Annotated in this window: 94 protein-coding genes and 1 pseudogene (1 of these 95 running past the window's edge); 40 read left to right on the top strand and 55 right to left on the bottom strand. The window is 41.6% G+C overall.

The window, feature by feature from the left end:
• Together MHO82_RS00470 and tviB are read right to left on the bottom strand one after the other, a co-directional pair.
• Positions 1-369 carry the start of a GDP-mannose 4,6-dehydratase gene (locus MHO82_RS00470; RefSeq protein ID WP_239181884.1) on the bottom strand. It extends 669 nt beyond the left edge of the window, so only the first 369 of its 1,038 coding nucleotides appear in the window; it begins with the start codon at positions 367-369; its stop codon lies beyond the left edge, outside the window.
• A 25-nt stretch (positions 370-394) separates the two neighbouring features.
• Positions 395-1,672, bottom strand: coding sequence for a Vi polysaccharide biosynthesis UDP-N-acetylglucosamine C-6 dehydrogenase TviB (tviB, locus tag MHO82_RS00465; RefSeq protein WP_239181883.1), 1,278 nt, complete (start codon positions 1,670-1,672; stop codon positions 395-397).
• Between the two features lie 270 nt (positions 1,673-1,942).
• Between tviB and wecC the strand changes: the two genes are divergently transcribed.
• Together wecC and prsT are read left to right on the top strand one after the other, a co-directional pair.
• Positions 1,943-3,184, top strand: a complete 1,242-nt coding sequence (gene wecC / locus MHO82_RS00460) for a UDP-N-acetyl-D-mannosamine dehydrogenase (RefSeq protein ID WP_239181882.1) — start codon at positions 1,943-1,945, stop codon at positions 3,182-3,184.
• A 26-nt stretch (positions 3,185-3,210) separates the two neighbouring features.
• Positions 3,211-6,000, top strand: coding sequence for an XrtA/PEP-CTERM system TPR-repeat protein PrsT (gene prsT / locus MHO82_RS00455; RefSeq protein WP_239181881.1), 2,790 nt, complete (start codon positions 3,211-3,213; stop codon positions 5,998-6,000).
• Between the two features lie 111 nt (positions 6,001-6,111).
• Here the strand turns inward: prsT and MHO82_RS00450 are convergent, their stop codons facing one another.
• From MHO82_RS00450 to MHO82_RS00435, 4 genes are all read right to left on the bottom strand, one after another.
• Complete coding sequence (locus tag MHO82_RS00450; protein ID WP_239181880.1) at positions 6,112-6,969, bottom strand: PEP-CTERM/exosortase system-associated acyltransferase; 858 nt, start codon at positions 6,967-6,969, stop codon at positions 6,112-6,114.
• Entirely contained in the window at positions 6,969-7,940 is a 972-nt protein-coding gene (locus MHO82_RS00445; protein WP_239181879.1) for a PEP-CTERM/exosortase system-associated acyltransferase, read from the bottom strand. The genes MHO82_RS00450 and MHO82_RS00445 overlap by 1 nt, the downstream gene beginning before the upstream one ends.
• Positions 7,941-8,086: 146 nt before the next feature.
• Positions 8,087-9,055, bottom strand: a complete 969-nt coding sequence (locus MHO82_RS00440; protein WP_239181878.1) for a PEP-CTERM sorting domain-containing protein — start codon at positions 9,053-9,055, stop codon at positions 8,087-8,089.
• Positions 9,056-9,222: 167 nt separating this feature from the next.
• Positions 9,223-10,077 (bottom strand): ThiF family adenylyltransferase, encoded by an 855-nt coding sequence (locus tag MHO82_RS00435; protein WP_239181877.1) that lies wholly within the window; start codon positions 10,075-10,077, stop codon positions 9,223-9,225.
• 96 nt (positions 10,078-10,173) lie between these two features.
• On the opposite strand from MHO82_RS00435, the gene MHO82_RS00430 reads away from it, so the two are divergent.
• The 9 genes from MHO82_RS00430 to MHO82_RS00390 all read left to right on the top strand — a co-directional run bounded on the left by MHO82_RS00430 (position 10,174) and on the right by MHO82_RS00390 (position 20,264).
• Positions 10,174-10,929, top strand: coding sequence for a serine protease (locus MHO82_RS00430; protein ID WP_239181876.1), 756 nt, complete (start codon positions 10,174-10,176; stop codon positions 10,927-10,929).
• 402 nt (positions 10,930-11,331) lie between these two features.
• A complete protein-coding gene (gene pyrC / locus MHO82_RS00425; RefSeq protein ID WP_239181875.1) occupies positions 11,332-12,360 on the top strand; it encodes a dihydroorotase in 1,029 nt (342 codons plus the stop codon).
• A 96-nt stretch (positions 12,361-12,456) separates the two neighbouring features.
• Positions 12,457-13,071, top strand: coding sequence for a class I SAM-dependent methyltransferase (locus MHO82_RS00420; protein WP_239181874.1), 615 nt, complete (start codon positions 12,457-12,459; stop codon positions 13,069-13,071).
• 116 nt (positions 13,072-13,187) lie between these two features.
• Positions 13,188-13,853: a hypothetical protein gene (locus MHO82_RS00415; protein WP_239181873.1), complete on the top strand. Its 666-nt coding sequence runs from the start codon at positions 13,188-13,190 to the stop codon at positions 13,851-13,853.
• Positions 13,850-14,533 carry an ABC transporter ATP-binding protein gene (locus tag MHO82_RS00410; RefSeq protein WP_239181872.1) on the top strand — a complete coding sequence of 228 codons (684 nt, stop codon included), beginning with the start codon at positions 13,850-13,852 and terminating at the stop codon, positions 14,531-14,533. The genes MHO82_RS00415 and MHO82_RS00410 overlap by 4 nt, the downstream gene beginning before the upstream one ends.
• Positions 14,521-15,792 (top strand): FtsX-like permease family protein, encoded by a 1,272-nt coding sequence (locus MHO82_RS00405; protein WP_239181871.1) that lies wholly within the window; start codon positions 14,521-14,523, stop codon positions 15,790-15,792. The genes MHO82_RS00410 and MHO82_RS00405 overlap by 13 nt, the downstream gene beginning before the upstream one ends.
• Positions 15,785-16,570 (top strand): outer membrane lipoprotein-sorting protein, encoded by a 786-nt coding sequence (locus tag MHO82_RS00400; RefSeq protein ID WP_239181870.1) that lies wholly within the window; start codon positions 15,785-15,787, stop codon positions 16,568-16,570. The genes MHO82_RS00405 and MHO82_RS00400 overlap by 8 nt, the downstream gene beginning before the upstream one ends.
• Before the next feature lie 236 nt (positions 16,571-16,806).
• On the top strand, positions 16,807-19,680 hold the full coding sequence (locus MHO82_RS00395) for an EAL domain-containing protein (protein ID WP_239181869.1): 2,874 nt from the start codon (positions 16,807-16,809) through the stop codon (positions 19,678-19,680).
• Positions 19,681-19,775: 95 nt separating this feature from the next.
• Entirely contained in the window at positions 19,776-20,264 is a 489-nt protein-coding gene (locus MHO82_RS00390; protein ID WP_239181868.1) for an acyl-CoA thioesterase, read from the top strand.
• Positions 20,265-20,335: 71 nt separating this feature from the next.
• Here MHO82_RS00390 and MHO82_RS00385 read toward each other — a convergent pair whose 3' ends face one another.
• The 3 genes from MHO82_RS00385 to MHO82_RS00375 form a co-directional block, all read right to left on the bottom strand.
• A complete protein-coding gene (locus MHO82_RS00385) occupies positions 20,336-21,592 on the bottom strand; it encodes an MFS transporter (protein WP_239181867.1) in 1,257 nt (418 codons plus the stop codon).
• 210 nt (positions 21,593-21,802) lie between these two features.
• Entirely contained in the window at positions 21,803-23,011 is a 1,209-nt protein-coding gene (locus tag MHO82_RS00380) for a NupC/NupG family nucleoside CNT transporter (RefSeq protein ID WP_239181866.1), read from the bottom strand.
• A gap of 368 nt (positions 23,012-23,379) precedes the next feature.
• Positions 23,380-23,835 carry an Lrp/AsnC family transcriptional regulator gene (locus MHO82_RS00375; protein ID WP_239181865.1) on the bottom strand — a complete coding sequence of 152 codons (456 nt, stop codon included), beginning with the start codon at positions 23,833-23,835 and terminating at the stop codon, positions 23,380-23,382.
• 141 nt (positions 23,836-23,976) lie between these two features.
• Here MHO82_RS00375 and MHO82_RS00370 point away from each other — a divergent pair, with 141 nt between their 5' ends.
• On the top strand, positions 23,977-24,912 hold the full coding sequence (locus tag MHO82_RS00370) for a DMT family transporter (RefSeq protein ID WP_239181864.1): 936 nt from the start codon (positions 23,977-23,979) through the stop codon (positions 24,910-24,912).
• A 64-nt stretch (positions 24,913-24,976) separates the two neighbouring features.
• Here MHO82_RS00370 and MHO82_RS00365 read toward each other — a convergent pair whose 3' ends face one another.
• The 10 genes from MHO82_RS00365 to cobU all read right to left on the bottom strand — a co-directional run bounded on the left by MHO82_RS00365 (position 24,977) and on the right by cobU (position 34,135).
• Positions 24,977-25,765 carry a GNAT family N-acetyltransferase gene (locus tag MHO82_RS00365; protein WP_239181863.1) on the bottom strand — a complete coding sequence of 263 codons (789 nt, stop codon included), beginning with the start codon at positions 25,763-25,765 and terminating at the stop codon, positions 24,977-24,979.
• A gap of 177 nt (positions 25,766-25,942) precedes the next feature.
• Positions 25,943-26,995 (bottom strand): 3-deoxy-7-phosphoheptulonate synthase AroG, encoded by a 1,053-nt coding sequence (gene aroG, locus MHO82_RS00360; RefSeq protein WP_239181862.1) that lies wholly within the window; start codon positions 26,993-26,995, stop codon positions 25,943-25,945.
• A 265-nt stretch (positions 26,996-27,260) separates the two neighbouring features.
• The gene (locus tag MHO82_RS00355; protein WP_239181861.1) at positions 27,261-27,788 is read right to left on the bottom strand and encodes a hypothetical protein; all 528 of its coding nucleotides are present in this window, start codon (positions 27,786-27,788) and stop codon (positions 27,261-27,263) included.
• A 50-nt stretch (positions 27,789-27,838) separates the two neighbouring features.
• Complete coding sequence (locus MHO82_RS00350) at positions 27,839-28,573, bottom strand: transporter substrate-binding domain-containing protein (RefSeq protein WP_239181860.1); 735 nt, start codon at positions 28,571-28,573, stop codon at positions 27,839-27,841.
• 204 nt (positions 28,574-28,777) lie between these two features.
• Positions 28,778-29,863 carry a molybdenum ABC transporter ATP-binding protein ModC gene (gene modC / locus MHO82_RS00345; protein WP_239181859.1) on the bottom strand — a complete coding sequence of 362 codons (1,086 nt, stop codon included), beginning with the start codon at positions 29,861-29,863 and terminating at the stop codon, positions 28,778-28,780.
• Position 29,864: 1 nt separating this feature from the next.
• Positions 29,865-30,554, bottom strand: a complete 690-nt coding sequence (modB, locus tag MHO82_RS00340) for a molybdate ABC transporter permease subunit (RefSeq protein ID WP_239181858.1) — start codon at positions 30,552-30,554, stop codon at positions 29,865-29,867.
• Between the two features lie 20 nt (positions 30,555-30,574).
• On the bottom strand, positions 30,575-31,357 hold the full coding sequence (gene modA / locus MHO82_RS00335; protein ID WP_239181857.1) for a molybdate ABC transporter substrate-binding protein: 783 nt from the start codon (positions 31,355-31,357) through the stop codon (positions 30,575-30,577).
• 104 nt (positions 31,358-31,461) lie between these two features.
• Entirely contained in the window at positions 31,462-32,928 is a 1,467-nt protein-coding gene (locus tag MHO82_RS00330; RefSeq protein WP_239181856.1) for a cobyric acid synthase, read from the bottom strand.
• Positions 32,929-32,959: 31 nt separating this feature from the next.
• Positions 32,960-33,583 carry a histidine phosphatase family protein gene (locus MHO82_RS00325; RefSeq protein ID WP_239181855.1) on the bottom strand — a complete coding sequence of 208 codons (624 nt, stop codon included), beginning with the start codon at positions 33,581-33,583 and terminating at the stop codon, positions 32,960-32,962.
• 12 nt (positions 33,584-33,595) lie between these two features.
• A complete protein-coding gene (gene cobU / locus MHO82_RS00320) occupies positions 33,596-34,135 on the bottom strand; it encodes a bifunctional adenosylcobinamide kinase/adenosylcobinamide-phosphate guanylyltransferase (RefSeq protein WP_239181854.1) in 540 nt (179 codons plus the stop codon).
• A gap of 222 nt (positions 34,136-34,357) precedes the next feature.
• On the opposite strand from cobU, the gene MHO82_RS00315 reads away from it, so the two are divergent.
• From MHO82_RS00315 to MHO82_RS00305, 3 genes are all read left to right on the top strand, one after another.
• Complete coding sequence (locus MHO82_RS00315; protein ID WP_239181853.1) at positions 34,358-34,735, top strand: NirD/YgiW/YdeI family stress tolerance protein; 378 nt, start codon at positions 34,358-34,360, stop codon at positions 34,733-34,735.
• 193 nt (positions 34,736-34,928) lie between these two features.
• Positions 34,929-35,474 (top strand): hypothetical protein, encoded by a 546-nt coding sequence (locus tag MHO82_RS00310; RefSeq protein ID WP_239181852.1) that lies wholly within the window; start codon positions 34,929-34,931, stop codon positions 35,472-35,474.
• Between the two features lie 205 nt (positions 35,475-35,679).
• Entirely contained in the window at positions 35,680-37,563 is a 1,884-nt protein-coding gene (locus MHO82_RS00305; RefSeq protein ID WP_239181851.1) for a methyl-accepting chemotaxis protein, read from the top strand.
• Positions 37,564-37,637: 74 nt separating this feature from the next.
• Here the strand turns inward: MHO82_RS00305 and MHO82_RS00300 are convergent, their stop codons facing one another.
• Positions 37,638-37,910 (bottom strand): PepSY domain-containing protein, encoded by a 273-nt coding sequence (locus tag MHO82_RS00300; RefSeq protein WP_239181850.1) that lies wholly within the window; start codon positions 37,908-37,910, stop codon positions 37,638-37,640.
• On the bottom strand, positions 37,911-39,023 hold the full coding sequence (locus tag MHO82_RS00295; RefSeq protein ID WP_239181849.1) for an aminotransferase class I/II-fold pyridoxal phosphate-dependent enzyme: 1,113 nt from the start codon (positions 39,021-39,023) through the stop codon (positions 37,911-37,913).
• Positions 39,024-39,239: 216 nt separating this feature from the next.
• Here MHO82_RS00295 and MHO82_RS00290 point away from each other — a divergent pair, with 216 nt between their 5' ends.
• On the top strand, positions 39,240-40,676 hold the full coding sequence (locus MHO82_RS00290; RefSeq protein WP_239181848.1) for a lytic transglycosylase F: 1,437 nt from the start codon (positions 39,240-39,242) through the stop codon (positions 40,674-40,676).
• 57 nt (positions 40,677-40,733) lie between these two features.
• Here the strand turns inward: MHO82_RS00290 and MHO82_RS00285 are convergent, their stop codons facing one another.
• From MHO82_RS00285 to nrdD, 5 genes are all read right to left on the bottom strand, one after another.
• On the bottom strand, positions 40,734-41,297 hold the full coding sequence (locus tag MHO82_RS00285) for an ATP-dependent zinc protease (protein WP_239181847.1): 564 nt from the start codon (positions 41,295-41,297) through the stop codon (positions 40,734-40,736).
• Positions 41,298-41,329: 32 nt separating this feature from the next.
• Positions 41,330-42,517 (bottom strand): amino acid aminotransferase, encoded by a 1,188-nt coding sequence (locus MHO82_RS00280; RefSeq protein ID WP_239181846.1) that lies wholly within the window; start codon positions 42,515-42,517, stop codon positions 41,330-41,332.
• Between the two features lie 274 nt (positions 42,518-42,791).
• On the bottom strand, positions 42,792-43,001 hold the full coding sequence (locus MHO82_RS00275) for a cold-shock protein (protein WP_239181845.1): 210 nt from the start codon (positions 42,999-43,001) through the stop codon (positions 42,792-42,794).
• Between the two features lie 329 nt (positions 43,002-43,330).
• On the bottom strand, positions 43,331-43,798 hold the full coding sequence (gene nrdG, locus MHO82_RS00270; RefSeq protein ID WP_239181844.1) for an anaerobic ribonucleoside-triphosphate reductase-activating protein: 468 nt from the start codon (positions 43,796-43,798) through the stop codon (positions 43,331-43,333).
• 36 nt (positions 43,799-43,834) lie between these two features.
• Entirely contained in the window at positions 43,835-45,955 is a 2,121-nt protein-coding gene (gene nrdD, locus MHO82_RS00265) for an anaerobic ribonucleoside-triphosphate reductase (RefSeq protein ID WP_239181843.1), read from the bottom strand.
• Positions 45,956-46,285: 330 nt separating this feature from the next.
• Between nrdD and MHO82_RS25720 the strand changes: the two genes are divergently transcribed.
• From MHO82_RS25720 to MHO82_RS00250, 4 genes are all read left to right on the top strand, one after another.
• Positions 46,286-46,417: a hypothetical protein gene (locus MHO82_RS25720; protein ID WP_275440436.1), complete on the top strand. Its 132-nt coding sequence runs from the start codon at positions 46,286-46,288 to the stop codon at positions 46,415-46,417.
• Between the two features lie 471 nt (positions 46,418-46,888).
• A complete protein-coding gene (locus MHO82_RS00260; protein WP_239181842.1) occupies positions 46,889-47,590 on the top strand; it encodes a flagellar brake protein in 702 nt (233 codons plus the stop codon).
• A gap of 101 nt (positions 47,591-47,691) precedes the next feature.
• Positions 47,692-48,483: an EAL domain-containing protein gene (locus tag MHO82_RS00255; protein ID WP_239181841.1), complete on the top strand. Its 792-nt coding sequence runs from the start codon at positions 47,692-47,694 to the stop codon at positions 48,481-48,483.
• Between the two features lie 153 nt (positions 48,484-48,636).
• Positions 48,637-49,407, top strand: coding sequence for a TSUP family transporter (locus MHO82_RS00250; RefSeq protein WP_239181840.1), 771 nt, complete (start codon positions 48,637-48,639; stop codon positions 49,405-49,407).
• Here MHO82_RS00250 and MHO82_RS00245 read toward each other — a convergent pair.
• Complete coding sequence (locus tag MHO82_RS00245) at positions 49,367-50,212, bottom strand: LysR family transcriptional regulator (RefSeq protein WP_239181839.1); 846 nt, start codon at positions 50,210-50,212, stop codon at positions 49,367-49,369. The two genes, MHO82_RS00250 and MHO82_RS00245, sit on opposite strands and share 41 nt — an antisense overlap.
• 259 nt (positions 50,213-50,471) lie before the next feature.
• Here MHO82_RS00245 and ylqF point away from each other — a divergent pair, with 259 nt between their 5' ends.
• Entirely contained in the window at positions 50,472-51,416 is a 945-nt protein-coding gene (ylqF, locus tag MHO82_RS00240; RefSeq protein ID WP_239181838.1) for a ribosome biogenesis GTPase YlqF, read from the top strand.
• A 163-nt stretch (positions 51,417-51,579) separates the two neighbouring features.
• On the opposite strand, the gene MHO82_RS00235 is transcribed toward ylqF, so the two are convergent.
• The gene (locus MHO82_RS00235) at positions 51,580-52,011 is read right to left on the bottom strand and encodes a DUF2000 domain-containing protein (RefSeq protein ID WP_239181837.1); all 432 of its coding nucleotides are present in this window, start codon (positions 52,009-52,011) and stop codon (positions 51,580-51,582) included.
• Positions 52,012-52,133: 122 nt separating this feature from the next.
• On the opposite strand from MHO82_RS00235, the gene MHO82_RS00230 reads away from it, so the two are divergent.
• On the top strand, positions 52,134-52,577 hold the full coding sequence (locus tag MHO82_RS00230) for an Lrp/AsnC family transcriptional regulator (protein WP_239181836.1): 444 nt from the start codon (positions 52,134-52,136) through the stop codon (positions 52,575-52,577).
• Positions 52,578-52,615: 38 nt separating this feature from the next.
• On the opposite strand, the gene MHO82_RS00225 is transcribed toward MHO82_RS00230, so the two are convergent.
• From MHO82_RS00225 to MHO82_RS00215, 3 genes are all read right to left on the bottom strand, one after another.
• Positions 52,616-53,245: a transmembrane anchor protein gene (locus MHO82_RS00225; protein WP_239181835.1), complete on the bottom strand. Its 630-nt coding sequence runs from the start codon at positions 53,243-53,245 to the stop codon at positions 52,616-52,618.
• Positions 53,246-53,256: 11 nt separating this feature from the next.
• Complete coding sequence (locus tag MHO82_RS00220) at positions 53,257-53,895, bottom strand: HupE/UreJ family protein (RefSeq protein WP_275440459.1); 639 nt, start codon at positions 53,893-53,895, stop codon at positions 53,257-53,259.
• Between the two features lie 222 nt (positions 53,896-54,117).
• Positions 54,118-55,095, bottom strand: a complete 978-nt coding sequence (locus MHO82_RS00215; RefSeq protein WP_239182264.1) for a GTP-binding protein — start codon at positions 55,093-55,095, stop codon at positions 54,118-54,120.
• Between the two features lie 569 nt (positions 55,096-55,664).
• Between MHO82_RS00215 and MHO82_RS00210 the strand changes: the two genes are divergently transcribed.
• The 4 genes from MHO82_RS00210 (at position 55,665) to MHO82_RS00195 (ending at position 59,792) form a co-directional block, all read left to right on the top strand.
• Complete coding sequence (locus tag MHO82_RS00210; protein WP_239181833.1) at positions 55,665-56,630, top strand: TDT family transporter; 966 nt, start codon at positions 55,665-55,667, stop codon at positions 56,628-56,630.
• Positions 56,631-56,905: 275 nt separating this feature from the next.
• A complete protein-coding gene (locus MHO82_RS00205) occupies positions 56,906-58,462 on the top strand; it encodes a PAS domain-containing methyl-accepting chemotaxis protein (protein WP_239181832.1) in 1,557 nt (518 codons plus the stop codon).
• Between the two features lie 147 nt (positions 58,463-58,609).
• Entirely contained in the window at positions 58,610-59,278 is a 669-nt protein-coding gene (locus MHO82_RS00200) for an FAD-dependent oxidoreductase (RefSeq protein ID WP_239181831.1), read from the top strand.
• 13 nt (positions 59,279-59,291) lie between these two features.
• Positions 59,292-59,792, top strand: a complete 501-nt coding sequence (locus MHO82_RS00195; protein WP_239182263.1) for an FAD-dependent oxidoreductase — start codon at positions 59,292-59,294, stop codon at positions 59,790-59,792.
• A gap of 50 nt (positions 59,793-59,842) precedes the next feature.
• Here MHO82_RS00195 and MHO82_RS00190 read toward each other — a convergent pair whose 3' ends face one another.
• Both MHO82_RS00190 and MHO82_RS00185 read right to left on the bottom strand, forming a co-directional pair.
• Positions 59,843-60,235 carry a ribosome recycling factor family protein gene (locus MHO82_RS00190; protein WP_239181830.1) on the bottom strand — a complete coding sequence of 131 codons (393 nt, stop codon included), beginning with the start codon at positions 60,233-60,235 and terminating at the stop codon, positions 59,843-59,845.
• Positions 60,236-60,514: 279 nt separating this feature from the next.
• Entirely contained in the window at positions 60,515-62,023 is a 1,509-nt protein-coding gene (locus MHO82_RS00185) for a DUF3360 domain-containing protein (protein WP_239181829.1), read from the bottom strand.
• Positions 62,024-62,599: 576 nt separating this feature from the next.
• Here MHO82_RS00185 and MHO82_RS00180 point away from each other — a divergent pair.
• Complete coding sequence (locus MHO82_RS00180; protein WP_239181828.1) at positions 62,600-62,938, top strand: cytosolic protein; 339 nt, start codon at positions 62,600-62,602, stop codon at positions 62,936-62,938.
• A 155-nt stretch (positions 62,939-63,093) separates the two neighbouring features.
• Here the strand turns inward: MHO82_RS00180 and MHO82_RS00175 are convergent, their stop codons facing one another.
• Positions 63,094-63,474, bottom strand: coding sequence for a hypothetical protein (locus MHO82_RS00175; RefSeq protein WP_239181827.1), 381 nt, complete (start codon positions 63,472-63,474; stop codon positions 63,094-63,096).
• A 190-nt stretch (positions 63,475-63,664) separates the two neighbouring features.
• Here MHO82_RS00175 and MHO82_RS00170 point away from each other — a divergent pair.
• Both MHO82_RS00170 and MHO82_RS00165 read left to right on the top strand, forming a co-directional pair.
• Positions 63,665-63,821 (top strand): annotated as a pseudogene (locus MHO82_RS00170) (MFS transporter); the annotation flags it as partial.
• 132 nt (positions 63,822-63,953) lie between these two features.
• A complete protein-coding gene (locus tag MHO82_RS00165; protein WP_239181826.1) occupies positions 63,954-64,817 on the top strand; it encodes an AraC family transcriptional regulator in 864 nt (287 codons plus the stop codon).
• 72 nt (positions 64,818-64,889) lie between these two features.
• On the opposite strand, the gene MHO82_RS00160 is transcribed toward MHO82_RS00165, so the two are convergent.
• Complete coding sequence (locus tag MHO82_RS00160; protein WP_239181825.1) at positions 64,890-66,083, bottom strand: acetate/propionate family kinase; 1,194 nt, start codon at positions 66,081-66,083, stop codon at positions 64,890-64,892.
• A gap of 445 nt (positions 66,084-66,528) precedes the next feature.
• On the opposite strand from MHO82_RS00160, the gene MHO82_RS00155 reads away from it, so the two are divergent.
• A complete protein-coding gene (locus tag MHO82_RS00155; RefSeq protein WP_239181824.1) occupies positions 66,529-66,921 on the top strand; it encodes a hypothetical protein in 393 nt (130 codons plus the stop codon).
• A gap of 102 nt (positions 66,922-67,023) precedes the next feature.
• On the opposite strand, the gene MHO82_RS00150 is transcribed toward MHO82_RS00155, so the two are convergent.
• Positions 67,024-68,892 (bottom strand): DEAD/DEAH box helicase, encoded by a 1,869-nt coding sequence (locus MHO82_RS00150; protein WP_239181823.1) that lies wholly within the window; start codon positions 68,890-68,892, stop codon positions 67,024-67,026.
• 490 nt (positions 68,893-69,382) lie between these two features.
• Here MHO82_RS00150 and MHO82_RS00145 point away from each other — a divergent pair, with 490 nt between their 5' ends.
• Positions 69,383-71,386, top strand: a complete 2,004-nt coding sequence (locus MHO82_RS00145) for an exoribonuclease II (RefSeq protein WP_239181822.1) — start codon at positions 69,383-69,385, stop codon at positions 71,384-71,386.
• 86 nt (positions 71,387-71,472) lie between these two features.
• On the opposite strand, the gene MHO82_RS00140 is transcribed toward MHO82_RS00145, so the two are convergent.
• Complete coding sequence (locus MHO82_RS00140; RefSeq protein ID WP_239181821.1) at positions 71,473-71,832, bottom strand: late competence development ComFB family protein; 360 nt, start codon at positions 71,830-71,832, stop codon at positions 71,473-71,475.
• 285 nt (positions 71,833-72,117) lie between these two features.
• Here MHO82_RS00140 and MHO82_RS00135 point away from each other — a divergent pair, with 285 nt between their 5' ends.
• Positions 72,118-73,350, top strand: coding sequence for a GGDEF domain-containing protein (locus MHO82_RS00135; RefSeq protein ID WP_239181820.1), 1,233 nt, complete (start codon positions 72,118-72,120; stop codon positions 73,348-73,350).
• A 571-nt stretch (positions 73,351-73,921) separates the two neighbouring features.
• Here the strand turns inward: MHO82_RS00135 and malG are convergent.
• The 3 genes from malG to malE all read right to left on the bottom strand — a co-directional run bounded on the left by malG (position 73,922) and on the right by malE (position 77,651).
• Entirely contained in the window at positions 73,922-74,812 is an 891-nt protein-coding gene (gene malG / locus MHO82_RS00130; protein WP_239181819.1) for a maltose ABC transporter permease MalG, read from the bottom strand.
• Between the two features lie 12 nt (positions 74,813-74,824).
• Entirely contained in the window at positions 74,825-76,396 is a 1,572-nt protein-coding gene (malF, locus tag MHO82_RS00125) for a maltose ABC transporter permease MalF (RefSeq protein ID WP_239181818.1), read from the bottom strand.
• 73 nt (positions 76,397-76,469) lie between these two features.
• On the bottom strand, positions 76,470-77,651 hold the full coding sequence (gene malE / locus MHO82_RS00120) for a maltose/maltodextrin ABC transporter substrate-binding protein MalE (RefSeq protein ID WP_239181817.1): 1,182 nt from the start codon (positions 77,649-77,651) through the stop codon (positions 76,470-76,472).
• A gap of 673 nt (positions 77,652-78,324) precedes the next feature.
• On the opposite strand from malE, the gene malK reads away from it, so the two are divergent.
• On the top strand, positions 78,325-79,434 hold the full coding sequence (malK, locus tag MHO82_RS00115) for a maltose/maltodextrin ABC transporter ATP-binding protein MalK (protein WP_239181816.1): 1,110 nt from the start codon (positions 78,325-78,327) through the stop codon (positions 79,432-79,434).
• A gap of 52 nt (positions 79,435-79,486) precedes the next feature.
• On the opposite strand, the gene MHO82_RS00110 is transcribed toward malK, so the two are convergent.
• From MHO82_RS00110 to MHO82_RS00095, 4 genes are all read right to left on the bottom strand, one after another.
• Positions 79,487-84,202 carry an OmpA family protein gene (locus tag MHO82_RS00110; protein ID WP_239181815.1) on the bottom strand — a complete coding sequence of 1,572 codons (4,716 nt, stop codon included), beginning with the start codon at positions 84,200-84,202 and terminating at the stop codon, positions 79,487-79,489.
• The gene (locus tag MHO82_RS00105; RefSeq protein WP_239181814.1) at positions 84,195-85,376 is read right to left on the bottom strand and encodes a Tricorn protease domain-containing protein; all 1,182 of its coding nucleotides are present in this window, start codon (positions 85,374-85,376) and stop codon (positions 84,195-84,197) included. The genes MHO82_RS00110 and MHO82_RS00105 overlap by 8 nt, the downstream gene beginning before the upstream one ends.
• A 408-nt stretch (positions 85,377-85,784) precedes the next feature.
• Positions 85,785-86,660: a MalM family protein gene (locus tag MHO82_RS00100; protein ID WP_239181813.1), complete on the bottom strand. Its 876-nt coding sequence runs from the start codon at positions 86,658-86,660 to the stop codon at positions 85,785-85,787.
• Positions 86,661-86,721: 61 nt separating this feature from the next.
• Complete coding sequence (locus MHO82_RS00095) at positions 86,722-87,996, bottom strand: carbohydrate porin (protein ID WP_239181812.1); 1,275 nt, start codon at positions 87,994-87,996, stop codon at positions 86,722-86,724.
• Between the two features lie 371 nt (positions 87,997-88,367).
• Here MHO82_RS00095 and glgX point away from each other — a divergent pair, with 371 nt between their 5' ends.
• On the top strand, positions 88,368-90,341 hold the full coding sequence (gene glgX, locus MHO82_RS00090; RefSeq protein ID WP_239181811.1) for a glycogen debranching protein GlgX: 1,974 nt from the start codon (positions 88,368-88,370) through the stop codon (positions 90,339-90,341).
• Between the two features lie 96 nt (positions 90,342-90,437).
• Here the strand turns inward: glgX and MHO82_RS00085 are convergent, their stop codons facing one another.
• Both MHO82_RS00085 and MHO82_RS00080 read right to left on the bottom strand, forming a co-directional pair.
• Positions 90,438-92,414, bottom strand: a complete 1,977-nt coding sequence (locus MHO82_RS00085) for an alpha-amylase family glycosyl hydrolase (RefSeq protein ID WP_239182262.1) — start codon at positions 92,412-92,414, stop codon at positions 90,438-90,440.
• Positions 92,415-92,654: 240 nt separating this feature from the next.
• Positions 92,655-93,908 carry an alpha/beta hydrolase gene (locus MHO82_RS00080; protein WP_239181810.1) on the bottom strand — a complete coding sequence of 418 codons (1,254 nt, stop codon included), beginning with the start codon at positions 93,906-93,908 and terminating at the stop codon, positions 92,655-92,657.
• 361 nt (positions 93,909-94,269) lie between these two features.
• On the opposite strand from MHO82_RS00080, the gene MHO82_RS00075 reads away from it, so the two are divergent.
• Positions 94,270-96,453, top strand: coding sequence for a TonB-dependent receptor (locus MHO82_RS00075; RefSeq protein WP_239181809.1), 2,184 nt, complete (start codon positions 94,270-94,272; stop codon positions 96,451-96,453).
• 70 nt (positions 96,454-96,523) lie between these two features.
• Here the strand turns inward: MHO82_RS00075 and MHO82_RS00070 are convergent, their stop codons facing one another.
• Together MHO82_RS00070 and MHO82_RS00065 are read right to left on the bottom strand one after the other, a co-directional pair.
• Complete coding sequence (locus tag MHO82_RS00070; RefSeq protein WP_239181808.1) at positions 96,524-96,727, bottom strand: hypothetical protein; 204 nt, start codon at positions 96,725-96,727, stop codon at positions 96,524-96,526.
• A gap of 84 nt (positions 96,728-96,811) precedes the next feature.
• The gene (locus tag MHO82_RS00065; RefSeq protein ID WP_239181807.1) at positions 96,812-98,224 is read right to left on the bottom strand and encodes a PLP-dependent aminotransferase family protein; all 1,413 of its coding nucleotides are present in this window, start codon (positions 98,222-98,224) and stop codon (positions 96,812-96,814) included.
• Positions 98,225-98,418: 194 nt separating this feature from the next.
• Between MHO82_RS00065 and MHO82_RS00060 the strand changes: the two genes are divergently transcribed.
• The 3 genes from MHO82_RS00060 to MHO82_RS00050 all read left to right on the top strand — a co-directional run bounded on the left by MHO82_RS00060 (position 98,419) and on the right by MHO82_RS00050 (position 103,328).
• Positions 98,419-99,777: a sigma-54 dependent transcriptional regulator gene (locus tag MHO82_RS00060; RefSeq protein ID WP_239181806.1), complete on the top strand. Its 1,359-nt coding sequence runs from the start codon at positions 98,419-98,421 to the stop codon at positions 99,775-99,777.
• A 317-nt stretch (positions 99,778-100,094) separates the two neighbouring features.
• On the top strand, positions 100,095-101,111 hold the full coding sequence (locus tag MHO82_RS00055; protein ID WP_239181805.1) for a TAXI family TRAP transporter solute-binding subunit: 1,017 nt from the start codon (positions 100,095-100,097) through the stop codon (positions 101,109-101,111).
• 81 nt (positions 101,112-101,192) lie between these two features.
• Positions 101,193-103,328: a TRAP transporter permease gene (locus tag MHO82_RS00050; RefSeq protein ID WP_239181804.1), complete on the top strand. Its 2,136-nt coding sequence runs from the start codon at positions 101,193-101,195 to the stop codon at positions 103,326-103,328.
• Positions 103,329-103,375: 47 nt separating this feature from the next.
• Here MHO82_RS00050 and MHO82_RS25835 read toward each other — a convergent pair whose 3' ends face one another.
• From MHO82_RS25835 to bluB, 4 genes are all read right to left on the bottom strand, one after another.
• Positions 103,376-105,463 (bottom strand): ATP-binding protein, encoded by a 2,088-nt coding sequence (locus tag MHO82_RS25835; protein WP_239181803.1) that lies wholly within the window; start codon positions 105,461-105,463, stop codon positions 103,376-103,378.
• Positions 105,464-105,498: 35 nt separating this feature from the next.
• Positions 105,499-106,746 (bottom strand): L-2-hydroxyglutarate oxidase, encoded by a 1,248-nt coding sequence (lhgO, locus tag MHO82_RS00040; RefSeq protein ID WP_239181802.1) that lies wholly within the window; start codon positions 106,744-106,746, stop codon positions 105,499-105,501.
• A 115-nt stretch (positions 106,747-106,861) separates the two neighbouring features.
• The gene (locus tag MHO82_RS00035; protein ID WP_239181801.1) at positions 106,862-109,186 is read right to left on the bottom strand and encodes an EAL domain-containing protein; all 2,325 of its coding nucleotides are present in this window, start codon (positions 109,184-109,186) and stop codon (positions 106,862-106,864) included.
• 172 nt (positions 109,187-109,358) lie between these two features.
• A complete protein-coding gene (bluB, locus tag MHO82_RS00030; RefSeq protein ID WP_239181800.1) occupies positions 109,359-110,009 on the bottom strand; it encodes a 5,6-dimethylbenzimidazole synthase in 651 nt (216 codons plus the stop codon).
• Between the two features lie 262 nt (positions 110,010-110,271).
• Here bluB and MHO82_RS00025 point away from each other — a divergent pair, with 262 nt between their 5' ends.
• Both MHO82_RS00025 and MHO82_RS00020 read left to right on the top strand, forming a co-directional pair.
• Positions 110,272-111,318: a methyl-accepting chemotaxis protein gene (locus MHO82_RS00025; protein ID WP_239181799.1), complete on the top strand. Its 1,047-nt coding sequence runs from the start codon at positions 110,272-110,274 to the stop codon at positions 111,316-111,318.
• Between the two features lie 88 nt (positions 111,319-111,406).
• Entirely contained in the window at positions 111,407-111,619 is a 213-nt protein-coding gene (locus tag MHO82_RS00020) for a hypothetical protein (RefSeq protein ID WP_239181798.1), read from the top strand.
• Between the two features lie 85 nt (positions 111,620-111,704).
• On the opposite strand, the gene arsB is transcribed toward MHO82_RS00020, so the two are convergent.
• The 3 genes from arsB to MHO82_RS00005 all read right to left on the bottom strand — a co-directional run bounded on the left by arsB (position 111,705) and on the right by MHO82_RS00005 (position 114,961).
• Positions 111,705-112,730: an ACR3 family arsenite efflux transporter gene (gene arsB, locus MHO82_RS00015; protein WP_239181797.1), complete on the bottom strand. Its 1,026-nt coding sequence runs from the start codon at positions 112,728-112,730 to the stop codon at positions 111,705-111,707.
• Positions 112,731-112,781: 51 nt separating this feature from the next.
• Positions 112,782-113,126, bottom strand: a complete 345-nt coding sequence (locus MHO82_RS00010; RefSeq protein WP_239181796.1) for a metalloregulator ArsR/SmtB family transcription factor — start codon at positions 113,124-113,126, stop codon at positions 112,782-112,784.
• 167 nt (positions 113,127-113,293) lie between these two features.
• Complete coding sequence (locus MHO82_RS00005; RefSeq protein ID WP_239181795.1) at positions 113,294-114,961, bottom strand: methyl-accepting chemotaxis protein; 1,668 nt, start codon at positions 114,959-114,961, stop codon at positions 113,294-113,296.
• Positions 114,962-115,343 lie beyond the last annotated feature (382 nt).

Genomic DNA, 115,343 nt, shown 5'->3' with positions numbered 1-115,343 from the left:
ATTCAAAAAGCCCGTAATATTGGAATTATTGGTTGTTATGGGATCATTCAAAGAACGGGGCACTGAGCCTAACGCGGCTTGATGTAACACATAGTCCACATCACTGACTGCTTTTTGGCAATCAGATAAAACAGATATGTCCCCTTTGTGAAAGGTAAATTGGTTCCACTGATGACTTGAAACACTATCTTTAACTTGCTCTAAGTTATGCATATATCCCGTGGATAAATTATCTAATCCAACCACATTTTGATTTAGCTTAAGCAAGGTTTCGAGCAAGTTTGACCCGATAAAACCTGCAACGCCTGTTATTAGCCATGTTTTAGGTTGCTTCACTAATTGTTCACAAACACTTTCGTACTTACTCATGTCATCGCCCTCATCACTAATTCAATTAAACTCGTACATCCGAGTGATCTTTAGGCAGGGCATATTTAAGATCATAAATAATGCACGTTTCTTTCTTATAATCAGAGATGTGCATTAACTCATTATCGAGGAAGGTTTTATGTGGTACGGCCACAATAATCGCATCGTACTCGCGGTATTCTGGCTCTTGAATTAATGACACACCATAGTGTTTTTCTGCTTGCTCTTTATCAACTAAAGGATCGTAAACATCCACATTCATATTATAAGCTTGAAGTTCATGATATATATCCATGACTTTTGTATTTCTTATATCTGGACAATTTTCTTTGAAAGTTAGTCCCATAATTAATACATGTGAACCTTTTACATGAATATCTGCATTTAGCATAAACTTGACTAACTGAGAACAAATATAACTTCCCATGTCATCATTAATTCGTCGACCTGCCAGTATTACTTCAGGATGATAGCCTATAGATTGAGCTTTATGTGTTAAATAATAAGGATCAACACCTATACAATGACCACCAACTAAACCGGGTCTAAATGGTAAGAAATTCCATTTTGTTCCAGCCGCTTTTAAAACATCCTCGGTGTCAATTTCTAATTTATTGAAAATAATCGCCAATTCATTCACAAGAGCAATATTTAAATCCCTTTGCGTATTCTCAATTACTTTAGCAGCTTCCGCGACTTTTATTGATGGAGCCTGATAAGTACCCGCAGTAATAATCTTTCCATATAACTCATCAATGAACTTTGCAGCTTCCTCTGTTGATCCAGATGTAACTTTTCTGATTGATGGTAAACGATGCGTTTTATCACCCGGGTTAATTCTCTCAGGACTATAGCCAACAAAAAAGTCTACATTCAGTTTAAGCCCCGATAATTCCTCTAAAATAGGCACGCAATCTTCTTCCGTAGCACCTGGGTAAACAGTTGACTCATAAATAATTACATCCCCTTCCTTAATCACCGAAGCCAACATTCTTGAAGCACTTAAAATAGGCGTAAGATCAGGACGTTTAAACTCATCAATTGGGGTAGGAACGGTGACAATGAATACATTACACTGACTTAGTTGGTCTATTTGATGATGAAAAGTTAATTTTTCAGCTTCCTTAAGTTCAGCTGAAGAGCACTCTAATGTGTGGTCGATACCTTCTTTAAGCTCATTCACACGCTCAGCATTAATATCGAAGCCAACTGTTTGAAAGTATTTGCCAAATTCAACAGCCAGCGGTAAACCAACATAGCCTAGGCCAATCACTGCAATAGTAGAATTATAGATTTCTTTCATTATTTTCTATCCCTGAACTAATGAATATCATTCCCTATTCTAAACAGTAGTCGATAACTTAAACTTTTTCCTAAATTATTATAAATCGTATAATTTCTAATACCCTTTAATAAGTTACGTTTGATTTTTTCTAATTTATTAATCAAATATTATCAATGTTATCCACCTTTACCACTCATCTGTTTGCTTAGTAGTTTTAAGAAAATGTACTACAGTAAATAATTACAAGGATGATGAATAACTGACACTTTATTCAAGTAAGGATATTAAATGGAATTTAATCGTGTTGCCGTCATTGGCTTAGGCTATATTGGCCTACCTACTGCTGCCATTTTAGCTTCTCGAGGGATCGATGTGATTGGTAGCGATATTTCTGAGCACGCCGTAAAAACCATAAACCAGGGAAAAATCCATATTGTTGAGCCTGATCTCGATATGGTCGTTAAGGCCGCGGTCACAACGGGTAAACTCAAAGCGACCCTTTCGCCTGAGCCCGCTGACGCTTTCCTTATTGCCGTGCCTACTCCATTCAAAGAGGGATATGAGCCGGATCTAAGCTACATTGAATCCGCCGCTGATGCCATTGCTCCTGTTCTAGAAAAGGGAAATTTAGTTATTCTTGAATCCACCTCACCCGTAGGTACCACTGAACTTCTTTGCCAATGGTTATCAAGAGCCAGACCTGATTTAAACTTTCCTAATAATCACAGTGCTAACCCAGACGTCTTTGTTGCTCATTGCCCAGAACGAGTACTGCCCGGTAAAGTCTTACATGAATTAGTAAGTAACGATCGCATCATCGGAGGCATGTCTGATTCATGCGCACAAAAAGCCGTTAATTTATATTCCCTTTTTGTTCGCGGAGAGTGCATTGTTACCAACTCTCGCACTGCTGAAATGGCCAAATTAACGGAAAATTCCTTTAGAGACGTCAACATTGCTTTTGCCAATGAACTCTCTTTGATATGCGACGCGCAAGAGATCAATGTCTGGGAGTTGATCAAACTCGCTAACCGTCATCCACGTGTTGATATATTAAATCCAGGTCCCGGAGTTGGCGGCCACTGTATCGCTGTTGATCCATGGTTCATTGTTCATTCAAATCCAGAACAAGCACGGTTGATTCGCTCTGCACGTGAAATCAATGATCACAAACCAGTATATGTATTAGAACAAATAGAAAAATCTGCCGATGAATTCAAACGTCCAGTCATCGCCTGTTTGGGCATTTCTTTTAAAGCAGATATTGATGATTTACGAGAAAGCCCTGCTTTTGATATTGCCAAAAAGCTGGTTGAAGATGATGTTGGCGCAGTAAACATTGTTGAGCCCAATATTAAAGAATTACCCGAGTGTTTAAATAAATCGAATGTAAATCTAGTTTCCCTTGAAGAGGCCCTAAAAACATCAAATGTAATTGCAATTTTAGTCGATCATAAACAGTTCAGACAAATCACACCAGCTGACACCAAACACGCCTTAGTTATTGATACTAGAGGTATTATTGGATAGAAGGCGATTATTCAAGGAAGAATATCATGATGACATCATTTAAGAAAAACGTACTTTCTCTTACTGTCGCTGGTGCTATTTCATTCGGTTTATTGGGCTGTAATGATCTCACTGCACAAGAGCATTTTGCCAAGGCGAGAGAGCACATTGCCGCTAACAATACTGCCGCTGCAACCATCGAGCTGAAGAACACTATTCAAAAATCACCAGACCTACCTGAAGCACGCTTGTTACTCGGTAAAATTTACCTAGAACAAGGGGATTATGCGAACGCAGAAAAAGAGCTAAAAAGAGCGCACCATTTATCTGAAGACAAAACATCCATTTTGCCTTTACTAACAAAAAGTCTATACAGCCAAGGAAAAGCGGAAGAAGTTTTAGAAATAACTGACACCGCAAACAGTGAAAATGAGCCTCAAGTTTTCACCGATCTCATGGGTTTAAGAGCACTCGCACAGCTCCAGAAAAATGATATCGAAGGGGCTCAAGAAAGTATTTCAATGGCGGCAGAAACCAGTTTAGAGAGCATTTATACCAAACTGGGGAAAGCCCATTTTGAAGCACTGAATTCACAAGTGGATTTAGCGACCACAACCGCTGAAGAGTTAATCAAACAGTCACCTAAAAACCCTGATGCATGGTTGTTACAAGGGCATTTGGCTTTTGCACAGAAAAACTTTGACTTGGCCGTTTCCAGTTATGCAGAGGCTGTTTTACTGGCTCCAGAAGCAAAACATTTTCAGCTCCACCTTGCACAAGCCCTTGTCGCCGATAAACAATTCCAAAGGGCTGAATTGTATGTTGATAACATCTTAAAAATCGCTAAGTTCCACGTTTTAGCCAACGAACTAAAAGCCTACATTCGTTTTTCTCAAGAGGATTATGTAGCAACACAGACTCATGCTGATATTGCTTTACAAAATGGTTCTAAAAAGAAAACAGCATCATTAATGGCAGGGGTGTCCGCCTTCAAGCTTGAAAAATACGAGCAAGCCAATGCCCATTTAGCCAAAGTCGAAGCTATGGTGCCAAATAATCACTACATCAAAAAAATGTATGCGATTACGCAAATCAAGCTCGGTTATCTTGAAAGCGCTATTGATACGCTGGAAGAATTTTCAATCAAAAACCAGAACGACTCAGACTTTCTTGCCCTAACTGGCTTTGGCTTATCGAAAATGGGCCAAAACGACATCGCTCTTAACCTAGCCCAAAAAGTCTCTAATTCCGAGTTTAACAACACCACCACCAATACCATGGCAGGGTTAATTAAACTCTCTAATGATGACACTAGTGGTTTTGATAACTTAAAAGATGCTTTAAAAATTAAACCCGAACTCTTAGAGGCAAAACTGGGGCTTTCTTATTATTACCTTCGTCTTGGTCAAATTGATAAAGCCGATGAGCTTTCTAGACAATGGCTAAAAGACAATGAAGATGACCTGCAAGCGATGCATCTGCAAGGGATCATTCAAAGACAAAAACAAGACTTTAACGCAGCAGTAGGCTGGTATCAAAAAATCCTCGATCTGAAACCAGACAGCGCCCCTGCTCTTTCAGCGCTGGCTCACCTACATGGCGAACAAAAAAAATTCGTTAAAGCTTACGATTTTGCCTACAAAGCCAAACAAATAGCCCCTGAAGATCGCCTTGCCACCAAGCTTCTGTTTGCTTACACCCAAGCGACCTCTAACATAGATAAAACTCTTGACCTTATCGATACGCAGTTAGTTGCTAAGCCAAACAGCGTTGCCCTACGCCATCAAAAAGCGGTTGGCCAACACCTTCAGAAAAACACCGATCAGGCAATCAAAACCCTGCTAGAAATACCGCAAAAAAGCAGAACTACCGCTACTTGGGCGTTCATCGCGGATCTTTACTTGGCTCAAGAAAGGCATAAAGACGCTGAATTTGCTTATAAAAAATGGTTAACCCTAGCGCCAGATCAAACCATTGCTTACCTTAGAAACATCCAATTTTATCAATTAACAGATAGGTTGCTAGAAGGTGAGAGGCTAACGAAAAGAGCTGTGAAAAAGTTCCCTAATGATACTCGTTTCCCTCTCTTACTCGCCACACTACAAGCCAAACAAAATAAACTGGGAGATGCTTTATCTGAGCTACAAAGAATGCCTCCAGAGTTAAGAAACTCCCAGTATGCGCTCAACTTAGAGTCACAGATTTATCTCAGCAAAAAGGCGTATTCAACCGCAATAAAAAAATTAGCTCGCCTTTATAGGCAGTATCCTAAAGTTGAAACCGCACAACAACTTGCTAGTGCTTATGTAAAGGTGAATAAACCTAAAACAGCCATTCAGTTTTTAGCAAAAGAATCTAGAAAATACCCAAGCTCAAGAGAGCTTTTCCAACTGCAAATTGCGGAGATCCAATTAACCTTTGATCCAGACAGAGCACTAAAAAATTACCATACAATCATTAAAGAAACCCCTGATAACATCGTCGCTCTAAATAATTTAGCTTGGGCTTATCTTGAGAAGAATGACTTTACTAATGCCTGTAAATACGCCAAAAAAGCACACGAGTTAAACAAAGAACAGCCTCAGGTTGCTGATACGTTTGGTTACTGTCTATTGCGCTCTGGTGAGTTAAATGAAGCTGTGGATACCCTATCCTCGGCTTATGAAAAAATACCAGCGTCCGCTGAAGTTGCACTTCATTACGCTGAAGCTCTATTAGCCGTAAAAAACAGTACTCAAGCTCAACAAGTGCTTGCAAACGTAGAAACTGACGACGATAAGCTTCTCAAAATAAAACAGGAACTAGAGAAAAAAGCACTAAGCTCTTCATCCAATTAAAATCCGCTTTTCTCCTTCAATAAAAAATGGCTCATAAGAGTGAGCCATTTTTTATTTGTACTGAACTTATTTTTGCTGAACTAGTAACAAGTCAACAAAAGAAAATGAACGTTAATAACTTCTCTGCTCCCCTTTAAATACAGGTAAATTCATATTGCTCACTGTTAGCTCTGACAGCTTTTTTTCTGTCCCATGACTACTCGAATACATTCTTTCCACTTCGCTAGCTCCTAGTGAGTTTGAACGAGCGTACTTCTTTGCATTCAAACAATCTTTTGCTATCTCATTATCAATGACTCCCATTAGAGCCCGAAGGTAAACGGGTAAAGAGTCTGTGAGCATTTTTGAGTTAATGTAATAAGCCGCGCGTCGACCGTGGTAATCAATTGTAGGGCCTAGTCTTTCAAAACGAATACCAATAAAACGCATACTACGAGCCAAACGTGGCTCCATCATCACAAACGCATGCTGAATATTATTTCTTACAGCCAGTGACGCGATAGAAAAATACAAACCGATTGCTATAAATGGAAAACAACGCATCTCAAGCTCTGAGCATACTCTCTCATTAAGCATACCAATTGCAGCGCCATTATATTGTTCATGTCTACGTCGACGATATTGAGAGCGTACCGCTAGGCGAGAAATCTCCCCTACTTCACTGCGCCTAAAGTGCGAAGGGTGGATCCTAGCTCCCTTCAACGCATTGCCACAGTATTTTTCTATAGGTAGGGGGTCATGATTGTAACGTGGAGACACAATCCGAACACAACCAGCACATAAATCTGAGTTTTGGTGCTGCAACATACAAAAGCGGGAGTATGGATCAAATTCATCCATTTCTAGCTCATCTGTACGTGGAACTTCAAAACCAAGTTCTTTGCAATATACATCATGCCGTAGATGATATATTTGGTTAATAAGCTCTGGTCGATAAGCAACAACAGGCCTTAACACTTTGGTGAACATTACTTATGAGCCGTTCGAACCGATAAATGAGGTGTTTTACAGTAAATTCGATTTCCAATGTCTGATAATGGCTTTTCAGGGCCATGGCTAAATGAATACAACTTACCAGCATCGGTCGAGCCTGGTAGATCAAGACGTGCGTACTCTTTTGCATGCATGCAGTCTTTCGCAATTTCACTATCAATATTTCCCATTAAAGCTTGAAAAGAGATAGGAAGAGAATGGGTTAACATTTCCGCATTAATATAATAGGGTGCACGTTTTCCATGATACTCAACAGCTGGGCCTAACTGCTCAAAATGAATCCCCACAAAACGCATACTACGAGCTAATCGTGGCTCCATCATCACAAATGCATGTTTAATATTATTGCGAACCGCCAAAGAAGCGACCGATAAATACAACCCGATGGCAATGAATGGGAAACAGCGCAGCTCAACTTCTGAATACGTGGTTTCATTAATCGTACCTACTGCGGCCCCTTCAAACTTATCACTCTGTCTACGGCGGTATTGGGCACGAACCGCTAAGCGAGAAATTTCACATATTTCGCTACGGTGAAACTGGGCAGGATGAATGCGAGCCTCTTTTATTGCATGCTCACAATACTTTTCTATTGGTAATAATTCCGTACTTTGCCTTGGAGAAACAATGCGAACACATCCCGCATAATTTTCAGTCGCTCGATGTTGGAGCATACAAAAACGTGAATAGCGATCAAACTCATCGGTTTCCATTTCATCAGCACGAGGGGGTTCAAACGCTAGCTCTTTACAGTACACATCATGGCGTAAGTGATACACCTGATTGATCGTTTCTGGTTTGTAAGCCACAACTGGTCGCAAAAACTCAGCAAAGTGATGAGCAATTTCTTGAGCTTCACGCTTCACAACAAAAGCAATAATTTTTCTAACCGGGAAGCCAAGTATGGGACGAGAAGAAAGCTTTTTTATGAATTTATTTTTGATCATGCTAATTCTCCATTAAAAAACCACACTAGACACGCAATAAAGCCCCAAAAAAATAAAATGGTAAGTAATAAGAGGAATATTTTATTGGAAGTAAAGAGGAAACAAAAAAGGGTGAGTTAAACGACCCACCCTAAATAGTTAAGTAGTTATGATTGACGACGCTTTCTTGCCGCAAAACCAATACCAAACAGACCTGCACCAAATAACGCTAAGCTAGCAGGCTCTGGTACAACACTAAACTCTAAGTTAGCAGAAGTCAGTGTAGTGGTTCGCTCTAAGACTTGTAGAGCTGGTAATGCTGCGGCTAAAGTAGCACCACCTGAGTTAGCAAAGAAAAAGTCTTTCTGGAAAGTGGTAAAATCACCGATTAGCTTCGGAGCGGCAGGTGGAGTTGGAAGGGCTGTACCGTCAAACTCTGTATCTGCTTTCGCTTTAATCACCAAATCTGGCGCTGCATCATCTAAAATATCTTTCAGATCCGTTTTACCACCAATTGGTAGCTCTCTAAAAATAGTACCTGCAAGTACACTCGTTACATCACCATTTAGCTCTAAACTAATCTCAGCACCACTTAGGTTAGCAACCGAAGTAATACCATCGATCATTAAGACTTCGGTTTTAGCCCCTAATACACCACCAGCACCAATTGATTGAATGTAAAGCTTAAAGTAACCGTCTAAGAAGGTAGCACCTAATGCCTCACCATCTAGAGTTCCATCCAAAGAACCACCGCCAGAACCATCGACGAACCCTGCAAAACCAGCTAACTCATAATCTGCCGTGATTTTATAACCACTGAAGTCATTAAAGCCTTCGGTATCAGCAGGAACAGGGAGTGGATCGACATTTAACAGCCCTACGGTAATGTCGGTTGCGGTATCAAACACCATAACAGGAGTACCATTTTGCAAACCTGCCGATAAATCTGGGTCTAAATAAGTGGATACAGGGTCAAAAGAACTAAACGTGAATTTATCAAAGTAATGGGTTTCGGTATCTGCATCGCCTGTACCTGCCGTCCATGCACCTACTTCTAATTTGATTGAGTCTGCAGAGGCAGTGAATGTTGCTCCTGCAAGTAAAATAGCGGTAAGTAATTTATTGTATCTTTCCATGGTTCTGCCTCTCTCATCTCAGTTTCTAACAGCATCTTTTTGTTGGGTTACTGGTAATATTGCATGATGCAGGCCAACTTTTTATCGTATTGATTATCAAGGATTTTATTATTTTTCGCATATGCACAGTGTGTGCGTTTGTAAAAAAAACTGACAAGCATATCTAGCTATTCAAAAACCACTTTTTTAGCAATATTAAAGACAATTTTTTGTAGTGGATTCGCATTTCCCATTGGTCTCCACGTCTTTTTAAATTTATTGCGGTATATATCGAAATGTAGCCCCCAAGGTGCCACTACTAGCTCTCCACGACCTAAGAGAATTTTGAGAACATACGTACACGCCATCCCCGCACACAATTTGACAGACATGGGTATGGAAGGGCCTTTTTTGGCATTGAAGTCAGCCGTAGAGGGATCGACTAAATAAGGGCGCTGTAACATAGAGGGCGATAAACCGATAAGAAACTTGATGAGCTGCTCATCCTCATCTTTACACTCTTCAAAACGGAAATACTCTTCATAAGACATACTATCGGGAGTAAAGCAGAGAAAAGCACAACCCATCCCTAAAGGAGCTGCTGTAACAACGGGAATGCCTAATTCTTCACAGCGCTTAAACACTAATTTTCGAGCACTTAAGGCAAAAAAATCCAAGCTATCAACATAAATATCAACATCTTTAAGGAACTCATCAACGTTGTCAGGCGTCGTCCCCATAGGAAATACATTGACATCGGAATTGGGATTAATGTCGAGCACCACTTTTTGCATGACTTCCACTTTTTCTTGCCCAATCGTAGAAATAAAAGCCCCTGCCTGACGGTTAAAATTATGCTCTTCAAATACATCAAAGTCAGAAATATTAAACTTTTGAATTCCAAGCCGTGCCAGTGTCACCATATGTTCTCCACCAACACCACCACCACCAGCAATGGCCACTCGTTTGGTAGAAATGATTTGCTGCTCTTTTTCTGTTATCCACCCAATATTTCTTGAAAATGCATTATTATAATTAAACATAATTATCCCGACTTTATATAGGTAATATAATTAGTTATAGCTGAGATTAATTATGATCAATGATTTATTCAGAGTGAATATCAAGGAGTGATGTGCATGATAAGATTTAATTTATTGATTCTCTTTATTTTCTTTTCAATTTCCCCCACTTATTCTGCTACTTTACCCGATACTATTGATAAAATTCGTCATTCTGTTGTTGGTGTCGGCACTTACAATAAATTAAGCTCTCCTCGTGCCACTTTACTTGGAACTGGTTTTGCTATTCATAATGGACGCTATGTCGCAACCAATGCTCACGTTGTTCCTAAAGAGCTAAAAAAAAGCCAAAAAGAAAAACTGGTCATTTTTATTAGAGAAAATAATAAGGTTGCCACTTATGTTGCTAATCTCGTTACTCGTGACGACACCCATGATCTCGCTATTCTAAAATTAGAAAATAAAAAACTGCCGCCTTTTTCTATCTCAGGAAAGACAGTACGAGAAGGCGAACTTTATGCGTTCACAGGGTTTCCTATTGGCGCTATTTTGGGGTTATACCCCGTTACGCATCGTGGCATTATTTCAAGTATTACTCCTATCGCTATACCAGCAAGAAACGTTAAAGAGCTTACTACGGCACAATTAAAACGGCTGAAAAAGCCCTATTTTATTTATCAACTAGATGCTACGGCCTACCCAGGTAACAGTGGGAGCCCGGTGTACGACCCTGCAACAGGCCAAGTTATTGCCGTTATCAACAAAACCTTCGTCAAACAGTCAAAAGAAGCAGTTTTAACTGATCCAAGCGCCATTACTTACGCAATACCCGTACAATATTTGAACGACTTACTAAAAAAAGCGTTAAATTAGAAAGTAAAAATGTAAATAGCACATTAAAAGCCATACTTTTATTGAAATTAAATAAATTACAATATGAAGCTAACATTTACAGTAATTAATATCTTTCTTTTAACCCATTAGTTAGCAGATTAAAAGAAAACCCTAAAAAACCGAAAAAACAACCGCCATAAAAATAAAACATAAATAACTGATTTAAAAAGAGTAAAAGATAGAATTAGTAACTAAACACTCAACAAACCCACAAAAAAAACACGAAACATGCAAAAAAAACGTGATTAACAATAAATATTACTCTATCATCCTTCCGCCTAAGCCTTTGTAATTAGGAAATCGTTTCCCTTTTACTGGTTATGTAAGAATAATAACTGGCTTGGCTCCTTAGATTGGCTTTTTTATTCGGTGGGAGTATCTATGACAACTTTAACAATTACACGTCCAGACGACTGGCATGTTCACCTTCGCGATGGCGATGTTCTTAACGATACCGTTCGTGACATCAGCCGTTATATGGGACGAGCAATCATCATGCCTAACCTGATCCCCCCTGTGATTGACACTGATTCCGCCCTTCATTATCGCGACCGCATTTTAGCCGAAAAACCTCAAGCCAACTTCACTCCCTTAATGGTTATCTACCTCACTGATAACACAACACCAGAAGAAATTCGCAAAGCAAAAGCATCTGGCCATGTATACGCTGCAAAGCTATACCCAGCAGGCGCAACAACGAACTCTGACTCTGGCGTAACATCTGCAAAAAACATTTATCCAACGCTACAAGCAATGCAAGAAGTGGGCATGCCACTGTTAGTACATGGAGAAGTAACCACAGACGATATTGATATTTTCGACCGTGAAAAAGTTTTCCTTGAAACCGTATTAGCCCCTGTGGTTGCTGATTTCCCAAACCTTAAAATTGTTCTAGAGCACATCACCACAGCCGACGCTGTCGAGTTCGTAAAAAATGCAGGGCCAAATATTGGCGCAACCATTACCGCTCATCATCTACTGTATAACCGTAACCACATGTTAGTGGGTGGTATTAAACCGCACTTCTACTGCTTACCAATTCTAAAGCGTAATGTACATCAACAAGCCCTTATTGCAGCAGCCACTAGCGGCAGCAATAAATTCTTCTTAGGTACAGACTCTGCACCACACGCCAAAGGCAAAAAAGAATCTGCTTGTGGATGCGCGGGCTCTTATACGGCACACGCCGCTATTGAACTGTACGCAGAAGTATTTGAAGCCGAAGGTAAACTCGATAACCTAGAAGCCTTCGCAAGCTTTAACGGCCCTGATTTTTATGGTCTTCCACGTAATAGCGACACCATTACGTTAAATAAAGAAACATGGTCTGTCCCTGAAACCTTGCCTCTTGGCGGCGACAATGTCGTGCCTATCCGTGGCGGTGAAGATATTGGTTGGAAAGTGATTTAACTGATTTTCTCTAACTTTCTGATATTCTTAATCGCGGCTTAGGTCGCGATTTTTTATTTCTGCTATCCTCACTATGTATCTACCCTTGGGCAAACTATGCATTTTCTTGATCGATTAAATATTCGCTTTTACCATGATGATCGTCTGAAAGAATGGGAAGGCCACCACGCCAAAGTACTCGGTTGGAGTTCTACAGAATCGCAACAAAGTCGATTTAACATGATTTATCAGGCTTTAAATTTCGAACGCAAAAGTGTGTTGGATTTAGGCTGTGGCTATGGTGATTTTAAAACATTTCTTGATCAGCGATGTCAAGTTGCTCAATACACAGGGATCGACCAACAAGGGAGTTTTATTAAACAAGCAAAAACGCTTTTTTCACATCAATCTAACTGCCGATTTTTTAAAGCCGACTTCTCTGCGGTTGCCCTTCCACCAGCCGATATCGTCATTGCTAGCGGTTCGTTAAATTACCGCAGTCGTACTAAGGGCTACCACCCTAAATTAATCAAAGCCATGTACCGAGCTTGCCACCATGCTGTGGCCTTTAATATGCTAGATAGCCGCTATGTATCAACAGGCCAACTGCTGGCCGCCCATCATCCAGAAGAAGTGTTACATTTTTGTCGCACATTATGCCCAACCACTGAACTCCTTACGAATTACTCCCAAGAAGATTTTACGATTGTAATGATGAAACAAGTAAAATAGAAATTTGATATCACTCGAATAGAAATCATTCATTCATCGTATTTTATTATGTTGGATCGTCCTGAATTGTTGATATTGATAGTTTAGCTAATGCAATTACAACAAGGAGGATAACCATGAACTTATTACTGCCACTAGGTAAGTTGTGCACTACGGTCGCACTCATTACCTTATTCACTTTTCCTACCTTAGGTTTTGCAAACCCCACAAGCTCTACCATCTCTTTGTACCACCAAGCAGCACAAGGGAATACCAATGCGATAGATGTGGTGTACAACCGATTAACCCAGCATTTAAAAGAACATGGTCCAACACCATTAACGCTCATCTATCTAGGCAGTACCGAAACATTACAAGGCCGTAACGCCTGGATGCCCTGGACCAAGCTTCGCTATACTGAACATGGGCTGGCAAGAATGAACAAAGCCTTAGACTTACTGAATCAACAAGCAACTCCTGTCACCCAACAGATCCAAATTAATGGCTTATATGAGTCTCACCTAGTAAAAGCGGTAGCTGGCACCACGTTTACTTCTGTGCCCGATTTTTTTAATCATTTCGAAAGGGGTTATGAGCTCTATCTCGACCTTTTAGAAGACACTGCATTCCAACAGTCTCAATTTGAAGCCACAGCTTGGGTGTATTTGTATGCTATACAATCTGCTCTCTACATCAATGACAAGCATCAAGCCAGTCAATGGTTAACGTATATGAAGCAGCAAGATCCCTCCCACCTTTTCACCCAAAAAGCTATAAAGGCCGTAGCCGAGGCACAATCATGATCCGTTTTGAGAATATCAATAAGTTTTTTACGATAGGAAATCAAAAACGACACGCTCTGTCAGGTGTATCTGGAAAAATAAAACCTCAAGAAATGGTGGCTTTATGTGGTCCTTCTGGTTCAGGGAAAAGTACTCTATTGAACATTTTTGGACTGCTCGACCCCAACTACCAAGGTAAACTCTTTTTTGACAATTCACCTGCCCCAAAACATGCGATGCCAGCAGCACAACTACGACGAACCAAACTAGGTTTTATCTTTCAACATTTCAATTTAGTCCCAGTCATGAGCGCACTAGAAAACGTTGCTTACCCGCTTCACTTAAATCACGTCAAGAAATCAGAACAAACAACACGTGCCACCGACATGCTAACGCAAGTTGGGCTACGAGAGTTTATTCATCACCGACCAGATCGTTTATCAGGTGGGCAGCAGCAAAGAGTCGCCATTGCCCGAGCCTTAATTCACCGCCCTAAACTGGTGATTGCTGATGAACCCACAGCAAGCTTAGATACCCAAACCGCCAACATCATTATCACGTTAATGAAAGACCTCGGGAAAGAATACGGAACCACATTTGTTGTCGCCACTCACGATACACGAATGGCCAATCACTGCGGGCGTATTATTCATTTAGTTGACGGGCAATCCGATCGTAGGGAAGCATCATGGGCCAATTAATCCTTCGGCTAACCCCACACGCTTTTCGAATTGCTTGGCTAAATTTACTCAGAAATCGGCGACGTAGTTTACTTTCTATTTTCATTATTACTATTGCCGTTTTTGCTCTGACAACTGCTGGTGGGTTTGGCTTATATACGTATGAATCCCTAAAAGAATCCACCGTAAGAAAAGCAGGACACATCACCCTTAGCCAGCCAGGATATTTTGAAGGCAAAGAAGAAACGCCACTAGATAATGGCTTATCTAATATACAAGCGATTACCACTTCGTTATTACTGAATGAAGAAGTGCGTTCCGTACAACCTAGGATCTATTTTTCGGGGCTTATATCTAATGGTTCTAAATCCAATATTTTCACTGGTATCGGTGTCAACGATAGAGAGTTTGATTTAAAAGGCCCCTTTCTTAATCTTCACCACGGCAAAACACTATCCAATGTTAATTCTCGCTACTTTGACCCTGCTGAGCCTCAGGTAATGCTGAGCATAGGGTTGGCTAGCCATTTACAGGTCACAGTAGGTGACTGGATCACCCTACTGGCCACCACCACTGATGGCGTACTCAATGCACTTGATTTTAAAGTTAGAGGGATTTATTCCACTGGTATTCCTGAGCTCGATAAACGTGAACTCTATGTCCACCTTCATTCCACACAGGAGCTACTTAGTACCAATAAAGTCAGCACCATTTCTATTTTTCTTTACCAAACCGACTTAACCCAAAAGGTGCTAAACACCATCACTCCACAAATTAAAGCGCTAGAAAATATAGAGCCACTCATATTCATACCATGGTGGGATCGCGCCTTTTTCTATGTAAAAGTAAAAAGTCTGTATGACCGAATTTTCGGCGTGCTAGGCAGCGTGATGGTACTCGTTGTGTTTGTTGCCGTGTTTAATACCATGACCATGTCCGTAACCGAAAGAACCCGAGAAATAGGTACTTTGTCTGCTCTTGGCACTTATCCTCACGAAATCATCGTTGGCTTTGTTCGTGAAGCCAGCATACTAGCTCTGTTAGGATCTTTATTCGGGGTATTGCTGACCTTAATCACCAGCATCACCCTTCTGTTTGTCGACATTCAAATGCCTCCCCCACCAGGACGAACAGAAAGCTACCCTCTGCACATTTATTTCTCAATAGAGCTCGCACTCTACACAACGTTAGCCGTTCTTTCTCTTTGTGTCATAACAGCCTATCTATCAACCCGGAAAGGAACTAATAAACCCATTACTGAGGCACTTATTCATGTCTAAATGGTTTCATCTAAAATGCCTATTCGCCGTCATGCTATTGCTTGTCTCTCAGCATTTATTCGCTCAGCCTAAAACGGATACCCCTTCACTTTCAGAAGAACAAATTGTGTCAAACATGCTCCGTGATGCTGATCGTTATCGACTCAAAAATCATGCCGCAAAAATTGTGTCTGTCATCAAGCTCTACACTGATGGAGAGCTTGAAAAAACACGGCGATTTCATGTTTACGCTAAATTGGGCAAAGAATCTCTGGTGATTTTTAAATCCAAATCAGAAGAAGGCCAGAAAATGCTCATGTTAAAAGACAATTACTGGTTGATCATGCCTAAAAGCCGCCACCCTATCCGTATTACCCCGATGCAGAAGCTACTCGGAGAAGCTTCTGTTGGTGATATCGCGACCCTCCTCTGGAGTACCCACTACAACGCCACGTTTATCGCCACTCAAGAGATGGACAACCAAATGACCAATTTATTAGAACTAGAAGCAAAAACCAGCGGTTCGAGTTATCAACGTATTGAACTTTGGTTAGATCAACACACCAACTTTCCAATCAAAGCAAAAATGTACTTACGTTCCGGAAAACTCGCCAAAGTCGCTAAATTTATCTCCGGTACTATCGATAACGAAACCCGAGTTACAGAAATGCAACTCACAGATCAAATACAAATCAGTAAAATGACCGTCATCGAATACCAAAAAATCGAGCACGTTGAACTAGAAAACAAATACTATGACCCACATTTTCTATCACACAACAACGCTGGTGAGCTCTAATTTATCTCTTTAATGCAAACAGCACGTGCCTCATAAAATACGGAAAAAGATAAAATATGTGGGAGTGATAAATTGTCTATCTCTCAATATGTGCTTAAATTTATATGGTGTTATGTCCATGAATGGTTTTCTTTTTCTCTTTTTTGATACATTTTTTTACGCCATAAACAACTATATATAAAGATAAAGAACAAAAAGAATAATAGCTATATGGCTTTGTTAGCATTAGGATAATCATGTTAGAGCACTCTTCGAGTAAAACCCTAAATCACTATCTAAGGCTTGGTACTACTGGCCTTGTGCTTTTGCTGACATTACCTGGCTCTATTTATCTTTTCATCGATAGCTACCGCAATAATCAAGCCCAAATCGAATCCATTGCCAATCACGCTTTAGTAGAAAGGCAGACTTTTCTACGCTACGCCAATAACGATATTCAGCAGTACATTACCTTTACCCAGTCCCAAACCGACGACATACTCAAAAAAGAAGTCAAACAGCAAGTTGATCAAGCCTACGATCTTGCTATGGCTCTTTATGAAAGAGAGCATCTCACACGGACAAAAGAGCAAACCCAACACACCATTAAAGAAACGCTTCGCCAAATACGATTTTTTGATGGTCGTGGTTACATTTACCTCAACGACATGCAAGGTAATTCTGTTTTACAGCCCATAAGGCCACAACTTGAAGGCCAAAACCTACTGGGTATAAAAGCCGACAATGGCCTAGGGGCTATGGAATTAATCATTGATGCGTTACAAGAAAAACCCAATGCTTTTGTGGAGTACCAATGGTTTTCTCCCAAAAGTCCAATTCAATTGGAACCTAAAATCGCTTACGTGCGCACGTTTGAGCCATATAATTGGATCATTGGATCGGGCGACTATTTATATAAAATTGAGAACGATCTAAAGCAACAAGTGCTTAAATGGTTAGATGCACATCGATTAGGAAAAAGTGGCTATATTGCTGTTATTAACGACAATGGCACCATTATTTCTCACCCTTCACGGCCAGAACTTGTTGGCACTCCTGCAAACAACACCACCAACAATCTCATCGACAGTGAAGGGAAACCAACTCGATTTACGCTCATAGAAGATCCAACATATGTAAGCTACGAATGGGGACACCCTGTTAAACCAGGGCTGCACCCTAAATATGCTTTAGTCGAGAAATTACCCGACTGGGGGTGGACTTTAATCTCCTCCATTTATCCAGAAGACAAAGAATGGAGCGTCATCGAACAACAAAAACAACTAAAAACGGCCTTCATTAAAAGCTCATTTACTCTCGTTGTTTTTTTGATGTCTCTTATTCTTGTCGCTTTGAGTATTGGGTTTATGGTGAGCCGTTGGATGAATAAAAAAGTCGCCTCTTACCAGCACAGTTTGCATTTACAAAACACGAAACTACGCAGGGCTGCACAAGTATTTGAGAGCGTGCATGAAGGGATCTCAATCTCAGATTCAACCAACAATATTATTTCAATTAATCGAGCTTTTACCGACATTACTGGGCTAACGGAAAAAGAAATCTTAAATAAACCCATGCAATACATGAAAATGGATAAAAAGACTCCTTTTCAACCAGCAGACCCTTTGCAAAAAAGCGAAACAGAAGCATGGCAAGGTGAAGTGTATATACGCACCCCAAACCAAAGTACCTTACCGTTATACCTGTCTATCTCGAAATACTATAAAGATGATGAAGTCCAGTTTGTCTCCATCATCACTGATATTAGTGAACAAAAACAGGCTCAGGAAAGGCTTAATGAACTGGCCAATCATGACAATTTAACCTTACTAGCGAACCGCCGTTACTTTTGTGAACAAATCCAAGCACACAGCCTCACTCCAGCAGCAAAGAACTCCCATGTGGCAATCATCTATTTAGACATTGACCGTTTTAAAGAGATCAACGACAGCTATGGGCACCACTTTGGTGATGAAGTCATTCTACAAGTCAGTCAAATCTTACGAAAAACCATTGCAGATAAAGGGCTAGTCAGTCGATTTGGTGGCGATGAATTTGTCAGTGCGGTCTTTTTTCCAAAAAATAATGATGAATGCTTACAAAAAATATTAAATCAGCTTCAGCAGCAGTTTGCTTGTTACCTTACGATCAACAAACACTCCATTTCTTTAAGCGTCAGCATTGGTATTGCAGTAACATCACTGAAAGGCTATAAATTTGAGCCTGTTTTACTTGAAGCTGACTTGGCCCTTCACTCAGCCAAGAAATCAGGCAATAACCGAATTCAATTCTTCCATGAAGAAATGCGCGCCCTAGCCAGCCAAAAACTACGCATGGAAGAAGACATACGCACCGCCTTAAAAGATCATGAATTCCAGCTCTACTACCAGCCACAAATCAGCCTTATTGAACAAGAAATCATTGGCTGTGAAGCCCTTATTCGCTGGATAAGACCCGATGGCACCTTTATCCCACCAGATAAGTTCATTCCAATTGCAGAACAAAGTGATTTAATTAATGACATAGGCCTTTGGGTGATCAAAGAAGCCACTCGACAAGCACTGCAATGGTATCAGCAAGGTATTAGCATAAAAATCGCCATTAATGTTTCGGCAGAACAGTTTAGCCACAACCTCACCCAACACATTGAAGAGCTTTTGAGTCAACACGCTTTATTACCACAATGGCTAGAGTTAGAAATCACAGAAAGTGCGGTAATGACAAACCCTGATGACACAATCAATAAACTTAATTATTTAAAAGAGCTAGGATTTAGTATTGCCCTTGATGACTTTGGCACAGGGTACTCAAGCTTGGCTTATTTAAAACAATTCCCCATTGATAAACTGAAAATTGATCGTAGCTTTATTGATGGTTTACCCGAAGATAAAAATGACATTGCACTGACTAATTCAATTTTAGACATAGCCCGAAATTTGAAAATAAAAACCCTCGCGGAAGGGGTCGAGAACCTCGAACAGCAAGCCTACTTAACCCAATTGGGCTGTGAAGAAGTGCAAGGCTACTTTTATTCTAGGCCCATTCCAGAGCAAGAATTTACCCTTTGGATAAACGAGTTCCATCATAAGTCACATAAAGCACGAACAGATGAGAACACAACATTCCATTAAAAATCTATCTCGGCATGAGATCAGCCATCTAAACTGTTTACTTATTATCTAGTCATCTATAGTTAACAATAATGTAAATAGATTTTGGTACGGATATGGTTGGTGAAAATAGATCGGTAACACTGCGATTTCTGGCTGAGCCAGGTGATGTTAACTTTGGTGGTAAAGTCCATGGTGGCGCTGTCATGAAATGGATTGATTTAGCCGCTTATGCGTGTGCCGCTGGTTGGAGTGGCCGCTATTGTATTACCGTTTACGCGGGTGGTATTCGGTTCGTGGCACCAATACACGTAGGAAACCTTGTTGAAGTCACCGCTAAGGTCATTTATACCGGGCGCACCTCAATGCATGTGGCGTTAGACGTTCAGGCTTCCGATCCTAAATCCCTTGATAGACGATTAACGACCCATTGTATTGTTATTATGGTGGCTGTCGATGAGTCTGGTTTACCCATTAACGTCCCTGTTTGGAAACCAACCACTGAAGAAGATAAAAAACTGCATCAATCTGCCATCAAACTAATGGAAATGCGAAAAGAAATCGGTAAAGAAATGGAGATGCATGTTCAAGATATTAAAGAATAACACTCCCTCGATATATCAAACTAAGGCAATAAATGCAGACTCACTCATCTGCATTTATTGTTTTTCAGGGTCTATTTCGTATTTTTCTGGTTTTCTTTCTCAGCTATCGCATAAAGCGCAATCATCACAAGGCATGTGGCCAAACACAGCATAAACAAATGACTAGCACTGGCCATTTGAATCACTAACCCACCAATAAAAGGTGCCAAGGCAAAACCCAATGAATAAAAAGCAGCAGCACCAAAATAGCTGCCACGCAAATGATCAGGGGCAAGCTGATCGATTTGTACATTCAGTGTTGGAAAAGCAATCACTTCCCCTAAACTCAATAAGAAACACGCCAGTAACCAACCAATCGGCCAATCAATGGGAACCATAAAAAAACCAACCTGAGCACAAGCCATAAAGCTCATCCCAATTCGAGTCCGTGTATATAACGGGACGTGTTGCAATAAACGAAGTAACGGAAATTGAAATAAGATAATTGTGCACGTATTTACCATGATCAAAGCACTCACGAAGATCTCAGCATCTTCAATACCAGAACGCACGATGACTTGGGGAATCGATGACTCATATTGGCCATACACAAACATCATTAATATATTGGCAAATATGAGCTTAACGAAGACTTTATCTTTCATCACTGTCTTCACCGTTTGGCGAAAGTTGGTGACTTGCTGTTGTTGAACCGATCGTTGTTCAGGGTAAATACGAAAGCAATTCCAATATAAAAGCCCAAATAATAAATAGGTAACACCGGTGGCCATAAATAGCACTTGTGGGTGATCCAGCGCGAGCAACATACCAATCAATGGGCCGATTGCACCACCTAAATTCAATAAGAAATAGCGTATGTTATGGGCTAACTCTCTGTCTTTAACATCGGCTAAGTTATCACTGATTACTGCTTTACCTGGTGCTTCAATCATTGGTCTCATTAAGCCACACAGCATAATTAGAACAAAAAACTGCCACAACGATGTCGCATGCCCAATTCCTGAATAACTGCCAGCAGCCACTAAGCAACCAAATAAAATAACCCACTTACGCCCAAATTTATCCGATAAATAGCCAGAATATAAGCCAGCAATGGAACCTACAACGGCTGAGGCAGCTAACATACCACCAACCATAACTGCACTCGCTTGATAGTCTTGGTAAAGCAAAACAATTAAAAAAGGCCATGCCATAAAGTAACTGGTTCTAGCTACTAAAGTACCAAATAAAATAGTCCACACAGTGGGAGTAAAGCGTGATATCCGTTGCCATTGAAATAAAGAGTCGGATTGGGCATTGTTATCAGAAATTGAAGATTCGGTGCTCACATAGCCTCCCTGCCTGTGATGTGAAAATATAATGAATTACAGAATTATTAATACTAAACAGTATACATATATCACTTATAAATAAATTGGTTAAATATCCTAAAGTTAACTGAATTAACAAAGAATCCCCTAAACCGTGACAATAAAAAACGGCACTTTGCTATAAACAAAGTGCCGTTAATAAAGAATTACTTTTCAGTATGTTAGTAATTACAAGCTAACAAAAATACCCGCTAGAGCCGCACTCATTAAGTTTGCTAATGTCGCCGCCAGTACCGCACGGAAGCCGAGACTCGCCACATCACTACGACGCTCAGGCGCCATTACACCAATACTACCAATTTGAATCGCAATAGAGCCGATGTTAGCAAAGCCACATAACGCAAAAGTAATAATAATTTGGCTGTGTGCTGATAACTGCTCTTTAATTGAAACAAAATCTAAGAAAGCCACAAATTCATTTAAAATCAATTTCTGACCAATAAAGCCACCAGCTATCATCATCTCATCAGCAGGTACACCAATCATAAAGGCAATTGGAGAGAAAATATGACCTAGAATGCTTTGTAAAGTCAGGCCATCTAGGCTAACTAGGTTGCCCGCCATTTCTAAGCCGGCATTGACCATGGCAATCACACTCACAAACGCAATCAGCATCGTACCAATTGCCACCGCGACTTTCATACCATTCATTGCACCAGCAGCAAGAGCATCAATCATGTTACTGTGCTCACCAGTTGCCATTTCAATCTCTTGTTGATCAGCTACTTTACCTTGCTCTGGAACAAGCAATTTCGCCATCAATAAACTACCCGGAGCAGCCATAAAACTTGCTGCAATCAGGTATTTTAAATCCACACCTAAACCAGCATAACCACCCAGTACGCTACCAGCTACCGATGCCATGCCACCAGTCATTACCGCAAATAGCTCTGAACGTGTCATTTTAGGTAAGAATGGTTTAACCAGTAGTGGGGATTCGCCTTGACTTAAGAAGATGTTACCTGTGGCAACTAATGATTCGGCACGAGTTGTACCAAGAAGACGCTGAATAGCACCACCAATGATTTTGATAACCCATTGCATCACGCCAAGGTGGTATAACAAAGAAATTAATGCGCTGATGAAGATAACAAGAGGGAGGACACGAATAGCGAAGATAAAACCGGAGGTGGCTAAGTCGCCGAATAGAAATTTAATACCTTCATCGGCAAAGCCTAGAATGGAAGCAACACCACTGCTCAAAGCTCCTAGAAATTGCTGACCCGGTGGAATATACAACACTAAGGCAGCAAAACCGGCTTGCAAAAACAATGCTCCACCGACCGTACGCCAATTAATTGCTTTTCGATTTTCGGAAAAAGCGAGAGCACATAAGATAAGCACCAAAATACCAGCCAAGCTAATAAACAACTGCATTACATGATCCTAATTAAGGTCATCAGTGTTACTGTTTGCTGCGGCTGAGCTAAAGGGTTTAGGCCCTTTACAGGGGGACTACAATAAGGAAGGTCTGAATACGAATATTCAGAAAATTGGATTGTATTATCCGCCCACACACACAACATGGAAGTCACCTTTGATAACAAGCTAAAAGTCGTGCCGGTCCAACTCCGTGGGTCGTTCACAGTTCCATGGTGACAGCTTGTAAGGTGGCTAAACGTAATTGTTCTGGCCGGGCGCAGAGTATATAGAGATCCGTATCACAAAAACAAGTATATTCTGTATAAATTGTAAAATTAGAGTAAAAAGTCTATTATTTGCTCAACTTATATAGGGATTTGTTGCTATTCACCAAATGGCAAAGGTGAATGAGTTTTCACAGAGCGAATCGCCAAATTAGTATTAATGTCTTTTACCATAGGTAACGTCTGTAATTTACGTATAAACTGTTCATAATTAACTAAGTCTTGGCTTACCACCTCCAACAAGTAATCATGCGCTCCCGAGACAATATGGCAGCTAATCACTTCCCTCATTTCAAGGACAGCTTGTTCAAACTCGCCAATCACATCTTCTTGATGATGGCTCAAGCGAACATTAACAAAAACCGTCATACCCAAATTCAATTTTTGTCTGTCTAAATTGGCTTGATAACCAATAATAACCTGCTCTGACTCCAAACGCTTTAAACGCCGAGCACATGGAGAAGGAGATAATCCCACTTGCTCTGCTATTTCTGCGGTTGTTAACCGACCATCTTGTTGTAACAATTTCAAAATATGACGATCTATTCTATCCATGCAAGAATCCATCAAAAAAAAGGGAGAAATAAGCGCTAACCACTAAAACTGACTATTTTGTAAGTTAAGTTTGCCAAGAAACACCCTGCCATATTAGGTCATAATTTGTAAATAAATAGTTATTATTGTTTAGGAAATAACATGGCTACCATTCCAGCATTACCTAGCTCAGATAAAGGAGTCAATCTTGGCTACCCAGCCGTTTTCGTAACGCTTTTGGTCTGGGTTGGCTTTTTCATTTCTTTACGCGCCGGGGCCAAATCGGTATTAACCATTGCTGACATTGCTCAAATTCGTTTCACCCTACCTGCCATATTCTTTAGTTACATTGTGTTTAAGCAGAGAAAGAAAATTATCCAAGTGCCCAAGAGATACCTCATTGGCATCATTTGCGGCTCCGGGTTACCGTTTTTTTATTTAGGTGCCACTGGCATGCAATACGCCCCTGTTGCTCATGGTAGTACACTTATTCCTGGTACTTTGCCCCTATTTGTGACGGGGATCGCCGTCTTAGTTTTTAAAGAGCCTCTCTCTCGCTCCCGAAAATTAGGCTTAAGTGCCATCGGTGTCGGTATTCTTATCCTGCTGTCATCGGCGTTAATGTCTTTCGATATACAGCTATTCAAAGGCCACCTCTATTTTCTGTCTGCCAGTTTATTGTGGGCTATTTTTACAATTTCAATGCGCATGTCGGGGCTGAATGCCTTTGAAGGCGCAGGCGTTTCCGCATTCGGTTCTTTACTTTTGCTCGGGCCATATTTACTACTAAGTGGAGATCAATTTCATTTCCATATCGCACCTGCCAACGAACTCCTCTTTCAATTTATCGTTCAAGGTGTGTGCGTGGGGCTTATTGCTGGCTTTAGTTATGGCTTTGCTATTTCACGACTAGGAGCAGAAATGACAGCAGCATTTGGCTCATTTACTCCAGTATTAGCGGGGCTCGTTGCTATACCTGTATTTGGAGAGTGGCTGAACTTATCATCAATCTTTGGCATGCTTTTTATTACTTTGGGCACCTTACTGGCGAGCGAAGTATTTAGAAAAACAGATAACAACAAAAACGTCATTGGCTAAATATGGCATTAACACAAGGCGGACGCAGATCCGCCAGTGTTTTTAACAATAATTTAAACTCAGGCTAGCAATGTCTCATTTCATAAGGGCGTGTATAAGTTATGAATTCAAAGCCAAACTGTTCAACAATTGGCCTACTCATTGGAGAGGCATCAATCGTTAAGTAGCGTATTCCACGCCTTTTTGCTTCTCTTGCTCTCGCCGCCAATAAGGATCGATACAGCCCTTTACCGCGATATGCTTCAAGAGTAGAGCCTGCCCATAACCCAGAAAAAGGGCTGTCACCATTGAAATTAATCCAAGCGGAACACGCTGGAACATCACCGTAATAGGCAATATAAACCGCTAAGGATTTCGGCTGTTCGCGCATTTGCTGAGCCAACTGTTTAGCATGTTCAGAACGATCCTGATTCCATACCTGTTCTTGCACGCCAAAAGCCACGTTTAATCGTTCAGGATCTCTCACTCTTTCAATACGGATATGCTTGGGCTTCTTATACAAGTTTTCTGACGCCGAATCTAAATCCAGCACCATAAAGGCTTCATCTTCACCTGGTTCAAAACCAGCATCCATTAAATAACGACCGAGTGTCGATGGCTTATCGGTATCAAAAACCTTCCACTCAAAGTTTTTGCCTTCTTTTTTATAAGCATCAACCTGACTTTGAATAATCTCTGCTAAATCATCATCATTCGAGAAATTATGATAAGTAATAAAATTTGCGTCTTTTGTATTACTGACATAGCGAGTTACGCCACACGTTAATTTCGCTTCAAAACCTTTCATATGGCATTGTTTACGTTCGTAGTAATTATAAAGCTCGAACATTTCTTGTCTTTGCTGTAAATCCATTTTGATTCCTAACCGCTTTTTATACCAAACACAATAATTGATGCTCATACATCACAAACCGTCAATTACTTGGCTTATATAAGAATAGCAAAAAGCCGCACCCTCTTCAGAATGCGGCTTTCAAGATTAGATCAATTTAGACAAATACGTCACATAATAGCAACAAGTATTTATTTTTTATGCGTTACGACGGGCAGTTACGGCATCAGCTAACTTGCGAAGTACTTTTTCAGTATCATCCCAACCAATACAGGCATCAGTAATACTTTGGCCATACGTTTCCACTTTACCATCGACAAGATCTTGACGGCCTTCCACTAAATGGCTTTCAATCATAACACCAAAAATGCTGTTATCGCCTTTCGCCATTTGTCCGCTCACATCTTCTGCAACCACTAATTGACGTTGAAACTGCTTACTGCTGTTCGCGTGGCTAAAGTCAATCATCACTTTTTGTGGCAAGCCAGACGCAGCCAATTGTTTATTAATGTCAGCCACGTGCTCGGCGCTGTAGTTTGGCTCTTTACCACCACGAAGAATAATATGGCAATCAGGATTACCAGCCGTTTCAATGATCGCAGAGTGTCCGTACTTAGTTACTGATAAGAAGTGATGAGAAGACTCAGCAGAGCGAATTGCGTCCGTCGCGATTTTAATATTACCATCGGTTCCATTTTTGAACCCCACTGGACAAGATAAGCCTGAAGACAATTCACGGTGTACCTGAGATTCAGTAGTACGTGCACCAATCGCGCCCCAACTAATCAGATCAGCCATATACTGTGGTGTGATCATATCTAAGAATTCACTCGCCGTAGGCATACCCATATCTGTTAAATCCAACAATAATTTACGCCCCATACGCAAACCATCATTCAATTTAAAACTGTCATCTAAATACGGGTCATTAATCAGGCCTTTCCAACCAACGGTTGTACGAGGCTTTTCAAAGTAAACACGCATCACAACTTCTAAACGATCGCCTAACTCTTCGCGTAATACTTTTAATCGCTTACCGTATTCGATAGCTGCTTCAGGATCGTGAATAGAACAAGGGCCAATGATCACCAGCAGACGGTCATCGTTACCTTTTAGAATATTATGAATCGCTTTACGTGCTTCATAGACTGTTGTTGAAGCAGATTCAGTGGCTGGAAATTTTTCTAATACGGCTACAGGCGGTAATAACTCTTTTACTTTATTAATTCTGACATCGTCGGTTTGATACATGCTTTTTTCTTCCTAATAACTATATTATGCACTTCATATGTGGTGCACTTATTCCCCATCTGCTTTTAACTTATCGCCTTAATTCCCCTTGTGCAACGACTAAATCACATAAAATTAGCGTTTTAGTACAATTTCATTCTTCAACGATAAAATAGAGCAGAAATCACCCACACAACAAAATGCATAATAAAAAGAAATAAAAAAGCTAATACACTGATAAATAATCAAATAAATTAAAAACATTGAGAATTTTAATATTTTATTCTTATTTATCACTTTTATTTTTGAGCAAGAACCAACCAACGAAAACAGTAATAAAAGCCATGATGAGTACCAAGATTAAGATTTCAAACCGCATTTTTTCTATGGATTGCTGTAAATTTTCTCCGAAGAGGTATGTTTCTATATGGATAGACAAGGTACCAACAAACACCATATCTCCTAGATGGTTATAGTTTAATTTTAATTCGATGATATTATCAGCGTCCACTTGCCGACCCTCCCCAACCTCATAAACCAATTCACCATGAGTATCTAATAGCGACAAGTAAGAAATATTACTGTTTAAAAACTCATGTTTGAGATCCATTTTGAGAAACTCATAAGCATAATTCCACAGCTTCGGAGGCAACGTATTAGAAAGGCGTTTTTCTGTGGCTTCTATCTGTTGCTGATAGCTATCTTTTGCTTCTTGCTCAATCGCATTCAACTGATAAACGCTATAACCAATTACACAAAGCCACTGTGCCAGTACTAAAAAGATCATCGTTTGTAGTGCCCGACTCTTTACCATTGGCAAATTCCTTGATTTTCTCTATTATTCAAAAATATTTTTATAAATAACTATTTAAGATTCTTTTTAATAATCTTCTCGGTTAATCCAATTTCCGTAATATGATCCACAGCATTTTGGAGTTGCCTCACTAATCTTGTGTCTACATCTTTGCTTAGTGCAAAATAAAGTTCGCTTCTCTCCAACACATGCAGAATTTCATAATCGTTTGGATCACCTCCCATCTGCTTAATGATCCACAAAGCCACATTTTTTTCATAAGCCCATACGTCAATACGACCTGAAATTAATTGCCGGGCAACCTGATCAGGTTGGCTTGAAAACTGTAAATTGACAGAACCAAATTTCTGACTGACTAATAGCTCACCAATGTCTGAACGCACGACTCCAACTGAGTAGTTCCGAAGTAAATTTTCTTCGTCAAACTTCACTCTACCTTTCTTGGCAATCAAGACAATTTCAGTTGGAGAAATCGGTCCAACCCACTGAAATAAATCTTCACGAGCGACAGTTCGAGTCATGGAAAATAGAACCACATTCGGCCCTCTAAGCACTGCTTCATAGCCTCTAACCCATGGATAACTCCTTACTTTTACAGGTTGGAGGCCAAAATTTTTTAAGGCCTGATCCAGAACATCAATGGAGATCCCCTTCAGTTGATTATGTTCAGTGTAATTGTATGGGGGGTATTCTTCGGTCATAAAGACAAGATCGCGAAGCTGCTGAGCCATTACGTGAGTCAGCGAGAAAAAGAAAAGCAAAAACACCAAACCTACTTTGAGCATCACAACCTCCATAACCAACATCACTGAAAGTACGTAATTTTGAACAAGCAGAAAATTAATAGGTTTGTATAAGTGTTAACCCTAGTAAGGTTTATAGCAAATATTCAACAGGGATAGCATTCATCGTAAAACGACGGGAAAGAGAAAACAGTAAGAGAAAGCCAAAGATAGGAGAAACCGATGGCTTTTGTAAGAAGGTCAAAGCTACATCATCGCCAAATCAGACTGGGTTACACTTACCCCTTTAATTTGTGCAAAAACAGACTCTCCAACCGAAATGTTAAGCTCATCAAAAGCCCAAAAAGTAATGTTTGCCCATAATATACAACGGCCTATTTGCAGTTGAACCGCTACGATATCTTGCTCTTGGTCATGCTCAATTTTCGACACTGTAGCAGGCAATATATTACGAATAGAGCTTTGGCTTGGCCAAACTTTTACTAAAGAGACATCGTTGGCCCGAATACGCACACGGACCCTCTCTTGAGGCAGGGCTGCCAGCTTCTTCACCCACACACCCACATCAGGAGCGAGCTTAATACACGACATTGCATACTGTTCATGATGGTGACACAACTGCCCTTCTAATAAAGCACTCTGATCGGTAATAGGCAGCCAAGGTCGCATAAGAGGTGAACTCCATACCTCATCAATAGGCCCTGAGAGTTCTGCTTTTCCTCGATTCAGCAACACCATACTGTCAGCCAAACGTAAGATCTCATCAAGGCTATGGGTCACATACAGAATAGGTAACTCAATCTCTTTTGCTAGACGCTCTAAATAAGGCATAACCTCACGCTTTCTAGGCAGATCCAACGACGCGAGAGGCTCATCCATAAGGAGTAAATCTGGGGATGACAATAAAGCACGACCAATAGCAACGCGTTGTTTTTCCCCTCCTGATAAACTGACGGGATAACGCTGCAAAAGGGGCTCTATGTCTAAAAGTGTTATCACATCCTGAAACATCGCAGGACGTTTACCACCACAACCATAAAGTAAGTTCCCTTCAACTTTATAGTGAGGGAACAACCTAGCATCTTGAAATACATAGCCAATATTGCGCTTTTCTGGGGATAAATTTATTTTACTGTCCGAGTCAAACAAAACCCGTTGGCCTAAGCGTATCACACCAGAATCCGGGCTAGTTAAGCCACTTAGCGTATTCACAAGAGATGTTTTTCCTGATCCTGATCGACCAAAAACAGCCGTTATCCCTTTTAAGGGCACATTCAGCTGAACATCCAGAGCAAGTGAGCCAAGCTTTTGTTTTACGTTCACTTCCAGCACACTATTTCTCCAAACGTTTTTTACTATAACGAGCTAGCCACTCAGAAGCGAGTAATGACATCAGCGCAACCACAATAGAAATTACACATAATCGCGCCGCTTCTAACTCTGCACCTGGCGTTTCAATATAACTGAACATTGCTAAAGGCAAAGTTCGGGTTTCCCCTGCAATATTCGACACAAAACTAATGGTGGCACCAAACTCCCCTAAGCTCCTAGCAAACGCCAGTACTGTCCCCGCCAAAACACCTGGTAAAGTAAGTGGTAAAGTAATGGTAAAAAAAACTTTTAAGGGAGAAGCTCCCAGCGTTCTTGCGGCTTGCTCTAATTTAGTATCAACCCCTTCAAGGGCTAACCGAATAGCACGTACCATTAGAGGTAATGCCACAACAGCAGATGCTAGGGCAGCTCCTTTCCAGTTAAAACTAAAAGAAATGTCAAAGTGTTGATACAACCACTTACCAATCACGCCTTGTCGACCCATCATCATCAACAGTAAATAGCCAATAACGACTGGTGGCAACACCAAAGGTAAATGAATCACACTGTCTAAAACCGATTTACCAGGGAACTGACGACGAGCCAAAACCCAAGCCAGAAAAACGCCAATAGGTAAGGAGAAGCTTACTGACACCGCAGCAATTTTTAAGCTCAATAGCAGAGCTTCGATTTCATAATCCGTCAGTAACATGCTTATTGATAGCTCAAGAATCAATGGGAAAGGGTTTTAAAACCGTATTGCTGAAACACGGCCTGCGCAGAGTCCGAACGTAAATAATTATAAAAGGACAACACTTCCGGGCGTGCTTTGTTTTTAATAATGGCCATAGGGTACTGAATCTCATCATGACTCGATGCTGGCAGCTCGGCCACAATGTCTACATACTTCGATAACATACCGTCCGTCTTATAAACAATACCTAATGGTGCTTCACCGCGCTCAACTAACACCAACGCCGATCTAACGTTATTGGCTGCCGCAATATGCTCCTTTACCGTTTCCCACACACCTAAATTTCCTAGCGCTTGCTGCGCATAAATACCAGCAGGAACATGAGCCGGATCAGCCAAAGCAAGCTTGCTGTCTTCAAGGTAATCAGCCAACGGCCACGAAGAAGAGGGGAACGCCGGAGTTTGACGATCAGAAGGAGCAATCACCACGAGGCTATTGGCTAAAAGACTCGCTTTGGTTTTCGGTTCCAGTACTTGTTGCTGATCGAGATACATCATCCACTTAGTATTGGCAGACAGATAAATATCCGCAGGCGCGCCATTATTGATCTGACGAGCCAGTGCAGAAGAGCCAGCAAAGGTATTTCGAATACGGGTTCCAGTCTGGCGCTCAAACTGCTTACTGATCTCATTCAATGCATTGGTTAAAGAGGAAGCAGCAAATACATTGACCTTGGCCATCACTGAAGGAGCACTCAACAATAAAGTGGCAAACAACAATGCTTTGTTACGCTTTACAAAGCCAAGGCTCTTATTTTTCATAGTATTTCTCTGGAAATTAAAGGCATCATAATAATGTAAGTACAGCCAAAATGAATTGACAAACGTCACCTAATGATTGAAATATTAATAGTATTTTTAGTGATTTATTTTATGTAATCCGGCCAAAGTAATGACAAATCTAAACTTTCTTCAATCGCATCCGCAATCTGATCAATGCCCTTCTCCTTAATCGCTTCAAAATCGACTGATTTCACTTTATGTGCCCCTGCCCACTGTAAAATCGCTTCACACGCAGACGGCTCATCAAAAATACCATGTAGGTAACTACCAAATACATTATTCTCTAGCCCCATCGCACCATCAGGAACTTCACCTAACTGAACTGGCGGCACTGAGTCTGAAAGCAGCTTAGTCACCCCCGCATGAATTTCATAACCAGAGACACTAACACATTTTTGATTCGGTAAGGTGAGAGTACCTTCCACTTGTCGCAACTGCTTTTCTGGCTCTAATACAGTGGTAATGGGCAAGTAATTTAAGCCCTCAGAACCACCAGCTTTCCCCTCAATGCCTAAAGGATCATCAATAAACTGCCCCAGCATTTGGTAGCCACCACAAATTCCCATGACTTTACCGCCTAAACGCAGATGACGTTGTATTTCTTTATCCCAACCTTGTTCACGTAAGTATGCTAAATCAGCACGTACCGATTTTGTACCCGGTAAAATAATCAGATCAGCCCCTTGTAACGATTCCCCTTTCCCTACATAACGCAGGTCAATGCTTGGGTTTAAGCGCAGTGGGTCAAAATCCGTATGATTACTAATGCGAGTCAGTATAGGTACGGCCACTTTAAATGTAGAATCACTTAACGTTTGCTCAGACGTAATAGCATCTTCCGCTTCTAGCATTAAGCCATGCACATAAGGAATCACACCAATAACTGGCTTACCCGTTTTTTCTTCAAGCCAATCTAGCCCAGGTTTAAGAATGCTAATATCACCACGGAATCGATTAATCACAAAACCTTTTACACGTGCTTGCTCAGACTCAGACAACAAAGCTAATGTGCCATATAAGTGAGCAAAAACGCCGCCACGATCAATGTCTGCCACAATAATGACAGGTACATCAGCTTTTTCCGCAAAACCCATATTGGCAATATCATGCTCACGCAGATTAATTTCAGCAGGACTGCCCGCACCTTCAATCATCACCGCGTCATAATCTGACAACAAGGACTGAAAAGACTCGATAACAGGTGCCATCACTGTTTTTTTATAGCCGTGATAACCCCATGCATCCATGTTATCTAACGCTTTCCCCTGCACGATCACTTGCGCGCCAGTGTCACTATTCGGTTTAAGTAATACCGGATTCATGTGAACTGTAGGAGCAATACCGCACGCTTGAGCTTGCACAGCTTGGGCGCGTCCTATTTCACCGCCATCTTTTGTCACCGCACTATTGAGTGCCATGTTCTGTGGTTTAAAAGGGGCAACCTTAATCCCTTTTCGGGCCAAAACTCGGCATAAGCCTGCCACCAGCACACTTTTTCCAGCATCCGAAGTGGTGCCTTGTACCATTAACGCTTGTTGTGGGGATTTCATTTCGATTCCAATTTTATTTATTTCTATGGTGTTACGTGTTTTGTGACGTAATGGAGTGAATACGAGGCCACTGCCCTCCCTCACTATCTTGATACACAGACACTGTAATGGTCGCCGCATAAGACAGATTGAAGATATTCAGATAATGGTTATCTTTGTTCATCTGGGTTAACTGTCGAAGTAATTGCTTCATTACACCACCATGAGTCACGACCAATACACTCTGCCCTTCATACTCGACCAGCAAACGCTGCCAAACATCAGCAATACGAGCATCAAAGTCATCCACGGTTTCGCCGTTTAAAGGGGCGTTTTGCCACGGTTCGCGCCAAAATTGCTCCATCTGTTGTGGATTTGATTGCCACAAGGTTTTGATCTCTTGTCCATCCCAGTCACCAAAATCCATTTCTTGCCAATCAGGTTCAATGGCAAACGAAAGGTCATTGAGTGTGGAGAACTCTTTCGCAAAATCCGAGCAACGGGATAAAGGCGAGCTCACTACTCCAGAAAGGTTTTGTAGATCTTTGACAGCTTGATGCATCTGCGCCAAGCCTTGCTCTGTAATAGCGAAATCCGTTTTACCACGCAAACATGCTTCGCCTTCAGGGCGACCGTGTCGCAGTAACGTAATGTGTGTTGTCGTACCTTTTTCCATGACAGTACTGCCTTATACTTTTCCTTTTAAGACTTGCGGCAAACCCGCTACCACAAACACCACGTTATCTGCTATTTGCGCCACTTCTTGATGCAGCCAGCCTGAGTGATCCACAAATTGGCGAGATAATTTGCCAAGTGGCACAATACCCTGCCCGACTTCATTGCTGACTAATATTACGGTGCCTTTGCACTTCTGCAACTGTTGTAAAAACTTCTTCTTTTCCGTTAGCCAAAACTGCTCAGGATCCTCGACCTGCGCGCACAAACAGTTTGTTACCCACAGCGTTAAGCAATCAACGAGCAAACACTGTCCTTTGGCATCATGCTCAGCTAACACACCCGCGAGATCAATCGGCTCTTCCACTAAGCCCCACTCTGACGGACGCTGCTGTTGATGATGCTGGATACGTGTCGCCATTTCTCCATCTCCAGCCTGCCCTGTTGCAATGTATTTCACAGGCAATTGAGAGTGCTTTGCCACATTCTCTGCAAAACGACTCTTACCCGAGCGCGCACCACCTAAAACAAACTCAACGTGTTTAAAAGACATACGATTCATCCCAGAATCAATTTAAAAATCGATAGCGGCTTAATTTACCGATAAAAATTAAAAAAAACAGCCAATATGAACGAATTCTGAATATCAGCCTCAGCACCGATTCAAAGTCAGTGGTGTTTAATAGCGACATCATCACAAAGCAATAACGCTTTACACAGAACATATGACGAACGAGCACTAAACTCGAACTGCAAAAACACAAAGGAATTCATCATGGCTAAGAAAACAATCATCACACTTGCTGCTGCACTTATCATGGCTCCAACTCTAGCACTTGCAGGCGATCACCATGATCAAAAACACGCGCAATTTAACTACACCGGACCGGTAGAGACCACAACAGTAGAGACACTCTTACAAAATAATGGCATGTTTTCAGAGCAAGACGCCGTTGTAGAGGGCTTTTTAATTAGACAAGTAAAACACGATACTTACCTGTTTTCTGACAACACAGGCGAAATCCAAATTGAATTAGATGACGACATTAACGTACCACAGAACATCGATGCGAGCACAAAAGTACGCCTGTTCGGTGAGTACGAGGGAGGTAAAACACCTGAAATAGAAGTAGATCGCTTACAGGTATTATAAGCCTGATCAATATTGACTCCACTTGCATTTTCTTTTGGCCTGCTTTTTGCAGGTCTTTTTTTATTGGCCATATCTTGCCGCAATAAGTAGCCACAACAGCATAAATTTTTATATAAAACAAAATGGTTACACTGGGTTAAGATGTTATTATTCAGCACTAAATGCATTATTATTACGGATGATCGGAGTCTCGATGCGTATTAAACCACAACAGAAATTATCGTCTTTACTTTTGGGATTAGCTCTTCTTACTCCATTATCAGCACAAGCAAATAATTTTGGTTATAACTTTTTTGAAGCTCGTATTGGCACCAGTCCTGGTACATTTGGCGCTCAAGGTAGCATGATTTTTACTGAAAACTCTCACTTTGTAGCCAAAATTGACAGTGAATTTGATGGTGACTGGGATATCGCGGGTGGTATTGGTTTTAATGGTCCTGTGAACCAATTTGCTGACATCTACGGCCAAATTTTATTGCACAACATCAAAGATGAAAGTAGCCACAAAATCGGTGACACCACCATGACAGAAGTGAATTTTGGCTTTCGTACTTGGTTACTACAACAAATAGAAGTTGGTGCGCAATACGGCCAACTATTCGATAGCGATAAATCAAAGGATATTGGTGGAATCCATATGCGTTTCCATTCAACCGATCAAATGTCCGTTGGCTTGGATATCCGTTTTAACGGTGTTTATGGCGGCCAAATGATAATGAGCGCCCGCTTTAATTACTAATCACTTTTAATACGTGCCCCACCCTTTTGTGGCTGGGGCAGCTTTTCTCATCCTGCTTTCCTACTTTTCCTCTTTTCTTATTAATATCTCCATCAAATATAATACCCGCATGTCATTCGCATAAATTACACCCGCCTATTTGGTATGATATACTTATTAACCAATTTGGTAATGAGTCTTTTCGTCATGTTGAGGAGTAATAATCATGAAGCTCAATTTATCCATCAAAAATAAATTAACCCTGGCGTTTGTCATCGTGATTCTCTTAATGACAGCTCTGCAAACGTGGTTAACGGGAAAACAACTATTAACAGAAACCTATCGCTCCGTTAATCAATTTTCGACGACATTAACTTCTTCAAGTGTGGCGGGTATCGAAAAATGGATTGAAAGTCGAATCAATATTGTGAATTCAGCTAAAGATGCCTTTAAATACACTGATAACCCAACTCACTATTTCACTCAGTCGACTAACTCAGGAAAGTTTGAAATTGTCTACGCAGGTTTAAGTGATGGTCGCTTTTTACAAGGTATTGATGTAGACACTCCACAAGGGTATGACCCAAGATTACGCGACTGGTACAAAAATGCCATGAACCACGGTTCAACAATCCTAACAAGCCCTTATAAAGATGCCTCTTCTGGTGAATTGGTTGTCACGATTGCTTCCCCTTTTCGTAGCAACGGCCACAGTGGTGTCATCGGTGCTGATGTCAGCATCAATGCCATTGTGCAAGACATTATTAATATTCAACAGCCCGACGTTTTTGCGGTATTAGTTGATGGACAAGGCAATTTTGTTGCCCACAAAAACATGCAATTAACACAAAGGCCATCCACTACTATTTCATCTGAATTTACACTTAACCGTATTCAAGAGCTGGCTCAGCAAAACACACAAACGGAAATGATGATCGATGGAATACTCTCTTTTGTAGACGTAAAGCAAGTGCCTCATACTAACTGGTATTTTGCTGTCATTGTCGACAAAGATCAGTCCTTTGCTTACGTACACTCCGTACTGCGAGATTCAACACTGATTGCCCTATTACAAATTGCCGTGATTGCCGCACTGGCACTTATTCTGATCAAAAAAGCACTTTCCCCTCTCAAAACACTACAAGATGCAATGGAAGATTTGTCCAAAGGAAATGGAGATTTAACCCAGCGTATTCATGTGGAAAGTAAAGACGAAATTGGCGCATTAGCCACACAAGTCAATGCCTTTATTTCTAAATTACAAGAAATGGTCAAAGACATCGCAGGCTCATCAACACAATTAAACACTCAATCAAAAATCAGTACAAAGCTTGCTCGCCAAACCAATGATGGCCTTTCACTGCAACTTGGAGAAATTTCACAAATAGCAGCAGCCGTTCATGAAATGTCAGCCACGGCCCAAGAAGTGGCCAATAATGCCCAGCAAACCGCAGATGCAGCCATGACCTCATCAGATAACTGTCAGCAAGGCAAAGATGTCATTTTACGTAACCAGCAATCCATTACCGATTTAGCCTGCCAAGTTCAAGATGCCTCTGGGATCATTCAAGAGCTAGAAAAAAACGCCCAAGATATCAATGCTATTTTATCCACCATCCGCGATATCGCCGAACAAACAAATCTATTGGCACTAAATGCAGCCATTGAAGCTGCCCGAGCAGGAGAACAAGGTCGTGGTTTTGCCGTGGTTGCGGATGAAGTTCGTGTCCTATCTCAGCGTACTCATAATTCCACAGACGAAATCCGAAATATGATCGAAACCTTGCAACGTAACAGCGCCAATGCGGTTCACACTATGCAAGAAAGTCAGACTTTTGCACAATCAAGTGTAGAAGATGCCAATAATGCTACTGCAGCTTTAGAAGAGATCGCCGCTTCTATTAGGCAAATATCTGATATGGCAACGCAAATCTCCAGTGCCGCAGCCGAGCAACGCATGGTAACAGAGGAGGTCAGTAAAAATATTCAAGCAGTTAATGATGTCTCTGATCAAATGTCTCATGAAGCCGAAAACTCACAACAATTATCAGAACACCTAAGAAGCATTGCAAAGCAGCTGAATCAGCAAGTAAATTTATTTAAGCACTAACACAAAAAAGCCAGCACACGCTGGCTTTTCTTTAGTCGCTCGAGATTGATTACTCTTATGTATCCTGAACGAGGTTAATCCAATTCAACTTCAAGGATAGCACCAGTGACTAAATCAAGCTCAATATCCACTTTTTGACCTTGACTGTTCTTAGCCTCAATTTCAATGGCGTCATGCTCAAATTCAATTTTTCTTACCTGATGGAAGCCATTCATTTCTAAAATAGACATGACTTCCTGAATTTGGATCTGGGCTTGGCGTTCAACTTCTTCTGCATTAAGAGAAAAAGCCGATAATAGAAAGGCTAAAACAGCAATGGCACTTCCCCATTTATTTCTCATTTTCATTTATTCGTAACTCATGACAGAAAGGATGCCCAAGGCACCAATAATGGCATCCATTTTATCTTTCAATTCTTGCTCTGTACAACTGACATTAATTGCGATGCCATCGGCTTGCTCAGCAGCATAAACTAAGTGAGAAATATACAGTACATCTTGTCCAAATTGCTGCTCTAAAATCTCTGTTAATTTGCTTAAATCCACCGACAATGCCGATAAATCAAGCCATACCATATAACCACTTGGTGGCACCCGGTACGCTAGCTCTGGGTACGTTTGATTAATTCTATCCGCAACATATTTATGCTGACTACGTAATTGAGACAAAGTACTTTGAAGCCATGTACTTTCTTGCCCGTAAGCATGAATATGACTGTATACACCTAAGGTTTCTGGAAAATGAAAACCATAAATAAGATCCAAGTCAGACTGAAAAGCACGTTTTACATTGTAATCAGCAATAGCAACATACGCTTCTGGTATGGAAGTAAAGCATGCAGCTTGAGAAGGTGAGCCAACTACAGCCCAGAATGGATTATCCGCCACATAAGCCCATGATTCAAAATCAGAAAAAGACAAATCAGAGCCAGTTTCATCACTGATCACCCATACTCGGTGCTTACAACACAACTCAGATAATAAAGAAAGCTCTTCGTGCGTCCATAAATGCCCCGTAGGAAGATGAGGCTGGCTTAATAACAACACCTTAGTTTCAGCAAGCGCCAATTGCTCTTCTAGCGCTTTCCAATCAATCACCACATTTTCTTCATGAAAGTTAATCGCAAAATTGGTCACAACCCGCCCGGTACTGACTAAAGCCGCTTCTACTTCATGCAAATGACTACTCAGCGTTAATACATGGCTGTCTTCACTCGACGTTAGCTTAACTAACTGTTGAATTACATATAGATAAGAAGGTGCAAAGCACACCGTTTCTGGTGGAATTTGACCATCAAACCACTGACTGATTGTCTGTTGGTAGGTATCAAACAGTTCCTTTCCCGTCCCCCATTGTTTCGTCAGCCAAGCTGTCTGCACAGACTCTTTAGATAATTCACTATTCAAGGTAACTTGCTGTAATTCAGGGCCACTCTTTGCATCTTTCACATTAACTTTCATTTCCCCTCCACAGCCTAAAGAAAATATCTAATGACGACTTATAGATTAAGTTTACGCCAATCTGATAAGTTTTCCTTTTTTATGTCACTGTTTTAAAAGAAACATTAAAAAAAATTAATTAATCTTCCCGATCATTTATTAGGTTTAAGTCAGACTTAAATAAAAAACTGTGGTATTACTTAATTATTGTTAACATACTGATTACAAGGCGAGTAAATGGATTTACTACGTGCAATCACTTTTATTTTAATGTTTGGCTCTACCCACGCATGGTCGCTTGAGTTATCACCTCTACATAAAGCCCCTTACTTAGGGGACCTAGATGACCTAAAAGAAAAACAGGTACTTCGAGTGTTGGTTGCCGCTGATCTCGGTTTCTACTACATCAAAGATGGCGAGCCCAAAGGCATCATCGCCGAGTTACTTCAGCATTTTGAAAATCATTTAAAAAAGAACAAACAACCGCTTAAAATTCAAATCATTCCCGTTGAACGTGACCAACTCCTTGGCGCACTTGAAGCGGGCTTTGGTGACATGTCGGTTGCTAATCTGACCATTACCCCACAACGGTTAAAATCCGTTGATTTCAGCCAACCAGTAATCAAGAATATTATGGAGTATGTGGTCACACACATTAATCGTTCTGAGATCAAAACCTTGGCTGACTTTTCTGGTAAAGAGGTTTGGGTTCGCCCAAGTTCAAGTTACTTTGAAAGCTTACAAAACCTCAACAAAACACTGTCAGAGCAGGGCTTAGCTCCTATTCAAGTCAACTTCATTGAAGAAACACTACAAGATTATGAGTTACTTGAAATGGTAAACAGACAAATCATTCCCGCCACTGTGATTGATAGCCATAAAGCTGACTTTTGGCTGAAAGTCATGCCTGATCTTCTAGTACACAGAGGGGCCCCCATCCGTAGTGGCGGCGAAATCGCTTGGAGCTTGAGAAAAAACAGCCCACAACTCAAACAATTGGTTAATGATTATATCCACACCATCAAACAAGGCACTTTACTGGGCAATATTATTTATAAAAAATACCTCAAAAATACGAGTTGGTTAAAAACAGCCATTAGCCCAGAAAAAGTAGACCGCTTTGAGCAACTTTCACCAGTGTTTAATCAATATGCCAATAAATACCAATTTGATTGGTTAATGATTTCTGCGCAAGCTTTCCAAGAATCTCGTTTTGACAATAGCAGTATTTCTTCTAAAGGCGCTGTAGGCATTATGCAGGTGTTGCCTACAACGGCTAAAGAGCCTTACGTCAACATTCCGAATATTTATAAACTAGAAAATAACGTTCATGCTGGCGTGAGATACCTAAGATTTATTCTGGACCGTTATTTCACAGATGAAGAGATCAGCATCGATAATCGAATGTATTTTGCTCTCGCGGCCTATAACGCAGGCCCTGCAAAAATTAGAAAGATGCGCAGATTAGCCAAAGAGTACGGCTACGATGACAAGATCTGGTTTAACAATGTGGAAATGATGGCTAGAAAATACATCAGCCGTGAACCAGTGAATTATGTCAATAACATCAGTCGCTACTACGTAATTTACAAGCAAATTTCACAACTGCATCAGATGAGAAAAGAAAGAAACGCAAAAAACCTAACCACTAATCACGATATTTTTCCGGAATAAAAATACATCGCTTTACTGCGCACTATCTTGTGGTGCAGTAAAGCGACTTTTAGCTAATTACTTCTTCGGCTGAACGAAACGCTTACTGACATCCACAATGGCTACATCGCGAAAGAAGCTACGTCCAAGTAGGACGCCAAATTTCAGATGAGAACGATCCGTCAAAGTAAACTCAGTTTGCTGCTTTAACTCACCAATTTGAATCCAAGCCTCGATAACAGGGCGTCTGTCATACCCTTCTGTACTTGATTGCGTAATTCTGACCCAACGAGATACCGGTGCTTGCATCTCTTTGGTTTCACGATCATTATGAGCAAGCTTAAACTTCACCCAATCTTGCCCATCTCGTTCAAAAGGGACAATATCGACGGCACTTATTGATGACGTTGTTGCGCCCGTATCGACCCGGGCCTCCACACTCATGGAAATGGCATCAACATAAACCCACTCTTTTTCTCCCAAGATCAACTTACCATCAGCAGTTTTAAACTCAGTGGACACTGGCTTTTCAACAGCAGATGATGAAGGATTGGTTGTCTCTTCTTTATCATTGGTTGTCGATGGCATATTAATACAACCTGCTAACAAAAGAGGCAGAGATAAAAAAGCATATTTTTTCATTGAGTGTCCTAACTGAATCTAGTACAAATGATTTAGGTTCTTGATACACTGGCAATGGCTTGAGCAACATAATCAATTTTTTGCTCTTGCAAGCCAGCAATATTGATTCGACCATCACCCACCGCATAAATTCCATAATCAGTACCTAATGTTGCCATTTGTGCTGGAGACAGCCCCGTTACAGTAAACATACCTTTATGTTGATTAATGAAATCAAAATCATCACTATCGGTATGTTGTTGCAATGCTGCCGTAAGCTGAGTACGTAAAGACACCAAACGCGACTGCATTTCCACCAATTCCGATTTCCATGTCGCGGTAAGATCTGGCGTAGTCAAAATTCGCCCAACCAAAGCCGCACCGTGATCTGGTGGCATAGTGTAAGTAGTACGAGCCAGTTGCAATAACTTCCCTTTCGCATTTACCGCATGGTTATGATCTTGACCGACCACGATTGCCGCCCCCGTGCGCTCGCGATATAGACCAAAGTTCTTAGAACACGATGTGGCAATGAACATTTCACCAACATGATCCGCCATGTAACGCATACCAGCAGCGTCTTGCTCTAAGCCGTCACCAAAACCTTGGTAGGCAATATCCACAAAAGGCAAGAAACCATTCTTTAATACCAATTCAGTAATGGCTTTCCAGTGCTCAAATGACAAGTCAGCACCAGTCGGGTTATGGCAACAACCATGCAGAATAACCACATCTTTTGGACCCGCTTGTGAAAGATCAGACAGCATTTTTTCACCGTCAACCTGCTTTGTCACTGGGCAGAAGTAGTTGTAATAGCGAACCTTAAGGCCCGCCGCTTCCATAACTGGTTTATGGTTAACATAGCTTGGATTACTGATCCAAACAGTGGTATCAGGCTGAGCCACTTTCATCAAGTCACCCAACATACGCAATGCCCCACTCGCGCCTGGCGTTTGTACCGCAGAAACACGGCCATAAGCAGAAGTGCCTTTTAGCAGCAGATCAACCATGCTTTTATTGAATATTTCGCAGCCCGCAAGGCCAACATAGGCTTTGGTCTTTTGCTCTGAGACAATTTGTGTTTGTGCCTGTTGCACCGCTTTCATAATCGGTGTTTCACCATCACTGTTGCGGTACACACCAATTCCAAGATCAACCTTGTTTTCGCGAGTATCTTCACGATAAGCAATAGACAAAGATAAAATCGGATCTTGCTCTGGCGTTGGCAGATTCTTCAGCATGAAAATAACGTCCTTTTATATTGTTATTAAAATAGAGTACAGCCCAGCTTGACTCTAAATGAACACATGTATGTTCATTGAAACTAGCAAACATCATTTTCAAAAACAATAAATTAAGAAGTTATGGTACGAAAGGGGATAAGATTGTTGTCAGTATATGTATACAAAACAGTAAAAGAAATGAAACTACAAAAGCTATAAGAAAAGAATATAAGTCAGCAGGTATAAAAAATGCCGGCCTTAGCCAGCATTTTTAGAAGAATAAATCTTCGAATTATAAAGCAACTACGTTAGAAGCTTGTGGGCCTTTTTGGCCTTGCTCAGAGTCAAAAGAAACTTTTTGACCTTCAGCTAGAGTTTTGAAACCCTCAGAAGCGATAGCGCTGAAATGTACGAATACGTCTGCGCCGCCGTTATCTTGAGTGATGAAACCAAAACCTTTCTCTTCGTTGAACCACTTAACGATACCAGTTGATTTAGACATGAGTGTCTCCTAAATTTTCAAAAAATAATTCGCAAAAAAATGCGGGTATAGCCAAAAAAGAATTATTTATGTGATAAAAAACTTATGAAAGGAAATACTTCATGACAACAACTAGTAAAGCAGGTGTTCGAAGGTTTTCAAAAACATAATTTCGCATATAAATAGGTCTGAATTGCAGGCCGGGCAGAATAATACCAAAAAAAGCTTACTTGTACAGACTTAATTGTTCAAAAAATAATCAGTGTATTTTCTTAGCTCTAGAAATGAGAGATAACGCATTGTTTTAATGAGCTACCCCTCGCACTATTAATAAAAAACACTGAACAGAACTATGAGTTCAAACAATGTATGATCTGATTCTTACTGCCTCGCCACTTTAAAGAAGGGTCTGCTAAGTCCTGTTCAAACTTACCGTCAACTACAGTATCGATATACGGCAAAAGAAGCCTCTGCTCAGAGTTCAACTCTTCAAGCCGATAACCAGTCCATAACCAGATGTCTTTCCCTTCGCATTCCGTTTTGACACGTTGTACCAATCGATAAATGTCATTCAAATTGGTTGGGTGCAGTGGGTCTCCTCCCGACAGAGACAAACCTCGACGACGAATACGAGTATCATTTAAATCCGCAATAATTTGATCTTCAAGGGCTTGGGTAAACAAGTGCCCTGAATCCACCCGCCACGTCGCTTTGTTATAGCAACCTTTACATTGATGTATGCAACCAGAAACAAATAAAGTACAACGAGTTCCTGGCCCATTCACCACATCGACCCCATGGTATTGATGATAATTCATCGACTCTGCCTATCGTAATTCTATCTGCTTGCTTGGCTATAAATGCTTAACTCGGCGTTTTACTTCTTCTTGTTTACCAAAATTAAATGGCCTTGCATCTGGGCTACCTAAATAACCACACACACGACGAGTTACCGAGACTTTCGTCGAATCGTGATTACCGCATTTCGGGCACGTAAAGCCTTTACTGGTACACGAAAACTCCCCGGTATAACCACAGTCATAGCACTCATCAATTGGCGTATTAGTACCATAATAAGGCACACGGCTATAACTGTAATCCCAAACATCCTCCAACGCTTCCACGTTATTCTGCATATTTGGAAACTCCCCATAACAGATAAAACCACCATTTGAGATAGCAGGATATACCATCTCAAAATCAATCTTGTCATACGGGTTTACTTTCTTTTGTACATCTAGGTGAAAGCTGTTGGTGTAATAACCTTTATCGGTCACATCATCAATCACACCAAATTCTGCCGCATCTAACTTACAAAAACGACTGCATAAGTTTTCGCTTGGCGTCGCGTATAAGCTAAATCCATACCCTGTTTCTTGCTTCCATGAGTCTACCGCTTGTTTTAACACACTGAGCAGTTCCACCGACTTTTGACGCAACAGCTCATTATCGTAAACATGCTCGCTATGTTGATACAGTGCCGTAATGGTTTCATGTAAACCGATGTAACCTAATGAAATAGAAGCGCGATCATGCTTAAAAATCTCAGCAACGTTATCATCTGGGTTTAAACGTACCCCGCACGCGCCTTCCATATAAAGAATTGGAGCAACACGTGCTTTTACCCCTTCTAAACGGCTAATACGGGTTTCTAACGCACGGCGCGCTAAACTCAGGCGATTTTTCAACAGTTCATAAAACGCTTTTTCATTTCCATCAGCTTCAATTGCAATACGAGGAAGGTTTAGGCTCACTACCCCAATATTGCAGCGACCTTCATGTATTAGCTCGCCTTGCTCTTCATAAGCCCCTAAGAAGCTTCGACACCCCATTGGGGTTTTAAAAGAACCTGTAACGTTAACCACTTGATCATAATTTAAAATATCTGGGTACATTCGCTTAGAAGCACACTCCAACGCCAATGTTTTAATGTCGTAGTTTGGATCGGCTTTTTTATGGTTCAAGCCATCTTTAATCGCAAAGACCAATTTAGGAAACACCGCCGTTTTACTGTTTTTACCCAACCCTGCAATTCGGTTTTTCAAAATCGCTTGCTGAATTAAGCGAGATTCCCAGCTTGTACCCAAACCAAACCCAAAGGTGACAAACGGTGTTTGTCCATTCGCTGTGTGCAAGGTATTCACTTCATATTCCAACGATTGGAAAGCGTCGTAGCACTCTTTTTCTGTACGAACTTGAGCAAACGCCTTAGGGTTAGCTATCTCCCACTCTGTGGCTAGGGCGAAATGCTTTTCATAACTTATCGCCACATACGGCGCTAACACTTCATCAATTCGGTTAATGGTTGTTCCACCGTAAATATGGCTCGCAACCTGTGCAATAATTTGCGCCGTCACCGCTGTTGCCGTAGAGATTGATTTTGGCGTATCAATTTCCGCGTTACCCATTTTAAAACCACGCGTCAGCATGCCATCTAAATCAATCAGCATGCAGTTAAACATCGGGAAAAACGGAGCGTAATCTAAATCGTGATAATGGATTTCACCACGATCATGAGCCTGGACAATATCACGTGGTAAAATATGCTGTTTCGCGTAATGTTTGGCCACAATACCCGCCAGTAAATCACGCTGAGTAGGGATCACTTTACTGTCTTTATTAGCATTTTCATTGAGCAAATCAGCATTACTTTGTTCAATTAAACCTTGTATTTCTTGGCTTAAAGCACTTTTTTTCTCGCGCGCAAGATCTCTATCATGACGATATTCAATGTAAGAACGAGCAAGGCCTTTATATGGCCCCTGCATTAGCTGGTTTTCAACGGCGGTTTGAATGTCTTGAATATCCACTTCGGACTGTTGTTCAAATGATACTTCCACAGCATGGGCCACCAGCTCTGCGTACGCTTCTAGCTGTGCATCCACCGATTCCGCTGCCCCTAAAATGGCGGTAATAATACGGTCTCGATCAAATGGGGCTCGGTTACCATCACGCTTTGTCACTATCAGCTTCACAATCACTCCTTGTCATTACCGTGTCACAAAAACACTAAATAATGCACTTAAAATACAAACAAGACACAAGATGTGGGGTATTAGGCGAGATTTAAGAAAATAATACTTTGATCCAGATCAGTATTTCATCGCCCCTGAGTCAGCAATAAACGACAATGGGCCGTGTTTCTCATCCAAAGAAACAAACACCACCAACCAGGATATAAAAGATAAAACTGTTATAAACAAACGTTTTTTTTGTGCAGTTGCTCAAAGTTCTGCACGAGGAAGTTTCACTTCATCATTGAAACCAGTACAACGGAATATTGTAATCAATAGGGTGGATTTTATATGGACTTACTAACACCTAGCTTTGTCGTTCCAACCGACGATGAGATTATGGTTGCTTCACCAGATAGCTTATTTTCCGATGAGCATGAACTTGATAATCAGGACATTGTTGTTTTCACCAGTGACGATTAGATCACTTATGCCTTTAATCACATAACAAACAACTGATTAACCTACTTACTTTAAAGAGAGCGACGTTTGCTCTCTTTTACCTGCCACTCTTCTGAACGCCAGCACTCACTCTTCACAACAAATTCTTATTTTAAGCTAAACTCATAACTTCAGAGAATAACGTAAAATACTCGTACTTCCCCATAAAAAGAAAAAATAGCCAATACACTTCTTGTTTAATAGGCTGTAAAACATACAGATTGTTATTAACCTAACCCAATGTCAATTAAGAAAAAAGACACTAAGATCGGCATCAAGTTTGACATATTTCGACTAAATTTATGGATAAGGGGAAATTGTGACCAGCAGATAAAACAAACTTTGGGCTGACCATCAAAGAGTCGCAAGATATTTCAAAGTTAACTCTGTAATTGATTGATTCCCATCATGCTTAATATACAATCTGCTTACTAACAATGATATGAAGTAGATATGACAGCTGTAGTTCTAGAAAGTAACGAAGAAATTTTAAAACTCATGCATGTTGGCATGCGAGTTTTAGTGGAAGTAAATTGCCCTAATGGTGTTAAATCTCAAGCTACTTCGTATTTAATTGGTTACAAAAAAGACGAATTTATCCTAATAGATTATCCGGTTAGTAATGATCGTGAGTTTGATAAAATCTTTTTAGAAAACGCAGAACTTATTATTAGAGCCATTACGGATTCCAGCTTTCGTGATATCGTCGCATTCAAAGCCAAAGTCGAGTCTATTGTATATCGACCAACTAAAATGCTGTGTATTGAAATGCCAAAAAGCATGGCCAAGCGTAAAGTTCGCTCACACCCTAGGATCGATGCTAACCTTGCGGTAAAAATAGAGGTAAATGGTAAACATTTAACCGGGAAAATGCTGGATTATTCATTATCTGGATGTTGCTTAGAGCTATCCGTTGAACCACTACCTTGCGCAAACGAAGATAAGATCTCTCTGTCGCTACTGCCTGACAGTAATATTGAAGGTACCATCTCAGGCGCCATCATGAGCGTGACAGACAAAGAAGGCAATTACCATTTAGGTATTCAATTTAATGGTAACGAAGATCCAGCTCAGGTAGATCTAAAAAAAGCTGTTTACCAACACTGCTTATTTGAATCTTCCTCGCTTATTTTTTCAAGCGAAGAAACTGAGTAAAGTTCTTTGACTTCGTACGCACTTTCCCACTTTTACACTTCCTAATACCAAAAACTCAATTATTGTGTACCTTGTTAACATCAACAAGGTACCATCACCCTATGCTATTACAATCACGCGAAGGTTTTGAAACGTACCTACACCAATCTGACAGTGGTGAATATACCGCCATTTACCACGACATCGCTCTCACCAGTGTCTATCAACCAATTCTAGATAATAATGAAACCATCATTGGCTTTGAAGCCTTACTAAGATTGACCGATAAAAACGGTATCACCATTCCTCCGAATGTGTTTTTTCAATCCGATAATTACTCTTTTGAACATAAACTCAACGTAGAAAGGCTCAGCCGAACCATACACATTCGAAATTTTGCGCCCTACTCTTGCAATCAAAAACTATTTTTAAACGTATTACCTGAAGCGGCCAATCTCTCGTTACACCACCCATTCAATAACCGATTGCTTGCCAACCGACTGATTGAGTTAGGCTTATTACCTAACAACATTATCCTTGAGATCGTAGAACACTTTTGCCTACACGAGTCTAAACTCAAACAAGCAGTAGAAGACATGAAGCAAAGGGGCTTTAAAATCGCCATTGATGATTATGGTATGGATGCTTCTTGTGAAGCGCGTGTCAGTCGACTGTCTCCCGATATTTTAAAAATGGATCGTACTTTACTGCTTAAATACGAAAGTGGAGATACCGAACCACTTCTTTCTGCCATTAAGCTGGCAAAAACCATACAAGCCAAAACCATCATTGAAGGCATTGAAACCAAAGAACAACTCAACGCCGTTAAACAACTCGATATTGACTATTTTCAAGGCTACTATTTCGGCATGCCGGATAAGCTACCTCATTCGCCTTCAATAAGATCCTTATGAAATCTCCCAATAGTCACTCTTCTGTTTTAACCACTTATTTTTCATATTAATTCCAAAAAGGAATAGATCCCTGTCGTTTCTTTCACTTTTTCCAAGCCTCTAGCAATGATAATTTCCTGCCTATCTTTTCTCATGCTGTAAATGAGCTTACCAATGGAATTCTCTTTTGATGTTTTTGCGCTGCTTTTCCTCGTTGCAGGATTAGCCGGTTTTATTGATGCCATTGCGGGTGGCGGAGGGCTGCTTACTGTTCCTGCCCTATTGGCCGCAGGCGTGTCACCCACTCAGGCACTGGCGACCAACAAGCTACAAAGCTCGTTTGGCAGCTTTTCTGCCTCATGGTATTTCGTGCGTAATGGCATTGTTAACCTAAAAGAGATGAAAGTAGCCATTACATGTACCTTTATAGGGGCCGCATTAGGGGCCGAATTAGTGCAAACCATTGATGCGGGATTACTCACCAGTATTATTCCAGCTCTGTTAGTGTGTATTTCTCTGTACTTTTTGCTCGCTCCGCAAGCTGGCACAGGCGGTGGAACACCCAAACTGCCTGAAAACATGTTTGCCTTAAGCGTCGGTACAGGCATCGGGTTTTACGATGGCTTTTTTGGCCCAGGAACTGGCTCGTTATTCACCATTTGTTTTGTGGCAATCGCACAACTTGGCATTATAGAAGCCACCGCGCGAACTAAGGTGCTCAATTTCACCTCTAACTTTGCGGCCCTGCTCTTTTTTATTCTGGCTGGTTTGCCAATTTGGGAGCTTGGCCTAGTCATGGCGGTGGGTGGTTTCTTTGGCGCACGCATGGGAGCAAAAGTCGTTGTCACAAAAGGCAGAAAGCTCATTCGCCCTATGGTCGTCACCATCTCGATGTTAATGGCAGCTAAGCTATTGTGGGAACAACATCCGCAATGGTTTCAATAAGGTGCCTGACCCGCTCTGATTTATAACTATTTCGGCGATAGCATAAATGCACGGGACGGGTCAGTTCATCTAAAAAGTCAAAATGGTGGCAATACTGCTCCGAAATAGCCAAAGTTTTAATAATTGACATAGGTACAAGGGCTGGGGCCATCCCTCCAAGGGCTAATTGAGCCGTGGCCGTATATGAGTCCATTTCCATTAATCGAGAGATACCTGCCTTTTGCAGCACACCTGCTTGATAAGTATTAGCGGGATTTTTTAAATCATTAGTGAGCAAACCTGTCGGCTGGGTAATCAATGGAGCTTTGCTTACCACAGAAAATTGCTCATCAAACAGGTGCTGAATTGCCAATCCATGTTGTGGTGGTAAATGGCCAGCACAAAACCCTATTGTCGCTTCACCAGATTGGACTCGCTCGACAATAACAGGCGTGTGGTGCGTGGTAATCGAAAGGTATTTGTCATAATGAATATACTTACCCATAAGCTCACCTAAATACCCTGCCACTAAGGTTTCTGAACACGCAAGAGAAATCATCGTGTGATCTTCAACAGCTTGCTGTTCAAAGATCAGCCCTTTGATTTCGCTAAAGCTAGGGCCAACATTGTCAATCAATATCTGTGCTTCCGCCGTTAACTTAATGTAACGCCCTACAGGTTCAATTAATTTTTTCCCCATTCGCTTTTCAAGATTCGCAATACGTTTACTCACCGCAGACTGGCTAATGTATAAACGGCTTCCCGCTTTACTCATGGTGCCTTCTTTAGCAAGTACCAGTAATGTTTCAATCCCTTCAAGTAACACAGCATCATCCATCATTGAAATTTGGGAATTAATATAATGCTCAAGGTAGCCAAACGCCAGATATAGGGGGAAGATTTATTTTTCACCCCCAAGGCGACGACAATAACAAATACTTTAGAAAAAGAGTGCAGTATCAGACCGAAGCCGAAAATGATATATTAACAACATACTCACGCTCTTACTTTCTATGCCGATAACGTAAAACACATAGTTAGTATCCTGCCAAGAGCGAACAGCAAAATAAAAGGTTATTTTTCAAATGGTTAACAGTTCAATTCAATGGTTCCCTGGCCACATGCACAAGGCACGAAAAGAAATCGAAGAAGTCGTGCCTAAAATTGATGTCATCATTGAAGTTTTGGATGCGCGTATTCCTTTCAGTAGTGAAAACCCTCTTATCTCATCCATTCGTGGTGATAAGCCTTGTGTAAAAGTGCTTAATAAACGCGATCTGTCTGATCCAGAGCTAACCGACCTTTGGATTGAACACTTTGAAAAAGAACAAAGTGTTAAAGCAATGGCTATCACAACGGATAACCCAGCCGAAGTGCATAAGATCATGGAACTGTGCCGTAAGCTGGCTCCACACCGTGAAGACATGGGCAAAAACATTCGTACCATGATCATGGGCATTCCTAATGTAGGCAAGTCTACCATTATTAACACCCTAGCCGGACGCACCATTGCTGTAACGGGTAACCAACCTGCCGTGACTCGCCGTCAGCAACGCATTAATCTACAAAATGGTATTGTCCTTTCGGATACCCCTGGGATCTTATGGCCTAAAGTTGAAAACCCGCACAGTGGTTTCCGTTTAGCCGCAACAGGCGCTGTTAAAGACACGGCAATGGAATACGATGAAGTTGCGTTTTACACGGTAGAGTTCTTAGCTAAACAATACCCAGAGCGTTTAAAAGAGCGTTACCAGTTGGAAGAGCTACCAGAGTCTGATTTAGAACTGATGGAAGCCATTGGTCGCAAACGTGGTTGCTTACGCGCTGGTGGCCGAGTGGATCTGCATAAAGCATCTGAAATTCTGCTGCATGAACTTCGTAACGGTACATTGGGCCAAATTACCCTAGAGCTGCCAGAGATGATCACCAAAGAACTGGTTGAAGTTGAAGAAGCAGCCGCATTGAAATTAGAGCAACAAATCAAGAAAAAAGAAGAACGCCGTAAACGCTACCTACGGAATAAGCGTTAATTGAAATTAAGGTGACGACTAAAGGAGGCTATCGAGATTTACAAGGAACTGTGTCATTCTTGTATTCCCGCTAGCTTCTGAGTCGTCAATTCAAATCATCGCTAGACAACACTAGCGATGAAATCGAACCGCTCTACCTGCTCTCTTAAAAAGCATAGGTAGACTATTTATACAGACTAAATTTCTTTGTTATTTCTCGAATTACTTCTGTTTCACCAAATAGGCATATCCCCAAGTAATTCAGATCTGATTCCAGCGTTTCTTTTGTCAGAGACTGCTGCACCATTGAACCGCCTTCAATCATGGTATGAGTAAAAACAGTAAATTTAATCCCTCTCTCAATCGCTTCTTCTCTCACTTTCCGGATTTTATTGGAGTTGTCTGCTTTCAAAACAATATATGGGTAGTGGGATACATTGCGGTGTAGATTATTACTCTGATCCTCATAGTCAACGTAAACCGCATCATCAGGTGCAAGTAAACTCGACAAACCAACGCTAATGTGGCCAAGAACATTAACTGTACGCCCAATATCCATTTTTTTATTCAAAACCGCTACAAATCTTTTTTTCGTTTCATCTGGTAGGTTATTCATTCACTGACCTTATTAGCTAAAGCATAACTTATGTGATTGTTAAATCTACTATATATAGCTTTACACGAAATGTGCTTGCATATATTGTTTTGATTAAGCTAATTGCACAACAAAAGTGACATATGGATAGGTATAACGAAAGAATATTGCAAGAACTAACCAGCAATGGAAAAATCACAAATGCAGAACTGGCACAAAAAATAGGCCTCTCAGCATCCGCATGTTTACGCCGCGTACAAGAGTTAGAAAATAAAGGGATCATTAAAGGCTATCGTGCAGTTTTAAACCACGAAGCGCTTGGCCGTGGTTTTGTTGCCTACGTTACAGTTGGCCTTTCTACACATACAAGTGAAGCACAAAAAAGGTTTGAAGAGGCCATTTTTCTATCACATGAAGTGATTGAGTGCCATAACGTAACAGGCAGTTTTGAATACTTATTGCGTGTAGAAACGACAGACTTAAAGAGCTACAAAATATTTCACTCCGAAACCCTTGGAATGCTTCCTCACATTGCAACGATTACCACTCATATGGTCATGGAATCAACGAAAGATGAGCGGGCATAAACGCAATCTTTTTGTCTTCCTATAATAGTATTACAGCCTTACAACTGTTTAATCGCAAAAAATTGCCCTTTCACTTCCAATGTGACTTTCACAGGCTCTTCAGTTCTGTTTCGCCAATACCAACCATGAAGCCCCGAAAATGCCGCATAAAGTTCCCCTTTTTGCTCAGCGACACCTTTGCCTTTTTCATAGCTATGATAGAAATCTGTCGGTGCATTATAAGGATCGCCATGTAAGTCGTAGTTCAAAGCCGAGCCATTGGCAGTCCAATAAAAGTAGACTTTATTCCCTTCCAACATTTCAAGTTTCACTTCTGTTGATTGGTTAGGGCCTAACACCAAACTCAGCACCTCTTCTTTTTCTTCATCATAAACAATCAAAGAGCTCTCACTACTCTTAGTGGGGTCATTTTGGTCTGTTTTTGACACCTCATGGCCGTGATGATCTTTATGCTTTTCTTGTTCGAAATCGGCTTTCATTTCCCCCATTTCTTTTAAGCCCAGTATCCGCCCAACTCCTGTGGGATCAACCCCATATTCAGCAGGAATGATAACGGTGAGCAACAATACGATCGCCACTACAAGAGCAATAGCCGTTGATTTTAGTAACTGCATCGCACTTGGGGTTGGCAACTCTGATCCAGAGTCCTTCTTATTAAATTCTGACATAAATAGTGATCTCATCCCTGAATAATAAAGCCGATAAATTGATATCCCATCAACATGAAACCTAAGCTCATCATCACAACATTGGTGGTATATGCCTGACGATAAAAATGCCCACTTAACCTCCAGAACCCCATCACAATAAGAATGGCCGATAACGCAAGTATTTGCCCTAACTCCACACCAATATTAAAAAAGATAAGATTATAGACAAGCCCATAAGAGGAAATATCAAATTCTTGAATTTTAGTGGCTAATCCAAATCCATGAATTAAGCCAAATAGTAAGGTCGCCAACTTAGTGTCAGGTTGAATACCAAACCAAACCTTGAATGCACCTAAATTATCCAGCGCTTTGTACACCACAGAAAAGCCAATAATCATATCAATCAAATAAGCGCTCATTGAAATATGAGCAAGTACACCTGATAACAAGGTAATAGTATGACCGATAGCAAACAGGGAAACATACAAGACGATATCTTTAAGGCGATAAATAAAAAAAATCACCCCAAATAAGAAAAGTAGATGGTCATACCCCGTAACCATGTGTTTGGCACCCAAATAAATAAACGGCCCAGGCAATATTCCGCTACTTTCATGAATAAAGCCTTTATCCCCTTCTGGTACTCCATGAGCAATAGCTTCAGGCATAAAGAAGGTAAGAAAAGCACCAAAAAAAACAAAAATAAAACCGAAAAGAATTCTCGCAGACAATGAGCTTCGCTCACCCATGAGCAATTTACACATCCAATTTAGTCCCTTAGCAAAAGTATCTTTAAGCATAGGCAACAAATTAGAAATTAAGATAGAGTTTTAACGAGGAAAAATAGAAAGGCAAAGACCACACCCTTTGCCTTAAACATTGAAGGAAGATCAAGATTGGCTAATAGACAGTAAAACCTTTTCTAACTGCTGCCAATCTAACAAGCTATCATCAATCACTTCAATGCGTGATTCCAAACCTTCTAGCGATAACTCATTCACTGACACCACTTGGTTGGCGACATTAAAAGCAAAACAGCCTTTGTCGGTATTCACAACCGCTTTTACGCGCTCTGCTGTTAATGCTGAAAATACAGAAAACAGCTCTGAGAAATCAAAACTGTATTCAGCACCAAAGAACCAACCACAACTGTAAAAACCTTGGCCTTTATTTTCTTTACGAACATATGTTTGGCCTGGGGCTAGCTCAAAGTTAGGTACGTCTGCCTCATAGTGATGCTCATACGCTTTTTGAGATGGCGCCGTTTCAATATGGCGACTCTGATCCAACCAAGATAAATCAAACGTACCTTGCTCCACTTTTCCAAAAGCCGATTTAGCTGGAGACTGACGGGATACCCAATCATCAAATAGAAGCGCATCATATTCTGTGTATTGATCAGCTTTATTAGCCACCACGACATCGGCCACAGCAAGCTGATCTTGGAAGTTCGAATTTTCCGTATATTTCGTATCCGATAAATTACGAGCATCCACTAACGCCACAGTCGCTTTCAGATCTATATAAGGCTCATATTGAGGTGACGTTAAAATTCCAATGATCTCTTTAGGATGCCCAAGCCCCGTTGGCTCAATAATCAGCCTGTCTGGTTTTTGTCTTAATAATGCATTAATACCCACAGACATAGGCAAACCAGCCGCACAGCACATACAGCCACCCGGTACTTCTTTAACTAGAGCGCCCTGCTCACTTAAAAAAGCCCCATCAATACCGACTTCACCAAATTCATTAACCAAAATAGCCCAAGACTCGTTTTCTGGCTTATTTTTTAATAAATTTAAAATGGCGGTCGTTTTACCCACACCAAGAAAACCAGTGATAATGTTCGCTGGCACTTTCTGTGACATAGCTGCTTGTGACATAGCGGTGATTCCTTTACAAAAATATTTTTGTATTGTCACACAGAACAAGAAAAGCCGCACTGTGATCGTGCGGCTTTGAGGTTGTAAAATCTCTTGGTGTACCTACACAGCACACCAGTAACGCTTTGACTAATGCCTTGTATAATGCTCATACGTTAGCAGTGCGGTGATGGCTTGTAGCGTGATGCGCTCAGTTGTTACCATCGATTCGACTATAATTACAAGGTCTTACATACTTAGGAACCAAATTGTGGTGATACGGCTATCTACTTACAATTCATCCTCCGTGGTGAATGGTCTATGCTCTATTCTGCTGCCTTATCACCTTTTAAATATGGCTCAGATCCCTCATTCTGCCACCTAAAATAGGCAGAAATTTTGTTATCTTGATCACTATTTCAGCTTTTTGTTACGCCCAAATAATGAATAATGTAGAAACTAGTCTGTAAAAGATAATATTCCGATTTTAACTGTATAAAAACTGAATAACTTCAGGCTAAATATAAAATCCAAATCTAAGCCAGATAAAAACCAAATTAATAAAGGATAAACACGTGAATTTTGGCCGTTTTTCTTATTTCAAACACATTCCAACGGCACAGGCATCACTGGCTCTGGGCATTATTGGTTTAGGTTTGGTCTGGTCATTGTATTTTCCTGAAGTAGCGCCTATTTTCCGACCTTTATGTGCCGTATTAGGCGCGCTTTTGTTATTGCCCGTTTTACTAAAGTATATTTTTTCACCAAACCTATTTATACAAGATCTCAGAAACCCTCTTAACGGCAGTTTAATGGCTCCAATGAGCATGGCTCTGCTGATATTGTGTGACTATATCGCGACCCTTAACCACACTGTCGCTCAGTTCATTTGGTTTATTGCTTTATCGCTTCATTTAACCCTAATGGTGCTCTTTTTCTGCTTTCAGATCAGCAGTTTTAAAATCACCAATATGGTCCCCAGTTGGTTTTTGTACCCCGTTGGTGCCATTAGTGGCACACTGGCAGGCTCTCAATTAGGCCATGTCGAATTTGCCCAAAACATGGCGATGATCTGCATTTCCATTTATTTTGTCATGCTGCCTATTATTTTGTATCGGTTGGTTTTTTCAGGCCGATTGCCCAGAAAAGCGCGCCCAACTTTAGCCATTATGGCGGCTCCCGTAAACTTATCGCTCACCGCTTATTTACAAAACTTCCCGAACCCTGACCCCATCCTCTCTGGAGCATTAGCTGGTATTGCCATCACTATGACGTTGCTGGTTTATCTGTGCTATATCAATCTGCTCACGTTGAAATTCCAGCCATCCATTGCAGCAGTCACCTTCCCCTCTGTGATTAGTGCAGTCGCCATGGAGCGTTTAACCTCATGGTTTGCTTCAGACCACCCACAGTGGGTTTGGTTACACCAATTTGGCTTGTTTGAATTGCTCATTGCTACCGGATTAGTCATTTGGGTATCTGTTGGCTACGTTAGAATGTACTGGCCTAAACAAGTCGTCATTAACAAAGGAGCAGCATAGACGGCAGAGCTCGGCAAAAATGGCTACTCGGTCACTGCTCTTTCTCCCTTCAAAAGCGAAAAAACACGACCCAAGATGCACTTACATGCATAATTTTTAGCATTAAAAACCACTTATCGTCAGATATACCAAATAAAAAATTAAAAATAAAAAGAAAGTGAAAACAACCTATAACGCACAATAAAACAGCGTGTAATTTTATACAAGACATGATCTATATCAATATTTTGTATATTTGGGTAAGATTTATGTGATTTTTCACTATTGATATTATTATGAATAACGAAACTGAATATACATATCCAAGCCATTACAACCTTCTTTCTATTACCGATACATCCAGCCAAATCAAATACGCCAGCCCACACTTTAATGAAGTGGCAGGCTACAACGATGGCGAGTTAGAAGGACATGCCCACAATATTGTTCGTCATCCAGATATGCCAAAAGCAGCTTTTAATGATTTATGGTCACATCTGAAATCCGGCAATCATTGGATGGGGATGGTAAAAAACAGACGTAATGGTGGCGGTTATTATTGGGTCGATGCTTTTGCGTCTCCAATAAAACGTAATGGTGACGTTGTCGAATATCAATCAGTGCGTTTCCACCCTAAGCCTGAATACATTAAAAGAGCCGATTCTGCTTACGCTAAATTACGTAACCACAAAACGCCGTTGCGACTAAAGCTGCCTAGAACGCGTCTGTGGCAACGCTGCTCACTGGCTTTTTTACTGATCTCGGTATTTTCTTACTGGCTTACCACAACAGTTAGCCCTGAAGTTGGTCTTGGTAGCTTTCTTGGCTTATCGATCGTTTCTGTATTTTTATTAACAAGAGAGCTTGAAGCATTAGCGAAACAATCGAGAAAAGTATTCAATAATCCACTGATGGAGCTTATCTACAACGGCAAGGTTAATGATATCTCTGAGATCCAACTTGCAATGAAGATGCATGAATACCAAGGAAAAGCCTTGATGGGACGCATCAACGTGTCGGTCATGGATCGCTGTGAAGAAACCTTGAAAAACGCAGACAATGCCACCAATAACGGGCTTGCAGTGGCAAACAACTTAAATGAGCAAAAAAGCGAAATTGATATGGTTGCAACAGCCATGAATGAAATGCAGGCATCATCAATTGAAATTTCTCAAAATGCACAAAGCACGTCGGATGCAGCTCTAGAAGCACAAAAAGCCATGGAAACGGGGCTAAAATCGGTCGATGAAGCGCACCAAACGGTTTTAAATTTAGCCTCCGAGCTAAAAACTATTACTGATATTGTCAACAGCCTAGACAAACAAAGCCAACAAATTGGAACAGTGGTGGACGTAATCAATGGTATTGCAGATCAAACCAATTTACTTGCCTTGAATGCTGCTATTGAAGCAGCGCGTGCTGGAGAATCTGGTCGAGGTTTTGCTGTGGTTGCGGGTGAAGTGAGAACACTGGCACAGCGCACGCAAACTTCTACTACAGAAATTCAATCTGTTATCGAGCAAATCCAACAAGGTACCTCGGTAGCCGTAAATGCACTTAAAGCGGGCAATACTAGCTCAGATAGCAGTGTGGAGCAGATCACTGATACCGCTAAACGAATCAATGAGTTGGAAAAGATCATTCACAATATGTCCGATCAAAATCAACAAATTGCGGTCGCTATTGAAGAACAAGTCGCAGTAACGAATGAAGTGAATGAGAACATTCAATCCATTAATTTCAAATACACGACATCTTACGATTTAATGAATAAAACCACCGAAATGAACAAAGATGTGCAAAAAAGCACTCAGCAGCTCATCTCCATGGTGGAGAACTTCTCAGAATCCTAACGGACTTCTATTCAATAGCAAACACGGCTCTGAATAATCAGGGCCGTTTTTTATTTAACATGAACCTAATGCACTGTGCCCCCAAACAAAATAAGCTACCCTCGTTGTAAATAATAAGGAAGCTACCGTCATTTAAGGGGCGAAAGAATGGAAAGAAGAAACGTCATTAAACTGTGTGCCTTGCTTGGGCTCTCTTCCCAAAGCGCATTTGCTTTTACGTCTGCTTTTAAATCAAAAGAACGTGCCAAATACCAAGGTGAAGTCATTATTCTCGGGGCTGGCGCTGCTGGCCTTAGTGCTGGATATTTACTGCACCAACTAGGTACTCCTTTTCGTATCCTAGAAAGTGCGTCAAGCTACAGCGGACGCATGAAGCACACAACCGAATTTGCCGACTTCCCTATTTCACGGGGTGGAGAATGGCTACATGTGACCCCCAACGTTCTCACCCAAGCAGTGAATAACCCCGATGTAGATGTAAACGTCACATTAAAAGATTATGAATCTACAGATACCAGTGGCTACTTTGATGGTGAAACACTCACGATTGAAAAATTAGGCTACTTTGGCACTTCTAACGATAAAAAATTTGTGGGCTCAAGTTGGCTACACTTTTTCGAAACATACATTATTCCCACCGTTCAGCCCTATATCAGCTTTAATACTCAAGTATCACACCTAAACTACAGCGGTAAACGCATCTTACTTGAAGACGCCAAAGAAAGACTCTACCAGGCAGATAAAGTAATTGTGACTGTGCCTCTACAAACATTAAAAAAACAGAGACCTCGCCTTTTCCCCACCACTTCCCAGTAATAAAAGCAAAGCAATACAAGAGGCCCCCGTTTGGACGGGCATAAAGGTATTCATTGAATTTAAACAGCCTTTCTATCCAACTTTTTTACACTTTTCCGACAGCGATAATAGTTCTGGGCAGCGCCTGTATTACGATGCCTCTTATGGTCAGTACACCACATCTTACATACTCGGACTATTTGCGGTGGGTGAGCAAGCTAAGGTCTATCAAGCATTTAAAGGGGAAGTATTACGCGATCACATTTTGCAGGAACTTGATATCGTGTTTGATGGTAAAGCATCAAAGTATTACGTAAAACACATTGCCCAAAACTGGGAAGCGGAACCCTTTATTCATTCAGCTTACCTTTCGGATAATGCACCAAGCCACCTCTCAAACACCTTATTTCAGCCCATCGATAATAAGATTTTTTTCTGCGGGGAAGCCTACACCAAAGAAGATGATTGGGGCGGCGTACACAATGCTATTCAAGCTGCACACAATACGGTTGATGAACTACTAAATCATAAATAACTAACCAGCAAACATAGCCTCAGGGAAGAGGTAAAATAATGCGGGAATACCTAAAAAGAATCAACAGCAAAGCGAGCAGCTCTGGCTTGGGAAATAGAGCAGTTTGTCTTTTGCATTAACTCCGCCAACGTCACATTTGGGTTTTGGCTAACTAAACGCTTTAATACCCCTTCCATGGTTTCCGGCTTTTCCAACGGTAGTGCCACACCAGACTCTAATTTTTTCACAATAAAGCGCATCGCTTCGGCATCAAAACCCGCTAACGTTACCATCAATTTTTCCAGTGAAGCTGGCTCACCAGTTATCTGCCAATGCCGGGAGCGGCGAATTCTTTTTATTTGGCACTCACAACCAGTGGCGAGTTGCTTGGCTATTTTCGCATTTTCTCCACCAATTCGGTGAATCAGTGAAGGTAGCTGGATGGTTATTTTGGTATCCGTCATATCCTTAATTCTTTGCTTTTATCCGAAGAAAACAACAATGCCCGCTAACATAGCTGATCCAAACCAAATATAAACAAAAACATAAAAATAAGGCCCATGCATTTATGCCTGAGCCAAGGAAGTGCTGATTGGTAGCTGTTAACCTCTGCTTTAAATCTAGAAGTTTGAACTGAGTTCAAAGCAGTCAAATAATAAGGTGACTTAACAAAACGTCACCTTACAGCCCAGTTAAACTTAATAAGCAAAAGGAGCAATCATTCAATAATCATCATTTAGAGGTTAACGAAAACTTGGAATAATCGCCGGAATCCCTGGTAGAAGACCAACCAACGCCATCACACTCGTTAGCACAACAAACATAATGCCAGGCAACACCCAACGGCTCATTTTACTCAGTTCACCGCTACGTTCTTTACAGCCGACTAAGCCTAAGTTGTCTAACAGCATGGTGATAGACCAACCAAATGCTGGGTTAACGAGCGCTGACGAGAACACAACAATCGCTGCCGATTGGGTGGTTTTCCCTTCACGCGTCATTTCCATTCCCGCTTCTAGCAATGGAACAAATACTCCAACAATGAGCGCAACACAAAGTACAGGTTGCCAGATAGCTAAATCCATTGGGTAGCCCCAAATAGCAGCGATGATACAGAACAGCGCCGTCAGCAAAGCGCCAGCAGGAATAGGACGCTTAGCAATCGCCGCCGGTACAATATAAGTCCCCCATGAAGACGTAAAGTTAGTACCACCGAGCAGTGAACCGAACGTTTGACGAATTGAAGCCGTGGTCATGGTATCGTCAATGTTCATGTGTACTTTTTCAGTACGTTCTGGGTAGCTGATCTTTTGGAATACTTGATGCCCTAGGAAATCTGGCGACCACATAGCTACCGCTAGAATCGCAAACGGCAATACCACCATGAAGTGTTCAATTGTCGGCAGACCTAGCATCCAACCCGTATCTTCTCCCCACCAATACATAGGGTTCATGTTAGGCAAGCCTGGCTCGGTTTGGAAAGAAAACGGGGCTCCCATCGCAAACGCCAACGTGCCCCCCAACAAGCAACTAAGCGGCACTGCGAGCCAACGCTTACGGAAGTGCTCTAACAACGCATACAGAATAATGGTGCAAAAGATCACGACAAAAGCGATGTGGCTCATTCCGATTCCCTCAGCCCAAGCGAACAACTTTTTCACTTGAGAAGCGGTGCCAACAAAGCCAAGGTAGAGCAATAAACCACCACAAACCCCTTTACTGGTGAGGTTTGCCAGCATGCTGCCACCTTTACTGATGGCTAACATTAAGCCAAAAGCGCCAATCAGCAAACCAAAGGCCATCGGGTGTCCGCCAGCGGCAACAACAATGGGAATTAAAGGGATTAGTGGGCCGTGTGTACCTGCAAGGTTAGCGGTCGGCAATAGAAAACCAGAGAAAAGAATGATGAACACAGAGGCGATGAGTAGTTCATAACGAACATTTTCTAAGATGAAGCCTTCGTTTAGCCCAAGCGCCCCGGCGAAGGTGGCTGCAATCGCGCCCACCATCACCACTTTACCAATGGTCGCCGCCATCGCTGGGATGGTGTCTTCTATCTCAAATCGGTAATCTTTAAACGGCAAATTCGGACGCCAGCGCTTAGGCGACATGATTTGTAATTCGTGCTCTAGATACTGTTCTCGGGAGCCAAACTCTGAGCTTGGCTTGTGTTGTTGTTCATAGGAGAGTTCATCCTCATTAGTTTGAGGCTTCTCTGTTCGTATATGTACGGACTCTAAAGTACTGCTCATGTTGATTCCCTTCGTTCACACTCTAAGGTGTGTTGTTCCAACAAGCGTAATTTACTCACACGAAGATTTAGCGGAGTAGTTAGCGATATATTTTCTTCTACACAGAACTCGATGACTCTATTTTCTTTATAAGTTGACCTGTCAGTAGCAAGCAAATTTGACTTACTCAGGAATACAAACAATAAATCAACTTACTTTTAAAAAGCCATTAACATTCAGTAACTAGTACCTTATACCAAACCAAAAAAAACAAACAGTCTCAGATAGTTAGACATTAGTCGTAGAGTACGACTGCGAGTATGAGACACTGTAATCAGTATGCATCCGTCTATTTATAGGCCATTAATTTCAGGAAGAATCAAATAATGTTCAACAAGAAACGACCACGGTTAAGCATGGTATGGCGACATCTCACGATGGCGGGCTAATAGCGTATGGAACGAGGGAGGCGGCCCTGATCTTCATTCACGGTTGAAGCTTAGATAGGGGCAGAAACTAAATCTCTACTACGATCTGTCCTTGATAGTGATAGAATCTCCGTATCAGAATAATCAAGAAACTAAGTATTTATAATCTATGTTTATCCATCATGTTAACGGCATCGACTGGTTGGTGATTACCGCCTTTGAAGAACTGAAACCAATGTTTATCGAAGAAGCTGGTGCGATCCCATCTTGTTTCTCTACCGCCAGTGAATTGGGCCTGATTGATCAAGCCAAGCGCACTTATGGATATTTGCCTACACTCAGCGGCATAATCACCGATACTGGCACATTTCAAAGCAAGGATAACGAAGAAGATTTGAACCCACAGCTTGCCTGCCTAGTTGAGGGGCGTGGTCGGGTGTTTATCTATCACGGAGGCTTCGTGGCTTTTGTAGATGACGAACAAACCTTTATTACCCGAATGGACTGAAAATTACTCAGTAAGTTGAAATCGGCAAAGGTGGAGCTGGGTTCTAGCTTTAATAAGAAAGGCGTTAGCAAACACGACTCTGCTAACGCCTAAAATAACTAAGACATCATGTTATGTATTATGAACATGTGTCAGTTTAATGATTACGCTTGGCTTTACTCTTCACCCATGTCGCAATCAGTACAGATTTGAAGGGCAATTTCATGCTCAAAGACTGCAACATCGTTACCTTCTGCCAGTAACTCTGCTATTTCATCCGCGACTTCTTGCTCATCTTCCGCTTCAACTTGATTCGCTAGCTCTTCTTCTGAGTAACCGTAGAAATTCAACAATAAGTAATCGCGCGCTTCGTCTTTCGTACAAGTCACGTTCACAGAAAGATCAGGCTCAAGGTTGCCTTGCGAGATAATCTCAGTCACTTGCGCTAAGACATCATCTTTCATCGCGGCCGTTAACCAACCAAGATCTGTGTTTACTGTGGTCTTTTTACAGTCAAAACAAGGCAGTTGATGAAAGTAATATTGAAAATCAATCATAGGTAATTTCTTCTTTAAGTGTTGTTAGCGAGATTATCCGCCTTTTTTAGCAAAATACTATATCTATAAGCATTGAATACTGGATTGCAGTGAATAATTTTAGGCAGGGAGCAGAGTGAGGCACGAAAAGCATAACTTATAAGCTCACCATTCCTGATCAAATCGGTTTGTGGCCTAGAAAACAACCGAAATAATAAACCATAATGTCCGCTACTTCTTAAGGTTTCGAAGTAGCTACTTTGCACGCTTCTATTACCCTGTATTCACCCTACTCTACTTAGGTTACGGCTCAACCCTTTATCAATTTTGCCATGCTAAACGTGGTTTGGGCTGCAACCATTATGCTTGACGCTGCGTAAAATCGATCTACCCACTCCATAGAAACTATATATTATCCACTATTCCGCAATTTCAATCAGGCAAAGGCTATTCTCCATAGGTATCATTTCTCCGAATTCTTAGTTGGATAACAAAAGAAAATGAATGTAGTAAAGCACCATGAACGACAGATAAAGAAAGTGTGTGATTTTATAGATAAAAACTTAGATGAAGAGTTCTCGCTTGAGCAGTTAAGTTCAGTCGCTGCCAGCTCTAAGTACCATTTTCACCGTATCTTTAAGTCGTTTATGGGAGTCAGTACCATACAATACGTCCTGTTAGCACGACTGAAGCGAGCTTCTTTCAGGTTAGCGTTTGAGCCAGAGTTCAGTATTACTGATATTGCTTTTGAAGCACACTTCGAAAGTCTTGAAGCCTTTTCCCGTGCTTTTTCCAGAGTTTTTGAACAAACGCCTTCCCAATTTAGAAATCAACCAGAGTGGCGATCTTGGCACTCAAAATATGAATATCAACCACCTATAACAGGAGAAAGTACCATGGATGTAAAAGTCGTAGATTTCGATAAAAGAGAAGTCGCGTTAATTGAGCACAAAGGTAGCCCTAAACTAGTCTATGAAACAGTTGCAAAATTTATAAATTGGAGAAAATCAACGGGTTTGTCTCCAATAAAAACCAGTGAAACATTTGGTATTTCTCACTCTGATCCCAATGATACACCTGATGAAAAGTTCCAGTTCGATATATGTGGATCACATCAAGGCAATGTTCCAGAGAACAACCATGGTGTTAAATCTAGTGTAATCCCAAGTGGTAGATGTGCTGTTGCAATTCACAAAGGAAGCCATGACTCTATTGGTGAAACTGTATACAATTTGTATCAAAAATGGTTGCCAGATAGCGGCGAAAATTTAAGAGATTTCCCTTGCTTCTTCCGCTATCTGAACTTTGTTCATGAAGTGGATGAATGTGAGTTATTAACGGAGATCTATCTGCCCATAAAGTAGTTACCCAGTATTAAAACCAAAAAAGCGAGCTACATGAGCTCGCTTTTAAATGATAATACTTATACGGTTAACTTACATCAGCTCTACCGACTGCTGAGCAATCACGAACTCCTCGTTAGTTGGAATCACCATAACAACTGCATCAAGTAATTCAGACTTAGCGATAATACCTGAGTTACCAAAACGAGCGTCTTCGTTGCCTTTTTCATCTTCCACAAAACCCAGTAGTTTTAGGTTTTTCAGAATTTCACGACGAATTGGTAGTGAGTTTTCACCAATACCACCAGTGAAGATGATGCCATCTAACGAATCTAAAGAAACCATGTAAGAAGCAATGTATTTAGCTACGCGGTAAGTAAAGACTTGGAACGCAAGCTTAGCGCCTTCATGACCCTGCTCCATCGCTTCAAGAATACCGCGCGCATCGCTCGTTAAACCAGACACACCTAAAAAGCCTGAGTTTGAGTTTAGCTCTTTAAAGATTGCATCTTGGCTCCAGCCTTTTTTCATTAAGAACTCGATAATACCTGGGTCCAAATCGCCACAGCGAGTGCCCATCATTAGGCCCGCTAACGGTGTAAAGCCCATGCTGGTATCTACACTCTGGCCGTCTTTTACTGAACACACCGACGCACCATTACCTAAATGAACAGAAATGAAGCTGCTTTGTTCAACAGGTTTATCAATCATCTTCGCTGCTTCACGGCTTACGAAGTAATGGCTAGTGCCGTGGAAACCATAACGGCGAATACCATAATCTTTATACAACTTGTTAGAAATTGCGCCTGTAAACGCTTTAGCTGGCATGGTTTGGTGGAAAGCAGTATCAAACACCGCAAACTGTGGCAACGCTGGGAAGGCTTGCATCGCCGCACGAATGCCTTTTGCACCTGCGGGGTTATGAAGTGGTGCAAGGTCTGACAGTTTCTCGATTTCAGCAACAACGTCTTCGTTCACCTGAACCGTGCTAGTGAACTTTTCACCGCCATGCACAATACGATGGCCGATAGCGATCACGTCATCCACTAAACCATATTCACGTACAATCTCAACTAATTTGCTAATGGCTAATTGATGATTATTGTCACCTACTTCTAATTGCACCTCATGTTTATTTCCTTGGTACTTCCAGCTCATACAAGCTTCAGGTAGGCCAAAACACTCACCTAAACCGCTTAATACAGCATCACCAGATTTTGAGTCAATGACTGCAAATTTCATGGAAGAACTACCGGAATTAATGACAAGAACAAAAGCGTTATTCATGAGATATCTCTTTTTATTTGTAGGGTCTTTACAAACTGGCGGAAAATGCCAGTACTACAGTAAATGATACTCTTATTATTCAAATTATTTTGATTAATTCAACTTTTGTTGCTCATTATAAAATATTAATGCTATTTATACTGCTTAAGATCAAAAAATAGCTCATTTCATGAACATAAATGAAGATTTACCACCAATATCAATTTTCCCACGACCATCAGAGTTTGTTCTATTCTTATAACAGTGATATTCCCAATGCGAATAACATCGACTTAATAGCTTGATAACCCAGTGTTAAAAGACCAAGAATCATGAAACTACACTGTATATATTTTGCGCTTAATTAGGGTAAAGCCCATCGCGATAGCGAAGTATTTCTGCTCCCTACTCTACACAATAAATAATGTCGCCTATGTGGCATAAGAAGGACGTGACGGAGGACTAAATGAAAAAACACACTAAACAACTCACAATCAGAACCAGCTTTGTGGTTGCCTTAGTCATGTCTATTATCTGGCTTATTTATTCCTTGAATTCTGCTCGAATCGAAGGACAAGTTTTCGCGAGAGGAAAAAACATCAAACACTGCGTTACTGAAGTCACTTTTGGCAATCACATATGCACTCAGTGGACTTGCTTCTTCGATAATTTATTTTTTTATAAAGGGTGCTTGAGTGCCGCTCAGTATAACCCCTACTTTTGTAAATCAATGCCTTCTATTTATCGTTTAGCAGATATGGAGTTTTGGCGCAGAGAACAGTGTGAACGATTAGGAAGAGATGATCGTATCTGCCGCCATATCTGGTCGGAAGCACTCTATTCGTGTGAAGACGGTTAACTAGAGAGTCTCTCAGCCCCTCTATTATCTTTATGTAAAAATTACAGACATAAAAAAACCGAGGAAAGATCCTCGGTTTTTTTGTCATCAAACTATCTAAGCTTATGCTTCAGAAGTGCGACGTGGACGGCGTGGACGATCACCATTGTGGTGACGCTCACCACGGTGGCTACCACGGTTGTCACCGCCACGGTTGCGATCGAAACGACGCTCACCATCACGACGACCATTACCACCTTCACGATTACCACGGTATCCGCCACGGTTACCATCACGGTTACCACGAGGACGCTCGCGAGATAAATCTACGCCTTCAACAACAACCGCTTTCACTTCGTTTTGACGAATACGCAGCTTCTTAAGCTGAGCTGCAACGTCTGCAGTCATTTTCTTAGGTAACTGAACGAATGTGTGCTCAGGAGCCAGTTTGATTGCACCAATAGAACCTTTAGTGAAACCTAGTTCGTTTGCTAGTGCACCAACGATGTCTTTAACTTGAACACCTTGCTCACGGCCAACTTGTAGCTGGTAAGTGTCAAAGTCTGCATCGTTGTAGCTACGACGTTCACCACGCTCACCACGACGCTCGCCACGTTCACCACGACGCTCACGACGTTGTTTTTCACGCTCAAGAGCCGCGATCATTGGATCTGGGCCTTTGTAGAATAACGGACGCTTGCCTTGCTGACGCTTAAGAAGCATCGCAGCAATTGTTGTTGAATCTACTTCTAACGTTTCTTGCAGCTTAGTGATTAGCTCTGCGAACGCTTCTAGGCTCTCAGACTCTTTATCTGCTGCTAGTTCAGCACCAAGACGGTTTAAGCGAGCTTCAGCTACTTTATCACGAGCTGGAAGCTGAATTTCTTGCATGCTTGACTTAGTTACACGCTCGATAGTGCGTAGCATACGGATTTGGTTAGTACGAACTAACAGTACCGCTTTACCAGCACGACCAGCACGACCTGTACGACCGATACGGTGGATGTATGACTCAACATCGAATGGGATGTCGTAGTTAAATACATGCGTAATACGAGGAACGTCAAGACCACGCGCAACAACGTCAGTTGCAACTAAGATATCGATAACACCTTGTTTGATGTGGTCAACAGTACGCTCACGTAGAGACTGAGGAATGTCACCGTGAAGTGCCGCAGCTTTAAAACCACGTGCAGATAACCAATCTGCTAGACGCTCAGTATCTTGACGAGTACGTACGAATACGATTGATGCATCAGTTTCTTCAGTTTCAAGAAGACGGCTCATTGCTTCGTCTTTCTCTACGCCTTTAACAACCCAGAATTGTTGCTCAACTTTAGAAACCGTACGGTTCTCGCCCGCAACGTCGATGCGTGCTGGTTCACGTAGGAAACGGTCAACAATCTGCTTAACGATTGGTGGCATTGTTGCAGAGAAAAGAACACGTTGTGCACTTGCAGGAGCTTGCTCCATGATCCAAGTAACATCATCAACGAAGCCCATTTTCAGCATCTCATCCGCTTCATCAAGAACGAATGTATCTACTTCGTCTAGGTGTAGACGATCACGAGTGATTAGGTCTTTTACACGTCCCGGTGTACCGACAACAATGTGAGCACCCGCTTTTAATGCTCGCATTTGATCTACGATAGATGCACCACCGTAGATTTCTAATACTTTCAGGCCTTTGATGTTTTGACCTAGAGTTTTCATCTCTGCGGCAACCTGAATTGCTAGCTCACGAGTAGGAGCCATAACAATTGCTTGAGGTTTGTGCTGCTTAAGATCCAGTTTGTTTAAAACAGGAAGAGAGAACGCCGCTGTTTTACCTGTACCTGTTTGCGCTTTACCAAGAGCATCAGTACCAGTAAGAAGTAGAGGAATCGATGCCGCCTGAATAGGAGTAGGAGACACGAAGCCCATTTTATCTAGTGCAGATAAAAGAGTTTCAGCTAGATCTAGCTGACGAAATTCTGTAACAGATTCTTGCATTGGGATCCCAATATATAATCTAATAACGAAAGGTCCCATTCGCTTCACAAGTTTCTGACACAGCAAACGCAAGCGGATTCGGGACACGACTAAGGAGGCGCGAATTCTGCACTACTACGAGAAAAAAATCCAGAAAAAATTGAAGAACATCACAATTTTATCCATAAATATTTAAAGGAAGGTAAAAAACACACATTTTTTGCGCTTAATCACTGCTTTTAGGTGAAATTGCAACCAGTTCACATTCTCTTCAAAGCCTGATTTTCACTAGCTTTGATATTACCTCTACATTATCAATACCCTAATTCCCATCAATTACATCGAATTTCAATTAAACATTATAAAAAAAGCGATATTTTCCTCTCCTTATAAATCCCTAAGATGGTCATGAAGCACACTGAAGGGAATCACAACATTTTACTACTATATGGTAGTAATCCCCTACTGTGATGATTATAGTGTAGGTGTTATTAATATAAGACCTGAGATCATGTTTCAAGATAACCCACTACTTGCACAGCTAAAACAGCAAATCAAAGAAAATATTCCGACAAAAGAAGGTACTATCAAAGCAACTGAGCGTGGCTTTGGCTTTCTTGAGGCTGACGATAAGAGCAGCTACTTCATCCCACCACCGTATATGAAAAAAGTCATGCATGGTGATCGCGTTGTTGCCCTAATCCGTACGGAAAAAGAGCGTGAAGTAGCAGAACCAGATCAGCTTATTGAACAGAGTGTGACTCGCTTTATTGGCCGTGTAAAAATGATCAAGAAGCGCTTACACGTCATGCCTGATCACTCTCAGCTAAATACACCGCTAAAAGCAAAAGCTGCCAAAGGGGTTAATCCGACAACATTACAAGAAGGTGATTGGGTTGTTGCTCAACTAACTAATCACCCTCTAGAAAGTGATAAAGGCTTTTTTGTTGAAGTGACCAGTAAGATCACCGATGCAGATGACAAAATTGCCCCTTGGTGGGTAACACTGGCACAAAATGATCTGCCAAACTCTGAACCAGAAGGCCAAGATGAGTGGCCATTAAATGACGATACCGATCTCAATCGTGTCGATATGACAGAAGTACCTTTTGTCACCATCGATGGTGAATCCACCAAAGACATGGACGATGCCCTTCACATTGAAAAGAATGACGATGGCAGCTTTAAGCTTACTATTGCCATTGCCGATCCAACGGCTTACATCTCCCCTGATGATGCCATGGACAAAGTGGCTCGTGAACGTGGTTACACCATCTACTTACCTGGCCGCAACATTCCAATGCTGCCACGTGCCTTAAGTGATGATTTGTGTTCTCTTATTGAAGGTGAGAAACGTCCAGCCATTTGCTGTACTGTCTCCATCAATAATGACGGCTCAATGGGCGCTGATATTTCATTCTTTGCTGCTTGGATGCAATCTCACGCACGACTTGCCTACAGCCACGTGTCAGATTGGTTAGAAAATGGCAGTAGCGATGAATGGCAACCAACAGAGACCATTGCTAAGCAAGTATCCGATCTCCACGCTTTTGCTCAGATTCGTAATAACTGGCGTCAAGCAAACGCCGTTGTCTTCCCAGATCGTCCAGATTACCGCTTTGAACTAAGCGAAGACAACGATGTTGTGGCGATTCATGCAGACATGCGCCGCAGTGCTAACCGTATTGTAGAAGAAGCAATGATCACGGCCAACATTTGTGCTGGTACTGTTCTTCGTGACAGCTTTAATACTGGCGTTTTCAACACCCACGCTGGCATTAAACCTGAAAAACTGGCCGATGTTATTGAATTAGTGAACCAAGCCGAAGGTGCAGAGTTTACACAAGAAGACATCGCTACGCTTTCTGGTTTTAGCGCATTACGCCGCTGGTTAGGCAATCAAGAAGACAGCTATCTTGATAACCGAATCCGTAAGCTTCAAGCTTACAGTGATGTGGTTAATAGCCCTGAACCACATTACGCAATGGGCCTAGAAATCTACGCAACATGGACTTCCCCTATTCGTAAATACGGCGACATGATCAACCACCGTATGCTTAAAGCACACATTTTAAGCAAAGACCCGATTCAATTACCTGATGACGTGGTAGGTGAAGAAATGGCGCTGCACCGTAAGCACCACAAAATTGCCGAGCGTAACGTGGCAAACTGGTTGTACGCACGTACCCTGTTAGCCGATGTAGAAAAAGGCACTACATTTACTGGTGAAATTTTTGATATTAATCGTGCTGGTATGCGTATTCGCTTACTTGAAAACGGCGCATCAGCCTTCATTCCAGGTTCACTTATCGTAGATAACAAAAACCGTATTGAATGTAATGCTGACCTTGGCTTGATCAAAATCGATACAGTAGAAGAGTTTAAACTAGGCGACTGTTTAGAAGTTCAACTTTCTGAAGTGAAAGAAGACACTCGAAACATCGTAGCAAAACCAACTAAAGCGTTTCCTGAACCAAAAGAAGCAGTTTCAGAAGCGGCTGAGCCACAAGCATAAGCTGCCTCACCACACTAAAAACGTTTAGTTGATCTACTCAATTATAAACTCAACAGCAAGCACCCATCATTTCGGTGGGTGCTTTTTTATTCTGATTGTACTCTTGCTTCTTCTTCTAGCGCTTCCATCGCATCCCTTGCTGCCTGAACTTTAAAATACTCTTCCAATTCATCAGGAGAGCGAGTACGTCGGTCATTCGCGATCATATGCTCAACGTCTGTAATGGCATCCATCACAATGCGCCCCATTTCCACCAGCTTTTGATCCGATAAGGCAGCAAGCATATCGATATCATGGCGAATATAAATGGAAGGTAAACGATTTAAGACTAAGCAAGCCAGATCTGCCAGTTGATCCGGGGTGTACTTTTCAGTGTATTCCATCTCAACTAATTTACTGCCAAGCAAGGTTTCCATGTAGTTATGTACTTCTGAGCTTATTTGCATTATCAACTCCTTCTGGTTCACTTTTTTCTGCCCTTAAATCATAACAAAACCACAAGGTATGTAATGATAAGCCGACCATTTGTTCATATTCCACCACAAATAACGAAACATCGTTATTACACTCATTTATGGTTCAATTAAGCAGAACATCACAGTTTTTTTACTAAACTGTAATTTCATTACTCTTACTGGTTAAGATAGAATAAAAAAGCTTGGATTCCCAAATTATCTAAGTATCCTAAAGTCTCAACCAAACACTCTACTTATTAAATACTATAAAATCGGATGTCATTTTCTCTCATTAACCACCCAGGTTTTAGACTCCTTCTTCCCATTATTTTTGCTGTGGCATCAATTTCAGGAATGGATGGAATCATCGCCTTATCTAGCGACAACCAAGATTTTACGTACATTCTTCCGTACATCTTACTTGGTCTTGCGATTTTATTAAGCCAGCCCTTCAACCAAGGTCGTACCGGGTTAATTGCTCTGGTGATGGCCATTACTTACTATTTAATTCAATCTCGTTTACAAGTTCCTTTACACTATGGCACCGCAAGAATTGAATTTACCTTGCTTGCCCTATTGCTCCCTGTCAGTTTGATGGCGGTCTTTATCTTTCCTGATCGCCGTATTATGTCTCGTTACGGAGCTGGGTTTCTTGCCATATTAATCTTCATGCTCGGCTGGTGCCTGCTTATTATTCAGCACTTTAGTGAGAATGACATGAGCTGGTTATGGCAAAGCTATTTTCTCAGCTTGCCCAATGTGTCCCCTTTACCACTGGTTGTCGTGCTATACAGTGTATTGATGTGCTGTGTGGCGGCTATCTTGATCTTAACCAGAAATGAAAGTACTGATCAGGCCATTTTTGCAAGCTTGTTATTGGCCAGCTTAACGTTTTCATTGTTTCATGTAGATTATGTCTCTAGCACTTTCTTCTCGCTGGCGGGCATTTTATTGATCTTGAATATCATTGCTACCAGCCATGAATTGGCCTTTATTGATCAGCTTACCAACATTCCGGGAAGGCGAGCGCTTGAAGCAGAAATGAAGCACCTTGGCAGAAAATACGCCATTGCCATGCTTGATGTTGACCACTTTAAAAAATTCAACGATACCTATGGCCATGACACTGGTGATGATGTTTTAAAGCTGGTAGCGAGAATCATGGCTGACACCAACGGCGGTGCCAAAGTATACCGCTATGGTGGTGAAGAATTTACGGTGCTGTTTAAAGGGAAAACCGCAGAACAAAGCATCGAATACCTAGATGAATTGCGTGAAGACATTGCTAACTACGATCTGGTCATTCGTAATAAAGATGATCGCCCGAAAAGTGATGAAGAAGGCACTCAGAAGCGTGGTAAAGGTAACCAATCCAAAGTGGTGAATGTGACCATCAGCATTGGCGTTGCCGACAGTAGCGTCGCCGCTAAGCCTGTAAAAGTCATAAAAGCAGCCGATGAAGCTTTATACCGAGCCAAAAAAGGTGGTCGTAATAAAGTAAGCACGTAAGCCAGAAAGCCAGAAAGCCAGAAACGATAAGCCAATTATTGTTTCTGGCTTTTTCTTTATTCGTAGTCACTACCTTCCAACATCAAAAAGTAAATACTCACTAATAGTCAATAAAAACCAATTCTTCCGCTCAACACCAGCACTTTCTTTACTGCTCTGATTAAAAATAACATCTACGATGATACCAAGACCATGATGAGACGCCGCACAGCAATCAAGTGACCACGCATAACTTTATGACACTTTTGCTGGTGTCAGACTTGTATGGGAATAAAAATTTTGAAGTCAACCGCACTTGTCATGCTCAAGCAGTACATCAATGATTGTCTTATTTATACTCTTCTCAACTCAGATTCGAGGTAAGAAAAAACCCAGAGCGAACACCCTGGGTTCTTGTTACAAAAACTTATTAATCATTTCTAATGCAGAAAGCGAATTATAAGCCAGCTATGCGTAACGCCAATTAGTTGCGCTGAACACTTAACAGATCGGCGGCCAAACCATATGTTAAGCTCTTCACGCTGGGAATGGGTTTAGCCTAAGTGAACAAACTAAACCCTTATTGTTATTTTTATCCCTTCACGCCGCCTGCTGTCAGGCCACCTACTAAGTAACGCTGAGCCAGCAAGAATACGGCTGTAATTGGTAAAGCAGATAGTACGGCTGCGGCTGCAAAATCACCCCATAAGTAGTTCTGAGGATACAAATACTGCTGCATGCCAACTGCTAATGTGTACGAGTTTACATCAGAAAGCAGTAAAGATGCTACAGGAACTTCTGTTACAGCTCCGATGAATGCCAGAATAAACACCACCGCTAAGATTGGCACCGATAACGGCAACAGAACCAAACGGAACGCTTGCCACGGTGTTGCACCATCTAGCGCTGCCGCTTCTTCTAATGAACCATCAATGGATTCGAAGTAACCCTTAATTGTCCACACATGCAGTGCAATACCACCAAGATAAGAAAATACTAGACCACCATGAGTATTTAAGCCAAGGAATGGAATGTACTGCCCTAAACGATCAAACAAGGCATAAATCGCGACTAACGCCAGCACAGCTGGGAACATTTGGAAAATCATCATCGCTTTTAAGATGCTGTTTTTCCCTTTAAAACGCAAACGTGCAAAAGCATACGCACTAGTGGTAGATAAGGCCACAATCAACACAGAGGTAATGCCAGCTACTTTTACTGAGTTCCACAGCCACAATAAAACTGGAAATGGCGGCGGAGTCACACTGCCATCCGCATTGGTGACTGAGAAGCCCAATGCGAGCTTCCAGTGCTCTAATGATGGATTAGAAGGAATCAGCTCACCCGTGGCAAAGTTACCTTCACGCAACGAAATCACCACTACCATCAACAATGGGAAGATAATTAACGACAGAAAAAACCACATCGCAATGTGTGTCGCCCACACTCGATACTTAAGAGACTTTCCTTGAACCATTGGCATAACAATGACCCCTTAATCTTGAGACAATTTGGTGAAACGTAGGTTGAATAGAGCCAAGCCACCAACCAATAAGAAAATAATTGTTGCGATTGCACTAGCTAAACCAAAGTCTTGACCGCCACCGCCTTCAAAGGCAATGCGATAGGTGTAACTTACAAGAAGATCCGTATAACCTGCTGGCTCACTGGTGCCAATCATGTTTGGACCACCTTCGGTTAATAACTGGATCATCACCAGATTATTAAAGTTAAACGCGAAGCTAGCAATCAATAGTGGCGTTAATGGTTTCACCATCATAGGCACGGTGATTTTCATGAAGTTCTGGAACGGTCCAGCACCATCTATCGCAGACGCTTCGTATAAGTCTTCAGGAATCGATTTCAATAGCCCCATACATAGAATCATCATGTAAGGGAAGCCTAACCAAGTATTGACGATCATCACCATCACTTTGGCTGAGATAGGGTCGGAGAACCAATTAATTTTCAGACCAAACAGGGTCTCCAGCACCATATTGATTTCACCAAAGCTTTGGTTGAACAAACCTTTAAAAATCAAGATAGAAATAAACGCAGGAACCGCGTAAGGCAGGATCAATAATACTCGATACACCGCACGACCTTTCAACGCTTCCCACTGAACAACACTTGCTAGCACCAAACCAATAGCCAACGTGAACAATACCGTTAACGCAGCGAAAACAAACGTCCAGATAAAGATGCTAACAAATGGCTCTTTAATACCTTCATCTTTCCAAATACGTTCAAAGTTACCCGTACCAATGTTCACTACAAAGCCCGGGGAAATAGTATTACCGACAAAGTTACCATCTGCATCCACAGGCTGGTAGAAGCCTATTTCCATGTTTGGCTTCAATAACTCTTGAGTTTTATTATTCAGTAAACTTTCACCGTCTTCTTGCAATGTGTATAGCGGCGCAACCGCAGCAAATTTACGTAAACCACTCATACGAATGGCATCACCAGAAGGCAAGATTAAATCAACACCGTTTAAAACAGTACGATTAGAAATGATGGTTTTGATCTTTTCTTTTTTACCTGGTGCTGACGCTATAGAACTAAGTACCAGTTTACCTGGTTGCAATGACACCAAATCAATCGCTTCGGTTGAAAGTAGCTGACTACCATCTTTCACCGTTAGGCGGAATCCGTCATGATCTTGGTACAAGCTAAATGGATAGCTTTTACCACTTTGGAAAGTACGATCAAGCAACACGGTTTGTGCTCGATCGAGTGATAGCTGATTTTTCGCACTGTAGTTAGTGAAAGCTAACCCAACGGTGTAAACAAGCGGGAAAATAATGAATAAAATCATCCCGGCAATGCCTGGGTAAATATAACGATGCGCGTAAGTTTTTTTACTACCAAAAATGAAAAGCGCAAGAGACGTTAATACGACGGTAAGTAAGGCAAATGCGGTTTCGCCTCTTGCATACATAAGAACAGTGGCATAACCATTAATAATGCCGATGGTGGCAAGCAGCAACCATTTGATGAGATGTTGGTAATTAACAGGAGAAGCGGATTGACTCGCCATCGCTTCTTTTCCTTGGACTGACTGCATTTCAGCACCTTGCTAACGAAGAATTGGAGAGAACGGGAGGAGTAAGAGGCCCCCTCCCAAAAGAGAAGAGACGTTATTTCGTCATCTGTTTTTCAGCATCTTTTAGTGCATCATTAATGGATTGACGACCATCAACAGTGTTCACAATACTGTTTTTCGCCGCACCCCAGAATGCACCCATTTGAGGAATATTTGGCATAATTTCACCGTTCATGGCGTTATCCATAGTAGCAGCAATACGCTCGTCATCACCCAGCTCTTCTTGGAATGATTTCAGAGCTACCGCACCTAATGGCTTATCGGCATTCACTTTTGCTAAACCTTCATTGGTTAACAGGTAGCTCTCAAGGAATTCAACCGCGAGATCTTTGTTTGGAGAAGCGGAACTAATACCTGCTGTTAATACACCAACAAATGGTTTAGAAGCACTACCGTTAAACTTAGGCAATAGCGTTACACCATAGTTAATGCCCGACTTTTCAATGTTACCCCAAGACCAAGGACCATTGATGGTCATGGCTGTTTTACCATTGTTAAACTCAGATTCAGAAACAGAGTAATCCATGTCAGCTGAGATGATGCCTTTTTTCACCATATCAACCACAAACTGCATGCTGCCTTTAACACCAGGCTTATTAATACCCGCGTCTTTTACATCATAGCCATTCGACGTGTACTTAAAGGCATAGCCGCCATCAGCCGCCATAAGAGGCCAAGTAAAGTACGGTTCTTTTAAGTTCCACATGATGGCTTTTTTACCATCTTTGCTTAGCTTTTTATCGAGCGCTGCCACTTCTTCCCAGTTCTTAGGTGGGTTTGGTACAAGATCTTTGTTGTAGATAAGAGAAAGGGCTTCCACCGCAATTGGATAACCGATGAACTTACCATCGTATTTCACGGCATCCCATGTGAAATCAAAAATGCCGTTTTTAATCTCTTCAGAAGGGGTAATTTCAGTTAAGAATCCAGATTCAGCATAACCACCAAAGCGGTCATGAGCCCAAAATACGATATCAGGGCCATCGCCCGCAGCCGCTACTTGAGGAAATTTATCTTGTAGGCCATCTGGGTGAGCAACGGTAACTTTAATACCCGTATCTTCTTCAAACTGTTTGCCCACTTCTGCAAGACCATTGTAGCCTTTATCACCGTTGATCCAGATGGTCAGCTGACCTTCTTCAATCGCAGCATGGGCATGAACAGAACCAAGTGCAGCTAGCGTGCAAAATGCAACAGTACTGAGGACTTTTTTCATTTTTGAATCCTTCCTGAATTAATTATAGGCTCACCAGATAGCAGAGCCGACCTTTCAGAGCCTATCATCGTAAAACTATGGGGGTATTACATCATCCCGCCATCTACGCCCCCGAAAACGGAGTTTAAAAGCGTGATCTAGGTCGCTACCTCGGTATGACCAACGTCTCAAAAAGTCAGATTGTGTGATTTCCAACTCATCGCTTCCTGCCTTTTTTATGAGCCAGATCACTCGATACGAAAAGTGTGATCTACGTACTCCTCCCCCACCCTACACCTAACAACTTTTTTACAAAGGAGGATGTTCAGGCCTTCGGCTTTCGACAGAATAAAACCATCTCCAAAGGGTAGTGAGATATTTTTATTCACTCTTTCTAAGACTCGTAAAGGAAGAGCACCATTTTTACTCACTGAATAAGTGTTTATCGAGCTAGCTGATTCGTTGTTTCAAAGGCTGCCATTTATGGTTTTCACCAGTAAAACCGTAAATGAAAGTCAATCGGGGGAGACCAACGAGATTGATTCAGCTTTTGGGGCGGTGTGTGAACACCACTTGGCGTCACCACCGCCCCTTATTTTCTCTGCTACCTAAAAAACTATTCTTTACCACTAGGCCAAATAGTTCATACTCTTCACCCTAGCGGTCGCAATAAAATTTATAGAGGACAGGCTCAATGACGAGTGTCACGTTACGCAATGTATGTAAAGCATACGATGACGTTTTAATTTCTAAGAACGTTGATCTGGACATTAACGAAGGTGAATTTGTAGTATTTGTTGGCCCATCGGGCTGTGGTAAATCCACACTACTTCGCTGTATTGCAGGCCTAGAAGATATCACCTCAGGTGACTTATACATCGGCGGAAAACGCATGAACGATGTTGAGCCATCGAAACGAGGGGTAGGTATGGTGTTCCAATCCTATGCGCTCTATCCTCATTTAAACTTATTCGACAACATGTCTTTTGGCTTAAAACTCGCGAAAGCCAATAAAGGAGAAATCAAAAAACGTGTTGATCACGCCGCCGATATTCTTCAACTTGGTCACCTACTTGAGCGCCAGCCTAAAGCCCTTTCTGGTGGTCAACGTCAGCGTGTTGCCATTGGACGTACGTTAGTTTCTCAACCTGATGTCTTCTTATTAGATGAGCCTCTGTCTAACCTAGATGCTGCCCTTCGCGTGCAAATGCGCATTGAAATCGCCAAGCTACACAAACAACTGGGTTGTACCATGATTTACGTGACCCATGATCAGGTAGAAGCGATGACCATGGCAGAAAAAATTGTTGTACTCGATGGTGGTTATGTTTCTCAAGTTGGTGCGCCATTAGAGCTGTACCACTATCCGAAAAATCGCTTTGTGGCTGGCTTTATCGGCTCACCAAAAATGAATTTCATCAGCGTTCACATTGAAGAAGCTGAAAAAGAACGCGTGAAAGTTAAGTTGGCCAATGGCAGTGCCTTCTGGATCCCGGTTGATGGCACCACAGTCACAGCAGGCGATCGCATGTCCCTTGGTATTCGCCCTGAGCATCTGGTGCCTGAAGAGCAAGGAGATGCAAAAATTGATGGCGAAGTATTGGTGGTAGAAAAACTAGGTTACGAAACCCAAGTCTACCTTAACCTTGAAAGCGCCGATGCCGATGTGATTTACCGCGTACCAGACACGCTACTGCTAAATAGTGGCGATAAGTTCTCTATTGGTATTCCAGCTAACCGTTGCCACTTATTCCACAGTGACGGAAAAGCTTGCCAACGCCTACATAAAGAAGCGGGCGTTTAATAAAAAAAGCCGATCTTAGATCGGCTTTTTATCATCAGAATAAAAGTAACCTTTAACTATTTTTTATCATTTTTTCAAACGGGTATATTGAGTCCACAACTGTTGGTTGCTTTTTGACCCAATGCTCTAACATTTTTTTCTTGTCTTCATTGCTATACCCTTCCCAATAAGACGCGACAGACTTATCAACGCCATCTTTACCTAATTCACCAGTAAGAAGCCAAGGTGCCCCTGTTCGCAATTTACTTACTGTTAACGCAGGTAGATCTACTTTAATACCATCTATCTTATAATCATTATTGGCAGACATATTAGCCTGAAATAGTGAACTCACTGATAATGTCATCTTGTCATTTATATTATGAGCAAGGCCACCAAAAGGACGTAACCCTTTAACATTCACTCCTGTTGGAGAAATATAATGCAACGGCACTTTTAAAACATATAAAGCGTACTCTTTTTTATCATCTAATGAATTGTCTTTTTCTAACCCTTCCAGAGCCCCTGCTAAGAAAGACTCATGTTTCTTATCTAGTGTACCTTCTATTTTTTCATGATCACGTAACCACAGTGGGTATGAGGTACCGTTAGTTTTATTCATTTTCTGATGATAAGCACTAAATTTAATAGAACCAGCAAACCTCATTGGATAATGATATATAGGCCCCTTAACTGATTTATCCTTAAGTTCCATGTTGAGCTGTAATGTCATATCAATACTCTGCCATGGCACTGACATCGTCTGATAGCTTTCCTTATTATGCTCTCCTACTAGCAGTACAAACACCGACATCGGTTCTGCCTTAGAACCTTTAAATTCAGCCGCACGAGAATCACCCCAAGAAAAGTCATGTAGCATTTCATTATCGGATAGAAAACCACCCTCATTAAAATGTTGTAACTCATTTTTATAATCAATAGCCAAAGCCTTATGGTTAACCTCCTTAAGTACCGAAGTAGAAAGACGTTTTCCGGTCTCCGTTGCGTAGGTAAACTCTTCCACTTTCACTAAATGACTTTCCGGTATTTGCAATAACTGCCCATTGAAACCATTAGAAAAACTTACTTTATGGGTATTTTCACTATGCACACCAACCAAAAAATCTGACTTATCATCGTCTTGGCTTGAAGATTTATATAAAGGCAGCGGAAACGCCATTTTACCGCTCTTACTTTCATCCTCAGCTTGAAGGAAGAACTCATAATACATAGAGCGAAACCCACCGCTTTTCACATAGGCTTCATAAGCTTTACTTTCCCTTGCTCCCAAAGAATCAAGCACCTGCTCAATCCCAAACATAGCTAAGGCTGATAACCCCTCAACTCTTCCTTTAGATGTTATCGGTTTAACCCCAAAAATACCGGTGTCACCGAAATAATAATTTGGCTCAAATTCGACAGCAGTCAGAGACTCTAACTCTTGAGACTTATAATAATCTTTAAGTTCATTTCCAACATCTACACTGAAATCCTCAACGTTCATTGGGGTGAAAAACACCTCAAAAGTTGGCCCTGAAATATCAACGCCGTCAATTCGACGGTAGCCTAACTTGTACGGGAAGGCTGTTTTAGTCACTTCTTTTTGTAATACAATCTGCAATTTCAAGCGGTGAAAACAAGAAATACGGTTCGACTTATTAGATGTCTTCCATTCATCTAAGCGCTCCCATTTATCTCCTTTTTGATCAGCGATCAATACTCGGCAAAAACCAACCATATTTGCTTCAAGCTTAACTTTGGTTATCGAGAAGTTACTTGCAAACTCTTGGAAAAGCTCCTTTTCCCCATGCTCAAACAATTTGGTCTGGACAGGAAATATTCGATTAAATAAGCCAGAAGCCATTTTTGACGGAGCCAATAACTTATCTATTCCTTGCCGACTATCAAGAGTTTGAACTGTAACAGGCCAATAAGCGCTATATTGCTGCAATAACTCGGTCTTTTTCGCTTCCTTTTCATTAATCCAGCTTAACGCAAGGTTATTACCACCAACCGTGGCAACAGACCAATCATCCCTTTCTATATATTTATCAATAAAGCCTTTTACATCATAATCATCCAGTGCTTTTTCAACACGGCTAACCCCCTCTTTATTTGAGATGTGGGCCAATAAAATCATTAAGCCATTAAAGCCTAGCGCCCTGAGTTTAAAACGTTTTAGCAGCTCTTTTTTCGTCGAGTCTGACGATAAAAACTTGGTGAGGTCTTCATAACTTTCTAGCTGTTGCTCAAGTTCAATCTCTATATCTCGAACTTCTCGAAGCATTCTTAAATGAATACGGGAAAGGTTTATCAGTTCTTTTTCTGCACTTTTATTTTTAAGTAATTGTTCAAAGTGATAATCAAACAAAGCTGAATCGAGTAGTTTCAGCGCCGAAACAGCAACTTCAGTAGCATCTTTCGCTAATAAAATGCCTCTTGCTGCTGGGCCAATCAATGGCATAAAACTCGCCACATCAAGCATACCTTGCAGCACCGCCATTTTAAGCTCTTTCTCGGCTTTATCTACGTCATTAATCGCTAACATAGAAGCTAAGCGGGAACGTTCCATCACTTGTGAACCCATTCGACTTGGGTGGAAAATCACATTTAGTGCTTGCAAATAAAGGCGTATTTCAACTCGGCGGTTTTTCATTAATTCAGGATTAGAGCGATGCACATCTTTACCATAAGCCTCTACGACAGGCATGTTTTCGCCCATTGCTCTAATGTAAATACGATCGTGCAAAGATTCAGGAAACGCCTTTTTCGCATTTTCAGCTCTGGCTCTTGAAACCTTCATATTGATTTCAGGTGTATCGACTTGGCAAGCATGACCTTCAATTTCAATATGAATACCACCTTGCTCTTTGATAGCGTCACTGATGGCGCTAATGACGGGCTGATTAGCGATCATTTCATCTTTGGTTGAGTTAAAATGAAATAACATGACGATTCCGGAACCTTTTGGCCCATTAAACGTTTTGATCAAATCTAAATTATTTTCAGAAAGGCTTTTTTGAGCTTCTTTTACGGCTTCATCGATTTTCTTATGCTGGGCAACCTTTTCATCATCCCACACCGGAATATTTGCAAGATAATCATAAGCAATTTGGCTTAAGTCTCCTTTTGCCGCTTTGCTTTTTTTATTCATTGCCTTTACTTGTTTACCTTTACTATAAAGATCGTTCAGTGACTCAAACGTATTGATAAAAGAAAACCCTTTATCTGCAAAGCCACCAACACCGCCCATCCATGATTCAGCTAACGTACCACTGAGACCTCGGTAGTTTTTATTTTTAATGTCATCAATAAAAGCATGCAACGACTCTTGAGCTTTTAACTTATCAAAAACTTTATTACTGAATAAGGCTCGGCCACTAAAGTTCTGCATATATTCTGCGCTGCCACTATCTAAAGTCAGCAAAGATTTCAGTTCGTCCCAACCGCCAGCAACACTTTGTATACCCCAGAACAAAGCCCCACTGGCCACCATTGCATCTGGCAATTCCGCCTTATCAATTTTATCCCAAAAGATTTTACTCACATTATTCATTACGGCCGTAGGGCCATTTTCAATGTGCGGATTTAAACCACCGGTTAACAAATTCGTTCCAAGCTCGGAAGAAGCATCACGTATGCTATTTAAGGCTGCCAAACTTGTTAAAGCTGGGCTATCTATTCTTTTCGACTCAGGGATATCGCCTTTTAGGTACTCTTTCATCCAACCTAAATACTGAGGGTATTGGCAAATTAGCGATTCTTCCAGCGATAACATATCCCCTGATACCATGGCAAATTTACCCATTGGGGTATTTTGATTAAACTGAATGTATTCACGCAACTCGTAATAATAAACAACCTTTCCGAAGTCATTAACACTATCAAGATTTGATTCTATGATAGATTTAGGAATAATTTTTTTAGGGTAATTTTCTGGGTCAAAAACGACCCTTACACTATAAAAATCTTCTTCAAATTTATCAGCATCAATATTAAACAGCGCACAAGGGTAATATTGGTCACTTTCTTCTAATACCGTTGCTTTAGTTGGTACACCAACTTGTACCCACTTACCACCATTAATTTCATCGCCTGATTTATCAACCACAAAGCGATGTAAACTGACCATAGCATTCGTATAATCAGGGCTAGAGAACATCACCGCACAGGTCGAGAACGTTGGTAATAAAAAGCCTTTAAGTGGCTTGCCAGCTTCTTGTACTTTACTTAACCACTCATTATAGGTTTGCTCGGCATCGCTTAATGAGCCATCTTGCTTTGGCTTATAAGCTGGGGCTAATTGGTCAACAGATACTTGGGTAACAGCAAACTCGGTACTAAGGGCCGCCTTATTGCCCACCGTTTTTACTAAAGATTCTACTTTAGAACAGAGCTCTTTATTATCTGGGTTTAACGCAGATAACCTCGCTAAAATAGATAATGGAGGAAATGAAATTTGGTACTTTTCTTTGGTTAATTTATGAACCGGATCGCTATGGCGTAATATTTCAAACGTATCATCACTTTTTTGGGTCCCAACACCAAGTGCCCTGATCCCACCATAATGATCCGTTCCCCATAAGTAAGGGTCACTGCTATTCACATTTGCCAAAATGGGGGTATTAACAATAGGGCGGATATTTTTCAATTCACGAACATCACTATTATTAGAGTTTATATGCCAGGCTTCATAAATATTTTTTTTCGAATCTGAATCAAACTCTGAAAAGAAATGGGCTCCAAATAAATAATAATCTGATACCAACTCTTTTTTATCATTACTCATGGATGACCTCCTTCACAAAATCACCATTATTTGCAAATGCATTATAAAGAGCTGAATCCGTCGCACTTTGCCCTGTTCCAATTTGTCCCCAGCGAATGTAATCATCCGTAATTAGCTCATGTTCATCATTCAATTTAAATAAAAATACTAACCCTGCACCATTTCGTACGTACTTAGCATCTAAACTTATTAGCTCAAAAAAACGAAATTTCCCTGGAGTACGTGGAATAATTGTTTCTTGTTTAAACGTTTTCGTATGAGTGTCAATTAAAAAACGATAGTCTTGGCTCTCTGCCCAAGCATAACGCCCTGTCGGGCTGATTGACCTTTTTAGAAATGAAAAACGTTGTCGGTAATCATGATCTGATAAAAACCGCTCTAACTCTTCAGGGTCCGATGACTCAACACCGACACTATAAAGCCTTTCATTTTTACTTTCATCGTAAACCACCACCCCATAATCAGACACCACATACCGTTTACCTTGGTATATCACCGAATGGTTAGAAAAATGAATGTCCACTTCTTCTTTTTTCTGTGTCGCAATATCGTATTTCCAATAAGATCGATTGTCTGCAAAATACACATAGCTGCTGTCTTCTGCCCATAAGAACATGTCTTTTCCACGCGACTGGCCAAGGACGGTGCTGGTTTGTGTTTTTAAATCAAACAAGATTTTGAACATGCCATCACTGTGACCATAAGCGTAAGCTAAGTAGCGGTTATCTGGCGAACGACGCATTACCCGTACTGAACCGTTAAAATCGTCCGTGACTAAACGTAAATCAGTACCGTCGGTTTTAATGCTCCATATTTTATCGCGCGCTTCATAACGCTGCTCTTCTGTTTGAGCACCGTACATGATGTCGTAGCGCATGTTATTCCAACGAAACATCACTCGGGGTAAGTCGTAAGAACTTTTGTCATTCAAATCTTCACGTGGCCATTCTTGCGCTTTATAAATAAAATGAGCAGGCTTACCTGAATTCCCTTCACGAATAACATAGTTATTCTCAGTCACGTATTCTCTATGGTCTTCCCACTCTTGCGCATTCTTTTGCTCAACAACACTTAATGGCTCAGCCGCCGTATTATTCGTGCCTATTTCAGGCTTACAGGCCGCTAATAATGCAATAACGAAAATGACACTTAGTTTTTGAATTAATCTCTTCATTTACATCCTAATTAAATTCGGCTTGTTCTTCGATTTTGCATAACTTTTTATAAACTAAGCTAGATAACAACAGTATCTACTCTAAAGATAAATAAAAGTTTTCCACTCTTTTTTATAAAGCACCTTTAGGGCATAAAAATGGCTTCATCACTAAAGCCATTGCAATAAAGCTTTCATTACTCATTTATTAAGTAATCTTTACGGGGAGTGTTACTTCTAGTTTATTGTGTGGCAACTTAATTTCAGCGTAACACTATATCATTGATAAAGCAGCAGCCTGAGTAAGCCTCATCACTTGCTGAAATGATCAACATCATCAGATTAGGAAGCAAAGCCAAGTGTCTATTAAAAATTTCTGGCACAAAAAAGGCGACTAAAATTAGCCGCCAAAAAAGAAATAAGGCAGGATTATTTCTTTATAAGTTGAATAAATACGTCTTCCGCGCTTTTTGAACCTGCTCGCTTGGCTTCTTCAACCAAACGCAATGCTTTTTTCATATCATTTTCAGCAACCGCTTTTTCTATTTGCTGGTTATAAAATTGTTCGGTCTCTGTCAGCATTGAAGGCGAAGATAAAATAGGTTTCAGTATGATCTTCTCTTCTGGTGTTACTTTAGTTTCTGGTAGCGAAGATTTAGTAGCATTAAATGCACGTAAAGTCAGTGTGTCTAATTCAAGCTCTAATTTGCCTGTTGGGGCATGCTGATACACAGGGTCTGTGACCATTGGCCTCGCTTCGCCTAACTCTTCCGCTCGAACACGGGCTGGGTGAGGTACAGTAATCTTTTGATTTAAATACGCTTGAGGTGAATAAATAACAACGTAAGGTGTCTCTGAATGCAGTAGCGTCACGCTTGTTGAGTACTGACTGCGTGTGAACATACTCGATGTTTTCACATCAAACTGTTCCAAATCGATTTCTTGTACAGGTTTAAAATGTTCATCAAGTGCAATGAGTTTAGGAGCAAACACTTCACTGCCAGACATGAAGCTATTCAAGGTTAATGTTACTTTTTCAGAACGCTCAGGCAGCTTAAAGCTAGCAAAATAGCTTTTTCCATCGTCAAAAACACCGACAGGTGAAGATTCATCAATCACGAAATCAAGCGACTCACTCTTCTCCAGTCCGATCCAAGGGAACTGTGCAAAACCATTGCAGCACGCTTCAGCGGTTATCAAGGCTGACTCATTTAACGCTTGATCTTGAACTCCTGAGGGCATTTGGCTACAACCTGCTACGAAAGCGGCTAAAAATAGCGCAGAAGTCGATTTGATTATCTTCATAATTTATTTCTCTTTAAAACGACAAAAGGCAGCTCGTGGCTGCCTTTATATAAAAGATGGATTAGAACCAGATTTCAGTATGAATACCGAAAATGGTTTCACTATCACCACTCTTAATACCAATAATACCGGCACTCGCATCATCATCAGCTTTGATGTGGCTAATGTATGGTTTGATTTGCGGGCGACCAAAGTAGTCAGCATTCACCGTAAACGCCGCTGCCACTTCTAAGTTGATAATTTTACTATCGATACTATCACCAGTACGACCGCCAAAGTAACCTTCTTTACCTTCTTCATGGCCGTATGAAGCCGTTGCCTCTAAACGCAGGTTATCATTCATCTTATAAGAAGGGCGAACAGCTGCAATATATCGCACTAAGTCTTCCGCTCCAAATAACTGATCTAATGCAGCCATGTAAGTTAGCTCAGAGCCCATTTGCAGCTTATCGCTAATGTTTAACACGCCGTAAGAAGTGAAGAAAATAGACTGAGCTTTATCATCACCACCAGCCCAACCACCGAAGTTTACGCCACGGTTTTGAGCCACACCTTCACCGTAGGCAATCGCTGTTTGTGTCCAGCCATCAAAACCGTAGTAATCGCGATTATAGGTAATAGAAGCGCCTAAACCGCTGTCTGCTGAATCACCTTTATTCGCTTGTGACATGACTTTTAAATCAAAATCAAAACTACCACCTAATGCCTTAACGCCGTAGTAGTAAAAATCTAGTGATGTAGCCGTTGTACGCTCAGCATCGTGAGTAGCATTACCTGCATCAGGGTCTGCCGATACTAATGCAATACCTGCTGTTTTACCGTCAAGTTTAGTCTGAATACCCGCACCAACACCCGATGATTGCTTCCAGAACTCACCAGAAAGGATACCCGATGCACGGTTTAAGAAACGCTGACCGCCCCAAATAGACGTGTCGTCACCAAGGAATGATAAGCCACCAATTTCAACAAAAGTCTCCTTAACCTCAAACTGAGCTTCATCATTTTGCTTTTGGCTGCCAGATGAAGTGTAAGCGTAAGAGTTACCATTGCCATACTCAGTACGAACCACGAAATCAGACCATGTACCATTCTCTAATTCTGTGTGCTTCTTAACGGTGAATTCAACTTGGTTGGTGCTCTTTCCATGCGTCCCTGCCGTTTTGTAGTCTGGCTTGCCGTATTCTGTATCTACAGTTTCACCTTCAACCATACGGTAGTTCATAGAAGCATAACCATGCACTTCCCACCCATCCGTAACTACATCAGAAGCGGACACATTAAATGCACCGACAGTCGAAAGTATGGCAGCCGCCACTGGCACTAGCTTGAATTTCATGAGGCATTCCTTCGTTCTATTTTTAATTTTGTTGGGTTAGCAACGTTTCGGAAGGAATACTAAAAGTAGTAAGCTAATTGAACATCCCCCTTTATCTGAGGGAGTAGAGGAGGATGACCTAGGAGTAGATTTTAAACAGAACAATGTTTATGAGAGTTATATCACTAATATTAGGCGTAATGTCGTAACTAAGAAACAGTTATGGAAAGGAAGGTGTTATATAGATCATATTTATATCAATATAATAGAAAGTATTAGAGATAAACTTTCAGAAGAAAATTTATTGAAATAATTGCCTTGACGATTACCTAATAGCCCTTTTTACTATTAGGAACAGTGTGTAGATATATAAGATCCAAAGAGATAATAAAATGTCTAATGTCAACTCTCGCCCGTACCCTTTAGGGGCTACATTATGTGATCAAGGTTGTAATTTTTCAATTCATGCCCCTGATAGCTCTAATTTATCTTTGGTCTTATTTGATGAAGATAACAATAAAAAGATTTATAAACTAAAAAATAACTATTCTGGAATTAGGCATATATTTATTGAAGGCATTAAAGCCGGACAAAAATATGGCTACATGTCAAAGATTCATGGGGAAGAATGGATACTCATCGACCCCTACGCCTACGCTTTAGATAAAGCGCCACATTATAAAACGCCATATAGCGCCGAAAAAAGCTGGCAATTTTGCAAAGCGGTTGTCACCGATACCACCTTTGATTGGCAAGAAACAACCCGGCCTCGCATTCCATTACATGAAACCCTACTTTTTGAAACCCATGCCAAAGGGTTCACAAAACAAAACCCAAACGTCAGTGCCCAACACCAAGGTACGTATTTAGGTTTAGCAGATCCTGCCAATATTGCGTTTTTAAAATCTCAAGGCATCACCACCATACAACTTCTTCCTGTCGCGGCTTGTATGCATGAGCCACACCTTCTGAACATGGATAAAGTCAACTATTGGGGGTATAACCCACTCACCTTCATGGCCCCAGATCCCCGTTATGCCAACGAAGATGCTGTCGTCGAGCTGAAAACCGCCATTCGAGAATTGCACCGTAATGGCATTGAAGTTGTGCTCGATGTGGTCTTTAACCATACCGCTGAAAGTGGTGATGGCGGACCAATATTTAACTTAAAAGCCCTAGATAAACATTACTACCTACAAGCAGACCACCACCATATTAATTACACGGGCTGTGGTAACACCGTTGATATGACTCACCAAGCCAGCATTAATTTAGTCATGGACAGCTTGCGCCACTGGGTAAATGAATATCACATTGATGGCTTCCGCTTCGATCTGGCTGCGACTTTGGGCCGTAAACGCGATCATTTTGATATGTATTGCGGCTTTTTTAAAGCAGTAGCACAAGACCCAACTTTGCGCCAAACAAAGCTCATTGCAGAGCCTTGGGATATTGGCCCAGATGGTTACCAACTTGGCTACTTCCCTGACGGTTGGAATGAGTGTAACGACAAGTTCAGAGATTCCATTCGCAGTTTCTGGCGTGGTGATAAAGGCTACCTAAAAGAATTTGCCACTCGTATTATGGGCTCGCGCGATCTGTTCAGTGCCGGGCGCTGGCCACAAAAACTCACGGTCAATTACATTAGCTACCATGACGGTTACACGCTGCAAGACTTGGTTTCTTATAAGCAGAAACACAATGAAGCAAATGGCGAAGAGAACAGAGATGGCCACGGTGATAACCGCTCTGATAATTACGGGGTTGAAGGCGAAACTAACCGTGCCAGCATTATTGCAATTCGAGAAAAACAAAAGCGTAATTTAATCACCACATTGTTGTTTAGCTTTGGTATTCCTCATTTACTCGCTTCAGACAGCCTTTCTCACACTCAAGGTGGTAACAATAATGCGTATTGCCAAGACAATGAAATAAGCTGGCCAAGCTGGGAGCTAACAGAAACCCAACAAGCCTTTAAACAGTGGTTGGCTGATATGATCCAAGCTAGAAAACAGTGGATGATACCGTTTATCGAATCATTCAGCGGTGAAGGTCGTGGTCATCATCGTATTCAATGGCTGCGTCCAAGTGGGGATCACATGGTGCATGATGATTGGCATGATAAAGAGTGCCTTGCTCTTCATATGGGTTTATTCAAGCAAGGTGATGAGTTGCTGCTGTTGGTTAATCAATCAAAAGTGCCTTCTCGATTTACTTTACCCAATGAAAGCGAGCAAGAATGGGTGGTCATCTGTGATACTAATGATGATGAGGTAATAGAACGTTCAGCATCGAGAGAGTACTTGCTTCCACCTGTCTCTATGGCTGTTTTACGCTATAAAGCACCAATAACTAAAGCCAAGTAGGAAACAACAAAAAAACGGAGCTCAGTATCAGCTCCGTTTTCTTATCTTTTACTTTTTGTTCTTATCTAAGACTTTTATCGTCTCTGCCCGTCTATATTACAGGCACTTTGATACCATTATATTTAGCGGCTCACCACCATCAGTAAATGACAGGCTCCATACATAACGCCCAGCCTCAGGGAAAACAACCGCAGTGTCTTTTCCGTAACCACCTCTTTTCAAGCTACCTTCTTTTCCAAGACCTAGCTCTAACCCATCGGCAGTAAATTGAGGGTTCCAGTTTTTACTGGCAAACTGAGTTCGAAATCCACCGGCTTTTTCATCCACCACCACTTGGTAAGTATTATTGCCTTTATAGTCAAACTGTCTGAACGTTTTATGTTGCCAACCTGAATCTAAGAAATCGCCAACAACATACAATGAATCAGACATTGGCCCTCCTTCAAGGGTAGGATTATCACACTGCGCCATAAATCCCTCACCAGCCAGTACACTCTCTGCCTGATCTAATTGAACCGTTAGATCTGTTGGAGATAGGATATCTAAGAAGCGAGCTTGGAAACCGTTTAATGGGATCTGGTAGGAGCCATTATTTAACTCAAAACGCTCACCAGACATTAAGTCCACCAACGCCCCTTTCGAACCAACCTCTGCACCAATCAGCTCTATTTTCTGCGCTCCATCTTGGGTACTCACCATATAAAGCACAGCATCATTTTTAGCTTGCTTGTGATCAACATACGCGGAAGACGTCGCAAGCACATTGGTACGCTTTCCTTGAGATAAGGCAGGGTGTTCCACTCGCAATGCCATTAACGCAGTAACGTAGTTTTTTAGATCGGTTTGCTGGGCTGTTAATGGTGCAGTCACGCCCTCAATCTTGGCACTAGTACGGGCCACATGATCATCACAATAACCCGCTATCGCACAGGTTTCTTGATTTCTTTTCGCCGCAAAATTCTTTGTTTGATCCCCTATCTCATCGCCGTAATACAAGGTGATAGGGCCACTGTACGCCGCTTGAAAGGACAATGCCGCTTTATGACGCTGCCAATACTCATCACTTTCTGGTTCCGCAATACCACCACGCTGTAATAAATCACCAAAGCGAACTAAATCGTGATTGCCTAACATCAAATTAGGTTTGGCATGATCTGGGTACACACTGTGCAAATCCATGCCCTGATCTAACCACTGCCCGCCTTTCGCACCAATGCCATTTTCATTCACAGCAAAGGTTTCCACAACGCGGTATCGAACAGGAAAATCAAACGCAGAGCACAGTGCTGGCGATCCCGTCTCACCATAACCTGTTTCCGTAATGTAATTTTCGTTATTCCAGATTTCAGCCACCATGTAACCGAGTGGATTCACTTCTTTACCTTCATGGTTCGTATAAGTAACGCTTTTTGATGCTTGATCGACACTCTTACGAAGCTCTACCCACGCATCCGTTGGTACTTGATACGCTTGATCCAAACGCCAGCCATCAATCTTGAGCTCTTTTATCCAATATGTTGCCACTTCTTGATAAAACGCCAAGCTTTCAGGGTAACTAACCGGATTGTTTTCACCTTCAGGTAATAATCCATTTGGCGAAGGAACCACATTGTCTTTATGGTGCCCAAACACACCATCAAAGAACACATACAAGCCTTTTTCGTGGGCTTTTTCTACCAGCTCTTTGGCTTTTTCCATGGTTCCGAATCTCGGATCAATCGCGAAATAGTTGCTAGTAAAGTAGCCAGTGGCATCGAGTCTATCAGCCCAATGGTCTTGACCTTCGACGGGTATGGAATCAAAAATAGGAGTTAGCCAAATCGCATTTACTCCAAGCGACTGAATATAATCTAAAGAGTCGATAATTCCTTGAATATCACCATGATGATGACTAGTTCCATACCCGGTACCATGACCAATACTGGGATCACCATCGACAAAACTTTCAGTCATTATTTGATAAATACGTAAATCATTTGCAGCTTGGTGGGTTTGAACATCACACTGATAGGTATTATTGGCAAAAGAAGAATGCTCTAATGCAGGCTCTGAGCTACTGCAACCCAGTAGCATGCCTGAGGCTATGGCAACAGCCAATGTGGATTTAACTATCCTATTATTCACGGTTATTTCCTTATTTATTATAAATGTAAGGGTACCGATGAATTATTAAACAGCGAGCGTTCAATGAAACCATCCTTCAAACATCGTTTTAAGGCGTAAGAAAAGGGAGGAGAAAACATAAACGGGGGTGAGATAACAGCCCCGCAAATGGACGAGGCCAATGACTGTCAAGAATAACGAAAATAAGAACTAGATATTCCGAGTTAAGAAACTCACGATAGCCTGCTCTGCCGCCTTACCATCTGGGCAATGTCCATCATCACCAAAGAATTTAATTTCACTGCTACTAGATAGTGCAGCGGTTTTTTTCATGTCCTCCGGAGAAGCCACCATATCGCCGGACGTATTAATCACTAACAATGGCGTTTCCATTCTTGGCTTACCATCAAAATACCCTTTGGTTTTTAACGACAGAGGAATGGTAATGTCTCCATAGGAAGAGAGATCATGAATATCTGCCCCCACACGCTGACCAAAAGATTGCGCAGTCATTAAAGGCAACTTAGGAAACAAGAACGGTTTTGTTAACACTCCATCGACAACCGCACAACGAGCCACAACCGCTTTTAGCTCTTTTTGTTTAAACGCAAACTCCATTAATGGAATACCACCGCCAGACGACGATAACGCACCAATACGTTTTTTATCTAAACGACCATCTGATTTTGCATAAGCCAACGCCGCTTGGTGGGCTTGGTCTTCTTTGCCAAGTTCCATCACGATGTTGGTATTCAATCCGGCTCCGGGTATATCAAACGTTAATACTGCAAAACCTTTGTTCAGCGCTTCCATAAACTGTGAACGATGCTCAACCAAAGTTTTGTCAACCCCACCAGTCCATAAGATAACAGGGGCTTTTTCCACTCCTTTTGGTAAATGCAATAATCCAGTGATAGTCGTAGGGTATACCAAACTATCTGATAAGGGCATGTGTACTCGTTCTACGTTTTCACCACGCATCATTGCCGCTTTAATATAAGCCGTTACCGATTTGTCTAGCGCTGCGAGCTCATTGGCTTGGTGTAAATTCGGATAGCTAGCAATCATCCACAATACAGAGGCTTTTTGAAATTCATTCGCTACTTTTTCTGCTTCTTTCGTCGAGGAAACTAAAAATGAGTGCTTTAGCGCCCGATCAAAAACTATCTCAGCTTGTTTTGAAAACTCATAAGTCCAAAAACCCGGTGCGTCTAAATTCGCTTCATCACGTAGCTTTCCGCTGCCCTTAACGTTTTCTAATACGCCATCAATATCGGCCTGTGGTAAGCCAAGGGAAACCCAATCGTCCAAACGTAGCTCTCGATACCAACTTTCTTGCCCTTCAACGACAAGGGCTTCACCACGAAAATCTTTATGGGCATTTATGTTTTTATTTTGATCAACAGCACTAACGGCGGTACTAAAAGACAACGCGATAAAGGTAGAAATCAGCAATTTTTTCATAGGGTAGCCTTTTTATTATCTAATTCAACATTGACGAAATAATCTAAAATCATTGTTGAAATGAATAATAGGCAGAACCATGTAGAAAAAAGGTAAAAGACAACCAGTTGCTTATTAAATAATTGAAAAGCTTAATAGCATGAAAACAAAAGCATTCAAGAAAACAACTCCTTGGCAACTATACATTCCCAAGTCCTCCTTAAAAAACCAAAAAATAACATTAACGACCACAAAATAAGAACAACTCAGCAAAAAACACCAATAAACACAAAATATAAACAATAATAATTATCATTTGATGTTGTAATATCCGTCGGCATTTATATAATTCGCATCCAAATAAATACTATAAGTTGTTGTTATGCGTGTTAATTCACCTATTTACTTTAAAGTAAGCCTACTTTCCCTTTCTATTTTTCACTCAATTTCAGCCATTGCTTCAGATAATACACACGAAGAGGTGCAAGTGATTGGTGTTAAATACGATAAACCAATCACTATTTCAGAGCCTGGACAAACAACCGTTGACTGGGTTTTAATCGAAGAGCAGCAATACTCTAACTTCGCAGCCCTAATCGATTCCGTCCCTGGGGCAACTCTGGATGGTGGTGCTCGATCTGGTGGTGAACGTATTAATATACGTGGCTTTGATGATCCAAGTGACATTGGTGTTTTCGTTGATGGCGCACCAATTGGGTTTCAACAATACAGATACGGTACTTTTTTCTTCGACCCATTCCTTATCGGGGAAGCAGAGATCATTAAAGGGGCTCATGACTACCGTTCAATAAACGGGAAGTTTGGTGGCTCGATCCGCATAAAAACCAAAACAGTTGACGATCTTTTAAAAGCCAATGAGAGCTTCGGATACCGCGTCGGTACTCGTTATAACGACAATGGTAATGTAAATGCCCATACGCTCAGTTTTTATGGCAAAAGCAACTCCGGATTCTATTATCTTGCCAACGGCTCTGTAACTGATTCTGAGGATATTGAGTTAGGTGGCGACGGTAAGTCTCTTGATTATTCAGGGTATGAACAAGAGAACATGCTACTCAAAGTAGGCTACCAAAACGATGCTCATCAGTTTGAGGTCAGCCACACTCGATACAAAGATGAAGGCCGAAAGCCTTGGGCAAACCGCCGAGGTGAAATGCCTAACATTTCTGAATACAACATTAAAAAATATGGCTCTCTCGAAGCGGCTCAGTACGCTTATACTGTATACAACAAATATCAAGACAACACCACGACGGTTTCTTACAACTACACGCCAAATACCCCTTACATTGACTTCAATATTAAGGCTGCACGCTCAGAAAATGATCGCCATTGGGTTCGTCCGGATATTGCATTTGAAAAAATGTTTGTATCAGTTGGAAGCTACGGACATGAATCTTGGCTGAGCTACAAGAGAGATTTTGTCGACATCTATAACGAAGCTATGTTTAATGATCATACGCTTGTTACAGGCCTTCAGTATCAAAAAACCGAGCGTGACTCTTTAGTCTTTAACGCTTCTTACGCTAAAAAAGAGGCAAAAAACTATGGTTGGTATACCCCTTATTTTGAACCTTCTGGCACTCAGTCAATTTATGCCGCATACATAGCCGACCATTACCAAGCCACAGATGCTCTCACTATTACACCATCATTACGTTATGAATATATTGTTAGTGAAGGCAAAGGTAATGCAGCGCCCGACTATAACACCCCATCCGCTGGGCATGACTACAGTGAAACAAAGCACAAAGGAGTTAGCCCTCGTATTGATGTTGACTACGAGGCCACTGAAAATACAAGACTTAACTTCTCTTATGCTTATGCTTTAAAAGCACCTACTATTGATAACTTGTACTCCGTTCAATACCCAAGAGCAACGGCAGCAGCCACTGCACGTAATCTCGATGTTTCGCGTATCCATGCTTACCAAGCCAGTGTCATCAACCTAGTTGATGGGCTAGCTTCTGGCAGCGACTCTCTAGCCACAGAACTCACTGTTTTTTATAATGATGTTAGCGACAACGTTGGTAACCGAAGTGGTCAGAACTTAGACAAAGAAAGTGGTGCAATTCAAAGTTGGAATACCAATTTAGAAGGTTATAAAAACCATGGTTTTGAACTCATCGCCCAGTACCGTATTCATGATTTTTATAGCGACTTTTCTGCAAGCTATGTACGAGGTAAAAACAAAGGAAGTTTATCTGACTCCTCAGGGGAAGATGAAGATTTCCCAAGCACACCGCCATTAAATATCAACCTTGGGTTAGGCTATGAGTGGATTGATGGGTTACGTACCGGCTGGGAAGTCCGTTGGTATGATGCCCAAACCAAAACAGGAACCACCAAATACTTTTCTTACCCAGAAAGTGATCACTACACATTACAAAATGCATACGCGGTTTGGGATATCCAGCAAGTCAATGGGCTTTCTATTGGTGCCGTTGTCAATAACCTGACAGATAGATACTACGAAGCGTATCTGTCTAAAGGGGTTCCTTCACCTGGTAGAGAGGTAAAAGTAAGCCTTACTTACCAATATTAAAGAACACAATACAAGCCACCGGCACTCTCGCTGGTGGCTGTTAGATCATGCTCGCTTCTGACTCATAACTTTAGTCCGCATTTTTGTCTTTTTCTAACTTAATCACATAGCGAACCGAGGCATAGCTTATTGCCATCAATAGAAATGGAATAAGAGCGGCAGTGTATTCCACCCAATCAGATCCAACAAAAGATTTACTTAAAATTAGGTGCCCGAAAATACAGAAAAATGCACTCAGTAATGCAACAGGAATGAGTTTTAGTTCGGATTTCATGATTAACTACCTATTTAAGAACAATAATAAGCAGTTAATCATGTAAAAAGCCAAATACGGTAGGACAGTTAATGCATTAACTGCCTATAACAGTTGCTTCTCTACTGCACTCTTTAACTTCTTGAGAGCCACCTGGCACTTTTCGTCCCATTCGAAACTGCAATTAATGCGCAAACAGTGCTGATATTTTTCGTCCGTCGCAAACATACTGCCCGGTGCAATACTGGCTGACTCCGATAGCATTTCGTGTAGTACTAAATTCGTATCCACCTGCTTGGGAAATTCTAGCCATAAAAAATAGCCACCAGCGGGCCGGGTAATCTTTGTACCAGAAGGGAATATCTGCTCAATTTCTGCTAACACCTTACTTTGCCGTTGCTGCAAATTTTTCCGTAAACGACGTAAATGGGCATCATAGCCACCATGCTGAATGAAGTTTGCCAACGCCAACTGGCTGGGCACACTCACCGAAAGTGTCGACATTAGCTGCAAACGTTCTATTCTTTGCGCGTATTTCCCCGCAAGTACCCAGCCAATACGGAATCCAGGAGCCAAACATTTAGAAAAAGAAGAACAATGCAAAACATGACTATCAGAATCAAAATGTTTGAGTGGTTTTTGCTTTTCTGCCCCAAAATACAGCTCTGCATACACATCATCTTCAATAGCAGGAATTTGATGCTCCGCCAATAGAGAAATGAGCCGCTGCTTATTCTCATTAGTCAGTGAAAAGCCCATTGGGTTTTGAAAATTACTCATTAGCCACACAGCTTTGACTGGATGTTTATTAAGCACTTGGCTCAGGCTATCCATGCACATGCCTTGCCGTGGATGGGTTGGGATCTCGATGGCCTTTAACCCTAACCTCTCGATTGCCTGTAATGCACCATAAAAGGCCGGAGACTCGATCGCGACTAAATCTCCCGGCTGTGTGACGGCTTGTAAACTTAAGCCCAAAGCATCCATAGCGCCTGATGTGATCACAATATCTTGTGGTTGAACATCCATGCCCTCTTTTAAATAACGCTGGGCTATAGAACGGCGCAACGCTTCATTACCCGGAGGTAAATCCATTACGGTGCTGTATGGATCCATATTGCGAATGGCCGACGACATAGAGCGACCAATGGCATTAAGAGGAAAAAGTTCAGGATCAGGAAATGCGGAACCTAGTGGAAGTATGTTAGGAAGTTTCGATAACCTCAGAACATCAAAAATATAATCGTTGATTTCAATAGAAACAGACTGTTCTACTGGCGATGAGACATCAGGCTCTGGCAAGCGATTTAAATAGGCGTTAACATAATACCCCGATTTAGGACGAGCGTGAATCCATCCTTGATCTTCCAATAACTCATACGCTTTTAGCACTGTCATCGGACTAAGCTGGTAATGTTTGCTCGCCGCTCTGACCGATAATATTTTATCGCCTGGAAGCCACACTTTCTGTTCAATTTTTGCTCGTAAATCACTCACTACCTGCTCATGAAGTGCCATGACATTCCTAACTGTTCTAAATGTAATATAAAAAAATTCAACTGTTATGAAGCTTAACAAATCTCAATATGATTACACTGAAAATCATCCTGTTACCTTCATAATTTGGTGAAATTTGAGAAGCAAAAGCTAGAAATAAGGCACTTTATTGGTGTATTAATGACGACGATAGTGATCATAATTAAGGACAATATATGCAGCCACAAGGATCCCCTTCCATCATACTGATTGAAGATGACGACATTGTACGCCAGGCAACCAGCCAGTGGCTGCAACTCTCTGGCTATCATGTACTTGAATTTTCTGATGGCCAATCCGCGCTAGAGAATATACCCGTCAACTTTATGGGAGTGATCATCAGTGATGTACGCTTGCCTGATATTGACGGATTAGCGCTAATGGAAAAGTTACTGAATACCGTTAGCCAATTACCCATCATTTTAATCACAGGCCACGGCGATGTGGATATGGCCGTAAAAGCCCTAAGGCAAGGCGCGTTCGACTTTCTTGAAAAGCCCTTTGATCCAAACAAGCTCATTGACTCTGTCGCCAAAGCAATAGAACACAGGCAATGCCAACTTCGTTCAGAAGACAGAGAACACTATCTGGAACACACTACTGGCCTTGAAAAAGTACTCTTAGGCCGCAGTCCAACGATGGTCGCACTACGCCAACAACTATTAAAAATTGCTGCCATTGATACCAATGTGATCATTTATGGTGAGACTGGCTGTGGAAAAGAGCTGGTTGCTCACAGCCTGCACCAATTCAACCAACGCAAAAATGCCGAGTTTGTGCCTCTAAACTGTGCAGCCATTCCAGAGCAACTGTTTGAAAGTGAACTGTTTGGCCATGAAGCGGGGGCTTTTACAGGCGCAGTAAAAAAGCGAATCGGAAAACTGGAATTTGCTCACAAAGGCACGCTGTTTTTTGATGAAATTGAAAGTATGCCACCGAGCATGCAAGTGAAAGTGTTGCGTTCATTGCAAGAAAATACCGTAGTCCGAGTTGGGGGGAATCAACAAATTTCCATTGATGTGCGAGTCATCGCGGCAGCTAAAGAGAACCTCCAAACTCTCCCTGAATTTCGTCAAGACCTGTTTTATCGTCTTAATGTCGCTCAGCTGTACTTACCACCACTAAGAGACAGAGGCGACGATGTGTTATTACTGTTTGATCACTATGCACACAAAGCAAATGCCAATGCTCGTTCGCTAAGCCCCAACGACCAACACACACTGTTAAGCTATCACTGGCCTGGAAATGTACGTGAACTTAAAAACATTGCAACTCGTTATGCGCTAGATGACAACTTAAGCGCAGCCGATATTTTAGCGGCCAAGCCAGCAGATCCCAATCCCTCAGTCAGCCCGCATCTGCCTTTAGCCATACAAGTACAAAGCTTTGAACGCAGCGTATTACATTCAGCTTTAGAGCGACATCAAGGCAGTATTATTAACGTCATGGATGAGCTCGATCTCCCTAGACGTACATTGAACCAAAAAATGCAAAAATACGGCTTAAACAGAAACGATTATTTAGCCGTTGAGTAACCACTTACTTTTCAATCCAACGATAATTAAAGATTAAAATGCGATAGGCGATTTTTTGCTTATCGCTTTATCCCAAAAGGCCAATAAAATAACGTACCTAACATAGAGCCCAATAACATAAACGTAACAATCACTTAAAACTGCTCACAGCTATAAGCAATATTTCGCTCATTCTATTCCTACACAATGAGCAAAATATTGCTTACTCACCTCAAAATTATCAATAAAAACCTTTATATTCATAACCTTAAATAATGGCATTAGCTTTGCTATGTCTCCCCCTTTGAACCATAACTCTATTTCTCAGGGAGAGACCCATGCTCAAAAAGTCATTATTTAAATCTTTAACCATTGCAGCAGCAATCGTGGCAACCTTTAGTGGAGCCGTTCAAGCCAAAGACAAACAAAGCTACATTCTCGCCACCGCGTCTACTGGCGGGACTTATTATCCTGTCGGTGTTGCACTGGCTACCCTGAGTAAAGTTAAGTTAGAGCCCAAACATCACTTCTCGTTGTCAGCTATTAGCTCAGCAGGATCTGGCGAAAACGTAAAACTTCTACGTGAAAACGAAGCACAGTTTGCTATTTTGCAAGGTTTATATGGCGCTTGGGCATGGAACGGTGAAGGCAAAGTAAAAGCATTCGGCCCTCAAAAGCACCTACGCTCTGTCACCATGATGTGGCAAAACGTGGAACATTTTGTGATCCGCTCTGAACTGGCGAAGACAGGCACAGTAGCCGACCTTAATGACTTAAAAGGTAAGAAGTTCTCCATTGGTAAGAAAAACTCCGGTACTGAAGGCTCTGGCCGTCAGATTATGGCTGGCCTTAACGTCAATCCAGACACATTTAACCTTGCCTACCTAGGTTATGGTGCCAGTGCCGATGCACTACAAAACGGCGCAATTGATGGTATGAATACCCCAGCGGGTGTCCCTGTTAGTGCAGTAACACGTGCCTATGCCGCCCTTGGTGATAAAATAACCATGCTGTCTTTTACTGATGAGCAAATCAAACAAGCAAACAATGACTACCAGTTGTGGACGAAACTGGTGATCCCAGCCAATACCTACCCTGGCCAAGTTGAGCCAATCAATACCATTGCCCAGCCAAACTTCTTAGCGGTTCGTGATGACATTAGCGATGAAGACGTGTACATGCTCACCAAAACCATTTACGAAAACCTTCCTTTCCTCAATGGAATCCACAAAGCCACCAAGACCATGGCTGTTGAAAAAGCGCTCTCTGGCTTACCTGTCCCACTACACCCAGGTGCAGCCCGCTACTACAAAGAAATGGGGATCCATGTGCCTGAGCACCTGATTTCTCTATAAGTACTGGAATACAAAAGCAGACACAATCAATAACACACCATCACACGCTGCGTTGTTTCGCAGCGTGTTTAGGGCACTACTATGGATAATACACAACAAACCCAGCCTGAATTGACTCAGTTTGAGTTACCACAGCGTACCGACTTTCCACTACTTGACACCATTATTTCGGTAATGGGCGTGCTGATGGCAGCACTGCACATTTGGTTTAACACCTTAGCAACCCTACCTGAGCTTTGGGTTTCCGCGACTCATTTTGCGGGATTTGCAATTATCTGTGCCCTTTGGTATCCGGCTCACCATTCACTAAAACGCAGCAAAATCGCCCTCGGTGTTGATATTTTACTCGCCATTGCTGCTCTTGCTTGTTTGATCTACATTCCTCTTGCCGAAGATGCTTTGTATGAGCGAGGTGTCACCTTCATTGCCAGTGATTGGTTTTTTTCCATTTTGGCAATTATTGTCATTATCGAGCTCATACGACGTACTATCGGATGGTTCATTCCCGCTTTAATCGTCCTATCACTCAGTTATGTTACGGTTTGGGGCAGCTGGGTAGAAGGCATGTTCCACTTTCCGGGTCTCAGCGCTGAAACCCTTCTCTACCGTAGTTTTTACAGCTCTGAAGGCATGTTTGGGCCTATCTCTCGCATTAGCTGGAGTTACGTCTTCATGTTCATTTTATTCGGGGCATTTTTAGTACGCTCTGGGGCCGGTGATTACATTATTAATGTCTCCAGAGCCGCAGCAGGAAAAGTGGTTGGTGGTCCAGGCTTTGTGGCTGTAATGGGCTCGGGGTTAATGGGTTCAGTTTCAGGATCCAGCGTCGCCAACACCGTCTCTACAGGTGTGATTACCATTCCTCTAATGCAACGAGCAGGGTTTCCAGCCCGTTTTGCCGCAGGCGTTGAAGCCGCCGCCTCAACAGGTGGGCAGCTCATGCCTCCCGTCATGGGCGCGGGCGCTTTTATCATGGCGTCTTATACTCAAATCCCATACGTTGATATTATTTCAGTATCCGTCGTCCCTGCCCTTATTTATTTCCTCTCCGTTGGATTTTTTGTCCGCATTGAAGCGAAACGCAGCGGCGTTCAACAAGTGACGATCGCGACTGAGCCTGTAAGAAAAGTTCTACTGGCAGGCTGGCACTACCTCATTCCTTTAGTAGTCTTAGTGAGTTTATTAGTCTCTGGATTTACGCCAACCTACGCTGCTGGTATCTCCATTATTGCAGTGGTGCTGGCTTCATGGTTATCACCAAATAAAATGGGACCAAAAGCCATTTACGAGGCCATGGCACAAGGTGCAAAAAACATGGCAACCACTGCGGTTTTGCTTACAGGCATTGGTTTAATTGTCAATGTGATCAGCACAACAGGCATTGGTAATACGTTCTCTTTGATGATCAATGAATGGGCCAACGGCAGTTTATTGATCATGTTATTACTGATCGCATTAGCGTCCCTAATTCTAGGAATGGGGCTCCCCGTAACCGCAGCTTACATCGTGCTTGGTACTTTATCTGCCCCCGCGCTCTATAACTTGATTGCGGAAGAGCAACTATTAGAGCTCATGGTCGCCGGGCAATTACCAGAACAAGCTCAGGCTATCTTTATGCTAGCGGCACCTGAAAAAATGGTAGCACTAAGCCTACCCATGCCACTGGCGGAAGCTCAGCAACTGCTTACTCTTGTTCCTGCTGATTTCATGAGTACCTTGCTCGATCAAGGGCTAGGCCTAGAAAAAGTCGCTCTGGCGTTATTAGCGGCACACCTCATTATTTTTTGGTTATCCCAAGACAGCAACGTGACCCCACCAGTCTGTTTAACCGCCTTTGCTGCAGCCACCATCGCTCGCACACCGCCAATGAGAACGGGCCTTACCGCTTGGAAAATTGCTAAGGGGTTGTATTTAGTTCCTATTTTAATGGCTTATACCGCCCTGATCAGCTGGGACTGGATAACAGTAGCCACATTAGGTGGTTTTGCTATGTTAGGTGCTTATGCCTTAATCGCTGCTATTGAGGGCTATTTGGAGGGGGAGCTTAATCTTGCCTTACGTGCACTGGCGCTGATCGCAGGCGTTGCACTCGTATGGCCTGATATTTCGATTTTCATTCGACTGGTGGGGGCAGCGGTTTTCCTTGCTCTGTTTTTCTATAGCCGACGAACTGCTGCCTCTTCGCAAACATCGCCTCAGTTAACGTCATCACAGTAATATTTTCTGAGTAGACTACCAACCCAATTAACTTTATGTCCTCTGTTTTATGCCCTCTGAGTCAACGAGGGCATATCTGTTTTCACGTCATCATTGACACTCATCAATACCAGTGTAAAGGTGGCTCCTTTAGCTCTATCGCCGTTCTCCGTTTTATTATTGCTCACTCGGAGACTTCCTTTCATATCTCGAACATTATTGGCTGTAATGGCTAAACCAAGCCCCAACCCTTCCCCCATTTTCTTAGTGGTATAAAACGGCTCAAACACATGAGGTAAAACATCCTCTTCAATCCCACTTCCCGTATCGGTAAACGAAATAACCACCTGCTCATCGCTCATTTCAGCAGTAATGGTGAGTTCAGGTGTCAAGCTTTCAGACATAGCATCCAAGGCATTCGTAATTAAATTGCCGAATATTTGTAAAATACGCTGTTGTTCACCTTGTACCCAACACGCATTGGCCGCGACCTGAACGTTCAAGGTCACCTGATCTAACCGACCTTGATATATGCGGAATACTTCCTGTAAAGATGCCTCAATAGAAATAGGCTGTAACGCTTCTGGGCGATCAAATGCAAACACTTTTAATTGCGATGTCATGCTCGCCATACGATCCACCAGCGTATCCACCAGCCGCATATTCGACACTAACAGATCCGTTTGATCCCGCGCGATCAACAGCTCACTGCTTGATAACAAGGTTTTTATTCCCGTGAGTGGTTGATTCATTTCATGTGTGATCGCACTCGACATACGTCCTAATGCCGCCATTTTACCGCTTTGCACTAACTCTTCTTGAGCCGCTTGCAATGCATGAGTTCGCTCTGCGACTCGGCGCTCTAAATCATCGTTCATCGCTCGCAGTGTATTCTCTGCTTTTTTACGTTTACTGATGTCGATTACCGTCACCAAAAAGGCCGCTTCAGAACTACGTGACAGTGAAACAATAGAAAATAGCACAGGAAAACGAGAACCATCACTGCGCTGAGCCATGACTTCGACGTTATTTAATTCGCCTACCTCATTCTGCTTCGATAAACTTTTTAGCACGTTCACCACTACCGTATTCCCATGAACAGTCTCAAACAGCTGCCATGCAAAAATACGACTTGCCAAAGACTCCGACAAATTAAAGTAACGCAAAGCCATGGGATTAATATCCGCTATTTTTCCATCTCGGTTTAGCAATAATAAACCCACATTGGTTTTATTAATCATGCGGCGTAAACGCATTTCAGAGTCCGCAATGAGTTGTTGTAATAACTGCTTAGAATGGATTTTTTGCCGACGTTCATATAAGAAGAGACCAAAAGCCAGCAATAATGCTGCACTCACAACACTGAAAAAAGACACCCAATTTAACGTTTTAGCCAAGGGTGCTAATGGCGTTAGATAATGAACTTGCCACTGAAGATCATCTAACTGGACCTTTTGAACTAAATAACGTTCCCCTGCTAACAACACCTGCTCCGTTGTGGTGCCATCTGACAAGATATGTTGTGATGACGGCCAGCCCGAGTGCTGATTCAATATCGAGACATTAAAGTTTTGATGGCTAGATAAGAAAAACTGCTGATGCTTATCACTCAATAATACTCGCTCATTAGCGGCAATCCACGAGTCTGTTAGGGCTTCTAATCCAACTCTGGCAACAGCAATTCCAATCAACTGAGATTTAGCATAAATCGGTGCCCCCAAATAATAACGCGGCTCCCCTTGTGCCAAATAACTTAGAGTGATCACTTCACCGCCATACTGATAAAGCATATTCGCGATTTCTTTGCCTTCTTGCTCTTTCAAAGCCACTCGATTTAAGCTCGACGCCACTAACTCTCCTCTTGGAGAAAGAATATGCCATCCCTTGGTATTGGCGGCTTTATCCAGCTGCGCTAAATAAGACTCTACGCCATGTAGCGAGCCAGAATCTCCTTGTAGTAAAGCTAGGCTTGGGGTGTGTTCTGCAATCAAATACGGCAAAAAATGATAGCGAGCCAATGTGCGCCGAATGTCGCCGACATACGCTAATAAGCGGCTTTGTCCCGCTTCATGGGCTCGTTCAAGTAACCACTCTCGGGTAATATCCCTTGCCATGAACACGGTGGCTACAACACAGAAAAACACCACCACCGACACGATTGGCCTCTTAATTTTACGAGAAACCACCACAATTAATGGGAAACCACTGCGGGATTATCAATCGCAGTTTGCTGCTTTTGAGCGATTTTCTCACAGATATAGTTACCAATCGGGATCGCAGACGTCGCCGCAGGAGAAGGGGCATTACATACGTGCAAACTACGCGGACTCTCTGCAAATAAAAAGTCATGCACAAGAGAGCCATCTTTTAATACCGCTTGAGCCCGGATCCCAGCAGGATAAGGCTGTAAGTCATCCAATTCAATTTTCGGGCAGTACTTATTCACCAGCTTAAGGTAGCCGGGTTTCCACCATGAATTTTTTGTTTCCACTAACCCAATTTTAAAATTCTTTTTAGTGACTTTCCAAAAACCATCAAAACGCAACATATCCCATGTATCCCGCAGACTGATGTTTATTTTTCCATACCCTTCACGCTTCCAGCCTTGCACAGCATTAGGCCCAACAGTGACTGAACCATCAATCATTCGGGTCAGGTGAACGCCGAGAAAAGGCAAGTCTGGATCTGGGATTGGATAAATCAGGTGATTAACAATCTGATTATGTTTTGGAGGCAAACGGTAATACTCACCGCGATAGGGAATAATTTGGAAATCAGTGTCAATCCCCAACATTTTCGTGACTCGGTCGGCCATTAAACCAGAGCAAGATACCAAGAACCGACATTGGAGAGTAAAAGGCTGATCACTCTGACGACAAGTAACCTCAATGTGATGATCCATTTCGGCCAGATGAGTAACTTGCGTGGTTAATAAAACCGAACCACCTAAACGCTGAAATTCTTCTGCGATTTTTTCCGTCACTTGCTGATAATCAACAATACTGGTTGCCCGAACAAAAATCGCACCCAAACCAACAATATCAGGCTCTTTGGCTTGTAAAGCAGCCTGATCCAGCAGTTCAACATCAATATCATTTTGCTGGCAGCGCTGAAACAAGGCTAACATGCGCTCATGTTCAAGCTCATTGGTTGCTACTAACAATTTACCGCATCGCTCAACGGGAATATTATGTTGAGAGCAAAAATCCAGCGTCGCACTCACACCTTGCTTACAAAACTCCGCTTTTAAACTGCCAGGGGCATAATAAACCCCAGCATGAATCACACCACTATTGTGACCCGTTTGATGACGAGATAAACCCGCTTCCTTTTCTATCACTAAAATGGATTTATCCGGGTAACGTTGCTGTAGTTGCCATGCGGTAGAAATACCAACAATTCCGCCTCCCACAACAATGTAATCGTAAAGAGTATTCATTATTCTCGCTCCATGATGAAAAGTGACAACCACCTAAAGCAATAAATATCATACCTTTTTTAATATTACGATTTGGGTACCATTAAACGAGAGCTCTAACCCAATGACTTCAGAATTAGAAATGCAAAGCCGCATTCGGCCTCACCCCCTCCGCAAGCACTAAAAACTCTACTAACCGATTTTCTGATACTGGCTTTGCTTTTAAGAACCCTTGAATGTAATCACATTGATATTGAGTCAAGATATCCAACTGCTCTGGTGTTTCAACTCCTTCGGCTACTACTTTTAAATCAATCGTATGAGACATATTAATGATCGAATGACACAACTTAGAGCCTTTATGGTCCGTATGTGTCACCTCTTTTATGAAATTCCTGTCCATTTTTAGCACATCAAAAGGGTAATCATTCAATAGAGACAACGACGAATAACCCGTACCAAAGTCATCTAAATATAAGGTAACCCCAAGATCCTTAAGTTGTTTAATACATTCAGAGACAGAGCCGCCATCGCTCATTAATGCCGTTTCGGTGATTTCCACTCCCAAAAGGTACGCTGGAAAATCGTACTTCTGCAACTGCTCCAAAACAACGCCCGCCAAACATGATGATTGTAGCTGCTTAACGGAAACATTAACGTTCATTGTGGGGCAAAGATCCACATCAGAATCAAGCCACAAACGTTGTAATTGATAACAAGCCTGCTCTATCACCCAGCTTCCTAGTTCGACAATTAGGCCAGTTTCTTCAGCCACTGGAATAAAATCTGCCGGGGAAATAAACCCTTTACTGACATGATTCCAACGCAGTAACGCCTCAAAACCCGATGCCGTATCCTCCTGTTTATAAAAAATAGGTTGATACACCAAAGTCAGTTCTTTTTCTCGCACCGCTAAGGCCAATTCATGTTCTAGCACAAAACGTTTATGTGCTTGAATAAACATGGTGTCATTGAAAAAGGTAATTTTATTGTAATCCGATTGCTTCGCTTGATACATTGCAGTATCCGCTTCTCGAAGGATAGTCGACAATGCTCTAGCAGCATTATCAATAATAGAGACACCAATACTGGCACCAACTGAAAACTCCTGCCCTTGAATCCTGTATGGTTTTTTTAATAGTGTTAAATAGCGCTCGGCAATACTTAATACGATCTCTTTGTCGATTTGCATATGTAAACACACCACAAATTCATCACCACCAAAACGGAAACAATGATCATTTTGGCGCGCATTTTTTTGCAGTCGGTCTGCCATTTCTTTTAGCAACTTATCGCCAACCATATGCCCCATGGAGTCATTAATTACTTTAAACCTATCAAGGTCGATAAATAAAATTGTAAACCCAGAGGAAGCTCCGTTACGAACTGCACCAAGCTCCACCTCTAACTGGCTATTAAGGGCTTGGCGGTTACCCAGACCAGTGAGTTGATCATGAGTCGCTTGAAACCGTAATGAGCGCGTTTTTTCAGCCACAAGCTTATTAGCCATAGTCAGACGATTTGCGTAAGAGCCAACACTAAACGCTAGCAATACCGTTAACAGTAAAATTAACCCCACGGCCAACCAGCCATAAATTAAATGACTATGTGAGTGTTCTATCGCGGTGAACCTTACCATCCATTGCTGGTTAATCACCGGAATATCAATATTACTAATGTAAACATGATCAGCGTCGTGCTCACCTAATGCATATAGATCAACATTAATATGGGTAGTAAACACTTCCACACTAGGCTGCTCTGATATACCAGTAAAAACTTGAATGGCGATCAGTTTAGAATTAATTTCATCATGCCAAGTTTCCCCTAGAAACTCATGAAATAAGATCCCTGCTTCAATAAACCCTTGTAATTCATCATTTTCATGAAACACGGGTAAAAATAACTTAAGACCTTGTGCGCCCTCTTCTGTAAAGTGACTCGAAGTAATACTTTTTGATAGATAAGCGCGTTTCATGGCATTCGCATCGTCGCAATTCGTTTCTGCTCGAAAACCAAGGTAGTCACTATTTTCAAATAAAGGAGAAACATAAAATGTCGGTAACGTGGCATTACCTAACCAGTAGCGACACTTTTTCGTATCAGCATCAATTGGAGATAACCGAAATTCAAATAGCCCGTCACCTTGGGTCTTTTTCTCTAATGCTGGTACGTCGTCATTATGAACTTTAGGTAACCAACGAACAGAATGAATGCCCGAGCCAATCCCTGTTCTATTTTCTAAAAAGTGTTGGAACTGCGCACGACTAGGCGCATTACTGTATTGAATAAAACCACTGGTGGAGTGTAAAAGTTCTTCTAGTGAAAAAAACGCTTTTTCTAAAGCTTTAAGCTTATCATCCACTTGCATTTTAAGTTGATACTGTTGACGTTTAGATTCATAAAAGTCAATGGTTAAAAAGCTACTGACGGCCACCAATAGCCCAATGATCGCAATCATGATAAGTGATTTATATTGAGTAATTACTTTCAAACCAGAAAAACGCGCGATAAGCCCCTAGATCATTGAAGTATACATATAAATATCAACAGGATAAATGATAGTCGTTATCAATAAGTAGATCGAAGCATAAACTGAAAAGGAGCAGTCCAAAAACTACTCCTTCTTACTGCTATTTCTTCTTTTGCCATTGCTCAGCGTGCACTAACTGTTCTAAAGGTAAGCGCTTACGCCACCCTTTCTTTTCTAACTCTGGCTTTTCATGAAAAAAGTCCACATACCCTAAACAAAAATAGCCAATCGGAACAATGTGCTCTGGAATATTCAAAGCCTCTCGCAGCGCTTCATGGTGAATAATACTAACCCAGCCAACTCCCAAGTTTTCCGCTCTGGCTGCTAACCATAAATTTTGAACCGCACACACAGAGCTGTATAAGTCCATTTCAGGGTTTGCTGTTCTTCCTAAAACCACTTCGCCACCACGGGTTCGATCGCAAGTAACACAGATACCAACCGGCGCATCTTCGATACCTTCCAACTTTAACTGGCTGTATACCTCTTTTTTCTCACCGCTGAACATTTGCTCTGCTTCTTTATTCGCAACTTCAAACGCCGCTTTCACTTTTTGTTTCACCGCTTTCGATTTAACAACCACAAAGTCCCACGGTTGCATGAAGCCAACACTCGGAGCATGGTGCGCCGCCGTTAAAATACGGGTAATTACTTCATCATCAATCAAATCTGGTTTAAATTGACTCCGGACATCTCGTCGATTAAAAATGGTTTTATATACTGCATCTCTTTCTTGCTCAGTGAACTTCATTATTACTGCCTTACATCCTTCATTATTATTATGCTTTCATACTAATACGGAATCATATCAACATAGTTCAACAAGATACATAAATAACCATGGGCAACACCCATAAAAGTAGTATAGAATTCAACCATATATCAACTATCAATACTTCCGTATTTTTATTACCTACCCTTAATTACAAGGCTTGAGACCGACTTTCCTCCCTGTCAATATCATTAAAAGCAGAGATGAAATCCCTCTCTTAAACAACATAAAAAGGATTATTATGTTACCAAGCACCCACACTAGAGCTCTTATGGTGGCCTTAATTGTTGGCTCTATTCTCAATCTGATCAACCAGTTTGATGCCATTTTTGGCGATAGCTCAATCAACCTATTTAAGCTTTGTTTGACTTATACTGTTCCGTATCTAGTTTCATGGTTCAGCAGCTCCATGGCCATGCAAGATCAACAAAATACCGCTTCAGAGAGCCTCACTTCATCGCCACCACAGCCCTCTTTTTGTGCTGACACATTAAGCAATGTGGACACCAATATTAAAGAAATGCTCAGCAATGCCACAACGGTGAATCAAGCCTCAAAGCACCGCCTGAAATTTGCAGAACATGCAGTCACGCAAGCCCATGATATTACACAAGGCTCTGGCGAATTAGCGAACCTCGCAGAGCAAACCCAGCAACAAATTAACTCTGTCGCCACCAACTTTAACAACATGAATCAACAGCAATCCGATTTCATGGCAGAGTTTACTCAAGCTTCAGAATGGTCCGCGAATTTGATGAACGCTATTGAGAATCTAAGTAATAAATTCTCCCGTGTTGAAGGTATGGCGTCTTCGATTACCTCTCTTTCCGATAAAACGAACCTGTTGGCATTAAACGCCTCAATTGAAGCGGCTCGCGCGGGTGAGTTTGGCCGGGGATTTGCGGTTGTGGCTGAAGAAGTAAAAGCACTTGCAAACAAATCAGGTGAAGATGCAAAGCAAATAAATGAGTTAATGTCTGAGCTAAACAGCACCACCAAAGAGCTGGCAGACAACGCGCGGGAATTTTCAACGTCTATGCAAACTATGCTAGATAATGTCGATCAAAGCCAAGCAGAATCAGTTGCGGCAGCGCTTGAACAACTCACCTCAGCATCACACGATGTACACGATCGCGCCCAATGGCAGATCAATGAGCTTAATGAAATAGTGAATAAGGTAGAACAACTCGCCGATGATGCCCGCTCTGCAGTAGAAGGATCCGCTAAAAACATGGCTTTAAGTAATGGTGTTATCAGCGATTTAAGACATGTAAGGGTAAGTACTTAATCCTTGAAGTGCATTATTTATTTTTTATTCATACTAGATTCATGTTCATTACGTTAGTATGAATTTACTAATTAAAAGTGAGGTGTTTATGAAAAATCTTATTACTGGTTTCATTGCTGTTGTGGTTAGCTTATTTACCATTTCATTAGCAGCAGTAATGGGGCTTTTCATCGCAATTGCAGCGGTCATTTCTAAACCATTTATTATGAAAAAAATGGCCAAACACAGACAAGAACACATGCGCTCAGAGTCAGCTACCACTATTGATGGTGAATACCAAGACGTCACCCCTCAGCGCTAATCGCACATAAAAATGCCAGCCCACTTATTTACAGTAAGTGTGGCTGGCATTTTGGATCTTAATGGCCTTAACGCTTTATACAAACTTATGTATGAGCAGGCTTAAACCAGTGCTGAGTACGATTCACAAAAGCGACCAAAGACAACATCACTGGCACTTCAACCAACACTCCCACTACCGTTGCTAAGGCAGCACCGGAGTGTAAACCAAACACTGAAATCGCAACCGCAACAGCCAGTTCAAAAAAATTAGAAGTCCCGATCATACAAGCTGGTGCCGCTACGTTATGAGGCAGTTTTAAAAACTTCGCGCCAGCATACGCCAGTGCGAAAATGCCATAAGTTTGAATTAGTAATGGAATGGCGATCAGTAAAATCGTTTGTGGCTGTTCAATAATGGTTTCCGCTTGAAAGCCGAATAACAACACCACTGTCGCAAGCAAACCAATAACCGACCATGGTTTTAATTGACCTACAAATTTCGTAACTTCTTTTGATCCCTTTGCTTGCAATACCTTACGAGTATAAATGCCAGCAACTAAAGGCAGCACCACATAAAGAAGCACCGAAAACAGCAAGGTTTCCCACGGCACCTGAATATCGCTGACTCCCAATAAGAATCCAGCAATCGGTGCAAAAGCAAAAATCATGATCAGATCATTCACAGAAACCTGAACTAATGTGTAGTTTGGATCGCCTTTAGTCATTTGGCTCCACACAAACACCATCGCGGTACAAGGTGCAACACCCAGTAGAATCATGCCCGCTATATATTCATTGGCAGATTGTGGGTCAACCCAGTCCGCAAATAGGCCATTAAAAAACAACCAGCCTAAAGCAGCCATCGTGAAAGGTTTAATCAACCAATTAATCACAACCGTCAGAACTAATCCTTTTGGCTTTTTACCTACATCTTTAATGGCGGAAAAATCCACTTGAATCATCATTGGATAAATCATGATCCAAATCAGAACTGCAACCACGATGTTAACGTGAGCAAATTCCAGTTTTGCTATTAGCTCAAACGCACTAGGGGCTAAGTTACCTAACACCACACCAGCACTGATACACAGCGCGACCCATAACGACAAATATCTCTCAAATAAACCCATATTCCCCCCTACAAAATATATGAAAAACCATATATTAATACATAAAAATTTTTAACAACAAGAAGCAGTACGGCTTGGACGCTCACCCATTTTTGCCAGTTGCTGACGACTTTTTTCTAAATATTGACCATTTGAGCGCGCTGTTTCCGCTAACACCTTACTGATCCATTCTGGTAACGTTGGATTAAAGCGATAAAACACCCACTGTCCTTGTCGCCTATCGATTAACAGACCGCATTGGCGCAACTGAGCAAGATGACGAGATACCTTAGGCTGGCTTTCTCCAAGTGCTTCCATTAGCTCACATACACACAGCTCTTCTTCTTCATTAATCAAAAGTAAACAGCGCAGGCGTGTATCATCAGCAAGACATTTGTAAAACTGTACTGGGTTCATTTTCAATCCTCATTCAATATGCGGAAAAGGATATATGGATTTTCATATATTGTCTATGACTAATCCTCCAACTAACTTAAACTCGGAAATACCTCCCAAATACAGACATAAAAAAGAAGCACTACACTCCTGCTTCTTTTTTAATTATGGTTTTGACACAGAGGCAGCTAAACAGAAAAACGAGCAACTAACCGCGCTAATTGATGACTTAACGCTTGAAGTTCCACACTCGCTCGCTCATTATTTTTCGCCAATAAAGAAGTGGCATCGGCTAACTGGCTAATATTATGAATATTTCGATTAATGTCTTCAGACACCATTTGCTGCTCTTCAGCTGCTGTTGCGATCTGCTCATTAGAAGAAGAAATATGACCAACGGCTGATTCAATTTTCACTAACGCTTCCGTCGCTTGCTCTGACAGCTCAACATTTTTGAGTACTTCTTCATGGCCAACTTCCATCGCAGATACCGCACCTTGGCTGCTTTGTTGCAAATCAGAGATCATTTTATTGATATCTTCCGTCGAGATTTGAGTGCGATTGGCCAAGCTTCTTACTTCTTCTGCCACCACTGAAAATCCACGGCCATGCTCTCCTGCGCGTGCAGCCTCAATCGCTGCATTTAATGCCAACAAATTTGTTTGATCGGCAATAGCACGGATCACTTCCAACACTGACCCTATTTTTTCACTGTCAGCCTCCACACTATTAATCGTGTCATGTGCTTCTTGTAAATGACCGACTAAACCTTGAATAGCTTCTTCGCTGCTGGCAACACTTTGCAGACCATCCGAGGCCAAAGCCGTAGCTTGCTGGGCTTGCAAAGCGGCATTTTCCGCACTACTGGCCACTTCGTGTACCGTTGCCGAAAACTGATTAATAGCAGTCGCAACTTGCTCTATTTCTGCCTGCTGCTGGGTAATACTGCTCGTCGCTTCTTGATTATGATCCCGCAAAGCACAGGCATTTTTTTCTAACTCTTGAGAAGTAATCACCACTTGACTCACAACATGATGAACTTGCTCTAAAAACTGATTGATGTAACTCGTTGCCGTTGTTAATTCATCATGTCCTTTAAACTCAATTCGTTTGGTTAAATCTCCATTTCCATGAGTCAAATCCTGACAAATATCAGCGAGCCCTTGAACACGCCCTACGACATTACGATAAAGTAAAAACAGCACACCCACAGAAACAAGAACAATAACAAAAGAACCCAATTTAATGGTTTTGTCAGCTAAGTTTATTTGTTCATCTACTTGAGTCCCAACCTGCTCGGTTAACCGGCCATATTCTTGGTTCAAATGATCAAACGCATCAAGGGCTGGTTTATCATCAATTTTTACCACGGCATCGATTTCTGTGGCGGTTTTTCCCTCTTGATACATTCGAGCAGCAACATGTGTTGCCTGCTGGTATTTCGTTGCGACATTGAATATTTGCACTAAGGCATCACGCTCAAGGGGGCTTAAATCGGCAAGATTTCGGTACGCATTAATTTGATCGGACAATAGCTGATAATTTTGTTCTATTCGAGAAACGTACTTATCGGTTCCTCTCAGCACATAGTTCTTAAAGTTATGGATCATACCTCCATAGCCAAACTGCGCCTTTATATTCTGAAGGTAGACCTCCCTTGGTGCGACATTTTGTTGATACGTCCCCCAACCCGAATCTATTCGATTTAAATGGCTGATTGATAACCAAGCTAATGTGCTGACTAAAATAACCAACACAAAAAAGAAATAGGTAAATTTGCCTTTTATCGAGAAAGGGAGGAAGTTACGAAAATCAGATGACGCTTCAAGCTCGGGTGTTTGAACATATTCCTTCATATATACATCAACCTATACCGTAATAAATACCCATCAGTATAGTGATTGCATCAACATTCACTGTGTAAACTTATACGCACTTTGATTTATATCAAGCTTATAAGAAAAATATATTAACCACAGTTACATATACTATAGCTGAAAGTATTTAAAAACAGAGGGTTATGATGTAATAACTGATGTCGTAGATAAGATGATATAGATATATCGCAAAAAAGAATGGACCCGATACACTTTCGTATATCGGGCCCTTAGTCTTACTCGCAGCAATCCGGCTACTGAAGGTGCTCCCTGCATCATTCCATGATAGTTAGCTTTGATCCTTAAAGCTCAATCCTTTTTTCATCGCTGTCCTAGCGGTGTCCTTGGCCTTCCTGACCCG

Origin of the sequence: Vibrio sp. Of7-15 (assembly GCF_022347565.1) — a bacterium.
Lineage (GTDB): Bacteria > Pseudomonadota > Gammaproteobacteria > Enterobacterales > Vibrionaceae > NORP241.
The sequence above is the reverse complement of the archived record's forward strand: the minus strand, read 5'-3'. Positions and strand labels throughout refer to the sequence as shown.

Coding starts and splice junctions, on each gene's coding strand:
- tviB (WP_239181883.1), bottom strand. CDS start 1,672: ATGAAAGAAATCTATAATTCTACTATTGCAGTGATTGGCCTAGGCTAT.
- wecC (WP_239181882.1), top strand. CDS start 1,943: ATGGAATTTAATCGTGTTGCCGTCATTGGCTTAGGCTATATTGGCCTA.
- prsT (WP_239181881.1), top strand. CDS start 3,211: ATGATGACATCATTTAAGAAAAACGTACTTTCTCTTACTGTCGCTGGT.
- MHO82_RS00450 (WP_239181880.1), bottom strand. CDS start 6,969: ATGTTCACCAAAGTGTTAAGGCCTGTTGTTGCTTATCGACCAGAGCTT.
- MHO82_RS00445 (WP_239181879.1), bottom strand. CDS start 7,940: ATGATCAAAAATAAATTCATAAAAAAGCTTTCTTCTCGTCCCATACTT.
- MHO82_RS00440 (WP_239181878.1), bottom strand. CDS start 9,055: ATGGAAAGATACAATAAATTACTTACCGCTATTTTACTTGCAGGAGCA.
- MHO82_RS00435 (WP_239181877.1), bottom strand. CDS start 10,077: ATGTTTAATTATAATAATGCATTTTCAAGAAATATTGGGTGGATAACA.
- MHO82_RS00430 (WP_239181876.1), top strand. CDS start 10,174: ATGATAAGATTTAATTTATTGATTCTCTTTATTTTCTTTTCAATTTCC.
- pyrC (WP_239181875.1), top strand. CDS start 11,332: ATGACAACTTTAACAATTACACGTCCAGACGACTGGCATGTTCACCTT.
- MHO82_RS00420 (WP_239181874.1), top strand. CDS start 12,457: ATGCATTTTCTTGATCGATTAAATATTCGCTTTTACCATGATGATCGT.
- MHO82_RS00415 (WP_239181873.1), top strand. CDS start 13,188: ATGAACTTATTACTGCCACTAGGTAAGTTGTGCACTACGGTCGCACTC.
- MHO82_RS00410 (WP_239181872.1), top strand. CDS start 13,850: ATGATCCGTTTTGAGAATATCAATAAGTTTTTTACGATAGGAAATCAA.
- MHO82_RS00405 (WP_239181871.1), top strand. CDS start 14,521: ATGGGCCAATTAATCCTTCGGCTAACCCCACACGCTTTTCGAATTGCT.
- MHO82_RS00400 (WP_239181870.1), top strand. CDS start 15,785: ATGTCTAAATGGTTTCATCTAAAATGCCTATTCGCCGTCATGCTATTG.
- MHO82_RS00395 (WP_239181869.1), top strand. CDS start 16,807: ATGTTAGAGCACTCTTCGAGTAAAACCCTAAATCACTATCTAAGGCTT.
- MHO82_RS00390 (WP_239181868.1), top strand. CDS start 19,776: ATGGTTGGTGAAAATAGATCGGTAACACTGCGATTTCTGGCTGAGCCA.
- MHO82_RS00380 (WP_239181866.1), bottom strand. CDS start 23,011: ATGCAGTTGTTTATTAGCTTGGCTGGTATTTTGGTGCTTATCTTATGT.
- MHO82_RS00375 (WP_239181865.1), bottom strand. CDS start 23,835: ATGGATAGAATAGATCGTCATATTTTGAAATTGTTACAACAAGATGGT.
- MHO82_RS00370 (WP_239181864.1), top strand. CDS start 23,977: ATGGCTACCATTCCAGCATTACCTAGCTCAGATAAAGGAGTCAATCTT.
- MHO82_RS00365 (WP_239181863.1), bottom strand. CDS start 25,765: ATGGATTTACAGCAAAGACAAGAAATGTTCGAGCTTTATAATTACTAC.
- aroG (WP_239181862.1), bottom strand. CDS start 26,995: ATGTATCAAACCGACGATGTCAGAATTAATAAAGTAAAAGAGTTATTA.
- MHO82_RS00355 (WP_239181861.1), bottom strand. CDS start 27,788: ATGGTAAAGAGTCGGGCACTACAAACGATGATCTTTTTAGTACTGGCA.
- MHO82_RS00350 (WP_239181860.1), bottom strand. CDS start 28,573: ATGCTCAAAGTAGGTTTGGTGTTTTTGCTTTTCTTTTTCTCGCTGACT.
- modB (WP_239181858.1), bottom strand. CDS start 30,554: ATGTTACTGACGGATTATGAAATCGAAGCTCTGCTATTGAGCTTAAAA.
- modA (WP_239181857.1), bottom strand. CDS start 31,357: ATGAAAAATAAGAGCCTTGGCTTTGTAAAGCGTAACAAAGCATTGTTG.
- MHO82_RS00330 (WP_239181856.1), bottom strand. CDS start 32,928: ATGAAATCCCCACAACAAGCGTTAATGGTACAAGGCACCACTTCGGAT.
- MHO82_RS00325 (WP_239181855.1), bottom strand. CDS start 33,583: ATGGAAAAAGGTACGACAACACACATTACGTTACTGCGACACGGTCGC.
- cobU (WP_239181854.1), bottom strand. CDS start 34,135: ATGTCTTTTAAACACGTTGAGTTTGTTTTAGGTGGTGCGCGCTCGGGT.
- MHO82_RS00315 (WP_239181853.1), top strand. CDS start 34,358: ATGGCTAAGAAAACAATCATCACACTTGCTGCTGCACTTATCATGGCT.
- MHO82_RS00310 (WP_239181852.1), top strand. CDS start 34,929: ATGCGTATTAAACCACAACAGAAATTATCGTCTTTACTTTTGGGATTA.
- MHO82_RS00305 (WP_239181851.1), top strand. CDS start 35,680: ATGAAGCTCAATTTATCCATCAAAAATAAATTAACCCTGGCGTTTGTC.
- MHO82_RS00300 (WP_239181850.1), bottom strand. CDS start 37,910: ATGAAAATGAGAAATAAATGGGGAAGTGCCATTGCTGTTTTAGCCTTT.
- MHO82_RS00295 (WP_239181849.1), bottom strand. CDS start 39,023: ATGAAAGTTAATGTGAAAGATGCAAAGAGTGGCCCTGAATTACAGCAA.
- MHO82_RS00290 (WP_239181848.1), top strand. CDS start 39,240: ATGGATTTACTACGTGCAATCACTTTTATTTTAATGTTTGGCTCTACC.
- MHO82_RS00285 (WP_239181847.1), bottom strand. CDS start 41,297: ATGAAAAAATATGCTTTTTTATCTCTGCCTCTTTTGTTAGCAGGTTGT.
- MHO82_RS00280 (WP_239181846.1), bottom strand. CDS start 42,517: ATGCTGAAGAATCTGCCAACGCCAGAGCAAGATCCGATTTTATCTTTG.
- MHO82_RS00275 (WP_239181845.1), bottom strand. CDS start 43,001: ATGTCTAAATCAACTGGTATCGTTAAGTGGTTCAACGAAGAGAAAGGT.
- nrdG (WP_239181844.1), bottom strand. CDS start 43,798: ATGAATTATCATCAATACCATGGGGTCGATGTGGTGAATGGGCCAGGA.
- MHO82_RS25720 (WP_275440436.1), top strand. CDS start 46,286: ATGGACTTACTAACACCTAGCTTTGTCGTTCCAACCGACGATGAGATT.
- MHO82_RS00260 (WP_239181842.1), top strand. CDS start 46,889: ATGACAGCTGTAGTTCTAGAAAGTAACGAAGAAATTTTAAAACTCATG.
- MHO82_RS00255 (WP_239181841.1), top strand. CDS start 47,692: ATGCTATTACAATCACGCGAAGGTTTTGAAACGTACCTACACCAATCT.
- MHO82_RS00250 (WP_239181840.1), top strand. CDS start 48,637: ATGGAATTCTCTTTTGATGTTTTTGCGCTGCTTTTCCTCGTTGCAGGA.
- ylqF (WP_239181838.1), top strand. CDS start 50,472: ATGGTTAACAGTTCAATTCAATGGTTCCCTGGCCACATGCACAAGGCA.
- MHO82_RS00235 (WP_239181837.1), bottom strand. CDS start 52,011: ATGAATAACCTACCAGATGAAACGAAAAAAAGATTTGTAGCGGTTTTG.
- MHO82_RS00230 (WP_239181836.1), top strand. CDS start 52,134: ATGGATAGGTATAACGAAAGAATATTGCAAGAACTAACCAGCAATGGA.
- MHO82_RS00225 (WP_239181835.1), bottom strand. CDS start 53,245: ATGTCAGAATTTAATAAGAAGGACTCTGGATCAGAGTTGCCAACCCCA.
- MHO82_RS00220 (WP_275440459.1), bottom strand. CDS start 53,895: ATGCCTGAAGCTATTGCTCATGGAGTACCAGAAGGGGATAAAGGCTTT.
- MHO82_RS00215 (WP_239182264.1), bottom strand. CDS start 55,095: ATGTCACAGAAAGTGCCAGCGAACATTATCACTGGTTTTCTTGGTGTG.
- MHO82_RS00205 (WP_239181832.1), top strand. CDS start 56,906: ATGAATAACGAAACTGAATATACATATCCAAGCCATTACAACCTTCTT.
- MHO82_RS00200 (WP_239181831.1), top strand. CDS start 58,610: ATGGAAAGAAGAAACGTCATTAAACTGTGTGCCTTGCTTGGGCTCTCT.
- MHO82_RS00190 (WP_239181830.1), bottom strand. CDS start 60,235: ATGACGGATACCAAAATAACCATCCAGCTACCTTCACTGATTCACCGA.
- MHO82_RS00185 (WP_239181829.1), bottom strand. CDS start 62,023: ATGAGCAGTACTTTAGAGTCCGTACATATACGAACAGAGAAGCCTCAA.
- MHO82_RS00180 (WP_239181828.1), top strand. CDS start 62,600: ATGTTTATCCATCATGTTAACGGCATCGACTGGTTGGTGATTACCGCC.
- MHO82_RS00175 (WP_239181827.1), bottom strand. CDS start 63,474: ATGATTGATTTTCAATATTACTTTCATCAACTGCCTTGTTTTGACTGT.
- MHO82_RS00165 (WP_239181826.1), top strand. CDS start 63,954: ATGAATGTAGTAAAGCACCATGAACGACAGATAAAGAAAGTGTGTGAT.
- MHO82_RS00160 (WP_239181825.1), bottom strand. CDS start 66,083: ATGAATAACGCTTTTGTTCTTGTCATTAATTCCGGTAGTTCTTCCATG.
- MHO82_RS00155 (WP_239181824.1), top strand. CDS start 66,529: ATGAAAAAACACACTAAACAACTCACAATCAGAACCAGCTTTGTGGTT.
- MHO82_RS00150 (WP_239181823.1), bottom strand. CDS start 68,892: ATGCAAGAATCTGTTACAGAATTTCGTCAGCTAGATCTAGCTGAAACT.
- MHO82_RS00145 (WP_239181822.1), top strand. CDS start 69,383: ATGTTTCAAGATAACCCACTACTTGCACAGCTAAAACAGCAAATCAAA.
- MHO82_RS00140 (WP_239181821.1), bottom strand. CDS start 71,832: ATGCAAATAAGCTCAGAAGTACATAACTACATGGAAACCTTGCTTGGC.
- MHO82_RS00135 (WP_239181820.1), top strand. CDS start 72,118: ATGTCATTTTCTCTCATTAACCACCCAGGTTTTAGACTCCTTCTTCCC.
- malG (WP_239181819.1), bottom strand. CDS start 74,812: ATGCCAATGGTTCAAGGAAAGTCTCTTAAGTATCGAGTGTGGGCGACA.
- malF (WP_239181818.1), bottom strand. CDS start 76,396: ATGCAGTCAGTCCAAGGAAAAGAAGCGATGGCGAGTCAATCCGCTTCT.
- malE (WP_239181817.1), bottom strand. CDS start 77,651: ATGAAAAAAGTCCTCAGTACTGTTGCATTTTGCACGCTAGCTGCACTT.
- malK (WP_239181816.1), top strand. CDS start 78,325: ATGACGAGTGTCACGTTACGCAATGTATGTAAAGCATACGATGACGTT.
- MHO82_RS00110 (WP_239181815.1), bottom strand. CDS start 84,202: ATGAGTAATGATAAAAAAGAGTTGGTATCAGATTATTATTTATTTGGA.
- MHO82_RS00105 (WP_239181814.1), bottom strand. CDS start 85,376: ATGAAGAGATTAATTCAAAAACTAAGTGTCATTTTCGTTATTGCATTA.
- MHO82_RS00100 (WP_239181813.1), bottom strand. CDS start 86,660: ATGAAGATAATCAAATCGACTTCTGCGCTATTTTTAGCCGCTTTCGTA.
- MHO82_RS00095 (WP_239181812.1), bottom strand. CDS start 87,996: ATGAAATTCAAGCTAGTGCCAGTGGCGGCTGCCATACTTTCGACTGTC.
- glgX (WP_239181811.1), top strand. CDS start 88,368: ATGTCTAATGTCAACTCTCGCCCGTACCCTTTAGGGGCTACATTATGT.
- MHO82_RS00085 (WP_239182262.1), bottom strand. CDS start 92,414: ATGCTACTGGGTTGCAGTAGCTCAGAGCCTGCATTAGAGCATTCTTCT.
- MHO82_RS00080 (WP_239181810.1), bottom strand. CDS start 93,908: ATGAAAAAATTGCTGATTTCTACCTTTATCGCGTTGTCTTTTAGTACC.
- MHO82_RS00075 (WP_239181809.1), top strand. CDS start 94,270: ATGCGTGTTAATTCACCTATTTACTTTAAAGTAAGCCTACTTTCCCTT.
- MHO82_RS00070 (WP_239181808.1), bottom strand. CDS start 96,727: ATGAAATCCGAACTAAAACTCATTCCTGTTGCATTACTGAGTGCATTT.
- MHO82_RS00065 (WP_239181807.1), bottom strand. CDS start 98,224: ATGGCACTTCATGAGCAGGTAGTGAGTGATTTACGAGCAAAAATTGAA.
- MHO82_RS00060 (WP_239181806.1), top strand. CDS start 98,419: ATGCAGCCACAAGGATCCCCTTCCATCATACTGATTGAAGATGACGAC.
- MHO82_RS00055 (WP_239181805.1), top strand. CDS start 100,095: ATGCTCAAAAAGTCATTATTTAAATCTTTAACCATTGCAGCAGCAATC.
- MHO82_RS00050 (WP_239181804.1), top strand. CDS start 101,193: ATGGATAATACACAACAAACCCAGCCTGAATTGACTCAGTTTGAGTTA.
- lhgO (WP_239181802.1), bottom strand. CDS start 106,746: ATGAATACTCTTTACGATTACATTGTTGTGGGAGGCGGAATTGTTGGT.
- MHO82_RS00035 (WP_239181801.1), bottom strand. CDS start 109,186: ATGATTGCGATCATTGGGCTATTGGTGGCCGTCAGTAGCTTTTTAACC.
- bluB (WP_239181800.1), bottom strand. CDS start 110,009: ATGAAGTTCACTGAGCAAGAAAGAGATGCAGTATATAAAACCATTTTT.
- MHO82_RS00025 (WP_239181799.1), top strand. CDS start 110,272: ATGTTACCAAGCACCCACACTAGAGCTCTTATGGTGGCCTTAATTGTT.
- MHO82_RS00020 (WP_239181798.1), top strand. CDS start 111,407: ATGAAAAATCTTATTACTGGTTTCATTGCTGTTGTGGTTAGCTTATTT.
- arsB (WP_239181797.1), bottom strand. CDS start 112,730: ATGGGTTTATTTGAGAGATATTTGTCGTTATGGGTCGCGCTGTGTATC.
- MHO82_RS00010 (WP_239181796.1), bottom strand. CDS start 113,126: ATGAACCCAGTACAGTTTTACAAATGTCTTGCTGATGATACACGCCTG.
- MHO82_RS00005 (WP_239181795.1), bottom strand. CDS start 114,961: ATGAAGGAATATGTTCAAACACCCGAGCTTGAAGCGTCATCTGATTTT.